The 102535-nt window shown below is 42.3% G+C and carries 78 protein-coding genes and 1 other RNA gene; 44 read left to right on the forward strand and 35 right to left on the reverse strand.

The window, feature by feature from the left end; translation table 11 throughout:
• Positions 1-17991 (reverse strand): PKD domain-containing protein (locus I595_RS15610; protein ID WP_172675964.1); only part of this gene is annotated, 17991 nt, incomplete at its 3' end.
• Positions 17992-18324: 333 nt separating this feature from the next.
• Complete coding sequence (locus tag I595_RS17465) at positions 18325-18471, reverse strand: hypothetical protein (protein WP_157449782.1); 147 nt, start codon at positions 18469-18471, stop codon at positions 18325-18327.
• Between the two features lie 43 nt (positions 18472-18514).
• On the opposite strand from I595_RS17465, the gene I595_RS15615 reads away from it, so the two are divergent.
• Positions 18515-21679 carry a ThuA domain-containing protein gene (locus tag I595_RS15615; protein ID WP_054560389.1) on the forward strand — a complete coding sequence of 1055 codons (3165 nt, stop codon included), beginning with the start codon at positions 18515-18517 and terminating at the stop codon, positions 21677-21679.
• Between the two features lie 158 nt (positions 21680-21837).
• On the opposite strand, the gene I595_RS15620 is transcribed toward I595_RS15615, so the two are convergent.
• From I595_RS15620 to I595_RS15645, 6 genes are all read right to left on the reverse strand, one after another.
• On the reverse strand, positions 21838-22383 hold the full coding sequence (locus I595_RS15620; RefSeq protein ID WP_054560390.1) for a 1-acyl-sn-glycerol-3-phosphate acyltransferase: 546 nt from the start codon (positions 22381-22383) through the stop codon (positions 21838-21840).
• Between the two features lie 39 nt (positions 22384-22422).
• The gene (locus tag I595_RS15625) at positions 22423-23478 is read right to left on the reverse strand and encodes an iron-containing alcohol dehydrogenase family protein (protein WP_083467647.1); all 1056 of its coding nucleotides are present in this window, start codon (positions 23476-23478) and stop codon (positions 22423-22425) included.
• Positions 23479-23546: 68 nt separating this feature from the next.
• Entirely contained in the window at positions 23547-24251 is a 705-nt protein-coding gene (locus I595_RS15630) for an HAD family hydrolase (RefSeq protein WP_054560392.1), read from the reverse strand.
• Positions 24242-24955 carry a 3-deoxy-manno-octulosonate cytidylyltransferase gene (gene kdsB, locus I595_RS15635; RefSeq protein ID WP_172675966.1) on the reverse strand — a complete coding sequence of 238 codons (714 nt, stop codon included), beginning with the start codon at positions 24953-24955 and terminating at the stop codon, positions 24242-24244. The genes I595_RS15630 and kdsB overlap by 10 nt, the downstream gene beginning before the upstream one ends.
• A 38-nt stretch (positions 24956-24993) precedes the next feature.
• Positions 24994-25560 carry a DUF4126 domain-containing protein gene (locus I595_RS15640; RefSeq protein WP_054560394.1) on the reverse strand — a complete coding sequence of 189 codons (567 nt, stop codon included), beginning with the start codon at positions 25558-25560 and terminating at the stop codon, positions 24994-24996.
• A gap of 33 nt (positions 25561-25593) precedes the next feature.
• Positions 25594-27027, reverse strand: coding sequence for an ATP-dependent DNA helicase (locus I595_RS15645; RefSeq protein ID WP_054560395.1), 1434 nt, complete (start codon positions 27025-27027; stop codon positions 25594-25596).
• A gap of 103 nt (positions 27028-27130) precedes the next feature.
• Between I595_RS15645 and I595_RS15650 the strand changes: the two genes are divergently transcribed.
• From I595_RS15650 to I595_RS15665, 4 genes are all read left to right on the forward strand, one after another.
• Positions 27131-27778 (forward strand): hypothetical protein, encoded by a 648-nt coding sequence (locus I595_RS15650; protein WP_054560396.1) that lies wholly within the window; start codon positions 27131-27133, stop codon positions 27776-27778.
• Positions 27759-28580: a DUF3822 family protein gene (locus tag I595_RS15655; RefSeq protein ID WP_083467645.1), complete on the forward strand. Its 822-nt coding sequence runs from the start codon at positions 27759-27761 to the stop codon at positions 28578-28580. The genes I595_RS15650 and I595_RS15655 overlap by 20 nt, the downstream gene beginning before the upstream one ends.
• A gap of 4 nt (positions 28581-28584) precedes the next feature.
• Complete coding sequence (locus tag I595_RS15660; protein WP_054560397.1) at positions 28585-29127, forward strand: RsmD family RNA methyltransferase; 543 nt, start codon at positions 28585-28587, stop codon at positions 29125-29127.
• A 69-nt stretch (positions 29128-29196) separates the two neighbouring features.
• Positions 29197-29760, forward strand: a complete 564-nt coding sequence (locus I595_RS15665; RefSeq protein WP_054560398.1) for a lipocalin family protein — start codon at positions 29197-29199, stop codon at positions 29758-29760.
• A 148-nt stretch (positions 29761-29908) separates the two neighbouring features.
• Here the strand turns inward: I595_RS15665 and rnpB are convergent.
• Positions 29909-30248: RNase P RNA component class A (gene rnpB, locus I595_RS15990), an RNA gene on the reverse strand.
• A 159-nt stretch (positions 30249-30407) separates the two neighbouring features.
• Between rnpB and dnaX the strand changes: the two genes are divergently transcribed.
• Both dnaX and I595_RS15675 read left to right on the forward strand, forming a co-directional pair.
• A complete protein-coding gene (gene dnaX / locus I595_RS15670; protein ID WP_054560399.1) occupies positions 30408-32135 on the forward strand; it encodes a DNA polymerase III subunit gamma/tau in 1728 nt (575 codons plus the stop codon).
• A gap of 5 nt (positions 32136-32140) precedes the next feature.
• On the forward strand, positions 32141-32722 hold the full coding sequence (locus I595_RS15675; RefSeq protein ID WP_054560459.1) for a MiaE family protein: 582 nt from the start codon (positions 32141-32143) through the stop codon (positions 32720-32722).
• Positions 32723-32753: 31 nt separating this feature from the next.
• Here the strand turns inward: I595_RS15675 and ppk1 are convergent, their stop codons facing one another.
• From ppk1 to rpsA, 8 genes are all read right to left on the reverse strand, one after another.
• A complete protein-coding gene (gene ppk1, locus I595_RS15680) occupies positions 32754-34832 on the reverse strand; it encodes a polyphosphate kinase 1 (RefSeq protein WP_054560400.1) in 2079 nt (692 codons plus the stop codon).
• A 3-nt stretch (positions 34833-34835) separates the two neighbouring features.
• A complete protein-coding gene (locus I595_RS15685; RefSeq protein ID WP_054560401.1) occupies positions 34836-35324 on the reverse strand; it encodes a SixA phosphatase family protein in 489 nt (162 codons plus the stop codon).
• 3 nt (positions 35325-35327) lie between these two features.
• The gene (gene pdxH / locus I595_RS15690) at positions 35328-35975 is read right to left on the reverse strand and encodes a pyridoxamine 5'-phosphate oxidase (protein WP_054560402.1); all 648 of its coding nucleotides are present in this window, start codon (positions 35973-35975) and stop codon (positions 35328-35330) included.
• A 65-nt stretch (positions 35976-36040) separates the two neighbouring features.
• Entirely contained in the window at positions 36041-36946 is a 906-nt protein-coding gene (locus tag I595_RS15695) for a ribonuclease Z (protein WP_054560403.1), read from the reverse strand.
• On the reverse strand, positions 36943-37275 hold the full coding sequence (locus I595_RS15700) for a hypothetical protein (protein ID WP_054560404.1): 333 nt from the start codon (positions 37273-37275) through the stop codon (positions 36943-36945). Before I595_RS15700 ends, I595_RS15695 begins: the two co-directional genes overlap by 4 nt.
• Positions 37276-37277: 2 nt before the next feature.
• Entirely contained in the window at positions 37278-38204 is a 927-nt protein-coding gene (locus I595_RS15705; protein ID WP_054560405.1) for an aspartate carbamoyltransferase catalytic subunit, read from the reverse strand.
• Positions 38205-38207: 3 nt separating this feature from the next.
• The gene (gene pyrR, locus I595_RS15710) at positions 38208-38747 is read right to left on the reverse strand and encodes a bifunctional pyr operon transcriptional regulator/uracil phosphoribosyltransferase PyrR (protein WP_054560406.1); all 540 of its coding nucleotides are present in this window, start codon (positions 38745-38747) and stop codon (positions 38208-38210) included.
• Positions 38748-38848: 101 nt separating this feature from the next.
• Positions 38849-40717 carry a 30S ribosomal protein S1 gene (gene rpsA / locus I595_RS15715; protein ID WP_054560407.1) on the reverse strand — a complete coding sequence of 623 codons (1869 nt, stop codon included), beginning with the start codon at positions 40715-40717 and terminating at the stop codon, positions 38849-38851.
• A gap of 264 nt (positions 40718-40981) precedes the next feature.
• On the opposite strand from rpsA, the gene I595_RS15720 reads away from it, so the two are divergent.
• Positions 40982-41362 carry a LysM peptidoglycan-binding domain-containing protein gene (locus I595_RS15720; RefSeq protein WP_054560408.1) on the forward strand — a complete coding sequence of 127 codons (381 nt, stop codon included), beginning with the start codon at positions 40982-40984 and terminating at the stop codon, positions 41360-41362.
• Positions 41363-41419: 57 nt separating this feature from the next.
• Here I595_RS15720 and cmk read toward each other — a convergent pair whose 3' ends face one another.
• A complete protein-coding gene (gene cmk, locus I595_RS15725) occupies positions 41420-42112 on the reverse strand; it encodes a (d)CMP kinase (protein ID WP_054560409.1) in 693 nt (230 codons plus the stop codon).
• A 123-nt stretch (positions 42113-42235) separates the two neighbouring features.
• Complete coding sequence (lon, locus tag I595_RS15730; protein WP_054560410.1) at positions 42236-44686, reverse strand: endopeptidase La; 2451 nt, start codon at positions 44684-44686, stop codon at positions 42236-42238.
• Positions 44687-44910: 224 nt separating this feature from the next.
• Between lon and I595_RS15735 the strand changes: the two genes are divergently transcribed.
• The 4 genes from I595_RS15735 (at position 44911) to I595_RS15750 (ending at position 47926) form a co-directional block, all read left to right on the forward strand.
• The gene (locus I595_RS15735) at positions 44911-45468 is read left to right on the forward strand and encodes an RNA polymerase sigma factor (protein ID WP_054560411.1); all 558 of its coding nucleotides are present in this window, start codon (positions 44911-44913) and stop codon (positions 45466-45468) included.
• Positions 45468-46031, forward strand: coding sequence for a hypothetical protein (locus tag I595_RS15740; RefSeq protein WP_054560412.1), 564 nt, complete (start codon positions 45468-45470; stop codon positions 46029-46031). Before I595_RS15735 ends, I595_RS15740 begins: the two co-directional genes overlap by 1 nt.
• Positions 46012-47112, forward strand: coding sequence for a DUF4097 family beta strand repeat-containing protein (locus tag I595_RS15745; RefSeq protein WP_054560413.1), 1101 nt, complete (start codon positions 46012-46014; stop codon positions 47110-47112). The genes I595_RS15740 and I595_RS15745 overlap by 20 nt, the downstream gene beginning before the upstream one ends.
• An 88-nt stretch (positions 47113-47200) precedes the next feature.
• Entirely contained in the window at positions 47201-47926 is a 726-nt protein-coding gene (locus I595_RS15750) for a head GIN domain-containing protein (protein ID WP_054560460.1), read from the forward strand.
• Between the two features lie 51 nt (positions 47927-47977).
• On the opposite strand, the gene I595_RS15755 is transcribed toward I595_RS15750, so the two are convergent.
• The 5 genes from I595_RS15755 to glgB all read right to left on the reverse strand — a co-directional run bounded on the left by I595_RS15755 (position 47978) and on the right by glgB (position 57392).
• A complete protein-coding gene (locus tag I595_RS15755; protein WP_054560414.1) occupies positions 47978-50602 on the reverse strand; it encodes a galactose oxidase-like domain-containing protein in 2625 nt (874 codons plus the stop codon).
• 156 nt (positions 50603-50758) lie between these two features.
• Positions 50759-52090, reverse strand: a complete 1332-nt coding sequence (locus I595_RS15760) for an MFS transporter (protein ID WP_054560415.1) — start codon at positions 52088-52090, stop codon at positions 50759-50761.
• Positions 52091-52153: 63 nt separating this feature from the next.
• The gene (locus tag I595_RS15765) at positions 52154-52963 is read right to left on the reverse strand and encodes a M48 family metallopeptidase (protein ID WP_054560416.1); all 810 of its coding nucleotides are present in this window, start codon (positions 52961-52963) and stop codon (positions 52154-52156) included.
• 37 nt (positions 52964-53000) lie between these two features.
• Positions 53001-55400, reverse strand: coding sequence for a glycoside hydrolase family 31 protein (locus I595_RS15770; protein WP_054560417.1), 2400 nt, complete (start codon positions 55398-55400; stop codon positions 53001-53003).
• A gap of 96 nt (positions 55401-55496) precedes the next feature.
• Positions 55497-57392, reverse strand: a complete 1896-nt coding sequence (gene glgB / locus I595_RS15775; protein ID WP_054560418.1) for a 1,4-alpha-glucan branching protein GlgB — start codon at positions 57390-57392, stop codon at positions 55497-55499.
• A 155-nt stretch (positions 57393-57547) separates the two neighbouring features.
• On the opposite strand from glgB, the gene I595_RS15780 reads away from it, so the two are divergent.
• From I595_RS15780 to I595_RS15800, 5 genes are all read left to right on the forward strand, one after another.
• Positions 57548-58117, forward strand: a complete 570-nt coding sequence (locus tag I595_RS15780; RefSeq protein ID WP_054560419.1) for a collagen-like triple helix repeat-containing protein — start codon at positions 57548-57550, stop codon at positions 58115-58117.
• 136 nt (positions 58118-58253) lie between these two features.
• Positions 58254-58754: a peptide-methionine (R)-S-oxide reductase MsrB gene (msrB, locus tag I595_RS15785; protein WP_054560420.1), complete on the forward strand. Its 501-nt coding sequence runs from the start codon at positions 58254-58256 to the stop codon at positions 58752-58754.
• A gap of 93 nt (positions 58755-58847) precedes the next feature.
• Positions 58848-59255 (forward strand): peptide-methionine (R)-S-oxide reductase MsrB, encoded by a 408-nt coding sequence (msrB, locus tag I595_RS15790; RefSeq protein ID WP_054560421.1) that lies wholly within the window; start codon positions 58848-58850, stop codon positions 59253-59255.
• Between the two features lie 162 nt (positions 59256-59417).
• Entirely contained in the window at positions 59418-60806 is a 1389-nt protein-coding gene (lpdA, locus tag I595_RS15795) for a dihydrolipoyl dehydrogenase (protein ID WP_054560422.1), read from the forward strand.
• A gap of 115 nt (positions 60807-60921) precedes the next feature.
• The gene (locus I595_RS15800) at positions 60922-61203 is read left to right on the forward strand and encodes a DUF3817 domain-containing protein (RefSeq protein ID WP_054560423.1); all 282 of its coding nucleotides are present in this window, start codon (positions 60922-60924) and stop codon (positions 61201-61203) included.
• Here I595_RS15800 and aroQ read toward each other — a convergent pair.
• From aroQ to I595_RS15815, 3 genes are all read right to left on the reverse strand, one after another.
• Complete coding sequence (gene aroQ, locus I595_RS15805; protein ID WP_054560424.1) at positions 61195-61611, reverse strand: type II 3-dehydroquinate dehydratase; 417 nt, start codon at positions 61609-61611, stop codon at positions 61195-61197. The genes I595_RS15800 and aroQ overlap by 9 nt on opposite strands.
• 82 nt (positions 61612-61693) lie before the next feature.
• A complete protein-coding gene (locus I595_RS15810; protein WP_054560425.1) occupies positions 61694-62176 on the reverse strand; it encodes a DUF3575 domain-containing protein in 483 nt (160 codons plus the stop codon).
• Positions 62177-62236: 60 nt separating this feature from the next.
• Positions 62237-62752 carry a hypothetical protein gene (locus I595_RS15815; protein WP_054560426.1) on the reverse strand — a complete coding sequence of 172 codons (516 nt, stop codon included), beginning with the start codon at positions 62750-62752 and terminating at the stop codon, positions 62237-62239.
• A gap of 124 nt (positions 62753-62876) precedes the next feature.
• On the opposite strand from I595_RS15815, the gene xerD reads away from it, so the two are divergent.
• The 3 genes from xerD to I595_RS15830 all read left to right on the forward strand — a co-directional run bounded on the left by xerD (position 62877) and on the right by I595_RS15830 (position 67159).
• Positions 62877-63779, forward strand: a complete 903-nt coding sequence (gene xerD / locus I595_RS15820) for a site-specific tyrosine recombinase XerD (protein ID WP_054560427.1) — start codon at positions 62877-62879, stop codon at positions 63777-63779.
• A 150-nt stretch (positions 63780-63929) separates the two neighbouring features.
• Positions 63930-65621 carry a glycoside hydrolase family 13 protein gene (locus tag I595_RS15825; RefSeq protein ID WP_054560428.1) on the forward strand — a complete coding sequence of 564 codons (1692 nt, stop codon included), beginning with the start codon at positions 63930-63932 and terminating at the stop codon, positions 65619-65621.
• A gap of 110 nt (positions 65622-65731) precedes the next feature.
• Positions 65732-67159, forward strand: a complete 1428-nt coding sequence (locus I595_RS15830; RefSeq protein ID WP_054560429.1) for an amidohydrolase — start codon at positions 65732-65734, stop codon at positions 67157-67159.
• Positions 67160-67282: 123 nt separating this feature from the next.
• Here I595_RS15830 and I595_RS17470 read toward each other — a convergent pair whose 3' ends face one another.
• Positions 67283-67420 carry a hypothetical protein gene (locus I595_RS17470; RefSeq protein ID WP_157449784.1) on the reverse strand — a complete coding sequence of 46 codons (138 nt, stop codon included), beginning with the start codon at positions 67418-67420 and terminating at the stop codon, positions 67283-67285.
• 302 nt (positions 67421-67722) lie between these two features.
• On the opposite strand from I595_RS17470, the gene I595_RS15835 reads away from it, so the two are divergent.
• Together I595_RS15835 and I595_RS15840 are read left to right on the forward strand one after the other, a co-directional pair.
• Positions 67723-68217: an RNA polymerase sigma factor gene (locus I595_RS15835; RefSeq protein WP_054560430.1), complete on the forward strand. Its 495-nt coding sequence runs from the start codon at positions 67723-67725 to the stop codon at positions 68215-68217.
• Positions 68218-68226: 9 nt separating this feature from the next.
• The gene (locus I595_RS15840) at positions 68227-68865 is read left to right on the forward strand and encodes a hypothetical protein (RefSeq protein ID WP_083467648.1); all 639 of its coding nucleotides are present in this window, start codon (positions 68227-68229) and stop codon (positions 68863-68865) included.
• Here the strand turns inward: I595_RS15840 and I595_RS15845 are convergent.
• A complete protein-coding gene (locus I595_RS15845) occupies positions 68862-69683 on the reverse strand; it encodes a lysophospholipid acyltransferase family protein (protein ID WP_054560432.1) in 822 nt (273 codons plus the stop codon). The genes I595_RS15840 and I595_RS15845 overlap by 4 nt on opposite strands.
• A gap of 48 nt (positions 69684-69731) precedes the next feature.
• Positions 69732-70373 (reverse strand): NUDIX hydrolase, encoded by a 642-nt coding sequence (locus tag I595_RS15850; protein WP_054560433.1) that lies wholly within the window; start codon positions 70371-70373, stop codon positions 69732-69734.
• Between I595_RS15850 and I595_RS15855 the strand changes: the two genes are divergently transcribed.
• Positions 70372-71100: a peptidylprolyl isomerase gene (locus tag I595_RS15855; RefSeq protein WP_054560434.1), complete on the forward strand. Its 729-nt coding sequence runs from the start codon at positions 70372-70374 to the stop codon at positions 71098-71100. The two genes, I595_RS15850 and I595_RS15855, sit on opposite strands and share 2 nt — an antisense overlap.
• A 45-nt stretch (positions 71101-71145) precedes the next feature.
• Here I595_RS15855 and I595_RS15860 read toward each other — a convergent pair whose 3' ends face one another.
• Both I595_RS15860 and I595_RS15865 read right to left on the reverse strand, forming a co-directional pair.
• Positions 71146-71757: a trimeric intracellular cation channel family protein gene (locus I595_RS15860; protein ID WP_054560435.1), complete on the reverse strand. Its 612-nt coding sequence runs from the start codon at positions 71755-71757 to the stop codon at positions 71146-71148.
• 3 nt (positions 71758-71760) lie between these two features.
• A complete protein-coding gene (locus tag I595_RS15865) occupies positions 71761-72477 on the reverse strand; it encodes an RDD family protein (protein WP_054560436.1) in 717 nt (238 codons plus the stop codon).
• A gap of 34 nt (positions 72478-72511) precedes the next feature.
• Here I595_RS15865 and I595_RS15870 point away from each other — a divergent pair, with 34 nt between their 5' ends.
• The 6 genes from I595_RS15870 to I595_RS15895 are packed head-to-tail and all read left to right on the forward strand — an operon-like array spanning position 72512 to position 78601.
• Positions 72512-73489, forward strand: a complete 978-nt coding sequence (locus I595_RS15870) for a stage II sporulation protein M (protein ID WP_054560437.1) — start codon at positions 72512-72514, stop codon at positions 73487-73489.
• Positions 73467-74351, forward strand: coding sequence for a hypothetical protein (locus tag I595_RS15875; RefSeq protein ID WP_054560438.1), 885 nt, complete (start codon positions 73467-73469; stop codon positions 74349-74351). Before I595_RS15870 ends, I595_RS15875 begins: the two co-directional genes overlap by 23 nt.
• On the forward strand, positions 74352-75086 hold the full coding sequence (locus I595_RS15880) for a DUF4129 domain-containing protein (RefSeq protein ID WP_054560439.1): 735 nt from the start codon (positions 74352-74354) through the stop codon (positions 75084-75086). It begins immediately after the preceding gene.
• Positions 75079-76293, forward strand: a complete 1215-nt coding sequence (locus tag I595_RS15885; RefSeq protein ID WP_054560440.1) for a DUF4350 domain-containing protein — start codon at positions 75079-75081, stop codon at positions 76291-76293. The genes I595_RS15880 and I595_RS15885 overlap by 8 nt, the downstream gene beginning before the upstream one ends.
• On the forward strand, positions 76283-77266 hold the full coding sequence (locus I595_RS15890; protein WP_054560441.1) for an AAA family ATPase: 984 nt from the start codon (positions 76283-76285) through the stop codon (positions 77264-77266). Before I595_RS15885 ends, I595_RS15890 begins: the two co-directional genes overlap by 11 nt.
• A complete protein-coding gene (locus I595_RS15895) occupies positions 77267-78601 on the forward strand; it encodes a DUF58 domain-containing protein (protein WP_054560442.1) in 1335 nt (444 codons plus the stop codon).
• A 211-nt stretch (positions 78602-78812) separates the two neighbouring features.
• Here the strand turns inward: I595_RS15895 and I595_RS15900 are convergent, their stop codons facing one another.
• The gene (locus tag I595_RS15900; protein ID WP_176564523.1) at positions 78813-79286 is read right to left on the reverse strand and encodes a hypothetical protein; all 474 of its coding nucleotides are present in this window, start codon (positions 79284-79286) and stop codon (positions 78813-78815) included.
• Positions 79287-79488: 202 nt separating this feature from the next.
• On the opposite strand from I595_RS15900, the gene I595_RS15905 reads away from it, so the two are divergent.
• The 13 genes from I595_RS15905 (at position 79489) to I595_RS15965 (ending at position 97322) form a co-directional block, all read left to right on the forward strand.
• Positions 79489-81621, forward strand: coding sequence for an outer membrane protein assembly factor BamB family protein (locus I595_RS15905; protein WP_054560443.1), 2133 nt, complete (start codon positions 79489-79491; stop codon positions 81619-81621).
• 101 nt (positions 81622-81722) lie between these two features.
• On the forward strand, positions 81723-82517 hold the full coding sequence (locus I595_RS15910) for a TrmH family RNA methyltransferase (RefSeq protein WP_054560444.1): 795 nt from the start codon (positions 81723-81725) through the stop codon (positions 82515-82517).
• Positions 82518-82521: 4 nt separating this feature from the next.
• Complete coding sequence (locus I595_RS15915) at positions 82522-83754, forward strand: M48 family metallopeptidase (RefSeq protein ID WP_054560445.1); 1233 nt, start codon at positions 82522-82524, stop codon at positions 83752-83754.
• Between the two features lie 45 nt (positions 83755-83799).
• The gene (locus I595_RS15920; protein WP_054560446.1) at positions 83800-86004 is read left to right on the forward strand and encodes a RelA/SpoT family protein; all 2205 of its coding nucleotides are present in this window, start codon (positions 83800-83802) and stop codon (positions 86002-86004) included.
• A gap of 35 nt (positions 86005-86039) precedes the next feature.
• Positions 86040-86516: a Fur family transcriptional regulator gene (locus I595_RS15925; RefSeq protein ID WP_054560447.1), complete on the forward strand. Its 477-nt coding sequence runs from the start codon at positions 86040-86042 to the stop codon at positions 86514-86516.
• A gap of 11 nt (positions 86517-86527) precedes the next feature.
• Positions 86528-87796 carry an adenylosuccinate synthase gene (locus tag I595_RS15930; RefSeq protein WP_054560448.1) on the forward strand — a complete coding sequence of 423 codons (1269 nt, stop codon included), beginning with the start codon at positions 86528-86530 and terminating at the stop codon, positions 87794-87796.
• Positions 87797-87905: 109 nt separating this feature from the next.
• Complete coding sequence (locus I595_RS15935; protein WP_417926342.1) at positions 87906-89570, forward strand: OstA-like protein; 1665 nt, start codon at positions 87906-87908, stop codon at positions 89568-89570.
• A gap of 27 nt (positions 89571-89597) precedes the next feature.
• Positions 89598-90791 (forward strand): aspartate aminotransferase family protein, encoded by a 1194-nt coding sequence (locus tag I595_RS15940; RefSeq protein ID WP_054560449.1) that lies wholly within the window; start codon positions 89598-89600, stop codon positions 90789-90791.
• Positions 90792-90875: 84 nt separating this feature from the next.
• Positions 90876-92276 carry a tetratricopeptide repeat protein gene (locus tag I595_RS15945; RefSeq protein WP_054560450.1) on the forward strand — a complete coding sequence of 467 codons (1401 nt, stop codon included), beginning with the start codon at positions 90876-90878 and terminating at the stop codon, positions 92274-92276.
• An 18-nt stretch (positions 92277-92294) separates the two neighbouring features.
• On the forward strand, positions 92295-93221 hold the full coding sequence (locus tag I595_RS15950) for a polyprenyl-phosphate transporter (RefSeq protein ID WP_054560451.1): 927 nt from the start codon (positions 92295-92297) through the stop codon (positions 93219-93221).
• A gap of 110 nt (positions 93222-93331) precedes the next feature.
• Positions 93332-94351, forward strand: coding sequence for a DUF368 domain-containing protein (locus I595_RS15955; protein WP_054560452.1), 1020 nt, complete (start codon positions 93332-93334; stop codon positions 94349-94351).
• Complete coding sequence (locus I595_RS15960; protein WP_054560453.1) at positions 94323-95075, forward strand: shikimate dehydrogenase family protein; 753 nt, start codon at positions 94323-94325, stop codon at positions 95073-95075. The genes I595_RS15955 and I595_RS15960 overlap by 29 nt, the downstream gene beginning before the upstream one ends.
• A gap of 138 nt (positions 95076-95213) precedes the next feature.
• The gene (locus I595_RS15965) at positions 95214-97322 is read left to right on the forward strand and encodes a DUF349 domain-containing protein (RefSeq protein ID WP_054560454.1); all 2109 of its coding nucleotides are present in this window, start codon (positions 95214-95216) and stop codon (positions 97320-97322) included.
• Between the two features lie 47 nt (positions 97323-97369).
• On the opposite strand, the gene I595_RS15970 is transcribed toward I595_RS15965, so the two are convergent.
• Both I595_RS15970 and mnmA read right to left on the reverse strand, forming a co-directional pair.
• Positions 97370-98311 (reverse strand): NAD(P)H-dependent flavin oxidoreductase, encoded by a 942-nt coding sequence (locus tag I595_RS15970; RefSeq protein WP_054560455.1) that lies wholly within the window; start codon positions 98309-98311, stop codon positions 97370-97372.
• 10 nt (positions 98312-98321) lie between these two features.
• The gene (gene mnmA, locus I595_RS15975) at positions 98322-99524 is read right to left on the reverse strand and encodes a tRNA 2-thiouridine(34) synthase MnmA (protein WP_054560456.1); all 1203 of its coding nucleotides are present in this window, start codon (positions 99522-99524) and stop codon (positions 98322-98324) included.
• Positions 99525-99909: 385 nt separating this feature from the next.
• On the opposite strand from mnmA, the gene I595_RS15980 reads away from it, so the two are divergent.
• Positions 99910-101304, forward strand: a complete 1395-nt coding sequence (locus I595_RS15980; RefSeq protein WP_054560457.1) for a fasciclin domain-containing protein — start codon at positions 99910-99912, stop codon at positions 101302-101304.
• 99 nt (positions 101305-101403) lie between these two features.
• Positions 101404-102535: fasciclin domain-containing protein (locus I595_RS15985; RefSeq protein WP_172675965.1), on the forward strand; the 1132-nt coding region annotated here is incomplete at its 3' end.

Consider the following 102535-nt stretch of genomic DNA (forward strand, 5'->3'; position numbering starts at 1 on the left):
CCCAGTATTACCTGTTATGGTTAGTACTACTTCATAAGAACCAGGTTCAACAAATACAAATTGAGGATTCTCTAAATTGGAGGTGTTACCATCACCAAAATCCCATAAATAACTTACTGCGTTCAATGAAGCATCACCGGTGAAATCTACGGTTAAAGGCGCTACACCACCTGATACATCAGTACTTGCGCTTGCTATTGGCGCATTGGCAACCGAGCTTACATTAATCATCAAGGTAGCAACATCCAACTGCCCGAGTCCATCGGTAACCGTTAGGCTCGCCTCGTAGGTGCCTGGAGAAGTATACGTATGTGTTGCGTCAGCATCACTGGATATGGGACTATTATCTCCAAAATTCCACTCATACAGTACAATTCCATTGTCATCGGTTGAGTTGCTTCCTGTAAACTGAACAAACAAGGCTGCAGCTCCATTTGTTGGTGTAGCTTCTGCCACTGCCACTGGCGGTTGATCAGCCCCGGTAACAGTTACATTGACTGTGGCGGTTGCCGTTAAACCACTCTCATCTTCCACAACGTAGTCAAAAGAATCCGAACCTATAAAGTCAAAATTAGGGGTATAGGTTACGCCGTTAGTACCAATATCCAATATGGCCTCCCCATTTAATGGGTTTCCAACCGAAACAATGTTCAATTCCTCTCCATTAGGTTCAGAATCATTGGCCAATAAATCAACCAATTGAATCGCAACATTCTGTTGGGTCGTTGCGGTATCATCCGTGGCAACCGGTGGCTCATTAATGGTAATGGTCAAAGACGTTGATGCCGTTAAACCGTTTGAATCAGTCCCAACAATATCAAAGGTATAATCACCTTGGGTTTCTATGGTGGGGATTCCAGATATGGTTCCTGCAATTGCATCGAATTGTGCCCAAGCTGGCAATGCTCCTCCTTGATACGAAACCGTATACTCAAGTGTATTACCCGCATAACCTCTATCGAAGACACTCAAAACCTCGCTGGAGAAACTTTCTCCAATTGCTACAAAAAGGTTATCAAGAGGTGTTGCGGTAGGAACCGCTTCTGGTCGAATATTAATGAAATAGAATGTATTGTCATTCCAGTCACAGTTGGCAGAACCAGCACCACAACCACCTCCAATGAAATCTTGTAGAACTATATATTCGTTAGGTAACACATTACCCTTATAATCAATTACTTTGTAAACCCTTAGCCCTAATAAGTCCGGTCTGTTTCCGTTGATATTATTGCCCCCAGAATTCAAATAGTTTACGACTGCAATTCTAAAAGGTTCTGAAATAGTGGTTGCCGTATCGAAATTAATATTGCTTCCGGCCCTTGGCAAAAGAGTTTGAAACCAAGTAGGATCATGACTAAAGTCCATTCCAGCTACGGTTCCCGTACCATTTACCTCAACTAGTCTGGCCCCGTTAGACCCTGGACCGTGTAATGCTGAAATTTGCATCCCAATAACCGGTTGATTTGGATCTGCCTGTACAAAAGCATCTGCCAAAATCATATCGCCCTCATACCCTGCGTTGATATTATCCTCATCAGGAAAATTAGAACTAGGCCTGAAGGTGATGTTATTAGGTGGGTCAATTGTTCCCTCATCGTTCACGATACTCAACATACTGGACTGAAAACCAAAAGCATCAAAAACCTCTTGTGCCGTTATCTCACTGTTACCTTGACTTTGAGGTGAATAAGCCCCATGCAGTACTGCCGTGTTTTCAACAGCATTATCCGCATTGGAAACTATTTCTATACTTTCCGTGAAGGTCCGCGTACCTCCTGTTGCGGTTTGGAAGGTAAGCACTACATCAACAAACGAACCTGCCGCAATTGTTAGCGGTAAGGTAGTAGTAGTTCCCAAATCGTCAACCAATTCGAATGTATACGCATTGGTATTTGAAATGTTTATTTCTGACACCGACAAATCTGTCGTTCCAGGATTGTTCAAACGCATCACATTCACGTCATGGACGTCTTCTGAAGGTAAATTGGTTCCTATGCGATGGAAGGTAAAATAATCTTCTGCTGGAAATCCTCGGTCAGTACCTGGGATTTTGGTCATGTTCTCTATGGCCAATAAGGCTCCTGTTGCGGCTTCAATAGTGAAATTAAATGTCTCACTGCTAGAATTTCCGTTTCCATCCTCTGCGGATACTTCCAAAATATGAACACCCAAATCCGTAACTATTATTGGGTTGGTATAGTCAACTAAAGCAGCACCATCCAAAACAAATTGCAAGGAGGTTATACCGCTTCCGTTTTGGTCGGCCGCTGCAAGTTCTATGGCAACTGGTCCCCTAAACGTATTTGGTGCACTCTCATTACCATCAAAACTCGCAGTGATTACAGGTGAAACCAAATTTTGATCAAATGGGGCCAACCGAATATAATTGGGTTTGGCATTCTCACCACCCTCTCCGAGAGACAATCGCAATTTTCCGTCAGTTACGACAACCAACTCTGTATTTTCAAAGCTAACAGGACCATTGACGGTATTCTCTTGGTCATAATCAATAACAGTAACACCATTAACGTCCAATACGTGGTGACTATCCGAAAAGTCAGGGTCACCAACACTAATATTTGCATAATAGGTTCCATTGGGTACTTCAATCAACCAATCTCGTGTTGGATTGGAGGCCGGTGTTCTATGTCCTATGATGTTAAAGGTGGTCAGAAGCGCATCTCCTCCCCTATTTCGGGCACTTGCAGAAGCGTCTGCAGGGGTTTCCGTACCTGGTAATACCCAACCAAATGTAATCTCTCCCTGGCTCGTTGTTTGAAGCCCATATGCGGCACCAATGTCATCTACATATCCGTCAGGAGAAACTGCAATATCATCTGGGTCTTGGAAATTAAATTGATAGATATAAACAACTTCGTTGGTAATTGTCAAATTTACTGTGACAATAGCATCCGCGTAATTTGGAGCGGAAGCTGTTATTGTGGCCGTATAATTACCAATACCCAAACCTTGTGCATCAATACCAACTGCCAGTGGTGCGCCTAATTCCACACTTGGCAACGTCAGCCAATCCTCTGAAGCAACCAAAGTGACCTCTTGGGATGTGATACCACCTGTACCGGTCAAGACAATATTTTGGGTTGAAACATTTTCTTGATTGATGGCTACCGTAAAGTCCAGTTGCTCTGGATTGACGCTCAATGTCAATATACCATCCTCAAAAGGTGTAACGCCGGTAAGAACAAACATATAGTCTTGATAATCACCGTTAGTGGCATCCTCAAAAGTCACCAAATAACTATTTTCAATAACATTTCCATCCCTGTCTTTGTTGGGATATATTCTTGTTCTATGGGCAACTCCACCAGTGTTGATGGCGTCTTGGGTATAATTAATTCTATTAAAGGCATTTGAGTCCGTGTACAGACCAAAAACCGCTCCCTGAGGGTCAAAGGAATTTGTACCAGAAATAAGTGGCGGGAATAGGGTTTGAGCGTTGTCAATCCCATTGGCCAGCACCCCTATCTCATTGAGCGTAATATCGCCCGCATTATTCACAAACCATCCAAAGGGTAGCTCCTCGGCAGGTGAATATCTGCCGACCGGGCTAATTTCAACCGGTTGATTGCCAGCCTTCACCCAAAATTCTACTTCTACCTCATCACCTATTGGTTGGGGGTCAGTACCTATGGCCAAATTGGTCCATCCAACATCAATACCAATACCTAAGGCATCAACCACATCTTGTAATGGCGGCTCTTGCCCTCCTTCAAATCCTGCCTTTTTCAAAGCATGAAGACCTACGGTAAATATTGGGTTTTCTACATCATCACTAGAAACTTCAAGAACGGCTTCTTGATAACCTAAATCCGCACTGTTCAAATCAGGAGCGTAGGTAACAGTATACTCTAAACTTTCCCCAGGATTAATAGTTTGTGCCCCACCAGGGCTTACCGAATTGAATTGGCTCGCGAAAGCTCCGGATATGGTAGCATCTGTTATATTCAGAACTTCGTTACCCAAGTTTTCTATGGCCACAGTTTGCACATCCGTGTTCTCACCTTCGTTGTTGACCGTTATCTCAAAAATCAATTCTTCGGGATTAGCAGCAATCTCGGGGCCTGTAGTTGCAGGAACTGCTGCTCTTAACAAGGTCAATCTAGGGGTTCCCCCTCCTACACGATCGTATTCTGAGATATACATATTTCCTGTTAAGGGATCCTCAACTACGTCCAATGGATCATCAAAACCACTTAATCCAGGAATACTATTATAAGCATCTTGAATATCACCGTCCAATTTAGGGTCCAGACCTAAAAGATCATCCTGTCCACTGAATCGTGTGACGAACAACAAGCCTTGAAGTTTTCCGTCAAAAGCATCACTTTTATACTCGATAACTCCATTTGGTGACTTATTGAATGCAAAATCATATGCTGGGGAACGGTAATTTGGATCTGGGCCGAGATTATCGGGATATTTGGCTACATCGGTATCCGTGCCCACTTGGCCCGGTATTCCACTGTAAGGGACACCCCCATGGTTCAATACAAATTCACCACGATATGGATTTGGATGACCATGATATGAACCTCCCTGGGATTTGAATAACCAGTCCTTTTGGGTTTCACCGCCGTTTAAGGCAGGAATATCACCTCCAATATCGGCCAGCGTCCTTCCATCTATTCTTCTGGCAATCTCACCTGTTGCACTTAAGTAATCCGAAGTGGCAGGCGAATTAGGGGAAGTACTGTTGTTGCCTGCGGTACCGTTGGTGGGAATGTATAACCAACCATTGGAATGCCAGGTAAGGTCATAAGCGTTTCTTACCCCAGTGGCAAAAATAGTAACAGGTGCGTTGGTGGCATATGGATTATAGGTGCCATCTCCCATTGTTAAACTAGCGGTTGATGCACTATTGATTACATCAATGTTATCCGTAGTAAAAACACTTAATGGAGTAATACCGGTTAACTTATCAAGCTCAACTTTTAAAATCGCAGCAGCCAGCAAGCGTTCCGGCCTAAAGCCCCAAGCACCGTCTGGTTCACCACCTGCCGAATTACTTCCTTGCGTAATGTACATATCACCCTGTGGGTCAAATGCAAGGCTATTGGTTAAGTGGTCCTTGGTAGACCTTGGTAAATGAATCACCAAATCTTCCACAGTACTCAAATCAGGCCCACTTAGTTTGGTCAAAACGCCATCCCATTCAGGGCCATTGGTAACGGAGGCCGCACTATGGGTGATATAAGCGACCAAGTTATCGGCGGTTGAATTAGGGTCAAAATCAAAACCAATGATTAAACGATCGTTGTTTGTTCTAGGTCCGGTAACTGGATGTGGCGCTCCATTTAATTCAGGAGAAAGAATCTCTAGATTGCTTAAAGTACCATCCGCGGCCATATCCCATCGGTAAATTTGTCCGTCCGACTGAAAATCACCTATGGTGCTCGCATAAAGTTTGCCATCTGGACCGATAGTCAGGCTTGAAAATCTTTGATTTTCAGTTCCTGGACCCAGTAAGGCATCTCCAAACACTTGAATGAATTCAACCCCTGTCAAATCCCTTGCCGGCACAGAGGTATCATCCAACTCCCCAGTAGTGAAGGTGGATTCAAACGGAATAAAGTTCAGTCGGTCATTGATATCGCCAATTAGATTTGCTTCTATATTTCCTGATAACCGGAAGATATAGGTGGTAAATTCTTTTAAATCGGCAATTGGAGTTAAGGTAATGGCATCGCCTCCTCCCGTATCGTTTGCATTGGAGGGTACGAGTATTTCACCATTTGCGGTAACCTCAAAAAGACTGATGTTCCCTGCAATCGTGTTCTCATCCAACTCATAACCTGCGGGAACCACGAGCTCCACATTGATCTGTAGCTCTTCCAATGCCACATCTACCGCATTATTGGCCGGAGTTACATTGGTAAAGAAAGGTTGGTTATTTACTGAGCCTAGGGTAACCTCCAAAGCGTTTATTTTCGTATTAAAACCACCGTTTGCATCAATGGTCAACCTACCATCAGAAACGGTTACCGTGGCAGTACCAGAGGTAAACCGTGTAGCTGATCCTTCTGGACCAGTGGGTACATATGAATCAATAATATTGGTTCCTTCCACATTAATGGTATGGCTTGGTGTATTATTTTCGCCATCAATTTCTGGATCACCTACCCCAACGGATACATTGTATGTACCGTTAGGCACCTCAAGCTCCCAAATTCCCTCTGTGTTGACACCATTGGTACCACTGCCATTATTGACATCGCCATACTGCATATGAACAAGGGTATTTTGCAGAATGTCGATTCCGGCAACACCTCTGTTTCTTGCATTTTGAGAAAGGTCTAAGGACGTTTGCCCGTCAACGGTCAACCAACCATAGTTCAGTCCATTTTCCCTAAGACCATATCCCAAACCAGAATCAACTTCGTATCCAACTGGTGGAACATCACCTGGTAATGAAAAATTAATGTTTACGGGATTAAAAGCGACCATATTGTCGGATTGTATGGCAAAATCCTCAAAGGTGTATTCAACCAAAGTACCTACGTCTTCACGTCTTTTGGTTGCAAAGATTCCTGCAAAGCTTAAATCCAAGTAATTACTATTGCCATTGATATATGCTGCGGGCAAATCCAAAGAGCCCAGTTCAACCTCGGTGCCTCCATCCAGGGCATAAAATCCTGTCAGCAAATCATTATCCAAATCCACAAACAACCTTAGACTTACCACACTATTATTCAATCCGTTGACTACTTGTTTAATGTTATCTGTATTGTTTGCCGATACAGCATTTACTTCTGAACGAATTTCTACCTCCCCATTTTGGACTGCAACTAACTTTACGAAGTTATCCTCATCCAAACCAAACCAGATACCAGCTTGTTCGGAATTATTATCACCATCTGTGTACGGATTCACTATGGTAGTTGAAATACTAAAATTGCCATAAGATGAAGCGTCAATTCCTACACCCAAGGTGTTTATTTGAGAATTAGTTTCAGTACTTGTACCGGGTTCTACAAAAGCAATTCCTTTATTGGCTGTAACAATCAAATTTCCATTTGAAAACGCCAATTGATCCGGTTCAAAACCAGGAACATCCGGATTGGAAATTGTACCATCTTCGGGAATTCTTTGGGAAGGATTATCTACCATTGTGAAACCCGTATTGGCCAAACCTCCCTCTGTACCATCAAATGTCAAATTAAATGGAAGGGCAACTTCTATTTCATTACATTCCAACGTACTAATTGGAAAGCAGCCAGCGATGGGATCTACCGCCGCAGGTCTTATATTTCTGGCGACTACAACGATGTCTTGATAATCAAAGCCCGAAATATGTTCTTCCGTAGCGATAATGTAAGCATCGTCTTCACCTGGAAGGTCGTATACACGTATATGATGGGGTATAGCATCTGCAAAAGTGTTCAATACATCTTGGCTAAAGAGTTGTCTATTGTTAAAGAAAGGCCACTCACTATAAAAACCAAACTCTTGAATACCTGGATCAAACTCCAAAACGCCGTTTGTAGGCGCATTTAAGGTTTGACCATTGGAAGCAGGAGAGTTATCAACCGTGAAAAGTTCTGTCAAGGTATTGTTATCTCCTGCGGGGTACCATCCAAAGGCAACTATTGGATTATTAGCGGTAGGTCCATAAACACTTAAAACCTCCAAAGTAATCGGTGCCTCTATTGCCCTTACAAAAGTCTGTGCATCAATCTCATCCCCTATCAAGTCATTATAGGTAGAACCATTTGGCAAGTCAATTAGGTTAGTCGTGGCATCGGTATCTCCCACATTTACCACACCAGAACCTAAGTGAGTGTCCAAAATCCATTGTAGTGAGGGTTCATTGGAACCTCCAAGGCCTTCTTTACCCAATCCATTTAAGTCAATTATAATGGTATCAGCATTTGTACCTGAGATTTCCAATTGGGCGAACTTTGGCCCAACACTACTGGGATCAAAACTAACTACAAATGAATCTGAGTTTTGGGGTGCGATTACACTAGGTAGACCGATCACTTCAAAATCCCCGCTATCCGGACCTGTTATCTGAATCTGTATGTTCTCAAGGTCTGCATTTCCTAAATTTGAGATGACAATAGACTCTTGATAGGTTTCACTTCCACTGGCCACGGCATCACCAACAATATTATCAGTACTTGCCACAATAACTGGTGATGGCGCAGCAGCATTTCTTGGTTTTAAAAGAACGATTTGGTCCCTACCAAAATCTGATACGTAGATGTTTCCGTTGGTGGTATCCTCTATTAAATCCAATGGATCTGCAAATCCTCCAAACCCAGGGATTCCCTCCTTAAAAGTACCAATATCACCATTAGGTCCATCAGGGACCAAAGCGATGATATCACTACTGCCACTGTATCTTACCACTAAAAGGGCTCCCTGAAGGTTACCATTCTCGGCATCACTCTTATATTCTATCACACCATTGGGTGATTTATTAAATTCAAAATCATAGGCCGCCCCTCTATAATTGATATCGGGAACCACTCCATTGTAGGCTGAATTTGATACGTCTGCATCCCCCCTATTCATGACAAACTCACCCCTAAACGGATTTGGATGTCCGTAATATCCAATGCTGGAATTGGGATCCACCCTGAATAGCCAATCCCTTTGGGTATTATTTCCATTGGATGCAGGAACTATAGGATAATTGCCGCTAACATCATCATGGTCGTAAACCGTACCATCTGGCCTTGGCATATCATCAATCGATGCTGGTGTGTTACTACCGCCGGCAGTACCATTGGTTGGGACGTATAGCTGACCATTGGAATGCCAAGCCAAATCGTATGCATTTCGTATACCCGTAGCATAAAGTGTCAAAGGCGCATCTACATAATATGGATTATATAGATTATCCAGCAATGGAGAATTAACATCCACATTCTTTATGGCATCTATATTTTGGGTCGTTCTCACATTCAGCGGTAATGTGGCCGGTAATTTTGAAAGGTCTAATTTTAAAGTAGCAGCTGAAAGCATACGCTCTGGTCTGTTGCCCCAAGACCCATCGGGTGCTCCTCCCGCACTATTACTACCTTGGTTGAAATAGAGCGCATTAGGTTCTCCGGGTCTAAATGCAATACTATTGGTTAAATGATCTCGTATAGAACGGGGTAAATCAGTTACCAAAACCTCTTCTGTTTGAAGATTTGCACCTGATATTCTTGAGATCTTTCCATCCCATTCGGGAGCACCGGACAACCCGCCCGACTGATGGGAAACATATGCGACCAAATTGTTGGCCGTGGCTGATGGATCAAATACCAATCCGATAGCAGCTCTGGAAGCATAGGCACTTTTCCAAGCACTCAAGACTTCTTCGTTTACCAAGGTACCATCTGCGGCAATATCATATCGATTGATATCACCATCAATTTTAAGCGCATACAATTTGTTGTCCGGTCCAATGGTTAAGGTGGTATACTTACCCGCAGAACCAACGACCCCGTCATTATCAAATGCTACATTGTCCAGGTCAGTATTTCCACCCGTGTTCCCAGATCCGGTACTAAAGGTCGATTCAAAAACTTCGAAAGGTTCTCCACTAAGGTCGGTGACCCCATCGATTCTAAAAATATATGTTGTATTGGATTCCAACGGTAAATTCGGATTCAGGTTAATGGCATCGCCACCCCCGGTTCCATTTACAGTTGAGGCAATAGGATTTTGTTCGCCTACCTTGAACAATTGAACTGTTGAGGTGTTAATGGTGGAATTGTCCACCCCAAACACCAAAACACCATCATTATTTGGCGCCCCATTGGGCAAGAAAAGATCATTTGCCGAAATATTGGTGTTTACCGAGATTCCTGTGGAACCATCATTAGGTATTACCCCAACCACCCGTGGGGATTGAGGTTGCCCATCTGTTGCAACGATTGTCGCATAGTTAATCTTGGTATTCGTACCACCACTGGCATCGAGAGTCAATCTACCATCATTTACCACCACAGTGGCAGCGCCCGTTGTAAATTGGGTTGGAGCACCACCAGTCCCGGAAGGGATAAAACCATCAACTAGGTTTACTCCTTCCGCATTTATCGTATGCTCGGAATCAATACTGGTAGCATCACCTACGCCAACGGTAACAAGGTATGTGCCATTAGGAATCGTAATTTCCCAAACACCTTCAGTTGCATTGCCAAGTGTACCTCCAGTATCACCATATTGCATGTGCATTAAGGTTTTCTGAAGAATATCCACGTTTACATCCCTATTTCTACCATTACTTGTCAAATCAAGAGGTGTAGTTCCATCCGTTTCTAACCATCCATAGCTAAAACCGTTGTTGCGATTTCCAAAAGCATCACCTGAATCTTGCAAATAATCTGCTGGTGGTACAGTTGCCGGGTCAGAAAAGTTGATGTTTGCGGCAAAATCGTTGGACTCTGGGGTAACCGTAAGGTTAATGGTGATTTCCGCATTATCATAGCCTAAATCTGGAATGTCTTGTGCAAATACAATTTCGCTATAATCTCCTGGTGGTAACTCAGAAGCGTCAATATTAAAGGTCACCTGCCCTGTGGTACTGCTGGTAGGGGTCAACACCCAAGACTGCGCAGACTCCAAGGAATAATCAATCAGAAGATTGGCATTTTCAGGAGTAGCAGTAAGTATTGCTGTCTGACCGGGAACGTTTCCATTTTCTTCAACAGTAAAATTGAGTTCAGGGACATCAAAAGTCAAAGTGGGTTGCACAGTCTCCTCGGTGATTGCGAAATCATCAAAACTAGCCGTAAACTGGGTTCCATTTCTATGTGTGGCATAGATTCCGGCAAAAGTTACATTGTCTTGCCCGCCTAAAGGGTCAATATCCCTTCCTGCAAAATAATCAGCAGGAATTGGCAAACTACCTAGAAGTGTTCTTGTACCCGTACCAATGGTATAAAATGCTTCTGCCTGCAATGTTAACGGATCAATCCGCAACTCCAAGACAACGTCGTTTCCAGAAGCTCCAAGTGCTTCTTGTACTTGACCTCCTTGCACTGGATCACCATCTGTTGAGAAACCATTTACCTCGGTTCGTAGTTCTATATTGTTATTGTTGACGTTTAGTTTTACAAAATTATCCTCATCATAACCAAACCAAATACCTCCTTGCGCAGAACCACCGCCGGTAACAATATTGAGTAATGTTGTTTGTATGGTAATGGGTTGGGTTACGTTTTCCAATCCAACACCTAGGGTATTAACTTGATTGTTGTTATTTGCGCTCTCCGGAGGATTTCTGAATGCAATACCTGCTTGGGAAAGGATTTGTAGTTGACCATTGGTTAATGTTAACAAAGAGGGTTCATAACCGTTGACATCAGCGTTTGAAATTGGTAAGTCACCTGCCCTTCTGGCTTCGGAGTGTTCCAATGCAACTGTGAAACCGGTTCCTAGACCTCCAGATTCAAGCAGGGTTCCATCTACTTCTGACGAAAAATCAAAATTGACCGGAAGACTAACCACAATAGCTTCACAATCAAGTATACTTAAAGGGTTACAGGGGACGATTTCGTTGACATCAGTTACATCAATCGTTATTTCGGCTGTTTCAGACAACTCACCGTCACTTACCGATACGGTAAGAGTATATTGGGAGGCAGTCTCAAAATCAAGTAACTGTAACGTACTCAATTCGCCAGTAGTGTCACCAATGACGAATACCCCATCTTCGTTACCATTGGTAATCACGTATGTAAGCGCTTCATCATCAGTAGCCAGAACGGTACCGACCAAAGTTCCGATTGCTACATCCTCAGAAACGTTAAATGTCTGAGCGGCCACAACCGGTGGCGAATTTTGCGGTGCCGCTTCTGTTACCGTCACCGTCCAAACTTGCTGGGTAGTACCGTCCTCAGCCGTTACCGTATAATCAAAAGGCGAACTAAAGTCCTGTGGTGTTCCCGATAGCGGAGATACCGTAGCTCCCGCCGAAAGCACTATTGTGGGCGATAGTGTGGTAAGCTCCGTTCCGTTTTCCACCTCTATCGAAACCGTATGTGCAGCAGTGTCTATCGTCGCCGCACCCGTCTCATCCGTTAACGTAAAGGACACAATATCGGTCTCCACATTCAGCGCAGGTGCTGGTAATACCTCAATAGCCATTATGATGGCGTTGTTTACGACACTCGTAAAATCGATGTTTAGCTCTCCATCCGTTACCGCAACAGCAATCGTTTCTATATAGGGCGTCTTCTCGCCTGCGACTGCAAAAAGATCCAAATCGTCAATGACCAAAACATCTTCCATGGTTACGTCAAAAATCCTTGCGCCAGTAGCCGTCTGGAGGTTCTCCACCATATGAAGTGCTACCTGATAGTTGCCATTAGCAATAGGAAACGCATAACCAAAGTCAGACTGATTATCCGCAAAACGCCTAGGATGGTATAAATCACCATTACCACCTACCACTCCGTAATCAGAGATGCCGATATCCGAGGTGCCCACGAGGTAAGAGGTGTCCTCCGCTGTGAAAAGGTCGCCATTGAGCGAGTAGTCCGCACCGCCAACGTTGATACGGTAAGGGGCGGTAATCTCCACCAGTTGTGCCTCCGTAACTGTTAGGTCTGCGTTCAATACTGCAGGTTCAAAGCCCTTTGCTGTGGCGATGATACTATTGCTACGGGTATCTCCATCACCGAGCGACGAAGTATCCATGAAAAAATCAACTGGGCCCAGCGCTGCCGGTGGTAACGTTACCCAATCGTTGGTGCCCGTCTCATCCGTATTATCGTCTATCGTCAGTGAAATATTAGTTGCGCCAGGGCCAGAAAGGTCGCTTGTGAACGTTCCGGTAGCTCCCTCTGCCAGAGTATCACTAATGGTTGCTGGATTAAATACCAATGTTCCGTTTACAGGTAAAGCAGTACTCTCTACCACCTCTATATGGGTAATCTTGGAATTGAAACCTCCAAGGCCTGTCATGGTCAACAGTCCGTCTGTTACTTCCACCACCATAGTCTCCACCACGGTCTGACCAGGAGTTGGAACAAAGGCGGGTATGATGGTATAGCCCTCTAAGGTGGCACTATGCCTACTATCCACACTGGTACTTTTATCACCCAAACCTAGAGTGATTTCATAAACTCCATTGGGAACCTCTAGCTCCCAGATAACTTCATTACCTCGGGGCTGACCCACCCAACTACCGATGTTATCGCCTTGAAAATGTACCAAAGTACCTTCCAATTTTTCTTGTAGGGTCGCTGCTGAATAATTTTCTGCTATCCTATTTCTGCCCGCTCCGGCAAATGCACCGGCACCATTAGTTGGATCGTCATTTGAAATATCAATCGGAGTGCTGCCATCAGATGCTAACTTCCATCCGTAGTTGTAGTTGTTTGTGCCTACGGTAAGAACGGAATTGCCAAATTCCTTTCCATAATCCGCTACATAACCCGTTGGGGGTGTTGTTGCAGAAGGATTGTTCTGGAAATTGATGTTGGCCACAAAGGGAAAGGTCTCCACCACATCGGTAACCGTAATGGCAATATCCTGCTGGGCGGTCAACGACCCTGAATCGGTCACGGTAACCTGTATATTATAGGTGTTGTCGGAATTATCATCGCCAGGCGTTTCAAAGTCGGGGGCGGACAGAAAGCTTACCTCGCCAGTGGATGTGTCGATATCAAAGAGCGCTGCATCGTTTCCGCCACTCAATGTAAAAGTGAGGGCCAAACTAGCTGGGTCATCTTCAACATCAGTGGCATCTACATCAATAGCCAATGTCTGGTTCTCCTGGGCATCGACAGAGGCAAGACTGTTGATCACAGGTGTCTCATTGGCCTTACCATCATTGATAACACCGGGAGTTCCCAAATCACCTATTCCAAAGGCTGCTATTGCCGTAGACCAATTAGCACCGTCGTTATTATCATCAGTTGGATTGTTCAAGGCCATGGACGCTCCGGTCGGATTTGGAAAATTTATACCTCCATCATATTCTACCCTGTCTATTTCGTTACCGTCTGCATCAAAAAGAATAATTTCATCGGCCCCGTTTGCAAGTGCATAACCACTGTACGCATAGTCAACTAGTTTACCGCCATTGCTGTTGACCTCGGCATTGTTGCCAAGGACCAAATAGCCTCCAGTAGGTATTACCAAAGGGGAACCGTTAGCTATGACGTGGGAATTGGTGCCGTTATCTTGAAGCGTCCAACCCTCAATATTCACATCGGTGGAACCTGCGTTGTACAGTTCTAACCACTCCCCCTCAGTATCATCAACAGCATCAGGATTTTGCATGATTTCGTTGATAACAATTTGCGGGAGGGCTGGTGCCGCTGCTGTGACCGTTACTGTCCAATCCTGTTCGTCACCGTTCTCCGCAGTTACCGTGTACACAACGGAATTGGTAAAATCTTGTGCAGTTCCAGAACTCGGAACTATCGTAGCATTACCTGAGATTGTAATCGTAGGGGTCAGCGCTGTTAAGACAGTGCCATTGGTAACCTCAGCAACTATTTCATGGGCCGTGGCATCAATGGTAGCCGTGCCAGTCTCATCATCCAAATTAAAAGTTAGAATATCATTTTCTGATGATCGGGGATCGGTTGCCTGAGCTATAGTGGCATAGTTGATTTTTGTACGAAATGCATCTTCATTATCGGCATCAATTGTCAATTTACCATCCAAAACCTCAACGATGACCGTATTGGATTGAAAACGTCCAGAATCTCCTGCCGGCAAATTGGGATCAACCACAAATAGTGGAATAGCAGTTTCTCCTTCAACATTGATAAAGTGCTTAGGAGAATCATCCGGATTGTTATCTGTTGCAGGGTCACCCACACTAACGGTAACTTCGTACCAACCATTCGGGAGTTCAATTTCCCAGACCCCTTCGTTGCTTCTTCCTCCAGACCAAGAAGAAATGTCGTTCCCTTGAACGTGTACCAATGTATTGAGCAAGAGATCTACCCCGGCTTCTCCACGATTTCGTCCAGTACCATTACTTGGAACACTAAGGTTCACAGGAAGCCCATCGGACAATTTTATCCATCCATAGGTAAGGCCTCCTTCATTAACCCCGTAAGGAAGACCAAAGTCTTTAACATATCCCGTTGGGGGGGTTGTATTGGCATCTTGAAAATTGATTTGATACGGGAATGTGGCGACAAACGGCGCTTCAACGGTTATTTCTTGGGTCGTTGTATCGGTCAGTCCACCATCGTCTGTCACTGTCAAGGAGATGGTGTATGTGCCGCCGGTAGTGTATTGATGGGAGGTCGTTTGGCCAGTTGCCGTGTTGCCATCACCAAAATTCCAAGAATAGGAAGCAATAGTGCCATCATCTTGGGAATCGGAGGCATCTAAATCCACCGTCAAATCAGAAATAGATGATGTAAAACTTGCGTTAGGCTCGCTATTCACTAATTCTGTCACTACCTGAGAATAGTCCGTACTAAGCCGGATAGGACCGATATTGCCCGTATTACCGATACTTGTGGAACCGATAAAAATACGTGCTAATTTTGGTGTACCCGTTATACTTTGTGAGGTAGTTGCCTCAATCCAATTGTTATCGCCCTCGCTTAGGGTAGGACTTAGTGTATATTCATAAGTTACGGATCCTGAACCATCCCAAACACCTTTGACCACAAATTGTAGCAATTGGTCAGCATATACATCTTGCTCACCGGCATTGGAGCTTGGACCGCCCAGTCCAAGTCTCGCCTTAATGCTTCCGCCATAGTTTCCTATGATTTGTCTCACCCATGCCTCACCTTCTGCATTTCCGTCCACACGGACAGCAACCCTAACACGATTGGTGTTTGAGCTGCCCAATTCGGAAAATTTAAAGTAAGTGCCGTAATAAAAAGGCACTCCGGCAGACAATTCCACAGGATTATTGATAAGGGTTAGATAATCGACAGTGGTATCAACATTCTCAATCCTTACCGAATTTATAGATCCGGGAGTCAGTGCCGTGGCGACCACGGGAACATCTGGTTTTAAGCCCTCGGGAGCCCATGCCCCGCTTGAAACAACACTTAAATCGCCGATTGGATAGTCAAAATTTTCTACAAAGGAAAAACCACTAGGTGCAGAGACGTTTACCGTTCGGGCAACCTGGGTTGCTGGATTCCCAGCAATATCTGAAACATCATAGGTTACAGTGTACGTAGCAATGGTGTTGGTATCGACCACATCACCCCCTACCACAATATTTGCCGTGATGTCACCGTCTAGGTCATCTTCAGCGGTGGCCCCGGGATCGTTATAGGAATCGCCTTGGATCAATTCCAATGGATTGTCTCCCAATAAAGTAATTATAGGTGAAGTAATATCCCCTTCTACCTCATCGGTCACCGTAATGGCTATGTCCTGAAGGGCGGTCAGTAACCCAGAATCGGTCACTGTTACCTGTACATTATAGGTATTGTCTGTATTGTCATCACCCGGCGTTTCAAAATCGGGAGCGGACAAAAAGGTCAGAACACCTGTTCCCGCATCTAATGAAAAAAGTGTGTCATCCACGCCACCACTAAGGGCAAAGGACAGTCCCGAACCTTCTGAATCATTGTCATCATTGGCCTCCACATCGATTACCGCAGTTTGGTTCTCGGGAACGCTCACCGTAGCCGCGCTGGTAATCGAAGGGGCTAGGTTTACGGGCGCTGGCAACACCTCAATGGCCATCACTATGGCATTGTCAACAACACTTTCAAAATCGATGTTCAACTCGCCATCGGTTACCGTAACATCAATCGTCTCTATATATGGGGTCTTTTCACCAGCTACAGCGAACAGGTCGAGGTCATCTATCACCAGTGAACCTTCTATATTGACATCAAAAACCCTAAGTCCGGTACCTAGGAGAAAATTCTCCACCATGTGGACCGCAACCTGGTAGTCACCATTGGCTATAGGAAAGGCATATCCAAAGTCTGCGCCACTGTCAGCAAACCTCCTGGGAATATATAGGTCACCGTTGCCGCCGACAACCGGATAAAAATTGGTACTTGTACTCGAGGAACCAACTAAGTATGAGGTATCCTCAGCTATGAAAAGGTCCCCGTTCAATGTATAGTCCCCACCCGCAACATTGATGCGGTAGGGGGCCGTAACTGTTGCAGGAGGCGTTGGCACATCTTCCATTACGGAAAAACTATCATAGGAAATATTCAAAGAGCCAGCTGTCGCCCTTCTAGTGCTGGTCATAATCCCCGCGAAACTCAAAGAATCGGTTGTAACGTTATTGTCATGGTCTGTGCCTTGTAAGAACGTTGAAGGAATCGCTAATGCGTTGGTTCCATTGACTACCTGTACCTCGGGAGCACCGTCTAAGGAATAAAAACCGGTAACGGTATTGGTGTTTGGGTCTACGGAAATTCTAAGGGAGATATTATTAATACCAGTTATGGAAACATTATCCACATTTATCTCGGCTATCGTTAACGTTTGTCCATTGCCACCTAGACCATTGGCTGATTGTTCCACAGCCAACTGCACTCGCTTGTCCCCATTTCTATTAACAAGAACCAGTTTGGCAAAATTGTTTTCGTTCAATCCAAACCAAATCCCGGCCTGTTGTGAACCATTAACCGGGGTGGTGGTAGAAAAATCTGGTGTCGCAAATGTAGCTTCTATATCAATCACGTTGGAAGATGCAATAAAACCAACACCTAGGGCATTCATTTGTGAATTGGTCTCTGTACTATTTGGCGAACCTGTAGTTTGTCTAAAATTGATACCCTTTGTTGCCTCTACATTCAATAGCCCACCTGAAATACTAAGATTGTCGGCTATTAAGCCTGGCACATCATCGTCGTTTATTGCCTCGTCAGCTGCCAAAGGCGAGGTCGGCGGGTCGACCATCGTAAATCCCGTTGCAAGAATGCCCCCTTCGGTTCCGTCAAAAGTCAGGTTTACGGGTAAAGTGACATCAACCTGATTACAAGGTAATGTGCTAATTGGCGTACAATCTTGACCAAAGGTGACAAAAGATGTCAAAACCAAAACTGAGATGTAGATGAACTGCTTCATGTTTAATAAAGAATTAGGTGATGTTGGAAATTTTCTTTTTTGCGCAGGGACATAACCGTCAAACCATATAGTATGGGAAGGCGAAAGTGAAAGTCTATTTTTCGTTGAAAGCTGTAAACGGGATGTTGGTAGAAGGTAATTTTTTCGCATAAGTAAACTTCTGGTTATGTTAAACAACCAAGCATATCGTATGCGTTACATGTAAAGAATGGGGTGCTAGTATCACCAACCGTTCACAGGGGGGGGGTATGTTCAAATGAAGTGATGGGTAAATGTAACTTAGCAGCAGTTGATACTAGGCTAGAAATTTCTGATTTTCGATAAAATACCTATTTAATCGTTTACCGTGAATTTTTGTCCAACTACTCGGATAAACACCTTAAACAGCAAATGGTATGCTTCTAATGCAATCCCATTTTCAAATAATTTTTCTGTTTGTAACTTATTTAATCCCCTATTCATCGCTTTAATAATTTCCATATTTTTGGATATCCCCCTTTTTTAATGCCTTACCGAAAAAAAAATGAGACGAAACCAATCCTTCTTATCCCTTGTGCTATTAGCCTGCAGTTTAACTGGCTCCTCTTTTAGTCAGGAAATTACTTCCTTGGTCCTTATCGATGCTAAACGTGATATTGAATTAAACCCACTAAATGAGAAAAACACGGTTGATTTAGAAGAATTAAACTCTGATGAGATAAGCATATCTGCCAAGATATTGGGGAAAATAGGGAGTGTTGCTTTTTTTGTAAATAACGATCTGATACAAGTTGAAAATAATCCTCCTTATGCCCTTGTTGGAAATAAAGGTGATGACTTCTACTCTTGGAAACCTAATTTAGAAACCTATAACATAACCGTTCAAATTTTTAGCGGAAGAAGTGGGAAAGGATTACTTCTGGATACCCATTCCATAGAAATAGTCTTTACCAAGAGCCTAACACAGCCCAAAATCAACTCTTTAATACTTGTGGATGCCGAAAGTGATCAGGACATTGCTCCCATTGCTGAAGGTGCAATTTTTAATCTTAACCGTCTGAATACTTCAAAACTGAATATCAGGGCCGAAGTGTCGCCAAATACAGAAAGTGTGCAATTTGGATATCAAGATAATCCCATTTATCATTTAGAAAATCTCCCTGTTTATGCCATCGGGGGAAATTCAGGAGATGATTATCGAGACTGGCCATTTGAACTTGGAGAAAATTTGGTTTCCGCACAGGCTTTTTCCGAAAATAAAGCAGGTGGGGAGCCAGGAGCTAAATTCGAGGTAAACTTTTCAATTATCGACGAACCAGAAACACCAAATTTACCGGTAGTACTTAGACTAAACAGTGGAGGACAAAAAGTAACCATTGATGGGATTACGTTTGAAGAAGATGATTACCATCAAGGGGATGGAAAATCCTACTCAAATCCAAACATTGAGGAAATTAATGGGACAGACTTAGATGAAGTCTATAAAAGCGAGCGAAGCACCACATCAAATCTCGGCTCTTTTGGGTACGAAATACCCGTGACAAACGGGACTTATCTGGTGAGGCTTCATTTCTCAGAGATTTACTGGGGGGCCACTTCCGGTGGGTCTGGTGGTAACGGTAAACGTATTTTTGATGTTACCTTGGAAGATAGAGCGGTTCTCCAAAACTTTGATATGAATGCTGAGACCTTGCCAATGACCGCAATAGTGAAAGAGTTCGAAACTTCCGTGGTTGACAATGAACTCAATATTTTTTTCCAGGCAACCGTAAACCAACCAAAAATAGCAGCCATTGAAATTTTTGGAAATGGAAACATACTGCAAGAAAAAAGCTGTGGCTTGACGAACCTGGCCAATTCTGAATTTTCGAAAGTTGAATCCCATAGTGTTAAAATTGATGGTAAACTATACGTTTTGGCGGGTTTTCTCAGTGGATTAAAAGTAACGCCCGCCACAGAAATATATGACCCACAAACAAATCGTTGGTCTTCCGGAGCACCTATGCCCTTGGCGGTGACCCATATGGGCGCGGTAGGGGTTGGAGATGAGATTTGGATTATTTCCGGTTTTGCGGGTAATCACCCGGGTGTGGCCACGGACAGGGTTCAAATTTATAACACCAAAGATGATTTTTGGTATGAAGGACCGCCTATTCCAGAGCCTAGGGGTTCTGGAGCAGCAGTTTTCAACGAAGGTAAAATCCATTTTTTTGGGGGTTTGTTGCCCAACCGTTTCACAGACGTTGGAGACCATTATGTATTGGATGTCAATGACCTTGAAGCTGGTTGGCAAAATGCGGCTCCATTGCCCAACCCAAGAAATCATTTAAGCGCAGCATCTGTCAATGGTTTAATCTATGCAATCGGCGGCCAATATGGTCACGACAGAGGGGTTTCTGACCAGAACCTTTTACATGAATATGACCCAATATCCGATACTTGGACCAGAAAAGCGGACTTACCCACCGCGCGATCTCACTTTGAACCTGGCACTATGGTCCACAATGAAAAAATAATCATTGTAGGTGGCCGAAAGGGTAATACTTTTTTTAGTGAAGTTACAGAATACGATCCTGCCAAGGATAGTTGGACAGAAAAATGTGAACTTCCCACAAAATTACTTGCACCGGCAGCGAAAGTATTTGGTGATAAATTGATAGTTGCCAATGGTGGGGAAAACGGAACATGTTGCCCAAAAAACACAACCATTGCAATGACCATAGAGCCAGAAACAAAGGGAATGCCAGACCTAAATATCCTGGTTTATCATGAAACCAACGGTTTTCGTCACGGCTCCATTGAAGCCGGCATAGCGATGATAGAAGGTTTCGCGGATGAATTTAATTGGAACATAACCGTTTCTGACCAGAGCTCCCATTTTAATCCGGAGTTCCTGAATACCATCAATACAGTAATTTGGTTAAACACATCAGGAAACAACCTCTTAACTACATCCGAACAAATTGCTTTTGAAAATTATATCCAACGCGGTGGTGGATTTATAGGTATACATGCTGCTACGGACACCTATAGAGATGGTTCTTGGCCATGGTACAACGATTTGGTAGGTGGGATTGTCCAGACCGCACCAAACCATACGCCTAATAATACAAATAACACCTTACAAATAGTCAATAACCATGTAACCGTTAATCATCTTGGTACAACTTGGGAAAAACTAGATGAATATTATTATTGGGATTTAAACGGAGGATATTTATCCCCTGATAATATTGTACTGATTAAAACAGAAGCTACTGGAGCCAACTCCTACGATAGGTCAAGACCCATAACCTGGTACAAACTTTTTGATGGCGGAAAGTCTTTTTATACTGCACTGGGTCATAATGCATCGGATTATGAAACCGATGAAAATTTTAAAAAAATGATTCTTGAAGCAATTTTCTGGACCGGAAATCATGATTTTTCTAATTTGGATGAAACTCCCCTCCAGTCCTCACTTCTTGCAGAGAGTATAAAAGTTTATCCTATCCCGGCCAATGATAACGTTTTTATCTATTCAGAATATTTCAACCCAGATAATCCGGCAAGTTATAAATTGTATACTATGGAAGGAAAACTAGTCCAACACGGTCAACTGATTGGGGAGAATACTAAAGTCAATTTAGCAGGAATGTTGGATGGTTATTTGCTTTTGTTAATATCTAATAAGGATGTCACCCTCACAAAATTGATTATCGTGAGGTAAGCTTGCATAAACCTGTAATGCATCAACCGTTGAGTAAAACTTGATGATATCTTCTGCGAGGATGCTGGGTACTTCTTGTTTAGACCTAGTAAACAGCCTTTAAAAATATTTAAATCGACTGATTATTTACAGTAGGGGCTTGAAAAAAGCGAGTAGAATCACCCAAAACTATGCTCCGTTACCTTTCCTTTAACACCCTTAAAATGGCTGGTAATCTTATTAAAATCGGCCTGCAGGTTATCTGTGGTAAAAAAAGGTTCCGCTACGGTAACTTGTTTTTTTGAAAAATCAAAGGCAACCATTACAATGGGTACTTCTGCCTTTTTGGCAATGTAATAAAAGCCTGTTTTTAGTTCAGTTACTTTTTTTCTTGTCCCTTCTGGGGCCAGGCATAACCTAAATTTTTCGCGCTCTTTAAAAATTTGGACGACATTGTCCACAACATTGGAGTTTTTTTTTCTGTCTACAGGGGCTCCTCCTGTCATTCTAAAAAACCATCCAAATGGGGGTTTAAAAAGACTTTTCTTACCAACATAATTAATCTGTTTCTTGGATATGGCACGCACCAACAAGCCAATAAAAAAATCCATCCAATGGGTATGTGGCACTACGATGACCACATATTTGTCCTGATCTGGGAATGTGCCTTGTAGGTTCCAACCCAAAATGTTGAAATATATGAATCTGGCCAGGTAATGGAACATGTCGTAAGGTTTTCCAACTCCAATTAGAGAAGGTTTAGATTAAATTTTAAGGTATATTTCCTTGAGCTCTTCCACTTTAACACGTTCTTTCCATTTGGGGCCAAGGGCATTTTCCCATAAGGGATCCATGGCAAGGGCTATGTGGACCATTTCATCCAGTTGATCATCGGAAAGTTGAACACATATTCCGGTTGGTAGGACAATTAGATGCTTTTTCAACATCTGCTTGAACAGGGTAACCCCATCGGGATAAAAAGCATTTAAATGTTGGAACACAAGACAATTGCCCAATCCGTGTTTGATACCCAACACATGGGATAGTCCGTAACTCATGGCGTGTGCCACGCCTACCTGGGAATAGGCAATGCTCATACCCCCATGCCAAGAGGCCATCATTAATTTTTCCTCCGCATCCTTTTTTGGCAAATCTCCCAAAAATACGTCTTGACATAAATCGAACGCTTTTTCACCGTAGCTCTGGCTAAATGCATTTAAATACGTACCCTGGAGTGATTCCACACAGTGGATAAAACAATCCATGCCCGTATAAAACCATTGTTGTTTTGGAACGCTTCCCAAAAAATCAGGATCTAGTACCACTTGGTCAAAGGTGGTATAATCCGAGTTGATGCCAAGCTTCTTTTGGGGACCGGAAAGCACTGCGGTCCTTGACACTTCTGCACCGGTTCCACTAATGGTAGGAACACCTACATGGTATAAACTTGGCCTACCTACCAAATCCCAGCCTTGAAAATTTTCTGCCCTTCCTTGGTTGCCCAGCATCACGGCAACGGCCTTTGCAAGGTCCAATAAGGAACCACCGCCTATGCCTACGACCCCTGAGGGTTGCTCATCAAAATCTTGTCGTATTTTATGGACCAAGGCATCTACTTGTTCCGTTTTGGGTTCCTCATTGGCGGAAACAAAAATAATTTGGTCGTTGAACAGCCATGGAATTCTAGTGACCAAGGTTTTATCTTGAAAAAAGTCGTCCACCAAAAAAATAAAAGGTGCATCGGAGTTTTTTCTTTTGGGCAAAAGAATATCAGCCAATTGGTCAAAACTACCGCGACCGTAGACAACGCGGGGTACCATGGGAAAATTTCTAAATTCTGTTTTATTTTTCAGTACTCTTTTTTTAGCATTAGACAACTCCTTCATACTCATTTTAAATACATCAACAGTTCCTTTATACCCCTTAACTCCAAATACGCTGTGGATTCCATGGCTTTTTTATGCACCATTTCATGGGCCCAGGTGGTATGAAAAGGGACATGCACCGCTTTAGCGCCTATATTGATTAAAGGTATAACATCTGACTTAAGGGAATTCCCTACCATCAAAAATTCATCCAACTTAATCTGTAGGTTATTTAACAAACCCCTATAATTTCCTTCTTTCTTGTCACTCAACACCTCTACATGGTTAAAAAACCGTTTTAGCCCAGATTTCTCAAGTTTGCGTTCCTGATCTAACAAATCTCCCTTGGTCAAAACAATGAGTCTATACTTGGGCATCAATGCCGTAAGCACTTCTTCGACCCCTGGCAACACTTCTACCGGATGGGCAATCATTTGTTTGCCCATATCCAAAATTTTCATCAGGGTTGAACTAGGGACATTTCCGTTGGATAAGTCCAAAGCGGATTCTATCATGGATAACATAAAGCCTTTGATACCATAACCATAAAGCTCCAGATTTTCTATCTCTGTTTTAAACAACTCCTGATCGATCTTATTCTTGGTTTCATAGCCCTCTAAAAGTGCTGCAAACTTTTCCTCGGTTTCCCTGAAGTAGGTTTCGTTGACCCACAGGGTATCATCGGCATCAAAACCTACGACTTTAATATGGCTAAAATCTACTTCCATGCTTTCTTGGCCCGCTCTAAATCTTCCGGGGTATCAATTTCTATACCTGTCACATGGGTTTCCACCATTTTAATCTTTTTTCCATATTCCAAAAACCTGATCGCCTCTATCTTTTCCGTCGCTTCCAACGGTCTCATTAGCAACTGTTTAAAATCTGCCAGTGCCCTTTTTCTAAAGGCATAGATTCCTTTGTGTTTGTAATAGGTTGCCCCCGCATTCTTATCCCTTGGAAATGGGATGGGCGAGCGGGAAAAGTAAAGTGCAAAATTACGGTGGTCCACGATGACCTTAACCGTATTGGGATTATTAATTTCTTCCCAGTCGGTAATGGGTGTCATTAAGGAGGCTAAATCTATTTCACCGGCCTCATCCTCATAAAAAACTTTAATAATGCGTTCCAGACTTACATGGTCTATAAAAGGCTCATCGCCCTGCACGTTAATGGCTATGTCAACATCCAGGTCTTCAACGGCTTCTGCAATGCGATCGCTACCGCTTTCATGTTGATTTTTGCTCATCATGGCATTTCCGTTGTTCTCACGAATTAAATCATAGATAACAGGGCTATCCGTAACAACCACAACATCATCAAAAAGACCCGTCTTCATCACGGCTTCATAAGTTCTGAGAATCACTGGTTTACCATTTAAATCCTGCATCAATTTTGCAGGAAAACGGGAAGCTTGGTACCGGGCTGGAATCATGGATATTATTTTCACGGGAACCTGGTTTTATAGTTGGTTTATTTGGTTCTTGGTCTTAAGCGTCTATAAATTCTGAAAATGACCACCAAAATAATAATCACCAATATGATGGCTATTGGAGGCACAAGTATGGATGCCGTTGAAACAGCTACGGCCGTTCCCGTCTCTACGGTAGAGACAATAGGGTTTGCCAAACCACCTGTGGTGGCACTGGAGGTTAGCCTACCCGCCGCGTTTGCCCCTTTTATGGCGGTTGCCGTGCCTCCACCGGCAATTATGGCCAACGCCCACGTAATCACCGGGTCTAAATCTGCAACGGTGGACACCATTACCGCTGTTCCCGCGATGGCCGCCAAGGGTAGGGCAATACTGTCCAATGCATTATCCACCCATGGAATAAAATAAGCGAAAATTTCTACCAAGGTAGCGACACCAAGGGTCAAAAGTGCCGCAATACTGCCTATCCAAGTCCAACTATCATTTAGCTCCCAAACATTCAAATAGGCCGCAAGACTCAATGCAAATAACGGCAAAAACACCCTAAAACCAGCAGAGGCTGCAAGCCCTATTCCAAGAAAAATACTGATGATCGTTTCGGCTGTCATTATAAAATCCTTTTGTTTAAAAATACGGGATTACTATTCAAGAAAAAAATCATCTTTGAACCCAATTAAATACAGCTTGTCTTTTGCCCTGGTCACAGCGGTATACAGCCATCTTAGGTAATCTTTATTGATACCGTCCCGCAAATAAGGTTGCTCCACAAAAACCGTTTGCCACTGCCCCCCTTGCGACTTATGGCAAGTTATGGCATAAGAAAACTTTACTTGCAGGGCGTTAAAGTAGGCATTGTTCTTTACTCCCATAAATTGTTTGTACTTGGACTTTTCATGCGCATAGTCTTTGGAAACTTCTTGATACAGTCTGTTTCCGTCTTCATACGGCAAAGAGGGGGTTTCTGCTTTAATGGTATCCAACAACAACACCGTTTCAAAAGGTTTTTGGTTGGGGTAGTCCACCATTTGCACTTTTACCTCTGCAAACCTAAAACCGTAGAGTTCCTTGATGGCAAAAAGTTCCAGTACTTCAATAATGTCACCGTTGGCTATAAATCCTGCTTCTGAGGTAGGTTTAAGCCAAAAATAATTGTTTTTGACTACCATCATAAAATCGCCCACTGCTATTTCATGGTCCAAAAACAGAATTCGCTGCCGGATGTTTTCATTATAAAGGTTGGCCCTTTTATTGGAACGCACTATAATGGCAGTTTCTTCTTTGCCATACTGGCTATAGGCTTCATCAATAGCGGCTTGGATTTCATTTCCATCGATAAGCCTTACGATATCCTTAAAATCCTGTAACCGAAACTTGAAATCCTCAAAATAGTTTTGTTCCAATTGCTCTCGCAGATTAGTGGCATTGTACAAAATCCCGGAAGTGGCTGCTTGGCGCATTACTTCATCCAACGCTATAACGGTCACCTCCTTATTATAGGTTAAGGACAGTTTATCTTCTTCAAGGGCAGGGCTTACATCCAATTTTACTGGAGGTAATTGGGCCGTGTCCCCTATGAGCACCAATTTACAGCCATGTCCGGAATACACATAAAATATTAAATCATCCAACAATGAGCCATTCTCAAACAATTTGGAATCCGAGGGGCTATCGGGAATCATAGAAGCCTCATCGACAATAAACAAGGTGTTCCTGTGCTTGTTTGGGGCCAAAACAAAGGTTACCCCTCCACTACCTTGTTTTTTGGGAAAATAAATTTTCTTGTGAATGGTAAAGGCGGTAGTTCCTGCATAATTGGACATCACCTTTGCGGCCCTGCCCGTAGGGGCTAGTAATACAGCTTTCATTTTAACGTTCCACAACTGCTTCACCAACGCACCAATGATGGTGGTTTTACCCGTACCCGCGTATCCTTTTAATAGGAATAAACGCTCTTTGGACGTGGAAAGGGAGAACGCAGCAAACTCTTGCAATGTTCTGTCCTGGAGCAACGTAGGTTCATGTGGGAACTTCGCTACCAGAAGACGGTAAAAATCATGGCTGTTCAACTGGGACATAGACCCCCAAATATAGCTATCATTTTTAGGACAAAAACTTTCGTGATTAAAAAAAAATTGTAGATTTGTCTTAACCACTAAAACTAATTTAACGCTGTAGAAAATGAAGACCGTTATACAAATTGTACTTTGGATTGCCTGTATTTTTTTAGCTTATCTTATTTACCAATCTGTAAATGCCCCCATAGAGTTCAATAAGGTTAGAAAGGAACGTTTTTCCGAAGTAATTGCCAAATTAAAGGATATTAGGGATTCACAAGAAGCTTATAAATCCGTTAACGGAAGGTATGCCGGGAGTTTTAACTCGCTCATCAAGTTTGTGGACACCGGGAACTATACCATTACCCAACAACGGGATTCCTCTTTTATGAGATTTGATAAGGTTTACCAAATAGAACTGCAAAAGGACACCATAATCATTGATACCTTAGGTTTTGTGAAGGTGAAGGATTCCCTGTTTAAAAACGATGACCGCTACAAGAGCATGATGGAAGTGCCTTATGCACAAAATGGGGAAACCTTTGAGTTAAAGGCGGATATTATAGAGAAAAGTGGGTATAGGGCACCGGTATTTGAAGCCAAGGTAAAGAAAAGTGTTGTTCTCTATGACCAACCTAAAGACCTTTTGGCCCGTGAGAATGCGCATGTTAGTGTAGAAGAAGTTAACGGGGACGTTATTAAAGTAGGTTCTTTGACCGATGTTAGCACCAATGGTAATTGGCCACCGATATATGACCGAAAAAACGATTAATATTGCCGCACTAGCAAAAGAAAAACAGATTAGACTGTCCATTCAATGTAGTTTGAATGGACTTTCTTTTTTTATCATCGATACCATTCTAAACAAGGTATTGCTTACTGATGGCGAACAATTTAAAACGTCCAAAACACCTTACCTGGTCTTAAAATCGCTACAAGCACTTTTAGCGAAGCACGGAATTGACACGTTAAAGGGTATTGAAACTACGGTCATTCATGACAATGATATGTTCTGCCATGTGCCAAATGCCTTATTTAATGAGGATGAATTACCCAATTACCTAAAATTCAACGGTAAACTGTTGGCCAACGATGAGGTAGTTTTTGATAGCGTATCCAATGCAGAACTGTCTACAGTTTACGTGCCCTTTACTAACATTAACAACTTTATTTTTGACCTTTTTGGAGTGTTCCAGTTTAAACATTTAAGCACTGAATTATTGGAGACATTGGCAAAACATCAGAAAGGTCATGGCACAGTCTGTTATGCCCATTTTTCCGAACGCAATTTTGAAATCGCGGTGTACCAACAAAAAAAACTGCAATTGTACAACCAGTTTCAGTATACCACCAAGGAAGATGTCCTGTATTACCTCCTTTTTGTATACGAACAACTGCAATTGGACGTAGAAGAAGTAAAACTAAAACTCTTTGGCCTTGTAGAAGAGGACGATGTCATATTTGACATCTGTTACACCTATTTTAGGAAAGTTCAGGTCTTTGAGCCCAAAAACCTTTTATTTAGTTCAAAACCTAACGGTACAGGTAGCATTGACCTAACATTGCTCAGTTAACCCTATGCGGATTATATCAGGAAAAAATCGCGGTAAGCGAATCATTGCGCCAAAAAAATTACCGGTCCGGCCCACAACGGATATGGCCAAGGAAGGCCTTTTCAACATCCTTAACAACAGGTACCGCTTTGAAGATGTAAAGGTATTGGACATGTTCGCTGGCACGGGGAATATTAGTTATGAATTTGGGTCTAGGGGGACAAAGGACATCACAGCGGTAGACGCTAGTGCCCCTTGTGCCTCATTTATCATTAAGACTTCAAAAGCCTTGGATTTGGACATTAACGTTAAGCGGATGGATTGCTTTAAATACTTGGAGAGAACAAGGGAGCGTTTCGATATCATTTTTGCAGACCCTCCTTATCATCTTGATGTTTCCGTTTTCTCAAAAATTCCAGAACTGGTTTTTGAACACAACCGCCTCCAAAAAGATGGATTATTGATTATTGAGCATGCAGACCGTATGAACTTAGAGCATTTAAAACACTTCCACGTTCAACGTAAATATGGCAGTAGTATTTTCAGCTTTTTTCAGGAGCTAGATTAAACCCATATTTTAACGCTTTCGCCACACTTTTTTATCGGGTAGCACGTTATTTTACCAAACAAATATCTTATGAAACCCCTAAAATACTTACTACTTACTTGCCTCATCGCTACGTTCATATCCTGTGATAACGATGAGGACACTACTGCCGCTGTTAATCCAGAGTCCATTGTTGGGACATGGTCCTTAAGTGCGCTTGAAGCGGATGTGAACCTAACGTCTAGCTTTGCCAATTTGCCAATAAGCAGTAATACTAGGAGCGTTGGTGAAAATTTTGACTATACGGTTGTTTTTACTGAAAACACCTATACCGCTGAAGGCAGTTACGATATTGTGACAACAGGAACGGTAAACGGACTGCCCATAGACACGGATAGACAGACCATCACCGACGCTTCGGAAACAGGAACCTACAGCCTATCCAACGGTAGCATTGAATTTGGTGGGGAATTATTTGATTTGGCATCCTCTGAGCTGGAATTAGGTGAATTTACCGGTGACCAAGCACTCAATATCGTTTTTGACAGCAACGGAAATTTGGTCATGACCCAAACCTTGGAGACTACCGTTGAGGAGGAGGGAATCACCGTAGCCACCACTATTGACGCCGAAATAGTGTTGACGCGCAACTAAAGACCCAAAACAGGGAAAAACCTCCTAACAGATTTTCTGCCGTGCAATGGCATTATTTCATGGTTTCTAACCCTTGAACTTGTTAAACTACCGCAATTTATTTAAAAATAAGCAATAAGAACAAAGCCGAACCAAAGTTCGGCTTTGTGTTTTATAGCAGACCATAAGCCGGATTCTGTTCCATTCACCTAAGTGAACCGTCTTATCATTTATCTGGACCATTGGTTGCCCAATGGCTCTAGCCGCCTACCCTCCAACTTGGACGTGCCGCCCTATCCTGAATCATCAGGGCATTGGTTTACATGACGTTTCACCACATAGAGTTTACCTGATTTCACTACAGCCTAACTGTACTTGCTTTCTGTTGCACTTGTCCGCCCATACCTAAAAAAGTATGGTGACGGGAGTTACCCGCTATGCCGCACTATGGTGTCCGGACTTTCCTCTATATCCTAAACTTAAACTCAGCTTCCAATGCGTCTGAAAACCAGAATCAAAAAAATGCTAAAACAAGTTCAAAACATAGCGATAAGAACATCTGCTAAACAAAGGTACTCCAATTGTTAATAACTACTCCCATGGATTGAGGCATGAGTCCACGAACGACAAACGCTCTTTTTTATCTTTGTACCATAAACTGGAATTGATTGGAACCCTTCGTTGTATCGGCAAGAAAGTATCGCCCACAGACCTTTAAGGATGTTGTGGGGCAAAAATCCATTACGGACACCCTAGAAAACGCGATTAGCCAAAACCATCTGGCACAAGCCTTGCTATTTTGTGGGCCCAGAGGGGTTGGTAAAACCACATGTGCAAGGATATTGGCCAAGGAAATCAATCAAGATGGACAACAAAACCAAGATGAGGACTTTGCCTTCAATATTTTTGAACTTGATGCAGCATCCAATAACTCGGTGGACGATATCAGAAACCTTACAGACCAAGTGCGCATTCCACCGCAGGTTGGGAAATTTAAAGTATACATTATTGATGAGGTCCACATGCTTTCCCAAGCAGCCTTTAATGCATTTTTAAAAACCTTGGAAGAACCTCCAAAACATGCCATTTTTATCCTGGCCACCACGGAGAAGCACAAAATTATCCCTACCATTCTCTCCAGGTGTCAAATATTTGATTTTAAAAGAATTACTGTAACGGATGCTGCCGAATATTTAAAATATATCGCCCAGGAACAAGGCATAGAGGCAGAAGATGACGCTTTGCATATCATTGCCCAAAAAGCAGACGGCGCCATGCGGGATGCCCTGTCCATTTTTGACCGGGTGGTCAGCTTTGCGGGTAAGTCATTGACCAGGCAAGCGGTTACAGAAAACTTAAATGTGCTTGATTATGAGGTATATTTTAAGACCACGGATTATATCCTGGAACATGATATCCCACAATTGCTGGTATTACTCAACAGCACCTTAGCACTTGGGTTTGATGGCCATCATTTTATTGCAGGACTAGCTTCCCATTTTAGGGATTTAACCGTTTGTCAATACCCACAAACCATTTCGCTATTAGAGCTTGGGGAACAAACAAAACAACAATACCTAGACCAGGCCAAGAAAGTAGATCGGGCCTTTTTGGTAAAGGCCCTGGAATTGGCCAACGATTGTGATTTAAAATACAAGACAAGTAAAAACCAACGATTGCTTGTAGAACTTACATTGATGAAACTCGCCTCCTTGGGTTTTGAAACATCGGAAAAAAAAAAGCCTGATTTCTTAATACCTGCTACCCACTTTAAGGGGCAACCCTTCCAAAGTACAACAACATACGCCATAACGGATGAAACGACCTTGAACGTTGCGCCAGAGGAACCCAAGCCACTGGAAATACCTAAAACATCTGGTGCTAACATTCAACTCCCCGCTAAACCCGTAAAAAAAATAGAACTCAAAAATAGACCTGAACGTGTTTCTGGATTATCCTTATCTAGCTTAAGGGCAAAAAAAGAGCACGAACAGGCTAAAAAGCCGCTTGAAAACCCAAAAGAACTACCAAAGACTCCTTTTAAGGAAAACGAAATGAGGCGCTTATGGACAGATTTTGTGCAAATCTTGGAGGATAAAGGAAAAAAAATATTGGCTGCAAACCTACAGGCAGATGTTCCCAAACTTAAAGAAGACTTTGTTATTGCCATAGAACTGCCCAACACTACCATGAAAAAGGAGGTAGAACGGGAACAGAGCCTAATGCTCAACTATTTAAAAGAGCAATTAAACAACCATTCCATTACGCTCCAGATTACGGTAAACGAAGAGGCAGCAAAAAAGTTTGCTTTTACTCCAGAGGAAAAATACCAAAAGTTAAAGGATAAAAATCCGGCCATAGAACTTTTGAGAAAAGAATTTGACTTAGATTTTTAAACATGATGTTAGGACTTAAACTACCTACGGATCCAAGATGGGTAAATATTGTTGAAAAAAATATTGATGAAATTTTAACAGATCATGCGTATTGCGAGCAAAAGGCGGCAAGCACAGCCATTTCATTGATTGTTTCCTTTCCTGAATATACGGAACTGATAAAGGAAATGATCGCACTTTCCAGAGAGGAAATGGGACATTTTAAAATGGTACACGATCTAATTTTAGAGCGAGGTGGTACCTTAGGAAGGGACAGAAAGGACGAATACGTTATTGCACTGCTCAAATTTTTTCCAAAGGGAGGTAGCCGCACTACCCAGTTAGTACATCGCTTGTTGTATGCAGCATTGATAGAGGCTAGAAGTTGTGAGCGTTTTAGGTTGCTCTCAGAGCAACTGGAAGATAAAAAACTGGCAACCTTTTATCGCAAGTTGATGATCAGCGAAGCAGGGCATTATACCATGTTCCTGAAATTTGCTCGACAGTACGGGAACCGCTCGGAAGTTGACCAAAAATGGCAAAACCTTTTAACCTATGAAGCTAAAATCATGAAAGATTTGGGCCAAAAGGAAACCATTCATGGCTAAAGGAAGTTTTTAAACTGGCCTCCACTTAAATTTAGCCCTCTAATTTCTCTTTGTAATAATCGTAGAGTGCAAACTGGGAACGCAACTTGGGAAGGTTGTCCAATTTGTAAGCGTTGTCATGCTTGTCCGAAAAGACACGCCCCTTTACATTGTCCCGCCAAGAAATGGAAAAACCATCCAACACCTCCTGTTTGATGCCTTCGTCATAAATAGGACAACCTACTTCTACACGGTAATCAATATTACGTGTCATCCAATCTGCTGAGGAAATGTACACTTTAGGGTTGTCATTGTTACCAAAAATGAAAACACGTGGATGTTCAAGAAACTTATCCACCACACTAATGGCCTCAATATTCTCGCTCATGCCCGGAACTCCGGGCACCAAGCAACAAATGCCCCTGATAATCATTTGTATCTTCACCCCTGCCCTACTTGCCTCATAAAGCTTGTCCACCATCTTGTAAGAGGTAAAACTGTTCATCTTTATTTTGATATAGGCGGGAAGGCCATTTTTGGCATTGGCTATCTCCGTATCAATTAGTTTGGTGAAAACGGTTTTTGTATAGTGTGGAGAAACGATAAGGTGCTTATACTTGGTTATCTGATAGGGCACCTCAAAAAAGTCGAATACCCGGTTTACATCCTTTAAAATCTCTGCATGGGCAGTGAACAGGGTATAATCCGTATAGATTTTGGCCGTAGACTCATTAAAGTTACCCGTACTTATAAAACCGTATCTTTTTAAGCCTTGGTCCTCTTCCCGTTCCACAAAGCAGACCTTGGTATGTACTTTAAGTCCGGGTATCCCAAAGATGAGCTTAATCCCTTCTTCTTGAAATTGGTTAGCGTATTTGATATTGGCCTGTTCATCAAACCTTGCCTGCAGCTCTATTTGGACAGTAACCTCTTTTCCGTTCTTTGCCGCATTGATCAAAGCCGCAGCTACCTGGGAGTTATTGGCCAACCTGTAAACGGTCAGTTTTATTTTTCTGACTTTGGGGTCCAAGGCCGCCTCCTTTAAAAAATTAATGACATAGGAAAACGTTTGGTAGGGGGTATAAATCATATAGTCCCGCTGGGCAATCTGCTCCAAGATACTACCGTTAAGATTAAAATCCTTTACGGGCAGGGCTGTGATCTTATCATATTGCAAATCATCGCGTCCCAAACTGGGAAACCCCATATAGTCCCTGCGGTTATGGTACCTACCCCCGGGTATGACACTGTCCGTTTCCTCAATCCCCATCTTATCCTTCAAAAACCGAAGGGTATCCATTTTAATGCTCTTATCATATACAAACCTAACCGGATCACTATGTTTACGATTGTCAACACTGGACGATATCTTTTCTATAAAACTCTTGCTCAGGTCATTATCCATATCCAGCTCCGCGTCCCTGGTTATTTTAATCATATGGGAAGAAATCTCTGCATATTCAAACATGCTGAAAATCCGGTCCATACAAAAACGGATAACATCATCAACCATCATAATATAGTTCTTACCATCTTCCGGTGGCAACACCACAAAACGTTTTAGTTTTTTAGGAATTTCAATCAGGGCATATTGTATTCCCTTTTCAGTGATGCCAAATTTATCCTCACCCTTTAAAACCATCCGTACGGCCAAATAGGCAGCGGTGTCCTTTAGTTTGGGAAACTTGGCTAGATTGTTAAGGATAATGGTGATTAACTGTGGGTTAACCTGTTTGTAAAAATAGTCCGATACAAATTCGGTTTGAGACTCGCTTACCTCGGTCTCATTGATCAAAAAGATGTTCTCCTTCTCTAGTTCTTCTTCAATTTCGGTTAAAATTTTACCACTCTTGGCCTGCAGTTGAATGACATTTTTTGTGATTTCCTCCAATAAATCCTTCGCAACTTCACCCCCCAAGACGCTCTTACCAGACCTCCCTGCGTCCACGATACGCTTTACCGTGGCGTATCTCACCTTAAAGAATTCATCCAAGTTATTGCTAAAGATTCCAAGGAAACGTAAGCGCTCAATTAACGGAACCCTTTTATCCGCGCTTTCTTGCAACACCCTATCATTAAAGTGCAACCAGCTAATTTCCCTATTGATATATTCGTTTTTTGGCTTTGACATAAACTACTTTAATTCTTTTGGAAAAATCGTTTTTAGTGTGGTTCCCTTGTTGATGGTTGACCAGTCATCGGTTTTAAACACTATCCTAACCAACCCGGCTGTGGGCACATTGGAAATATAAGTATCTCCAAGCGTATTCACAAGTGATGTAAAGGCATGGTTATGCCCAAATAAAAGCACATGGTCCAGGCCATTATGCAAAGACCTGATAAAGCCAAGTACATCCTCTCCAGAAAAATCATAGAGGGTATTGGAAACTTGAAACTTTTTAAAATCGTACCCAACCCCTCCAAGAACAATCATTGCCGTATGCAGTGCCCTGTTAGCGGGACTGGACCATGCAAAATCTATGGTACCGCCAAGCTGATTCAATGCTTTGGCCACTAAAATGGCATCAGAAATACCGCGTTCCTTCAATGGTCTGTTCTTATCAGAAACCTGATATTCCCAAGACGATTTTGCATGCCTTATAAATGTAATGGTCTTTGTCATCGATTACGGCTGTAAACGTTCAATTTTCCAATTATAGTCGGGCATTAAAGAATAGCGAATCCGATCATGCAATCGGTTGGGGCGTCCTTGCCAAAACTCCAGTGAAATTGGGCGCACCAAATAGCCGCCCCAATTTGCGGGACGTTGCACCGGGCCATTCCCATATTTTTTTTCTAAGGCGTGCAGACGTTCCGTTAAAACATCACGCGATGCAACCACCTTACTTTGTTGAGATACAATGGCGCCTAACTGACTCCCAACAGGCCTGGACTCAAAATAGCCATCAGAAAGGTTTGGCGCTATTTTTTCCGCTTTCCCTTTTATAATTACCTGTCTTTCCATATTGGGCCAAAAAAAGGAGAGGCACACCTCTGGGTGTTGCGCAATGGCCTTACCCTTTTCACTTTCATAATTGGTATAAAAGACAAAGCCTTCATGGGTATATTTTTTCATAAGGACTACCCTACTCTTTGGAAACCCGTCCAGACCAATGGTAGATACGGTCATGGCATTGGCCTCATCAATTCCACCAGCGCCCTCCACCTCATAGAACCATTTTTGAAATTGCTGCATGGGATTTTCATCAATCACAGATTCCAACAGTTGGCTCTTGTCATAAGACTTTCTGTAGTCACTTAAATCTTTTTGCATAGCATTTCTAGTATATAAACAAAGTTCTGCAAAAGAAAGAAGATATAGAAATACCTTGGGTATAATTAAAGCTCAAAAACTTTACCGTCTTCTGCGAGTGAAACCTCATCAAAAATGGTTTCTGCTTCTTGTTTAAAAAGTGCCAAAGATTTGTAACGGGTAGAATAGTGGCCTAGAATCAAGTGTGATGCATTGGCCATTTTCGCTATCGTGGCAGCCTGTTTGGCAGTACTGTGCTTGGTTTTCTGGCAAAGGCCTTCCTCAGAATCCAAAAAAGTGGATTCGTGATAAAGCACGTCAACATCTTTTATCAAGGGCACCATATCCTCTTTGAAAGCGGTATCACTGCAAAACGCATAGCTTTTAGGTTTGGGTGGGTCAAACGTAAGAAGGGTGTTATCTACTACTTCCCCGCTACTGCTTTGGGCGTCTTTCCCTTTTTTTATATTTCGCAACTGGCTTTTATCTATGCCATATGCATTTACCGCTTGGATATCCAAGTTTCTAAGTGCTTTTTTCTCACGGAACAAAAACCCATTGGTGTAAATCCTATGGGATAACGGAATGGTCTCCACGGTAACCTTGTCATCTTCATATACCATCTCTGATGAAGTTGACGTAAGTTCATGAAAGTACAGGTTATAGTTGGTCCATGAATCGCCTAGCTTTAACAATAAGGTTATGGCTTCCTTTATTCCCTTTGGCCCATAAATATGCAAATCCTGTTTTCTTCCCAATAATCTAAACGTGGAGACCAGTCCCGGGAGACCAAAAAAATGATCACCGTGAAGATGCGAGATAAAAATATGATGAATCCTGGAAAACTTAATTTTATGTTTTCTTAATTGCAATTGCGTCCCCTCACCACAATCTATTAAAAACATATGGTTTTTAATCTCCAACACCTGGGAGGTTGGATTGGACAGTGATCTTGGCGTTGCGGCGTAACAACCGAGTATGGTTAACTTCATAAGCCTAAATCCCGCTCTATTTCTTCCATTTCAATAATGTCCTTGGCTTCTTGGATGGTGGGTACTACACAAATTTCCTCCGGCACCTCATCATAGGTCACTTTATCCGTTACCAATACAAAAGACTTATTTGCGGACCTATGGGTGTTTGATATCTCAAGAAATTCAAGCATATCGTTAGCAGTAAGACTATCAAAAGAAAATAAATTAACGATAATATGGTCTGCTTTTATCCGCTCATAAGATTGATTGAAATTGGCAATGAACGCTCTAAGGTCATTGTCTTCTTGAAAAATAGTAGTGGTACTCCCTTCTTTATCAAAAATCATGGCTACTTTATTTTGGAGGCCAGCAGATAGATAACAGCCATACGGATGGCAACACCATTCTCTACTTGGTTTAAAATCACGGACTGATCGGAATCTGCAACATCCGAGGTAATCTCCACTCCACGGTTAATAGGTCCTGGATGCATAATAATGATGTCCTTATTGATGCTATCCAATAGTTTTTTATTAATTCCAAACTGTTGTGTGTATTCCCTGGTAGAGGGAAAGTAACTGATGTCCATACGCTCATTTTGCACCCGAAGCATATTGGCCACATGGCACCATTCCAGCGCCTTTACCAGATTGGTCTCCACGCCTACCCCCAAGCTTTCTATATATTTTGGAATCAAGGTTTTAGGGCCGCACACTTTAACGTTCGCTCCTTGTAATCTTAAGGCAAAGATGTTGGACAAGGCTACCCTGGAGTGTAAAATATCTCCCACAATTACCACGTTTTTACCTTTTACATCCCCCAATTTTTCACGAATGGAGTAGGAATCCAATAAGGCTTGGGTTGGATGTTCATGTGCACCGTCTCCCGCATTGATAATGGAGGCATTCACGTGCTTGGAAAGAAAAATGCCAGCCCCGGGATTGGGATGCCTCATCACCACCATATCCACCTTCATGGAAAGGATATTGTTTACCGTATCTATTAAGGTCTCACCCTTCTTTACTGAGGACTGGCCAGCCGAAAAGTTGACCACATCTGCAGAAAGTCTTTTTTCTGCCAATTCAAAAGATAGGCGGGTACGGGTGCTGTTTTCAAAAAAAATATTGGCAATGGTAATATCACGTAAAGTGGGTACCTTCTTGATGGAACGGTTAATGACTTCTTTAAAATGGTCCGCCGTTTCAAAGATGAGGTCAATATCCTGCTTGTTTATGTACTTGATACCTAATAAATGATTGACGCTCAGTTGGCTCATATGCTATTCACTAATTAAATATACGGTATCCTCCCCATCATTTTCTTTCCACATCACTTTTACCCTTTCCCCATTGATGGCATCCACTTGCCTACCCCTATAATTTGGCTGGATAGGAAGATGTCTGCTAAACCTTCTGTCAATTAGGGTGAGTAGCTCTATCTCATCCGGTCTTCCAAAAGATTGTATGGCGGTAAGCGCTGCCCGTATGCTTCTTCCTGTGTACAGTACATCATCAATAAAGACAACCTTCTTGTCCTCCACCAGAAAATCTATCTTAGTTTTGTTTGCCTCTAGGGTTTTATCTCCCCGTCTAAAATCGTCCCGATAGAAGGTAATGTCCAGCAAACCCAATTTTACCTGTTTCACCCCGTAATCCTTCTGCAATATTTCCGTCAGCCGTTCGGCCAAAAAAGTACCCCTGGGTTGAATACCAATTAAAACCGTTTTGGAAAAGTCTAGGTGCCGCTCCAACAATTGGCAAGCCAAGCGATGTAAGATAATGTGAATTTCCTTGGAAGATAGTAGTACGCGTTGACCCATAGAACCGTTTGCCGTATTCAGTGTACAAAAATACGCAAATAGATATAAAAGAAAAGCCCTTGGGGATTCCAAGGGCTCTCATATTCACTATGGTCAACAAACTACTTTTTCTTGGCGTCTGCTTCCATTTTATCCTTCAATGCTTGTAACTGGGAATTTGCATCTCCCAAAGTTGGGGCCGCCTCATCCGCAGAGGCCGCCATTTTCTTTTTGGCGGTGCGTACGTTGCGCTCTTCTTGCTCCCTAAAAATAGCCGTATGACTGGCCACTACGCGCTTAAAGTCCTTGTTGAACTCAATGACCTTGAATTCTACCTCTTCACCTTTGGTGATTTTCTTACCATCCTCTTTTTCCATGTGTCTTGATGGAATAAAGCCAGTGATATCCTCATTGAACATTACGGTAGCACCTTTGTCCACGATATCGGAAACAGCTGCTTTGTGTATGGTACCTTCAGCAAACTCAGTTTCGTATTTATCCCAAGGATTCTCCGTGGTCTGCTTGTGTCCAAGGCTTAATTTTCTACCATCAACATCCAACTCCAGGACCTCAACTTCCAAGGTGTCGCTCACATTTACAAACTCAGATGGATGCTTGATTTTCTTGGTCCAAGAAAGATCGGAAATATAGATAAGGCCATCAATGCCCTCTTCCATTTCAACAAAAACACCAAAGTTGGTAAAGTTCCTTACGATACCTTTATGTCTGGAACCAACAGGATACTTAGATGTAATATCTGTCCATGGGTCTGGCGTTAACTGCTTAATACCAAGGGACATTTTTCTGTCTTCCCTATCCAAGGTCAGGACAACGGCTTCAACCTCGTCACCCACTTTTACAAAATCTTGGGCAGAACGCAGATGCGTAGACCACGACATCTCGGAAACGTGGATTAGGCCTTCCACACCTTCAGCCACTTCTATAAACGCTCCATAATCTGCAATTACGACTACTTTACCTTTTACCTTGTCCCCTATTTTAATTTCATCGCCAAGGGCATCCCATGGGTGCTTTTCTAGTTGCTTAAGACCTAGCTGTATTCTGGATTTGTTATCATCAAAATCAAGAATTACAACGTTCATTTTTTGGTCTAGTTCCACAACCTCGTTCGGGTGGTTGATTCTGCTCCAGCTCAAATCCGTAATGTGGATAAGACCGTCTACACCACCAAGGTCTATAAACACTCCATAAGAGGTAATGTTCTTTACAACACCTTCCAGTACCTGACCTTTTTCCAATTGGCCAATGATCTCCTTTTTCTGCTCCTCAATATCCGCCTCAATAAGGGCTTTATGGGAAACCACAACGTTTTTGAACTCGTGGTTGATTTTGACTACTTTAAATTCCATGGTTTTACCCACGTACTGGTCATAATCACGTATGGGCTTCACATCAATTTGTGAACCGGGCAAGAAAGCCTCAATACCAAATACGTCTACGATCATCCCACCTTTGGTTCTGCATTTTACAAAACCGGTTACAATTTCCTCCTTGTCATGGGCCGCATTTACGCGATCCCAAGCCATGATGGTCCTTGCTTTCCTGTGCGAGAGTACCAATTGACCGGTTTTATCTTCCCTAATATCAATAAGCACCTCTACTTTATCACCAACTTTTAAATCTGGATTGTATCTAAATTCGTTCAAAGAAATTACGCCCTCTGACTTTGCATTGATGTCAATAATGGCCTCACGGTCCGTCATGTGCACAACGTGACCTTCTACCACCTCTGCATCGGCAGTGTCTACAAAGTTTTCTTCCACCAAGGATTCAAACTCCTTCAATTTGGTATCGTCCACACGTTCAATACCCTCTTCGTACTTATCCCAATCAAAATTTTCCAAAAATTCCTTTGGATCTTGTTTAGGGGTTTCTTTTTTGGTTTCTACTACCTCTTGAAGTGTTTCGGTAGCTTCTGTTGTTGCTGTAACGGTTTCTGCCGCCTCAGCTGGTTTTTGTTCTTCAGCCATCTGCTGATTAAAATTTGTATTTCACGGGATGCACAAGAGCCAAACGATTACCGTAAAAGTTGTTATTGTTTTCTTTTGTTCCTTTTTTTCTCTTGCCTTCGTTAAAAAAGGAGTGCAAAAATACAATTAAATATCTGTTTTACAAAGTATTGTTGTTTTTGCTGTCAGGACCCAAAAACAGTGCTACCATTACTTGATGTTATGTGACTTATTTACTTATCTTGTGTCCTAATTTTAACAAATAACTAATAATAAATAAGGAGTATGAGTGTAAAAGCTAAATATCAGGCGGTGCTTGACCTTGGGCAACAGTTGGGAATCAAAAACGGAGACGTTACCGAGGATGGTGGGGTTCTTAAAATAAAAGGTGAGGCCAATACGCCTTACGTTAAAAATGTACTTTGGGATAAAATAAAGGAAATTGGTGGAGAGAGCGCTGCAGACATCAAGGCTAATATTTCCGTTTCTGATGATTCCGTCTACCACAGACATACTGTAAAAAGCGGGGAGTCTCTAAGCAAGATTGCCAAGCACTACTATGGTGACCCTATGAAATATACCAAAATCTTTGATGCCAACACTAATATCTTGAAGAATCCAGATGTGATTCATCCGGACCAAGAGTTGGTAATTCCCAACCTCTAAAACATAGGCTAAAGAAATCAAAATTAAAATCCGCAATAAACTGCGGATTTTTTTTGATTAAAGCTTCTCTATAATCCGTATGGCCAAATTATAAATCCGCTCAAACTGCTCTTTTAAACCCATGTCACTGTTGTCAAACAAAATGGCGTCATCGGCTCTACGTAATGGGGACTCTTCTCTATTTGAGTCTATGTAATCCCTCTTTTGAACATTTTCCAATACTTCTCCATAAGTGATGTTATCTCCACGCTCTAACAGCTCCCTGTACCTTCTGGTGGCCCTGGCATCCGCTGAGGCGGTCATAAATAGTTTCAGCTCCGCATGGGGGAAGACCACTGTTCCTATATCACGTCCGTCCATTACAATGCCTTTGGCCTTGCCCATTTCTTGTTGTATGGCCACCAATTTTTCCCTCACTGCCTTTACTGTGGCAACTTGGCTCACAAATCTGGAAACTTGCATGGTACGGATTTCCGTTTCTACATTTTTCCCGTTCAGCAACATATCTGAGCGACCTGTTTGTTCATTAGGCAGAAAACCAAGCTGAATGTCTTTCAACTTTAAGCATAGCTCAGATGCCTTAAATCCATCTTCTGAAATCAACCCATGATGCAGTGCATACAAAGTGACAGCCCGGTACATAGCACCCGTATCCACATAAATATAACCTAGGGCAGCTGCCAACTGTTTTGCAATAGTACTTTTACCAGTAGAAGAAAAGCCATCAATGGCAATGGTAATCTTGTGCATAGTCCAAAGGTAGCTAAATTTGCTTAGCGGTAGTCGCTGGCTTTTCATCAATACGCTTTACGCTAGGACAATTTCCATAACCTTTTCGCCCAGCAACACAACGTCCAAAATTAAGCTTCAAGGCTACAATTTTTTAGCGTTTTTTACTTTTTGTTTTGTGATGGCCAAATCAATAACCTCGCTCATATCGCTGACATAATGGAATACAAGGCCTTTTAGATAATCTGCCTTGATTTCCTGAATGTCCTTAAGATTCTCTTTACAAAGGATGATTTCCTTGATTTTGGCACGTTTTGCCGCAAGAATTTTTTCCTTGACACCGCCAACTGGAAGCACTTTGCCACGTAAGGTGATTTCCCCTGTCATAGCCACGCTCTTTTTTACCTTTCTTTGGGTAAAGAGGGATACCAGCGAGGTCAGCATGGTTATCCCTGCACTGGGGCCATCTTTAGGCGTTGCCCCCTCTGGTACATGGATATGTACATTGTACTTCTCAAAAACCTCTGGGTTAATGTTGAACAAATCTGCATTGGATTTTATGTACTCCATGGCAATGGTTGCGGACTCTTTCATCACCTTGCCCAAATTCCCCGTGATATTTAGGCTTCCCTTGCCTTTTGATAATATGGATTCTATAAATAGGATATCACCGCCAACACTGGTCCAGGCCAATCCCGTGACCACCCCCGCAACATCATTGTTCTCATATTTGTCACGTTCCATTCTTGCAGGTCCAAGGACTTTTTCCACATGGTCATTGGTCACCTTAATGTCATACGACTCCTCCATTGCAATATTCTTCGCAGCATAACGTACCATTTTGGCAATCTGCTTTTCCAGTCCACGTACACCGGATTCCCGTGTGTAACCCTCTACTATTTTCTCCAATTGGAGTTTTCCAATTTTAAGATCCTTAGCGGTAAGGCCATGCTCTGTTAATTGCTTGGGCAAAAGGTGTTTTTTGGCAATTTCAACCTTTTCCTCTATGGTATAGCCAGTTACGTTAATAATTTCCATACGGTCCCGAAGCGCAGGTTGTATGGCTCCAAGATTATTGGCCGTGGCTATGAACATGACCTTCGAAAGGTCATAGCCCATTTCCAGGAAATTATCATAGAACTCACTATTTTGTTCTGGATCCAAAACCTCTAGCATGGCAGAAGAGGGATCACCCTGATGGCTATTGGAGAGTTTGTCTATTTCATCCAGAATAAAAACAGGGTTAGATGTCCCAGCCTTTTTCAGGCTTTGGATAATTCGCCCAGGCATGGCGCCAATGTAGGTTTTTCTATGCCCCCTTATTTCGGCCTCATCTCGCAACCCTCCCAATGAAATCCTTACATATTCGCGCCCCAAGGCCTCTGCAACAGATTTGCCCAATGAGGTTTTACCAACCCCTGGAGGTCCGTACAGACACAAAATGGGGGACTTCATATCATTGCGCAATTTTAGAACTGCCAAATATTCAATAATTCGTCTTTTTACCTCCTCTAAACCATAATGGTCACGGTCCAAAATGCGCTGTGCCCTTTTTAAATCAAACTTATCCTTGGAAAACAACTCCCATGGCAATTCCAAAAATAGGTCCAGATAATTACGCTGAATGGAGTATTCTGCCACCTGCGGGTTCATGCGCTGCATTTTGGCCAATTCTTTTTCAAAATGTTCCCTTACTTTTTTGGACCATTTTTTCTTTTTGGCCTTCACCCGCATTTCATCCACTTCTTCTTCATAGGACAGGCCGCCCAGCTCCTCTTGTATGGTCTTCATTTGCTGGTGAAGAAAATACTCCCGTTGCTGCTGGTCCATATCTGAACGAACCTTGGATTGGATATCATTTTTTAGCTCCAACTTTTGGAGTTCTAAATTCATGTATTTTAAAGTGGCCAAGGCACGTTCCTGCAAATCTGGAACTTCCAATAAATGTTGTTTTTCTGTCATCCCCAAGTTTAGGTTGGATGATACGAAATTGATTAAAAACGAATTGCTTTGGATATTTTTAATGGCGAAGGTGGCCTCCGTGGGAATATTTGGATTGTCTTTTATGATTTTATAGGCCAACTCTTTGATGCTGTCTATGATGGCCAAAAATTCTTCATCATCCTTATCAGGTCGTTTTTCCTCTGCCTCCCTTATGGTAGCCGTCATATAGGGTTCCTCTGTGAGTACCTCTGCAACTTCAAATCTTTTTTTCCCTTGGATAATAACGGTGGTATTCCCATCTGGCATCTGCAATACCCTAAGAATTCTCGCCACGGTTCCCGTGGTATGGATGTCTTTAACACGGGGATTCTCTATCTCTTCATCCTTTTGGGAGACTACGCCAATGGTCTTATTGCCATTGTTGGCATCCTTTATAAGGTTAATGGATTTATCCCTCCCAGCGGTAATAGGTATGACCACCCCTGGAAATAAAACCGTATTTCTTAAGGGCAAAATCGGGATGGTCTCCGGTAAGCTTTCCTTGTTCATCTCTTCCTCATCCTCCGGTGTTAGCAATGGAATCAATTCCGCATCTTCATCAATTCCCTGTAAGGACATATTGTCAATATTTCCAAATTTTAAACTTCCCATATTTTTATTATTCGGTCATTCTGTCATTTACGGACACACATCCGTAAGAATCAATTTTCACTTTAGCACCCAGTAAAACCGTCTAAACAAGCTAAAACAGCTACACTCTTACCCTGGTTGCGTTCCCATAGTGCAATAGCTGTGCCACGCCATGGATTAAATAAAAGAAGAAAAGTGTAACAAATTGTAATTTGGGTCATCTATTCCCTAAACCAAACAACTTTTTGAGCCAAAAAAGTGAACATACAGAATCCCTAGTGGAGGCATGCTTACAAGGAAAACCAAGTGCACAATTGGCATTGTACAATCAATATTACAAGGCCATGTACAATACTGCATTAAGAATTGTAAAGCATACCGCAGAGGCCGAGGATATTATGCAAGAATCATTTTTAAATGCATTTACAAAACTGCACACCTTCAAAGGAGAGGTTTCCTTTGGGGCATGGTTAAAAAAAATAGTCATCAACAACAGCATTTACCACTATAGAAAACAGCAGAAAAACAGTGCAGTTGCCATTGAAGATGTTGTATACAAGGTCAAGGACAATGACGGAATTGGGCTAGAAGACCATGGTTTTACAGAACTGAAGGCTCAAAAAGTGATGGATACCATGAATAGTTTAAAAGACAATTACAGAATTTCTTTGACCTTACATTTAATAGAAGGGTATGATTATGAGGAAATTGGACAAATTATGGATATAAGTTATGCCAACTGTAGAACGATGATCTCTAGGGCAAAGACGAGTCTAAGAAAAAAATTAATCAACGTATTGTGATGAAGCAAAAGGATACCATAACAACACTTTTTGAGAGGCTTAAGGGCGAATTTGACCTGGGGCATCCAGCCGATGGCCATCAACAACGCTTCTTAGAAAAGCTGAACAAGTCCGCAGGTACAGTGGCTTTGGGTAAAAAAAACAAAAGCTGGTGGAAACCGCTTACCGTAGCGGCAAGTATAGTAGTAATGGCCGTTTTGGGCTTTACATTTATAGCTATACCTACCAACCGCGAGCAACGTATGGTAGATATATCACCTGAAGCTTCAAAAACACAGTTTTATTTTGCGGGCCTTATTGAGGAACAAGTACAATTGTTGAAGAATGAAAAGTCTCCAGAAACTGAAAAATTGGTGCTCGATGCGCTCAACCAATTAGGACAATTAAAAAAGGATTATGAAAAGTTAGAAAAAGATTTGATTGGCGGTGGAGACAGTAAACTTATTCTAAATGCCATGATCATCAATTACCAAACAAGAATTGATCTTTTACAGGAGGTGTTGCAAACCATAGACAGAATAAAAAATTATAAAAAGAAAAACAATGAGAATGATATTATCTAAAAGCATTACCCTATGCCTCACTTTAATGACCATGGTGGCTTCTGCCATGCCCAATGAAGGAGAATTTAAAGGAAAACATACCAAAGAGAAAACAATTAAGAAGGAATTTAACAGCTCCGCGACAGGACTGTTGAAAGTAAAAAACAGTTATGGTAATTTGAACATCACCTCTTGGAACCAAGATAAAATATCCATAGAAGTACATATTAAAGCAAACGGAAACAATGAAGACAAGGTAATTGATCGCCTATCCGAAATTGATGTAGATTTTGAGAATAGCGCCACTATGGTCTCGGCCATAACCAGATTTGGGCAACGCAACAGAAGTTGGAACTGGGGATGGGGCAAAAACAACAATGTAAACGTCCAAGTAAACTATACCATTAAACTACCTATAAAAGGCAGTGTAGATTTAAGTAATGATTATGGCAGTATTTTTTTGGACCGAATAGACGGACACGCCAAAATAAGTTGTGACTATGGAAAAATGGATATTGGAGAGCTTCGCGGACGTAACAATGAACTGCGTTTTGACTATACTTCGCGCTCTACATTTGACTATATTGAAAGTGCCAGCATCATAGCAGACTATTCCAGTTTCACCATAGAAAAATCAGGAGACCTAAAAGTAACTGCAGATTATAGCAATGGAACAGTTAAGGAAATGGCAGACCTCAGCTTTACATCGGATTACGGGTCCATGACCATTGAAAGTGTCCAAAACGTATCTGGCAATGGGGACTATTTTGGTCTAAAATTGGGAAAGGTTTATGGCGATATAAGCCTTACGGCGGATTATGGTTCCATAAAAATTGCTGAGCTTACGGAACAGGCGGGTGATGTAAGCATAAGATCAGATTACACGGGCATCCGGATTGGTTACCAAAGCAACCACAATTTTGATTTCGAAATTACAACGGAATATGCCGGGGTAAAAGGAAAAGAAGAGTTTACAGTTAATATCAGTAAAGAAAAGTCAGGAGATAAGTACTACAAAGGATTCTACGGGAAAGAGGGTTCTGGAAACAGCATTACCATTACAAGCGAGTACGGCGGAATTACATTTGAACGCGTTGAATAGTAATGCATGTCCGCCTGAAACGCAAAACTACACCCATGCTTTCTATTGCAAATTAATAATAAACTTTAATCTAAAAAAAATGAACATTATGAGAACAAAACTAACGATTACGATAGCCCTCTTATTTTTGGTAGCTACCAATGCACAATGGGGCAAGCGTATTAAAGGAAATGGCAAAACGGTTACCATAGAACGTACCGTGGGGGAATATGATGCTATAGCTGTCTCCGGATGGTTTGATGTTGAATTGGTTTCTGGACCAGAGGGCGACATTAGCATCAAAGGGGAAGAAAACTTGCTGGAATATATTAAAACCGAAGTAAAAGATGGCAAATTGACCATTAAAACCTCCAAGGGTGTAAATTTGAAGCCCTCCAATTGGAATTCAGGAATTTACGTGACCGTACCCATTGAATCTGTGCGTATGGTTTCCCTCTCTGGCTCTGGTGATGTGACCACCAATACCGTTATTAAAGCAAACAATTTTGAAACCAGTATTTCTGGCTCTGGGGATATATCCCTAGCCATTGAGGCCACTAATGTAGCGGCGTCCCTATCTGGCTCAGGTGACATTAATCTTTCAGGCACAGCAGTTAATTTTGACGTATCTGTCTCTGGTTCTGGCGACATCAATGCCTATGCATTGGAAGCGGAAAATGTAAACGCCCAGGTTTCTGGCTCCGCCGATATTAAGGTAACGGCCAAAGACATGCTTAAGGCGCGGGTTTCCGGTTCTGGGGATATCACCTATAAAGGCTCCCCAAGAAAAGTAGATTCCAAAACCGCAGGATCTGGGGATATAGAGGCCTATTAAAAATGATGCCTATTCCAATAAAAAACAGCTCCTAGTTGGAGCTGTTTTTTATTATTCCAAAATCAAGGATGCTGTGTGCACCTTACCATCCATCGTTTCTATATGCACACTATATAAACCAGAACTAAGATGTTGGGCGTCCACGGTGTGCAGCGTGCCATGGGATTTACCAATGTCTTCCTGATATACTTTACTGCCCACAGCATTAAATATATTCAAGCTAAATTTTTGATTGGAAAGTGGTTCTAAATAAATTTCAAATATACCGTTACTTGGGTTTGGCAATATGGTTATGGCGTCGCTAGGCAATGGAATGCCATTTTCCATAAGTTTAGCTTGCAGGCCAATACCTTGAACGTTGATATCCAGTTCTTGCTCACATCCTTCGGCATCTACATACCTATAGGTACCCTTCTTCTCCGGAGTTACGGTTCCTAAAAAGTAGCCATCTACGGAGTTCCCTGCCAATGCTGTTCCATTAGGACCACTAATGGAGTAATTGGTGGGTGGCCAAATGGCAAGCCACATCACATCTCCCGTTTCCACGGTAACTGGTTCCTTGCCCAAAAACCACTCTCCGTTTATACTGTAAGAGGGTAGGGAACCACAGGCATCCCCCTGAACGGTAATCTGTAGGGTACGGGTACAAGTATTACCAATACTAAAAGTGTATAAACCAGATTGTTTGGGAGTTACAAATCCCAGCGTGTAACCATTTTGGGAGTTTCCAGGAACCAGACCATTTGGACCCGTAACGGAAAACGCATCAGGAACTGGAAACATACTCATCCAAATCTCATCCCCTGCATTAACGGTAATCCCTTCTGCCCCAAAACTCCATATCCCATTGACGGAGTAGGTATGGAAATTTGAACATTCCCCGCTAGGCTCCACGTTAATTTCCAATGTTTGTACGCAACCGTCACCCGTTCTATAGGTGTACAATCCGGCTTCATCCAAGGAAATTTCCCCAAGGGTATAGCCTATTTCGGAGTTTCCCTGAACCAATGTACCATCTGGGGCAATAACCTCATAAAATGAAGGGAGCGGAAACATGCTCATCCACATCACGTCTCCTTCGTTGACCGTAATTTCATCGGCACCTGACTCCCAATTTCCGTTAATGGAATAGTCATGAACAAATGCACAATTTACTTTTTCTTTGACCTGAACGGACTCTGCTACACTTGGAACCCCATTGGCATCCATAGCAAACAACATATAATACCCTGGCGGCATAATTTCCGCTTTTGGAATATTTAATTGATATTCACCATCCACTACAGTAAAAGGTACAGGAATACGGCGTTGCTCGTTGTTGGTGCTATGCGTGGCGGAGGACATCCGCACAAAGGAAAAGGCCTCCACATTATTGGAAGCGTTTACGGTAAAACGCTCTTCATAAAAGGCTACCTCAGGTGCAAGCAATTCTGGGCGTTGGGCTAAACTGCCATTAGCATCAAATAAGTAAGGAGGACTGTATATCTCAGCATTTAAGTGATTATCGCAACTTCCACATAGTCCACCACCACCAACAAAAACCCTGGCATCGTTCATTAAAATGGCAACGCTATGATAGGTTCTGGGGACCTGCATGCCTGCCACCGTCCTCCATTGGTTGGTTTCAGGATCAAATAATTCCGCATTTAACCTTGCGCCAACATCTGTAAATACCCTAGCCCTATCCAAACCTCCAGTGACCAAGACCGTTCCGTCCGGTAGCACGGTGCTATTGTGCATGGTGCGGGAAAATGTTAAATTATTGGCTGTTTTGGTCACCTTTAAATCGGTTTCACTGGTAATGTCAATGACATAGGAACTCGCTTTTGCTGCATCGCCAGAGGCATAGGATCGTGCTCCCCCAACTGTCAACAATTTTCCCGTATCAAACATGACCGATGTCCCTTTCATGGAATAATCATCATCACCCCTTTTTCCAGCACTGGTCCATGATCCGTTACCCGTAGTGTCCAACCAATGCATCTCCTCACTGGGCCCGGCATGAAATACCTTCCCGTTGGGGGCTGTCCAAAGCCAAGCATGATTGTCCAATCTGTATACCCCTCGGTTTTCCAGCCTGGCATCGTTCTGGTTCCATAAAATATCGCTTCTTATCCCTGGGAGAATGGTCCAACCATTTTCTGGGGTCCAATACTCCGCTACCTTTTCCCCGTTTGGTCCAAGACCGCCGCTCCATGAACCCCCAAAAGTTAGGGCTGCGCCGTTGGCCAAAGTGACGTTAGCTTGGTAACCGCGACCAATGTTCATATTGGCCTCTGGAAGCCAAGTATCGTTTCGGTAATCATAAATAGTGGTTTTAGGATTGGAAGATCCACCACTGACCAGTAGCCTGCCATCTGGTAAATTGTTAATTCCAGGACAGAACATATCATGTGTGGTGTTGGTCTGCTGCAATCCAAGGGGAGTCCCCTGGGCACCCATAAAGGGATTGAACAGTTCGTAATACGTAAAACCATCCGCCCCACCAAAATTATCCCTAAACTTAGATGACCATACGATTAAATTACCATCCGGAAGATTGGCTACGGAAACCGGTACAAGGTTAAAAGGTATGGGATCACTCCAAGACCCTATTTCATTAGCGGATTGGGAATTTGAACTAAAATGGCTAAAAAAGACGGCCGTTAATGTAAAAATAAAAGGGTGAATTTTCATCGTATTCTCTAGTGTTAGCTTCCACAAAGAAAACACCTCAGCAGTTTTAACCGCTTAATGTCGATGAAGTGAACACAATAACCGACCAAGCTATCAAACGTAATATAAAGATGAATGGGATACAAGCAATGATATACAAGCCATGAAAGGAACAACTTACATTTGGGTAGGCTGCTTTGGCACACGTGTCAATAAATACGCCCCAACCAAAAAGAATAGTCCCAAAAAAATGGTGCTGCTGCGCATACTTCCGGTGAGCTGCGCAATAAGTCCATACATTAGCGTACCAATGACGATACCTATTTTTTCGGATACATCATAAAAGCTAAAAAAAGATGTGGTGTCCGTAGTGTCCGGTAAAAATTTGGAGTAAGTAGAGCGGGATAATGCCTGTATGCCCCCCATGACCAATCCAACCAAACCGGCAGCGATATAAAAATCGGTCGGTGTGATGACAAAGTATGCATAAATACATAACAACACCCAAAAGACGTTTACAACAATCAATGTTTTAATGTTCCCAAAGCGTTCTGACGCCTTGGCGGTCACCGTGGCCCCTAATATGGCAACCACTTGTATGACCAAAATACTGACGATGAGGCCGGTGGTCCGCTCATTATCCGTTCCCCAATCTATTTCTTCCTCACCAAAATAAGTGGCAATCAACATAATGGTCTGTACAGCCATACTGTAGACAAAAAAAGCACCCAAATACCGTTTGAGCTGAATTTGGTTCCCGAGTTCTTTCCACACCCCCTGCAATTCTTTAAAACCGTTAAGTACAACGTTTTTTCGTTCTCCTTTACGCTTGTTGCCTTGGGGTAAATGTGCAAAGGTGTATTGGCTAAAAACCACCCACCAAATGCCAACGGTAACAAAGGAATACTTCATGGCTTTAATTTCTGCGGCCTCTCCCCCGGCGTCAGTTATTCCAAATACCTCTGGTTTCATGACCATGGCCAAATTAAAAACCAATAAGATTACACTCCCAATATAGCCTAAAGAAAATCCTTTTGCACTTACAGCATCTTGCTGTTCTGGGTACGCTATATCTGGCAAATAGGAGTTATTGATGGCGAAGCTTACCCAAAAACCTACCAGTCCAAAAAAATAACACGCCAGACCCAAGTAAATATGTTCCAGTGAAAACCAATAAAGTCCAATGCATGAGACTGCCCCTAGATAGCAGAAAAATTTTAAAAAAATCTTTTTATTGCCCAAATAATCGGCCACACCAGAAACCAAAGGGGTAACAACGGCAATACATACAAATGCGGCCGAGGTGGTATAACTGATCAAAGGTGCCCTGGCTATTTCGCCTCCAAAAACAGACACTTTTTCAATACCCGCCACCCTAAACAAAGCCCCATAAAAAATTGGGAACACGGCAGATGAAATTACCAGGCTGTACACAGAATTTGCCCAATCATAAAAGGCCCAGGCGTTTAATAATTTCTTGCTTCCCTTAAGGGCGATTGTCTTTACCATGTCCTAAAAATAGAAAAGCTGCCTTGATAAGCGCAGCTTTTCCCAATTTTAATGCTTGTATCGCTATTTAAAACTTGTTACCCCAAATTTGGCGGCTTCCTCTTTGGCCAAAGGCGCCCATTTGGTCAAGTTACTTATTCTAGTATCATTGGATGGGTGTGTGCTCATAAACTCTGGTGGTGCCTGACCTCCACTTTTGGCTTTCATACGTCTCCACAAATTGGCCGCCTCATCCGGATTGTATCCGGCAATAGCCATAATTTGTAATCCTATGCGGTCAGCTTCGGTTTCATGACTCCTACTAAAAGGCAGCATAACCCCTAATTGAGAACCAACGCCATAGGCCTGATTGAACATATTTCGGGTCCTGTCGTCTTGTATTGCTATATTTCCCGCAACGGCACCCAATTGCTGCAAGGTCCCAGCACTCATCCGTTGTGCACCATGGTCTGCCAACGCATGGGCCACCTCATGCCCCATGACCACGGCAACGCCAGTCTCATCTTGGCAAATAGGTAATATGCCTGTGTAAAAGACAATTTTACCACCCGGCATGCACCAAGCGTTCACAGTTTCATCATTAACCAATTTATACTCCCATTGGTAGTCCTTTAGATAGCCTGGAAAGCCGTTTGCATTTAACCAGGTTTCAGCCGCGGTTGCAATACGTTGCCCAACATTGGTTATCATACGTGCCTCATCTGTATCCGTAACTACATTGTTTTCATTCAAAAACTGATTGTACTGGGCAAAGGCGGTAGGGAACAATTGGGAATTCCCATAAAAGTTCAACATTTTTTTTCCAGTAAAGGGATTTGTCTTACAAGCGGCAATCGATAAAAAAAAGGCCACCGTTAAAATTATTCTTCTCATTTTTTTTAGTGTTTAGTACTTCAAAATACGAAAAATATTATTCTCCAAAAATATGTATCTCCGTAAAGTCCTTGCTCACTGTGATACTGTTCTTACCATCAAACTGCACATGATCTAAATCAACAAATTCATTATTGAATTCTATCTTGTTGATTTTAAACGGAAGACCATGAAATTGCATTTTGATGTTTTCATAGGGAGTTGTATAAGATCCATCCTTAAACTGTTGCATAATGAGCTCGGTATCCTTACCTCTTAAGCGAAACCTGCGCAGGCTAAACCTTCCTTTTTTATAGTCATACCCTTCTTGTTGGTCTTCGTAGACCACGGAAGTTTCCACACCTTCCTTAAAGTATACATCAATTTTGAGTTCTTCAATCTTTTTCTCCCCAACATACTGTTGGACGGGGTACTTAGGAATCATGGCACCCTCTTTTACAAATAGCGGAATTTTATCAATATCTGCGGACACCCATTTTTCTATGCCACCATCTACAACTTCCTCCGTCCAATAGTTATACCATTTTCCCCTGGGAATATACATACGCCTACCCTTAGCATTTGGCTCTTGAACCGGACACACCAAAATCTGTTCCCCAAATAAAAACTCATCTGTCCTAAAATGGGTCTGTGAATCTTCTTGGTCATAATATACCAAAGATTGTAACATGGGTAACCCGTCCTTGACATACCTGTAGAACATGGTATACAAATAGGGCAATAGCTGATATCTTAGTTCTATGTACTTTCTAACGATATTTGTGACTTCATCACCAAATGACCAAGGCTCCTGGTCACCGTGGTCACCACTGGAATGTACCCTACAGAACGGATGAAAAATCCCTAATTGAATCCAACGGGCAAACAATTCTCCATTGGGCTGTTCTGCAAACCCTCCAATATCCGACCCTACAAAAGAGTAGCCACTCATGCACATACGCTGCATTTGTACATTTGCAATCCAAAGATGCTCCCAAGTCGCTACGTTGTCACCTGTCCAAGTAGAGGCATACCGCTGGGTTCCGGAGTAGGCGGCCCTAGTTAGCACAAATGGACGTTTTGGAAAACTGAATTTTTTAATCCCATCATAGGTGGCGCGTACCATTTGCATCCCATAAATATTATGGGCCTTTCTATGACTGCATGGATTGCCGTCATAATCATGCCTTACGTCCAAGTTGGCCGTTTTGGTGGGTACTTCCATAATGGCAGGTTCGTTCATATCGTTCCAAACACCGTGCACCCCCATTTCTGCAATCATTTCTTTGTAGAGCCCGCCCCACCATTCCCGTACCTCAGGATTGGTAAAATCCGGAAACTTACATTCTCCTGGCCAAACCTTGCCCTTAAAATGGGGGCCATCTGCCCTTCTACAGAAATATCCCTTCTCCATGGCTTCCTGGTATACCCAATAATCCCTATCAATTTTAATTCCAGGGTCTATCATGGTTACGGTTTTAAACCCGTCCTCATAAAGCTCATCAATCATTTTCTTGGGGTCTGGAAAACGCCTATTGTTCCAAGTAAAACAACGAAAACCTTCCATGTAGTCTATATCCAAGTAAATGGCGTCACATGGAATTTTGAGTTCCCTAAAGGTATTGGCGATCTTCTTCACCTTTTTTTCGGGATAGTAGCTCCATTTGGATTGATGAAAGCCCAATGCCCATAAGGGGGGAAGTTCTGGAACACCGGTAAGATTGGTGTATGCTTCGACCACCTGCGATATTTTTGGGCCGTAAAAGAAATAATAGTTCATTTCGCCCCCATCTGCCCAAAAACTCGTCACATTTCTTTTTTCATGGGCAAAATCAAAATACGTGCTAAAGGAATTATCAAAAAAGATACCATAGGCCATATCATTCTGTAGGCCGATATAAAAAGGAATTGACTTATACAGTGGTTCCTGGTCTTTACCGTAGGCATAAGAATCCGTAGCCCAATTGTTCACCCTTTTTCCCTTTAAGTTGGAGTGGGAAGATTTGTCCCCCATACCGTAGTAGCTCTCGCCAGATTGGGTAACCTTACTCATTTTTACGATATTACCACCGTAATCAAAATTCTCCTCCCAATGAAAACCGGATTCGTCCTCAATAATCACCATATCCTCTAGAGTGGTGATATATGTTTTTAAATTCACTTTGCTGATATGCACCCTTACCTTAGAGGTCTGCACAACATATTTGGACTTCTCATCCAACACTTCCAGTTCATTGTAACCCGTATTGACGTCCTCACTAATGGCATATGAAAAATCTGGTTCAAAAGCATGTTCCGTAGCGTACCTAAACCTTATGGCGCTATCCCTTAAAACGGTAATCTGAAGAATTACCCCATTTTGGGTGGTAAAATATATCTTGTCATTATCCTGCTTAAATTCTATGATTTGGTTAGGATACTGGTTACCGTATTTTGATAGTTCTGTATTGGTGATCATAGCTGAAAATTTTGGTCAAACAAAAAAAGCATATTAAACCGAGACTAAAAAGCTTGGTACTGCATCAAAAGGAACTATAACGTTTTAGGCCCAATTTTATTTATAAATAAGTACGGAAAGTGGTGGAATGGTGAGCTCAATGGACCGTTCCCTCCCGTTCCATGGCTTATCTGAAGGTTTTACCGTTTTTTTACCAATACCACTACCGGCATATTTTTTGTCATCACTGTTAAAAATACACCTTAACTGTTTTGATGTTGGGACACCAATGCGATACTTTTCCCGAGGTACTGGGGTAAAATTGCCGATAACGATAAGGTCATCCTTAGGGTCATTTCCTTTTCTAATGTAGGTCATCACGGAATTTTCATGGTCGTTGTAGGAAATCCACTCAAAACCTTCTGGACTAAATTGCTTTTGGTAGAGCGCCGGCTCTCCCTTATATATGGCATTTAAATCTTGGATGGTCTTCTGTATACCAGAGTGGAAATCATAGTTGGTTAAATGCCAATCCAGACTTTGTTCAAAGTTCCACTCTGACGTCTGCCCAAATTCCCCTCCCATAAAAACAAGGTTTGCTCCGGGATGTGTGAACATATAACCAAATAGAACCCGCAAATTGGCAAAGCGCTGCCATTCATCACCCGGCATTCGGTATACCAGGGATTTTTTGCCATAGACTACTTCATCATGCGAAAAAGGCAGCATAAAGTTTTCAGTAAAGGCGTAGGTCATGCTAAAGGTAAGGTCGTTTTGATGGTGCTTACGGTAGATAGGTTCTTTTTTAAAGTATTCCAAGGTGTCATGCATCCATCCCATCATCCACTTCATCCCAAATCCGAGTCCTCCAAAATGTACGGGCTTAGAAACCCCTGTAAAGGCGGTAGATTCTTCGGCTATGGTTTGTACGCCACTAAAACTGGCATACACCTCTTGGTTCATCTCCCTAATAAAGGACATGGCTTCCAAATTCTCATTATTTCCGTACATGTTGGGCTCCCATTCGCCATCTTCCCTGGAATAATCCAAATAAAGCATGGAAGCAACAGCATCTACCCGCAGACCATCTACGTGAAATTGGTCTAACCAAAAAATGGCATTACTGATGAGAAATGCCCTGACCTCGTTCCTACCGTAATTAAAAATTAGGCTTTTCCAGTCTGGGTGATACCCCTTGCGCCTGTCCGGATGCTCATATAGATGGGAGCCATCAAAATAACCAAGGCCATGGGCATCTTCTGGAAAGTGGGAAGGAACCCAATCCAAAATAATACCTATACCCGCCTGATGGAATTTATCTACCAATAGCTTAAAATCCTCTGGTTTTCCAAATCTTGAAGTTGGGGCAAAATACCCCGTAAGTTGGTACCCCCAAGAAGGATCGTAGGGAAATTCCATTATTGGCATTAATTCAATATGCGTAAAACCCATTTTTTTGACATAGGCCACTAAATCCTCCGCAAGTTCCGCGTAGGATAAAAATTCATTGGCCGCATTCCTTTTCCATGATCCAAGATGCACCTCATAAACGGAATAAGGTTGGTCCAAGGCGTTATGTTTCTCACGTGTTTCCATCCAATCCCTGTCCTTCCAATCATAGGCGGCCTCCCAAACCACAGAAGCGGTTTTAGGTGGATGTTCGCAATAGCGCGCAAATGGATCCGCCTTCTCCGTGACTATATCGTTGTTGTTGGAAACAATTTTGTACTTATAAATTTCACCTTGCCCCACAGCAGGTATAAAACCTTCCCAGATTCCAGAACTGTCCCACCGTACGTTAAGTTTGTGGGCAATATCATCCCACCCATTAAAATTACCGACCACTGCAACAGATTTGGCCGTAGGTGCCCATACCGCAAAATAGGTGCCTGCTACACCATTGACCTCCGTTGGGTGGGATCCCAACTTATCGTACAAACGAAAATGCTTTCCAGATTTGAATAGATTGATATCAAACTCTGAAAAAAAACTGTGCGGAATTACTGAAGACATAGCTTTAAAATTATGTAAGGTGCAATATTACCATTCTTTGCACAAGTTATAGAAAATGTGATGTTTCTTTTAAAAAAATCTCCGAAACAAAATAAATGGAACGCTTTTTGGTTGATGTATGAACATACAACGATAAATCACTAAATCTGTATACTATGAAAACCATAAAATTAATTTCTAGCTTATTTTCAATTGTACTACTGTTCTCTTGCACAGGTCCCCAAGGCCCTCCTGGATTTGATGGATTGGATGGAAGAGATGGATTAAATGGCCTTGATGGCGTTAACATACTTGGCCAAGTGGTAGAGGTGGAAGGAACCTTTAGCGATGCCAACGATTATTCCATCTTCTTTGAATTCCCTGAGAGTATAGAAGTGTTTGAATCAGACCTGGTATTGGTTTACCTCCTTTTTGAGTCGGTTGATGATCCTGAAGGTGGTGCACCAATAGACGTATGGCGTTTATTGCCGCAGACCCGAATTTTAGATCAGGGCTTGTTGCAGTACAACTATGACCACACCTTTTTAGACGTCAATATTTTTTTGGAATCCGATTTTGATCTCAGTACACTGCCAGCAGGGGATACGGACAACCAAGTATTTAGAATTGCAGTGGTACCCGCAGATTTTGGTACCAATGGAACTATTGACGTTAACAATTTAGATGAGGTGATGGGAGCCCTAAAACTAGATTTCAATAGTGTAGAAAAAATAGGTTTGGATTAACATATTGGTTCATACTTCCAATGGCGGTTGTTGAATCAAATCTTATAAGTACGTTAAAAACCCATTTCTCACCGAAATGGGTTTTTATTTTACACTAATTTTGAAAGGAATCTAAAAACTTACAGACCATACGGCTATGAAAAAGTACGGATTATTATTGACCCTTGTGACCTTGGTAGCTTGCCAGGGCACCTCTCAAAAGAACAATACCGCCCAGGCCAGCAATACGGAGGATAACGTGTTCTCAGTGACCAAGACAGATGAAGAATGGCGGAAGGAACTAACCGAAATGGAATACTATGTACTAAGAAAGGCAGCAACAGAAAACGCCTTTAGCAGTGACTTACTCAACAATAAGGAAAAGGGGACCTACGTCTGCGCGGGTTGTGCAACCCCACTGTTTAGAAGTGAGAACAAATTTAAATCTGGCACAGGTTGGCCATCCTTTGACCAAGAAATTGAAGGTAACGTTGCCTATGATGTAGATTATAAGATAGGTTATGCCAGAACGGAAGAGCACTGCGCTACTTGTGGCGGGCATTTGGGACATGTTTTTAATGATGGGCCTAGCGAAACCACGGGAAAAAGACACTGCATCAATGGGGTTGCCCTGGATTTTGTTCCAGATGAACAATAAATAAAATAGAAAGTTGGCGATAATACGTGTTGGGCAAGATAGGCCAACAAGGTATCACCGCGATACTTCAAAAACCAAACACAGAGCTAGAAAATGAGTACCTACGGAGTTGAAAAAAGCGAAGAAACCTGGAAAAAAGAGCTTTCCGCAGAAGAATACTATGTTTTGCGCCAAAAAGGCACGGAAAGGCCCCATACGGGAAAATTCAACCTTCATTTTGAGAAGGGTGATTACCATTGTAAAGCCTGCAACGCCAAACTATTTGAAAGTGAGCATAAATTTGAAAGTGGCTGTGGTTGGCCTTCCTTTGATGAGGCGGTGCCCGGTGCCATTGAGTATATCAAGGACACTAGCCATGGTATGATACGGACAGAAACCGTCTGTGCCAATTGTGGAAGCCATTTAGGCCATGTTTTCAATGATGGACCACGGGAAACCACCGGGCAACGCTACTGCATCAACTCTGTAAGCATCGATTTTGATGCCAAGACCAGTGGATAGTATTAAAGCCGCGTCGTACTTTTTTAAGTAAAAACAGCGTCACAAGTGTAGGTTAAATTGTGATATGTCTGGTAACAAGTTCTACCCCTAGGTTCTATTTGTTTATTGCTGATAGAATTTCGTATTTTTGCACCTCGTTTTACGCAACTAAAATCTAGATAAATGAGCAAGTTTGATATTATTGTTTTAGGTAGTGGCCCAGGCGGATATGTAACCGCAATCAGAGCATCACAATTGGGCTTTAAAACTGCTATTGTGGAAAAGGAAAGTCTAGGTGGCGTTTGTTTAAACTGGGGTTGTATCCCTACAAAAGCCCTATTAAAATCCGCACAGGTATTTGAATATTTAAAACATGCTGAGGATTACGGACTTAGTGCCAAAAAAGTAGAACATGATTTTGATGCGGTGGTAAAAAGAAGCCGTGGTGTGGCAGACGGTATGAGTAAGGGAGTACAGTTCTTAATGAAAAAGAACAAAATTGAGGTACTCAATGGTTACGGTAGGCTTTTACCAGGCAAAAAAGTGATGGTAAAAGGGGAACACGGACAAGCAGAATACAGTGCGGACCATATTATTATTGCCACTGGTGCCCGCAGCAGGGAATTGCCCAGTTTACCCCAAGACGGTAAAAAGGTTATAGGTTACCGCGATGCCATGACCTTAAAAAAACAACCCAAGAAAATGATTGTTGTGGGCAGTGGGGCCATTGGTATTGAGTTTGCATATTTCTACAATAGTATGGGTACGGAAGTTACCGTGGTGGAGTATTTGCCCAACATTGTTCCGGTAGAGGATGAGGAGGTGTCCAAACAGTTGGAACGTACCTTTAAAAAGAACGGCATAAAAATTAAAACCTCGGCTGAAGTTACCAAGGTAGACACTTCTGGTGATGGTGTAAAAGCTACCGTTAAAACCAGTAAAGGGGAGGAAGTACTGGAGGCAGATATTGTGCTCTCTGCCGTAGGAATTAAAACCAATATTGAAAACATAGGATTGGAAGATGTTGGCATTGCGGTGGACAGGGATAAGATTTTGGTCAATGATTACTACCAAACCAATATTCCGGGCTATTACGCCATTGGGGACGTAACCCCTGGCCAAGCCTTGGCGCACGTTGCCTCTGCGGAAGGAATTCTATGTGTGGAGAAGCTGGCAGGTATGCACGTAGAACCTTTGGATTATGGCAATATTCCCGGGTGTACGTATTGCCATCCAGAGATAGCATCTGTGGGACTTACCGAAAAACAAGCCCGGGAAAAAGGGCTTGATATTAAAGTTGGGAAATTTCCATTTTCGGCAAGCGGGAAGGCAAAAGCTTCTGGCACCTCCGACGGATTTGTAAAGGTGATTTTTGATGCTAAGTATGGAGAATGGTTGGGCTGCCATATGATCGGTGCCGGCGTAACCGATATGATTGCCGAAGCAGTGGTGGCCAGAAAACTGGAAACCACTGGCCATGAAGTCTTAAAGGCCGTTCACCCACACCCAACCATGAGTGAAGCTGTGATGGAGGCCGTTGCGGCCGCCTATGATGAGGTGATTCATTTATAATCCGTGTACCCTTTGGCGACCATAGGCATTTAACAGCCTACAAGGGGTATTGCAGTTGCCGCCAAAAGTGTATTGCGGTGTAAAATGTAGACAGAAAACGAAAACAGAATGCCCTATGTTAAAGCTATTTAAGAGTGTAGCCATTCTAGAAGGTATTTCCTATTTACTCCTTTTTGGACTCACCATGCCTTTAAAATATTGGGCGGATATGGGTGGGCCCAACAAAATTGTGGGGTATGCACACGGGATTCTATTTATCGCATATGTCGTGGTTGCTTTTCTGTTTTGGTACGATAGGAAGTGGAGCATTAAAAGGCTGTTTATTTTGATGGCAGCCTCCCTACTGCCTTTTGCCACTTTTTATGTGGACAAGAAATATTTGTCAGGATTACAGTAGGAAGCTTTGTATGGCCAAATCATAACTTTGCATTCCAAAACCCAGAATAACCCCTTTGGCCACGGGCGCAATATAGCTCACCTGCCTAAATTCTTCGCGTTGGTGGGTATTGGAGATATGTACCTCAACCACAGGAGTTGCAATGGCCTTTACGGCATCTCCTAAACCTACAGAGGTGTGGGTGTACGCCGCGGCATTTAGGATAACACCATCAAACGTGAAACCTACTTCATGCAACTTATCAATCAGTTCGCCCTCTATGTTGGACTGGAAATAAGTTAGGTCCACTTGCGGAAATCTTGGTTTAAGAAGATTAAAATAATCCTCAAAAGATTCACTACCATATATCTGTGGCTCTCTCTTGCCCAAGAGATTTAAATTGGGACCGTTGATGATGATGATTTTCATAGGTTAAAAATAACGAATATTCAGAAGCATAAAAAAAGCGACATGTTCTGTCGCTTTAATTTACGTAATATCTTGCCTCAATTTACCAAGCGTATCCTAAAGACACTCCTAGCCCTACGGCGGTAGAATTGATGGAAACCGCCAAACTGTCAGAATCCCCCGTTACAAAGGACAGACCTGCGAATACATCCAATAAAAAATGCTCACCAAAAATCCATTGGTGCCCTGCCTGACCACCTACAGATAGAAAACCTGCAGAATTATCAAAATCATCGGAAAGGGACACATAACCAGCAGTAGGTCCCGCGTGCCAGCCGTTTAACGCATCTTTACTAGAAAAGTAAAAACGATATTCAGCTCCTATTCCAAATCCGTTGGCATCTCCAATATTATAGAATAGTCCTGAAACTGTTGCGGACTGGCTTTCATTGACCTCGAACTCATAACCCGCGTTCGCAATGCCAAAGGCTAATCCTATAGGGTTTGCTTTTATGGCATGTTCCTGAGCATGTCCGGTCATAAAACTACCTAATCCTAATACTGCTACAATAAATAATTTTTTCATAAAGGAAATTTTGGTTGAATTAAATATAAAAATAAAGTATATAACTTTTAAAACTAAGAGTCAAAATAAGAACAATATCCCTACCAACGCAGTTGAAAACGTGGATTCCCTGCCAAAACTGGCATAGGAAACATTCAGTTCCGTCACCCCATTGATATCCACACCCACCACAGGTCTAAAATAAAGTCCGCCCTCATTTCCTTCGTTAATGCCTACGGCATACCCCAAATCCCCGCCAAGCTTAAAACCACTGGTGGGGTACACCCTTAAGGCTGCGGCAATGGGTATGTACTGAAAGTTATCAAACTCCGTTTCTATGGTGACCCCCGCGTTGGAGATGGTTTCCTTCTCTCCAAAAGCGTTAAAAAAACCCGTACTAAAACCCAAATCTATTTCCCTGGACACGCCCCAAAGTTGCTGCACCTCCAGGCCTAGATTTAAACTATAGGCTTCGGACAAATCCCCTAAAACAATACCTCCTGTAAGGCCCGCCCTAAAATTAGTTCGGTCTACCTGGGCATTCAGGGTAATAACGGAAAGGAACAAAAAAATTGAGCTTAGGGTAAAAAGCTTCATAATATTGACTGGTTTTGATTGGTAACATAAAAACGCAGTCTGGAACATTTTATTTCCATATGGTGATAAAAACCAATCAGTCAGACACCACATCAAATTAACTCCATGTAGTATCTTTAGGCCTATGACTTGGCAAAATGCGTTACTGGATTATAAAAACTACCTTAAAATTGAGCGTGGACTTGCAGATAATTCCATACAGAACTACAACTACGATTTGGTAAAGCTTGTCCATTTTCTTGAGGCCAATGATAGTAAGTCCACTCCTACCAATATTACAAAAGAAGTGGTTCAACGTTTTGTGTACGAATTGCCCAACCTAGTGAATGCACGGTCCCAAGCCCGCATTATTTCTGGACTAAAAGGTTTTTTTAATTATTTGGTCTTTGAAGATTACCGGGAGGACAACCCTATGGATCTTATTGAATCCCCAAAAATTGGACGTAAGCTCCCAGACACCTTAAGCAAGGAAGAAATTGATGCCCTCATTGCGGCGATAGACCTTTCCAAGCCAGAAGGGGAAAGAAACCGCGCGATGATTGAAACCCTATACAGTTGTGGGTTGCGGGTTTCGGAATTGATTCATTTAAAAATTTCCGACCTCTATTTTGATGAAGGTTTTATCAAAGTCACCGGGAAGGGAAACAAACAGCGGTTGGTTCCCATATCAGAAATCAATAAAAAATATATTAACCTGTACAAGAGTTTGGTACGGGTCCATGTAAACATAATGAAGGGCCATGAGGATTTTTTATTTTTGAACAGAAGGGGCAAACAACTTTCCCGCGCCATGATTTTTACCATTGTAAAGAATTTGGCAACGACTATCGGCTTAAAAAAAACGATTAGCCCCCATACCTTTAGACACTCCTTTGCCACCCATTTATTGGAAAATGGGGCAGACCTCAGGGCAATTCAACAAATGCTGGGACATGAAAGCATTACCACAACAGAGGTTTATGTGCATGTTGGGCGCAAACATTTGGCAGAGGTATTGCAAAAATTCCACCCAAGAGAGGCTTTCTAGGCCGCACCCCAAACTATCCCAAATGTAAAAGCTATGACAGGATATTGCTTATGTTTGGCTGCCACAAACCTTAAATTACATACATGAATTGAATCCTAGGAAGTAAGAACGGTCTAATTGAAATATATTTGCCACTTTAATTTTACGTAAATGAAGCTAACGGACCGTCAGTGGTGGAAAGAGGGTATAGTATACCAAATCTATCCTAGAAGTTTTCAAGATACATCGGGCAATGGTGTGGGGGATTTAAATGGAATTACAAAGCGCTTGGATTACATTAAAAGCCTTGGGGTTGATATTGTCTGGCTCTGTCCGGTATACCAATCTCCAAATGACGACAATGGTTATGACATTAGCGACTATAGACGTATCATGGATGAGTTTGGCACCATGGAGGACTTTCATGCCTTATTGCAAGGAATGAAATCAAGGGGAATAAAGCTGGTAATGGATTTGGTGGCCAACCATACCAGTGACGAACATCACTGGTTTAAAGAGTCTAGAAAATCCAGGGATAATCCGTACCGCGATTATTACCATTGGTGGCCAGCGGAAAAGGGAACACCGCCCAAACGCTGGAGCTATTTTGATGTTGATGCAAACGCTTGGAAATACGATAAGACCACAGACGCCTATTATTTACACTATTTTTCCGTAAAACAACCCGATTTAAAATGGGAAAATCCCAAGGTGAGGAAAGAAATATATGACATTCTCCGTTTTTGGTTTGATAAAGGGGTGGATGGCTTTAGAATGGATGTCATTCCATTTATTTCAAAAGACACTACATATCCAGAACTGCCCCAGGAATTTGGTGGCAATTTTATTCCCTTTTATTCCAATGGGCCCCGTCTGCATGAATTTTTGAACGAGATGAATACGGAAGTACTTAGCAAGTATGACGTGATGTCCGTTGGTGAGGCCCCAGGGGTTAGCATAACACAGGCCTTGGACTTTGTGGATGAAGACCGAAAGGAATTGAATATGTTTTTTCATTTTGACCTTATGTCCCTGGACAGGGATGGAGATGAGGTTTTTTGGATGCGAAAAGACCCTTGGAAACTAACAGAATTCAAAGAGGTACATACCAAATGGGATGCCGTCTTTGCGGAAAAAGGTTGGGGAAGCATGTACCTAAGCAATCATGATTTTCCAAGGTCTGTGAGTCGTTGGGGCAATGACTCCAAAGCACATTGGCACCATTCTGCCACTTTATTACATACCTTTTTATTGACCATGAGAGGAACACCTTATTTCTATTTTGGGGATGAGATTGGAATGACCAACGCCTATTTTGAACATGTAGAGGACTACAGGGACATCAACACCCTTAATAGATTTGAGTTGCTAAAAGACAGCGGAATTTCATTGGAAGATTTTATTGCCAATGAAAAAAAGACAGCTAGGGACAATGCAAGAACGCCCATGCAATGGGATAGTACAGAACATGCTGGATTCTCCAATGCAACGCCTTGGATTAAAGTAACGGAAAATCATAAGCGCGGAATTAACGTAGCGGAGCAAGAGAAAAATGCCAATTCCATTTTAAACTACTTTAGAAAGGCGGTACAACTTAGAAAAAGCCATCTGGGACTAGTTTATGGCTCTTACCATCTATTGTTAAAAAATCACGAACAAATCTACGCCTACACAAGAGTGTATGGTGATGAACGGTATTTAATTTTGCTTAATTTTTCGACGGAGCCGGTTATTGCTACAATTAATGAAATCTCCTATACCATTGCGGAGTTACTGTTGTCCAATAGCAATGCCAAAAAGCAGGTGGGCGATTCAAATTTTAAGCTTGGACCTTATGAGGCATCGGTCTATCAGCTAAAATAAAATTAGGGAAGTATTGCCTTTTGATACTACTAAATTCTTTCGTTGTCCATGTTTTTATCGTTACCTTGTTATCCCGTTAAACGGTATTCAAAAACCTAAAAACCAAAACCATGAAGGTAAAGTCAATACTATATTTAATCGTATTTATTTTTGTTGGTACCCTCACCGCCCAAAAAACAAAAAAAGCCGTGCTATCTGCTTTGGATGCCCAAACGGAACCCTATGGCGACATTGCCATGAACATATGGGATTGGGCAGAAATGGGCTATTTAGAAGAAAAGAGTAGTGCTTTATTGCAGAACACCTTAACGAACGAAGGTTTTGAAGTCACCCCGGGAATTGCTGGAATACCCACGGCGTTTATGGCAGAATTTAGTTCTGGCGGACCGGTTATTGCCATTTTAGGTGAGTTTGATGCCCTACCTGGGCTTTCCCAACAAGCCATACCAGAAAAGAAATCTGCTGGGAACGAAGCAGGGCACGCCTGCGGCCATCATCTATTTGGCACTGCCTCGGCCGCCGCTGCCGTGGCACTTAAAAATTGGTTGATGGAAACCGGTACCAAAGGAACGGTCCGTTTTTACGGCTGCCCAGCGGAAGAAGGCGGCGGAGCAAAAGTCTATATGGCCAGAGAAGGCGTTTTTAATGATGTTGATGTGGCTTTGCACTGGCACCCAAGTTCACAAAATGCGGCAAGTGCAGCGGCTGCCTTGGCCAATATTTCCGCAAAATTTAGGTTTTACGGCATCTCTGCACACGCCGCAGGTGCACCACAAATGGGGCGTTCTGCCCTTGATGGTGTGGAGGCAATGAACATGATGGTGAATATGATGAGGGAACATGTCCCGCAGGAAGCAAGAATTCATTACGTAATTACCGATGGCGGTAAAGCTCCCAATGTAGTGCCGGATTTTGCAGAGGTCTATTACTATGCACGCCACAATAGTAGGGAAGTGGTGCGCAACATTTTTGATAGAATAGTAAAGGCAGGTGAAGGAGCCGCACTCGGGACCGGAACCAAAATGGAATACGAGTTGGTCAACGGTGTCCATGAGCTCCTGCCCAATATCACCTTGCAGCAACTGGTTCATCAAAACCTTAGTGCTATCGGTGGCATCACCTACACCGCAGAAGAAACCGAGTTTGCCCAGAAAATAGCAGAAAGCCTTGGGCAGGAATCTTTAAATGCAAAGGTGGCTAAAGAAGTACAACCCTTTAAGGAAACCGCTAAGGCTTATGGTTCCACAGATGTTGGGGATGTTAGCTTTGTGGTGCCAACAGTAGGTTTTGGCGCGGCAACCTGGGTGCCCGGAACGCCGGCCCATAGTTGGCAGGCCGTTGCAGCGGGAGGAACTTCTATTGGAAAAAAAGGAATGATGGTGGCCGCCAAAACCTTAACAGCCACAGCAATGGACCTATTTAATAATCCGGACATCATTAATAAAGCCAAAATAGAATTTGAAGAACGCAGGGGCAAAGATTTTGCATATGAACCCTTACTTGGAGACAGACCACCAGCCCTAGATTATCGCAAATAAAGAGGGATTGCGGCTTGTCCCTAAAGGAGGGCAGCATTTTCATAGTTTGAGGCATTACCAGGCTGGGCTACCATACCTTTTCTAAGGTATTTGCGCAACAGCATTGGGTGTGGCAGGCAATTTCTAATTTCGATACCTTGTGATAAGCATATCCAGAAATACCACTTGTATTTCAAGATTAATGTAGCCTTTGGATTCCATTCCGCCAGTAAGCTCATCAACAAAGTTGCCGGGGGTACTAAAGGCTGGGGAATCGACCATTGACCGTCACCGGTATATTTAAAATCCATCGAATCCGTAGAAAGTATTCTTTTCAGCACGGATGCTGATGTGGATGTGATAAATGCTACTTCTTAGATTTTAACACTTAAAGCTAAGGTTGATGGTTAAGCTCCTAGGTCAGGGCAACAATAGCGTATATCCGGTAAATGGTGTATACCTAGTCATTAGCTTATCAAATTCTATGGTTTAGAAGAATTTTTATTTTAACTTTTTATCTTACATTCCTGTAACACTTTTGCATTTTTGTAGACTTACCTGATAAATCGCCTACCAACCTATTAGTGAACAAAGAACTAGAACATCAATTTGTGACGGAACTGGAGAGCAATCAGAATATTGTTCATAAAGTCTGTAGCCTGTATACCAATAATAGGGATGCGCACAACGATTTGTTCCAGGAAATTACGATTCAGTTGTGGAAGGCATATCCAAAATTTCGTGGAGAGGCAAAATTTAGCACTTGGATGTATCGGGTTGCGCTCAACACGGCCATTACCTTGTATCGAAAGTCTAAAAGAAGGATAAAGACACAGGATTATGAATCGGTTGTTTTTAAAATAAAGGCACAAGAGTATGATGATACGGAGGAGCGACAGTTACAATTAATGTACGATGCCGTAAAACAACTGGGAGATATAGACAAGGCCCTAGTGTTTCTGTATCTAGAAGATAAAAATTACACAGAAATTGCCGATACGTTGGGTATTTCTGAGGTAAATGCCCGGGTAAAGATGAACCGGATAAAGAACAAGTTAAGAACCATCTTAAATCCGTAAGCAATTATGATGGACGAATTGGAACTATTGAAAAGGGATTGGCAGCAGCAAGAGGCCAGCTTGCCCAAACTGAGCTATGACGAAATCTATAAAATGATCCGTAAAAAATCATCATCCATCGTAAAATGGATATTCTTGATCAGTATTATGGAATTTGGATTTTGGTTAATGATAACCGTTTTTGCCAGTAGCGATGAATTTCAACCATTGGAAAATTCCATTTGGGTAAATATCCTAAACGGTAGCTTGGAAATCATTCCGTTTGTGGTTATCGCTTATTTTAGTTATCGATTCTATCAAAACTACAAGCGCATCTCCGCAACGGATTCTGCAAGAAAATTGATGAAGAACATCTTAGACACCAGAAAGACCGTTATGCGGTATGTTTGGTTCAACATTGGGCTTTTTGCCATAATTATGTTAATCGTGCTTTTAGAGGTGTTGATACTCGATCCGCCACAAGAATTCACACAGAAAATAGCCACGGCAGATTCTGCAATTATGGCATGGTTTTTATTGGCTATCACCTTTATCTTTGTGATAGCTATCTTGGGGGGCTTGCTATGGCTCTTTTATCGCTTACTTTACGGCATCTTGTTAAAAAGCCTGAACACCAACTATAAAGAACTGAAAAAATTGGAAGTTTAATCCTTCTTTTTCTCCTTGTGGCTGTACCGTCGCTTTTGATGGTCTGCTTCATAGGCCGCCAGTTCTGATTCTGGTATTACATGAAGAAAAGAGGGGTGCTGTTCAATGGCATACTCAATTTTTTCCGTAATCTGTTCTATGGATTCATTCTCGTAATCTATCTCTAATGGCTCCTTAATTTGCATGGATTGTAGAATCCCCTTCTTTTTTATATAGAGGCCCTTTTTATCAAAAGACCTTCTAAAACCATCTATGACCACCGGAACCACAACGGGCTTATATTTTTTGATGATATGCGCCGTTCCCTTTCGTATCGGTTTCCAAGGTTTGGTGGTACCCTGCGGAAAGGTAATTACCCAACCATCATTTAAAGCTATCCCAATGTTGGAAATATCACTAAATTTTACCTGCCTGTTCACATCTTCCCCATCGGCCCGCCAGGTTCTTTCTATACTAATAGATCCGGCGTAAGCCAGAATTTTGGTAAGCATACTTTTTTTCATGGTTTCCTTGGCGGCGACATAATAGAAATTGAGCTTGGGGTTCCAGAGGTACCCCACATTTTTAATAGAATCGTCACGGCCCTTTAGACTAGCGTTAAACACATGGAACATGGCCACCACATCTGCAAAATAGGTTTGGTGGTTACTCACAAAAAGGACGTTTTTTTCAGGAAGACCGCGGATAACTTCTGAACCCTCTATCTGCAATTTATTGAACTGCTTGTACCTGGAATGCGTCATGATCCCAAGAATACGAATCAGCCACTTTTTTAAATACAGATTATGCCCAAAAGGATTCTTCTTAAAAATACCCATACCTTGGTTTAAGTGGCTAATTTACGAAATGAAGCTGTTTAAAAAAGCTTAGAACAGCTTTTGTAGCAGGTCTTTGATTTCGTTCAACATCATTGCCGTGGCGCCCCAAACGGTATAACCGTTTAGTTTAAAGGCCGGTACCAGTATATTCTGGGCGTATGAGGTGCTCAAACGTTGTTCAATAACGTTGTTTGGATTCATAAAATCCCTTAGATCTACCTCCACCAATGATTCTACCTCCTCTTCTTGAATTTTAAAGGGCTTGGGATTGGGGTACAACCCTAAAAAAGGGTATACCATAAAATTGCTTGGGGGTATATACACCTGTGTTAACGGCCTTACGACTGTAATGGCTTCTGCCCATGCCCCTACCTCCTCCTCTGTTTCCCTTAAGGCAGTTTCCTTTAGATCCTTATCGGACTTTTCCACTTTGCCTCCGGGAAAACCAATTTGATTGGAGTGTACGCCCTTATAGGTTTTTCTTAAAATCAGTAATAATTGGGTAGCCCCTGTTGTAGAAGGATAGAACAAGGCCATTACGGCAGCCTTTTTGGGGCTATTACCCAGTAACGGATTTTCTTTACGCATTATTTTGCGTAACTCCGGTTCCATTTTAAAATGGGATTTAGCTCCGGGCAATTCCAGATTTTCTACTTTTACAATCTGATTGGAAAAGGTTTTAAAATTCATGATTGGCAGAACAACGGCTTTAACAGCAAGTATACTACTAATTTTAATGACCTCCTGTGGTGATGCACCAAAAAAAAAGGCTGTTGTCACTGCCACAGACGATAAGGAAAGCACAATTGCAGATAGTACGTTAACTCTGGAAACAGACACACTGGAGACAAAAGAAGAGCCTTTTGTTCTTACTGAGGAAAACGCCATTGACTTCTTTTTTGATTATGCCAAAAAGGTGAAAGAAGACCGCGTAAAACTAACCACAAGCATGGGCAGCTTTACCATTAAGTTATATGACAACGTTCCTTACCATAAAGCAAACTTCATCTACCTGGCCAAAAAAGGATATTTTACCAATACCATGTTCCATAGGGTGGTGCCCAATTTTATCATTCAAGGTGGAAACTCCGATACAAGGGAAACAGGAAAAAAACGGGCAGAAATTGGCAGGTATCTTCTGCCGCCAGATACGCGCAAAGGGCATAAGCACCATAGGGGTACCATTTCCATGCCAAGCAGTGAACGGGACAATCCACACAAACTTGCCTCTCCCTACGAATTTTTTATCGTTGTCACCGATCCAGGTTCTTACCATCTGGATGGCAGTTATACGCCTTTTGGGCGGGTAATTGAGGGAATGGATGTAGTGGATAAAATAAACCAGGTAGAAGTGGACCAAGGAGACTGGCCCATGAGCAATATTTACATTTTAAAGGCAGAGGCTTTATTACCTTAAAATGTGATAACTCACAGATAAACTATCAGCTAACCAGCCAATCTTTTACTTAGCATTGTTATAAATATTGGGTAGACCAATTTTAAACCGTACCGCCAACAAGCGCAACAAAATAACCACTACAATAGCCAAAGCATAACCATACTGGGGCGGCATGGGCAATAAATGAAATAAAAAATAACTGAAACCACCTAAAATACAAGCCGTGGCATAAATTTCCTTTCTAAAGATCACAGGTATCTCATTACATAAAATATCGCGGATAACACCTCCAAAACAGGCAGTGATAGTCCCAAGGGTAACGCACATTACTGGTAAAAGACCGGCCTCTACCCCTTTCTCCACGCCAACTAAGGTGTAAAGTCCAATACCAATTGTGTCAAAAAGAAACAATGATTTCCTTAAGTACTTTAATTGATTGGAAAAGAGGATGGCAAAAATAACGGTAAGAATTACTACCATTAAATAAGTAGCATCCTGCATCCAGACCACAGGTGTATTTCCTATTAAAAAATCCCTAAGCGTACCGCCCCCAATGGCAGTAACAAAGGCAACAATAAACACCCCAAATAAATCCAGTCGCTTTTCCATGGCCACCAAAACCCCGGAAATGGCAAAGGCAATGGTACCCAAGATATCAATGGCAAGATAAAACATGGATTACAATTTTTGGGTATAGTAGTTATAATCCTTAATAACGGTATCTACAAAATCCACCGGACTCATGGTAGTAGAAATATCGGTCAGTTGTTTTATTTTGGTATCCAAGGATAAGATGACCTTATGGTGCCCATATTTTCTGGCATCATCATACAGTTGTTTTATGGTCTGGATTTCGCGGTCGCTAAAAACCGTCACTTGCGAAAAGGTAGGCTGGTAGTCATCGGCAATATCACGCAACAAGGTATCTGCCAAGGTAATTTTTTGTTTTTCACTGATTACCGTAGTCCCCGCTGCAATGTCCCCTATGCGTTGCCCATTACCGCGAATCAAAATCGTGAGGACCGCACCGCCACCAGTGGTAAGCACAACATCAATAATCCGTAACATCCAACGTACAAAATAATTGGCAAAACTGGGTTTGCTACCGTCAATTTTGACTACACGGAGCTTCATCAGGCTTTTGCCTATGGTTTTGCCATCTGTCAACGTTTCAACACCTACATAATACAAGAAGGCAGGCAAACTGGCAATCAAATAAATGGCCCAAGCATCTGCAAAATCCAACTCTAGGGAAACTAGCAACAAGATTACCAAAATGGTATAGGCAAAAATGACAAAACTGTCTATAAGGTAAGCCAACAAGCGATCTCCCAAATGCGCGGTATTTTGGCTAATACTTATATTTTGAGCCGTTTCTATTTGAAAATCATTCATATTTTAGTTTCTTTACCCTAAACACACAAAGTTAATGCGAGAGGCCGCTTTTGTAAAGCAAAATAAGGACAAATGGAGCACTTTTGAAAAAGCCTTAAAAAGTGGCAGGAACTTTGACCCAGATGCCCTTTCCGACCTTTATATTGAAATTACGGACCATCTTAGCTATGCCAACACGTTTTATCAGGGCAGCAATACCGCGCGTTATTTAAACGCATTGGCCTCACAGGCCCATCAAAAAATCTATAAAACAAAACGGGAATCCAAGAACCGTATTGTAAGCTTTTGGAAAACGGAATTTCCTACAATGTTCTACCAGCATAGGCGTGAACTGTTGATTGCCTTCCTGGTATTTGTTTTTTTTGCCTTGGTAGGAGCGTTCTCCTCTGCGAATGAAGGGGATTTTGTCCGTTCCATCCTAGGGGATGGCTATGTTAACATGACCCTTGATAATATTGAGAACAACAATCCCATGGCCGTATACAAGCAACAAGGGGAATTTAATATGTTTTTAGGGATTACCATCAACAATATTAAGGTGGCTGTGTTTGCATTTGCCTTTGGTATTTTTTTGGGTATAGGCACCTTGTATATCATGCTCAGAAACGGCATCATGTTGGGGAGCTTTCAATACTTTTTTTATGAAAAAGGGCTTCTTTGGGAATCTGCCAGAACCATCTGGATACATGGTACCATTGAAATTGCCGTTATTATCATCGCCGGTTGTGCTGGTTTGGTTTTGGCCAATGGGATACTGTTTCCTGGAACCTATACCCGCTTAGAATCTTTTAAAAGGGGTGTCAAGAACGGACTTAAAATTATGGTGAGTACTGTTCCCTTCTTTATTTTAGCCGGCTTTTTGGAAGGTTTTGTCACTAGACACACGGAAATGCCAGATTGGCTCGCCATTATCATCATCACAAACTCCCTTGCCCTTGTCCTATTTTATTACATCATCTATCCCTATCAATTAAACAAAAAGAAACAATATGCAACCCACCAACTTCATTGAATTTAAAAAACAACGGGAATTGGGAGAGATACTCTCGGACACCTTTGGTTTTCTTCGCTTGGAATTTAAACCTTTTTTTACGACACTTCTAAAGATTGTGGGGCCCTATTTGCTGATTTTATTGGTAGCGACCGGGTTTTACCTGTTCTCTTTTGGGGACTTGTTCAACATTGCCTTGGTTACCTCAGAAAACTCCTTGTTCTCACCCATCATCCTTATCATTTCCGGAGCCGTTCTTTTTATTAGTTCCATTATGGTTTATGCCGTGTCCTATGGTGGTGTACTTTTTTACATCAAAGAATACATAGATCATACTGGGACGGTAGAGTTCCAAAAGGTCAAAAAACAGGTCTACGCCAATTTTTGGTCTTTTATAGGGCTAGGGTTCTTGGTTGGTATCTCCTTGCTTGTAGGGTTTATGATGTGCCTTGTACCCGGGATTTACCTTGCTGTACCTTTAGGTATTTCATTCGCCATTATGGTGTTCCAAAATTTAAGTGCTACAGACTCCTATTCAGAAAGCTTTAGATTGGTAAAAGACAATTGGTGGAACACTTTTGCCGTATTTATAGTATTGTACATTGTGGTTTATGTTGCCTCATTGGCCTTTAGTTTGCCTACCGTGATTTACAGTTGGATCAGTATGGGCATTTTCTCCGGCGAATTTGATGCGGAAAGCATAAACGCCTTTACGGATCCGGTATACCTGCTTCTAAACCTGATTACGCGCATCGTACAGTTTTTAATGAACATCGTTCTTTTGGTGGCCTCAGCATTAATTTATTTTAACCTGAACGAAAAGAAAAACTTTACAGGTACTTTTGAACGTATAGACAACTTGGGGAAAACCACGGAAGAGTAAATGCCAAAAAAGCCCCTACTTTGTGTTGCCTTGCTATTTTGCCTAACTTCTTTAGGACAAAAGGATTCCCTTGCGGTAAAATATGATGATTCCCCTTTGGAAAAAGTAGACATAGAAAAAGAGGACATACAAGCCTTTTTGGATGATGAACGCTTTGATTATGAAATAGAAAAAGTAGACAACAGCTGGTGGGAAGACATTAAAAATTGGTTTTATAACCTGGTAAGACGGTTTTTTGAATGGATTTTTGGGGTGGATAGGGCCCCAGGCTATCTGGCCGTTTTTTTAAAGCTACTACCCTACCTTTTGCTCGGACTTTTACTCTATCTAATCATTAGATTCTTTATAAACGTTAACAGCAGAGCATTGCTAGATGCCAAGAAAAATGAAAACCTAGTATCCCTTTCCGAAGAGGAGCGCATTATAAAAACCGAAGATATTCATGGTTTGATACAGCAAGCGGTGGCAGATAAAAACTACCGCTTGGCCATACGGTACTATTACCTGTTGATTCTAAGACAACTTAGTGAGGGAGAGCATATTGACTGGAAACCACAAAAGACCAATGATGACTACCTTAACGAACTGGCCAATGAGCAATTAAAAACTGGATTTTCTAAGGTTACCTTGCTCTATGATTACATTTGGTATGGTGAATTTACCATTGAAAACATAGCTTATGAAAAAGCCGTAAACGTATTCACAACCCTGCAAAACCAAATAGGCCATGGTTAAAAAAGGAGGGGTTTATATCATTATCGCAATCATCACCGTAGGGTTGATATTGGCCGTGCAATACAGCAAACCCAAAGAGGTAAATTGGTTTCCTTCCTACGTGGCGCAACACAAAATACCCTTGGGCACCTATGTGGCCAATGAACTGCTCACCTCTTATTTTGGTGACAAGGTAAAGCAGGTACAGCAACCCCCATTTGAGTTTTTAACAAACAATACCGATGCAAAAGGCACCTACCTGCTTGTCAATGATAAGATTAATTTTGGGGATGCGGAAATGAAGGCTCTATTAAGTTGGGTTTCTAAAGGAAATACCTTGTTTGTCGCTTCAGGTGGTTTTGAACCCCAGTTATTGGATACCCTTAACCTAGACCAAATAAGCCTCTATAGCGGTGATGCCTTAGATCCGCTCTACTACCATCAGTTGGTGAATCCGGTCATAAAATCTTCCCCTGCGGTGTATGATAAGGATTATTACACGCTTTATTTTAATGAGTTGGACACTTTAAACACATCCATAGTCGGGGAGGTCCACGCCAAGTCTGATGACCTTACGGCCGCTGACAGAAAGGTAACCGTTGTTCGCCAAAAATTCGGTAGTGGCGAAATCTTGTTATCCCAATTTCCAGAGGCATTCACCAATTATTTTATACTAAAGGGAGACAATAGGGATTATACCTCAGGATTGTTCAGCTACTTAAAGACGGACAACACCTTGTACGTGGACAATCATCATAAATCCGGTAAGTCCTTCTTTACCTCCCCAATGTATATTTTTCTCAACACAAAAGAGTTTAAATGGGCCTATTATATGGTATTGATCGGCGCGGTGGTCTACATTATCTTTGAAGGAAAACGAAAGCAACGTGCCATCCCCGTGGTTACCCCGCTTAAAAACCAGACCTTGGCGTTTACCAAGACCATTGCAGACATGTATTATGAAACCGGGCAGCAAAAAGAAATTGCCAAACACAAGGTTGCCCAGTTTCTAGATTACATAAGAACCCGTTTTTACCTAAATACTGAGGAGTTGGACCAGGCATTTTTTCATAGCCTAGCCTCTAGAAGTAACCACACGACTGAAGAAATTAAAGGGCTGTTTCAATTTTTACAACAAATTGGTTCCCAGCAGCAGCTAAGCGATAGTCAATTACAGGTATTGAACAAAAAAATAGAAGAATTTAAAGCAAAAGTAGATGGAAAATAATGATTTAAACTTTGATAACCGAATACCCCTGGAAGAGCTTAAAAACACGGTTGATGCTATTGGAAAAGAACTGTCCAAAGTTATCGTTGGCCAGCAGAATTTTATAGATTTATTGATTGCATCGCTGTTTGTAAACGGTCATGTTTTGATAGAAGGGGTGCCGGGAATCGCAAAAACCATTACGGCCAAACTATTTGCCAAAACCTTAAAAACAGATTTTAGCCGCATACAGTTTACCCCAGATTTAATGCCCAGTGATATTTTGGGCACCTCCATATTCAACGTAAAAACTTCTGAGTTCGAGTTTAAAAAAGGCCCTATTTTTTCCAATGTCATTTTAATAGATGAAATTAACAGGGCGCCGGCAAAAACACAGGCCGCCCTTTTTGAAACTATGGAAGAACGCCAAGCGACCGTAGACGGCACCACTTATAAAATGGCGGAACCCTTTATGGTGTTGGCCACACAGAACCCCATTGAACAAGAAGGAACATATGCTCTTCCAGAGGCCCAACTAGACCGTTTTTTGTTTAAGATCAAGGTGGATTATCCATCCGTAGAAGAGGAAGTAAAGATTATTCAGACCCATCACGAGCGTAAATCGGGGAATCCATCTGATAGCATTAAACCGGTTTTATTGCCTAAAAAATTAAAGGAATTTAAAAACATTATCCATGATGTTATTGTAGAGGAGAAAATCTTTAAATATATCGCTGAAATCATTTCAAAGACCAGAAACCATCCGCATCTCTATCTTGGGGCATCGCCACGGGCCTCTATTGCCGCCATGCAATGTGCAAAGGCATTTGCTGCTATTAAAGGACGTGATTTTGTGACTCCAGAAGACGTAAAAAAAGCGTTGGTTCCCATTCTTAACCATAGGGTCATTCTAACCCCAGAACGCGAAATGGAAGGTATAACCACGGAAAGCGTGATAAAAATGATCGCTGAGTCCGTAGAAATACCAAGGTAAATGCAACAGTTTTTCAGGTCATTTTATGTACATAATACCTTTTTTAGGTTTCTGGCGGTAATAGCCGCTTGTTTTGTGCTATCCTATTGGTTGACCTGGTTGTACCCCATTGCATGGCTGGCGTTTTATATTTTAATGGCGATGTTTCTCCTAGATTGTTATTTACTGTACGCCAATGTCAATAAAATCAAAGCAAAACGAAAATTACCCCAAAAGCTTTCCAATAGCGATTACAATCAAATTTCTATTGAGGTAAGTTCTGGTTATCCCTTTAAAACCAGCGTTGCCATTATAGATGAGCTTCCCGTTCAATTTCAAAAGCGGGATTTTCTCTTCACGAAAAAATTGTCCAAAAACCAAACTGCAGTGCACACCTACTCCCTAAGACCAGTGGAACGGGGCGAATATGTCTTTGGTTTTCTTAATGTTTTTGCCTCATCACCTTTACAACTCGTAAAAAAACGGTTTCGGTTTTTTAAGGATGAGATGGTACCTGTATACCCTTCCATTATACAGATGCAACAGTATGATTTTTTGGCCATCAGCAATCAACTAACCCAAATAGGCCTTAAGAAAATTAGACGAATTGGCCATACCCAGGAATTTGAACAAATTAAAGAGTATGTTGAGGGTGATGATATTAGGACCATTAACTGGAAGGCCACAGCAAAACGGAATGCCCTCATGGTGAACCAGTTCCAAGATGAAAAATCACAGCCTATTTATTCCATCATTGACACCGGCCGTGTTATGAAAATGCCCTTTGACGGGCTTAAACTGTTAGATTATGCCATTAATTCTACCTTAGCTTTTTCTAATGTTGCGCTAAAACGAAACGATAAAACGGGAATGGTGACTTTTTCCAAAAAAATTGGGACCTATCTTCCTGCAATCCAAAAAATCACCCATCTGAACACCATTTTGGAAAAACTCTACAGCATCAACACGGCATTTACGGACTCTGATTTTGGCTTGTTGTATGCGCATGTTAAGCGCAAAATCAACCATCGGAGCCTTTTGTTGCTGTATACCAATTTTGAACATATTTCTGCCTTACAACGGCAGCTGCCCTATCTCATCGCCTTGGCAAAAAAACATGTCCTTGTAGTCATCTTTTTTGAAAATACAGAGTTGGAAGCATTGGTGCACGGAGATGCTGAGGATGTACAGGCCATCTATCACAAAACCATAGCGGAAAAATTTTCCATGGAAAAAAGGACCATGCAAAAAATATTGCAACAGTATGGGATACAGACCATATTGACCAAACCTGAATCCTTAACCGTCAACACCATCAATAAATATTTGGAAATTAAAGCTAGGGGGCTGTTGTAAACCATATAGTGGTTTAAACCTTTCTCGATTGAAGCAAAACTTTAAGGAATCAAGCGCAGAAGAAGACTATTGTGGGTTGCATAGCACGGCTACGAGCAAGAAAAGGACAAAAAATGGGGGTAATGCTGCCATTTTTTAGCCAATTTAAAAAAGCTCAACCGATTTCAATAATTGGATACCACAGAACAAACTTAAAAAGTACTTTTCTCGGCTATTTCACCAACGTATACCCCTGTGGAAAAGCTAATTCTGATAAGGTGGGCAATCGTTGTAACTCCTTAAAATAGTAGTCTAGTTCCGTTACGGTCTTATTTAGTTCTAAAGATTGGGCGGTCTCTTTGCTGAGTTGTCTTTTTTTATTTCTCTTGTGATCGGTAAAAATGTCTATGGTCACCCCCACACTGGCCCCACCCAATATAGTGGCCAACAGATCATCGTTATCCCAGCCATTTTCCCGCTGGCTGGCATCTACGGCTTCTTTTCCAAGTCCGATTAGGGTACTACCGCCTATAGCTCCTGCAAAGGTCCACCAACGGTTGCCCTTGGATATTTGTTTGGCAATACCAGCTCCAGCCAGTCCGTAGAGATTACCGCCGATAAAATGGAGTGCTTTATCTCTTTCAATTTGCCCAGAAACCGTGGATAAGGTACCAAGTAGTGCTACAGTGCAGAATATTTTTTTCATAGGATTCACAAAAATAAACAACCTAAGTTCAGACCCAAACCGGTTTGTACAATAATTACCGTGCTCCTATCCTAAGTTCCTATAATTGTTTGCCGTTACAGGCCGGACTGCTTATCCCATAAAAAATGTTTTTAAATACTTTTCACTAATAATAACTATCTAGAAAAACTACAAAATCCATTATCTTAGAAAAAATTTGTCCATGCAATCCCGCCTATTCCCAGTGAACCTTCTTATGCTCCTTTGCTCCTTAGTATGTATTATGGGCTGTGCAGATACCTCATCCCCAAATAACAAGCATCACCGATCTTGGGAGGTCTACCTAGGTGGGCCAGGGAGAAACCACTATAGTACGCTTTCTGAAATTACCCCGGAAAATCTGCACAGGCTGCGGATGGTATGGAGCTACTCGGCACCGGATATTGGCCAGATGCAGATGAACCCGATTGTAGTGGATACAATCCTATACGGGGTTACCTCGGCTCTAAGGGTAGTCGCGTTACACGCCGCCACGGGAAAGGAACTTTGGACCTTTGGTGACACCCTCAATGCTTGGCATTCCACCAGTCGCGGTGTGGCATATTGGGAAAAGGGCAGAGACCGCAGGATTTTCTACACAATGGGCTCGGAACTATTTGCCTTGGATGCCCAGACCGGTAAGCCCATTCTTACTTTTGGTATGGATGGAAAAATAGACATGCGTGCCGGCCTGCCACCAAATGCCCGAGAAAAATTTTTGGTTTCCAACACACCGGGGACCATCTACAAAGACCTTATTATCATGCCAACACGGGTTTCCGAAAATCTAGGGGCGGCACCCGGCGACATCATGGCGTTCAGCGTCTTAACGGGCAAACCTGTTTGGACGTTTAAAACCATTCCCGAAGAAGAACAAAAAGGAAGTCAAACTTGGGGGGATACACAAGTACGCCAAAAGGGTTTAATCGGGGCTGCTAACAGCTGGGCCGGCATGGCCTTGGATGAGACTACGGAAACACTGTTTGTTCCAACAGGTTCAGCCGCGCCAGATTTTGACGGCAGCCAAAGGCCTGGGTCTAATTTATACGCAAATTGCCTTTTGGCCTTGGATGCCAACAAAGGCACCCTTAAATGGCATTTTCAATTCACCCATCACGATCTCTGGGATCGTGATCCCCCTGCCCCACCAAATTTATTGAACGTTACCCGCAATGGAGCGCAAATAGCAGCGGTGGCCCAGGTAACCAAACAAGGCTATGTTTTTGTTTTTGACCGAAATACTGGAGAATCCTTGTTTGAAATCAAGGAAACACCAGTACCAAATTCCACGCTGGAAGGCCAACGTGCCTGGCCAACCCAACCTATACCCACCAAGCCAAAACCATTTGCCAGGTTGGCAAAGGATATCACGGTGGCAGCAATTAGTCCGTACGCTGAAAACCCAGAGGACATTGCCGCCATCATAGAAACAAGTAACAAAAATGAATACGCTCCCCCAGGACTTGACCCAGTGCTCTTACTTCCAGGTTATGACGGTGGGGCGGAATGGGGCGGTGCGGCGGCTGACCCAGATGATGGTATATTGTATGTCAATTCCAACGAAATGCCCTGGATATTGCAGATGATGCAAAATACGGACTTACCGGAAGCTAAAAGCCTTGGAGAAAAGCTTTATCAGGTGAACTGTACCTCCTGCCATCAAAGTAACCTAAAAGGGATGCCCCAAAGTGGATTTCCGGCCATAAATGCGCTTCCAGGATATTTGACCAAAGCGGAAACCATGTCCATAATCACCAACGGAAAGGGAATGATGCCCGGCTTTCCTGAGTTGACGGCTAAAGAGACAGATGCACTACTTCAATTTTTATACAGGGAGGAAGCAACGGTACATTCCATTGGTGCAGAAGCTAATTCTGATAGCACGCAAAGACCTAAATACAAACACACAGGTTATCACAAATTTCTGGATTCCAAAGCTCTTCCCGCGATTTCCCCGCCATGGGGAACCTTACATGCCATTGACCTAAATACGGGGGATTACCGTTGGTCCGTTACCTTAGGGGATACCCCAAGCCTCAGGGCCAAAGGACATCCACCAACCGGCTGTGAAAATTATGGCGGTCCGGTAGTGACCCAGAACGGTTTACTTTTTATTGCTGGCACCAAGGATGGGTATTTCAGGATTTTTAACAAACATACCGGTGAGCTGCTTTGGGACTATCAACTTCCGGCTGCGTCTTTTGCTACTCCTGCCATGTACCAAGTTAATGGAAAACAATATATCGCACTGGCCTGCGGAGGTGAAAAGCTGGGAACAAAACCGGGAAACCAAATCGTGGCGTTTGCCTTGGAATAATGTTATGGCCGATATTATTTTTGCACTAGGTTACCATAGGCACAATTATCGTACCCTAAAACAAGCTTCATAAGTCCTTTAACTTTGCCTAATTTTACGCCGTGCAGTTATCCAAAACCATTAGTAGCAGCAAAAATCCCTTGGTAAAGCAAATTCTCTTGCTTAAAGAAAAATCCAGGGAACGCAAAAAAACGGGATTATTCGTCATAGAAGGCCTACGTGAATTGACATTGGCCCAAAAAGGGTCTTATGACATTGTTTCTCTATTACTTTGTGAAGAATTGTTCACAGGTGACCCCAGTTTGCATATAGATGCCAAATCCATTACCCTGGTCACCAAGGCCGTTTACCAGAAAGTTGCCCATCGTGATAGCACGGAGGGTATCCTTGCAATAGCCAAAACTAAGGAACACCATCTTAATGAAATTAGATTTGCAACCAAAACCCCTTTAATCCTTGTCGCGGAAGCACCGGAAAAACCAGGGAATATTGGGGCATTACTGCGAACCGCAGATGCTGCTAACCTGGACGCCGTGCTCATTGCCAATCCAAAAACGGACCTGTACAATCCCAACATCATAAGATCAAGTGTGGGCTGTGTTTTCACCACTCAAATAGGCATGGGAAGCACGGCGGACATCATTGGTTTTTTAAAAGCAAAAAAAATAGCGATATACTGTGCGGCACTTACCGCATCAAAAAACTATCTTAAATTGGATTACACAAAAGCTACGGCTCTTGTTGTTGGTACGGAATCTACGGGGCTTTCCTCCATTTGGTTAAACAATGCCCACCATAACCTTATCATTCCTATGGAAGGTGAAATAGATTCCATGAACGTATCCGTATCCGCTGCAATACTTATATTTGAGGCCAAACGCCAAAGGTATTTATAACGCTATGGAAAGTACGCCATTGTTCTGGACGGTCATTGGTATCCTTACCGCCCAATTTCTGCTAGACACCTTATTGGATTATCTGAATTTTAAACGGTTTAACACTCATGTTCCGCCGGAAGTAAGGGATGTATATGATGCCGACAACCATCAAAAATCCTTGGCCTACAAAAAAGCAAATCACACTTTTGGCATCTACAATGAAAGCTGTTCCTTTCTGTTGACCCTACTTTTTCTTTGTTTTGGGGGATTTGATTGGCTAGACGGATGGCTAAGAACCTTTTTGGAGAACCCCATTGGCTTGGCATTGGCTTTCTTTGGTATTTTGATGCTGGGAAGCAGCGTTCTCTCATTGCCCTTTAGCTACTACCGTACTTTTGTGATCGAAGAGAAATTTGGCTTTAATAAAACCACTCTAAAAACCTTTGTTCTTGACCTGTTGAAAGGTTGGCTGCTTACTGCCGTTTTAGGCGGTGGTATTTTAGCGCTTGTCATTTGGTTGGTACAACAGTTGGGGCCCAACTTTTGGTGGTATGCCTGGGCCCTTTTTTCTGTACTCATGATTTGTATCAATTTCTGCTACACCAAACTCATCGTGCCCTTGTTCAACACACTTAGTCCGTTAGAGGAAGGCAAACTAAAAAAAGCCATTGAAACCTATGCAGAACGGGTAGGTTTTGAACTTAAACACATTTTCGTGATAGATGGTTCCAAGAGGTCTACCAAGGCCAATGCTTATTTCTCCGGTTTTGGTAAGCAAAAACAAGTGACACTTTACGACACCCTAATCCACGATTTGGAAGAACAGGAAATTGTGGCCGTATTGGCCCATGAAGTTGGCCATTACAAGCGGAGGCATATCATTTTTAACATGGTAACCTCCATGGTATTGACCGGGGGCACCCTGTTCCTGTTCTCCGTTTTTGTAAACCATCCAGAGCTTTCGCATGCCATCGGGGTTTCCAAACCAAGCCTCCATGCATCCTTGGTAGGCTTTGCTTTATTGTATTGCCCCATATCTACCCTCACGGGGTTGGTGATGAACTATGTTTCAAGACAATTTGAGTTTCAAGCAGATGACTATGCCAAGCAAACCTTTGCCGCGGCACCTTTGATCAGTTCCTTAAAAAAACTGTCCCAACATAGCCTAAGCAACCTTAGCCCCCATCCAGCCTATGTTTTTTTCCACTACTCCCATCCTCCTTTGGTTGACCGAATAAGAAATCTTATGGTCTGATTTTTGTTGCCCAGCTGTAAAGATTAGTTTATTTTTAATATTGCTATGACGGAAACGGCCATTGAAGAAGAGAACAAACAAATTGCCAAGCAATACAAGGAATTGCTGCGTATTAGCTATCAGACCCTTACCGATGAGGACAAGAAGCTCATACGCACCGCATTTGATGTTGCCGTGGATGCCCATAAGGAACAACGAAGAAAATCTGGCGAGGCCTACATCTTCCATCCTATTGCAGTAGCAAAAATTGTGGCCTCGGAGATAGGGCTGGATGCCGTATCCATAGCCTCTGCCCTACTGCACGATGTGGTAGAAGATACCCCCTATACCCTTTCTGATATTGAACGGATGTTCGGTGAAACCGTGGCAAGAATCGTTGACGGCCTCACCAAGATCGCGCACCTCAAAAAGGACAAAAACATTAGTCAGCAAGCGGAAAACTTCCGTAAAATGTTATTGACCTTAAATGATGATGTACGGGTGATCATCATCAAAATTGCAGATAGGTACCATAACATGCTCACTATGGATGCCATGCCAGAGCACAAACAAGTCAAAATTGCCTCGGAAACCTTGTACATCTATGCACCCTTGGCGCATCGCATTGGCCTGTACAACATTAAGACGCAGCTAGAAGACCTGAGTTTAAAATATACGGAACCGGAAGTTTACAATGATATCAGAAGTAAAATTGCGGACACGGAAGAAGAACAAAAAGAATACATAGACGCCTTCACCAAGGTGATTCGTGAATCTTTGGATGAGGAGGGTTTAAACTATTCCATCAAAGGCCGTATGAAATCCATTTTCTCCATCAGAAGGAAGATGGTGAAACAAAACGTTGCCTTTGATGAAATCTATGACAAGTTTGCCATCCGGATCATTTATAAGGCAGATAGGAAGAATGAAAAATTTCTCGCCTGGAAAATCTATTCCATCGTAACAGACCATTTTACACCCAACCCAGTTAGGCTCAGGGATTGGATCACCTCGCCTAAATCTACCGGATACGAGGCGCTGCACATTACCGTCATGGGGCCAGAGGGCAAATGGGTAGAAGTACAGATTCGTAGTGAACGGATGCACGAAATTGCAGAAAAAGGCTATGCTGCACATTTTAAGTACAAGCACGGAGATCAAAAGGAACAAGGAATTGAAATTTGGCTCAACCGTTTACAGGAAGCTTTGGAGAACGCAACGGTGAATGCGGTGGATTTTGTGGAAGAGTTTAAACTGAACCTTTACGCCAAAGAAATTTTTGTGTTTACCCCCCAGGGTGAACTCAAATCCCTGCCCAAAGGGGCCACTCCGCTGGATTTTGCCTTTCACATACACACAGAGATCGGGATGAAAACCAGGGGCGCCAAAGTCAATGGCAAACTGGTGCCGCTGAACACCACCTTGCACAGTGGAGACCAGGTAGAAATCATGACCTCGGAAAGTGCCAAACCCAACCAGAATTGGTTAGACTATGCCAATACGGCAAGGGCACGCGCAAAAATAAAATCGTCCTTACGTGAAGAAAAAAGGGAAGTTGCAGATGAGGGCAAAGAGATTTTAAGGCGCAAGTTAAAATCGCAGAAAATAAACCTAAACGAAGATGTGGTCAATAAAATGGTCACTTACTTTAAACTAAAGACCAGTTTAGATCTGTTTTTTAGGGTAGGCAACGGGATTATTGACAACCAGAAGATAAAAGACTTTGCTGCCAACTATAACAATGCGTTTTTAAATTTCTTTAAAAATAAAATACGCCGCACGCCAACCCTGGAGGATATCAATAAAGATGAAATCACCACCAATTTTGACATGCTAGTCTTTGGCAGTGAGGAAGAAAAACTAAATTATAAACTGTCCCAATGCTGCAACCCTATTCCCGGGGACCCCGTATTTGGTTTTGTGAGCGTCAACGAAGGTATCAAGGTACACAACAAAAATTGTCCCAATGCCCTTTCCCTGCAGTCCAACTACGCCTACCGCATCATGTCTGCCAGGTGGATAGACTCCAGCCAAGAAGAGTTTTCCACAGAGATACAGCTAACGGGTATTGATAATCTGGGTTTGATCAACGAGATTACCGGAGTCATTTCTGACCATATGCATGTGAACATGCGCAACCTTAACTTTAGCACGGATGGCGGAACTTTTAAGGGAAAAATCACCGTTGTGGTGAAAAATAATAATATCCTTAAAAAATTGATGGAACATTTAAGGCAAATTGGGGGGATAGAGAAGGTCGCCAGAATTTAATTTTTAGTGTACCTTTGTCCGATAGGGAGAGTACTATGAGCAACCTAAAAAATCAAGAAATTGTAAAAAATGTTTTTACGACATTTTTAGAGGAAAACGGCCACCGCAAGACACCAGAGCGCTATGCCATCTTGCAAGAAATCTACGAGAGTGACGATCACTTTGATGTAGAATCGCTCTACATTAAAATGAAGACCAAAAACTATAGGGTAAGCCGGGCCACCTTGTACAATACCATAGAATTGCTCTTGGATTGTAAATTGGTGCGCAAGCATCAATTTGGCAAAAACCAGGCGCAGTATGAGAAATCTTATTTTGACCGCCAGCATGACCATGTGATCCTTACCGATACCGGTGAAGTGGTTGAATTCTGTGACCCCCGCATACAATCCATAAAAAAGACCATTGAAGAGGTTTTTGACATCAAGATCAACAACCATTCCCTTTACTTCTACGGAACCAGAAACCTGCCTACCGAACGGCATGACAAAGAACAAAACCTAACCGAATAACCACAATTTTCATGGTAGATTTATTGCTCGGACTCCAATGGGGAGACGAAGGAAAAGGAAAAATTGTTGACGTACTTACCAAAAACTATGATATCATCGCCCGTTTTCAAGGCGGACCAAACGCCGGACACACCTTGGAGTTCGATGGCATCAAACACGTACTGCACACCATTCCCTCCGGTATTTTTCATAAAAATGCTTTAAACATCGTGGGCAATGGGGTGGTGATTGACCCGGTCATATTTAAAAAGGAATTGGACAACCTCAAAAAATTTGATCTAGACCTAGCCTCAAAACTTTATATTTCCAGAAAGGCACATTTAATCTTACCAACGCATCGTTTGTTGGATGCAGCCTCCGAGGCCTCCAAAGGAAAGGCTAAAATTGGTTCTACCTTAAAGGGTATTGGCCCAACTTATATGGATAAAACAGGTAGAAACGGAATGCGGGTGGGCGATTTGGAGTTTGACAATTGGAAGGAAAAATATAGAAGCCTGGCAGACAAACATGAAGCCATGATCGGCTTTTATAACGTAGACATCCAATACCACCTAAAAGAACTCGAAGTAGAATTCTTGGAAGGGGTTGAAGCCTTAAAAAAACTTCCCTTTATTGATAGTGAGGAATACATCTTTAAAGCGATGTCAGCAGGAAAAAAAATCTTGGCAGAAGGGGCTCAAGGGTCCTTATTGGATATTGACTTTGGCACTTATCCCTTTGTGACATCCTCCAATACCACGGCGGCAGGTGCTTGCACCGGTTTGGGTGTTGCCCCTAACCAAATAGGTAGGGTGCTCGGAATTTTTAAAGCATATACCACCCGGGTGGGCAGCGGACCCTTTCCCACGGAATTGTTTGATGGGGATGGCGAGACTATGGGCCGGGTTGGCAATGAATTTGGTGCCACCACGGGTAGGCCAAGGCGTTGTGGTTGGTTAGACCTGGTTGCGCTCAAATACGCAGTACAGATAAATGGGGTCACAGAGTTGATGATGATGAAGGGTGATGTGCTTAGTGGTTTTAAAACCCTTAAAGTCTGTACAGGTTATATGTACAAAGGACAGACCGTTACCCATTTGCCCTACAATATAGAAGCAGAGAACGTACGCCCTATTTACCAAGAAATGAAGGGCTGGGACAAAGATTTGACCAAAATGACCTCCGAAAAGGAATTCCCACAGGCGCTGAATGACTACATTAACTTTTTGGAAAATGAACTGAACGTGCCCATTAAAATTGTTTCCGTTGGGCCAGATAGGACACAGACCATTCATAGGTAGGCATCTTAAGTATTAAAGGTTTATTAACCCTTTGCGCAGCAGCGTGGGATTCTTTTACCTTTGATTAAAATAGTTTGATTTGAATCGTATTACGATTATTTTCCTTTTGGTGTCGTGTTTTGTGCTAAAGGCACAAAAAGCAGATAGCACCCAATCCAGACAAATCAATATTGTCTATGGTGCCAATTTTACCAAAAACGAGGAAAAATTCCCAGGTGCGTCCATTTTTAGTAAAGATGATGAGCGCCAAGTGCAGTTTGAACACCAAGGCGCAGACCTTTGGTGTGACATTGCCGTGTTCTATTCTGCCGAAAACAAACTAAAAGCCATTGGCAACGTACGCTTGCAACAGGGAGACACCATTGAAATGAACAGTGGTAAGCTAGACTATGACGGTAATACCAAAATGGCCCGTGCGTGGGAGAACGTAGACCTGACCGATAGCCAAATGGTACTTACTACCGATACGCTCTATTTTAATCGTGAAAAACAGGAATCCTTCTATAATAGTGGAGGCAAAGTGGTAGATTCTGCCAATACCCTTACCAGTAAAATAGGCACGTACTTTATGGAGCTCAAAAAAGTGCAGTTTAGGGATAGCGTACATATAGACAATCCGGAGTACATCATTGATTCCGAACAATTGGATTATTACCGGGTTTCCAAAAATGCCTACATGTACGGGCCATCCACCATTGTTGGGGAAACCTATAAAATCTACTGTGAACGTGGTTTTTATGATACCAAAATAGAGCAGGGCTATGGGGTAAAGAACACACGGATAGATTATAACAATCGTATCATTGAGGGAGATAGCGTATATTTTGACAAGGCAACTTCCTTTGCTTCCGCCACCAATAATATCGTGGTCACGGATACGGTGAACAAAGGCATTATCCGCGCGCATTATGCAGAGATTTTTAAAGAACGGGACTCCGTCTTTGCCACCAAGCGCGCTGTGGCGGTTAATTTGGTTCAACAAGACTCCCTTTACATACATGGAGATACCTTAATGGTTACCGGAAAACCGGAACAACGTATTTTAAGGGCATTTAGAAATGCTAAGTTTTTTAAAAAGGATTTGAGCGGTAAATGTGATTCCATTCATTCTTCCCAGCAAACCGGGGTCACCCAATTAATTACCAATCCAATTTTATGGAACGTGGATAATCAAATGACCGGGGATAGCATTCATCTCATATCCAACTTGGAAACGGAAAAATTGGATTCTCTTAAGGTTTTGGAAAATGCCTTCATCATCTCCTTGGATTCTATCGGAAAAGTTGGCTACAACCAGGCCAAAGGAGTTAACCTCTATGGAAAGTTTATTGAAAACGAGTTAAAAATCATCGATTTGGTGCGTAATACCGAAGTCATCTATTACATGTACAACGATGATGGGCAGCTTATTGGTATCGATAAGACCATTTGTAGTAAAATCCGACTGGAAATGGCCGATAATGACATTGAGGACATCACTTTTTTCGTTAACCCAGATGGCACTATTTTTCCTGACAAGGATTTGCCCATAGAGGGAAGGAAGCTAAAGGGATTTATCTGGCGCGGGGACGAACGCATCTACTCCAAAGAAGAAATTTTTGATGAAGATGACAATAACATCCAATTAGTAAAAATAAGGGGAATTGACAATCCCGTGGATATTGACCAAGAAGAAAGCGAACGCAGTGGAACACCCTTGCCCGAAAAACCAACTGCCAACAAAAAACCGGTAACCACCAAGCCCAAAAAACCAACGGTACCAAAGCCTAAGTAAACCTTTAGCTTTGTACGGTATAGTGATATGAAAAAAGATTTTTTCAAATATCAGGCACAAACCACGCCCCATCCCCTGGCATTAGAAATATCCCATGCATCAGGGAGTTACATTTATGATAGCAAGGGTAATGCCCATTTAGATTTTGTCGCTGGGGTATCTGCTTGTAGTTTGGGCCATTGCCACCCCAAAGTGACGGAAGCCATCAAACAACAGACAGAAAAGTACATGCATGTTATGGTTTACGGAGAATATGTACAGCAACCTGCCGTAACATACACCAAATTATTGGCCTCCCTCCTTCCCAAAAATCTGGAAACCACCTATTTGGTCAACTCTGGAACGGAGGCAATGGAAGGTGCCTTAAAGCTTGCAAGAAGGGCAACCGGCCGTTCAGGGATTGTAGCGGCAAAAAGCGCTTATCACGGCAACACCATGGGCAGTTTAAGTTTAATGGACTATGAGGAGCGTAAAGGTGTTTTTCGCCCCCTGATTCCCGATATCTCCTTTATTACATTTAACAGCCTTGCAGATATTGAAAAAATCACGGCCAAAACCGCAGCAGTAGTATTGGAAACCATTCAGGGCGGCGCTGGGTTTATTGTACCAAATTACTGCTTTCTACAACAAATAAAGCGGCGTTGTGAGGCCGTTGGCGCGCTATTGGTTTTGGATGAGATACAACCTGGGTTTGGGCGCACCGGAAAACTATTTGCTTTTGAGCATTACAACGTTTCTCCAGATATTTTAGTCATTGGAAAGGGCATGGCGTCAGGGCTTCCGGTAGGGGCATTTGTAGCATCCCAGCACCTTATGGATACCTTAAGCGAGAAACCAAAATTAGGGCATATTACTACCTTTGGTGGAAATCCCGTAATTGCAGCGGCATGCTTGGCAACCCTCAAAGAACTTACCGGTAGCGGCCTTATTGCGCAAACATTGGACAAGGAAAAACACTTCAGAAAGCTCTTGGTCCACCCGTTAATCCAAGAAATACGCGGCAAAGGATTGATGCTGGCACTTATATTTAAAGAAGCTAAAACGGCCAATTACCTTGTACTTGAAGCTGCAAAACATCAGTTGATCTTGTTTTGGCTGCTCTTTGAGCCTAGAGCCGTCAGGATATCTCCCCCACTTACCATAACCCAAGAACAGATAACAAAGGGGTGTGAACAGATTCTTAACATACTAGAGCACTACCAAGCCACCAATGTTAACTAAATTGTTGATAATAACCTGTGCTAAAACCCTGTGCTCCGCAAAGAATACCCCTATTTTTAGACTAATCGAAAGGGCGAGCTATTTATGGGTTTGGAACCAAACGAAAATAAAGACCATTACATTACCAAGTTTGAGTCGATGCTCAAAACAGACGATGTCTACTTTTTTGACGCAGAGGACTTTGAGGGCATTATACATTACTATTTAAACATAGGTAAAGTGGCCTTAGGGAAAAAAGCCATTAAAATTGGACTACAGCAACACCCAAACGCCATTGAACTGAAACTGTTACAGGTAGAAGTGTTGGTCTTTGAGGACCAATTTGAAGCAGCGGAACGCCTCCTGAACAAGCTGGAAACCCTTGATCCCAACAACGAAGAAATTTTTATACAAAGGGCCAATATCCTATCCAAAAAGGATGACCACCAAGGTGCGGTCAACATGTTGTACCAAGCGTTGCAAGTGGCTGATGATTGTTTGGATATTTATTCCCTTTTGGGAATGGAATATTTGTTCATGGATGATTTTGAAAAAGCAAAATTAAATTTCACCAAATGTTTGCTACATGACGAAACAGATTATTCCGCGCTTTATAACGTTATCTATTGCTATGAATTTTTGGAAGACTTTGACGGTGCCATCGTATTTCTAAACGACTATCTAGAGCGCAATCCGTATTGTGAGGTGGCTTGGCACCAATTGGGTAAAATGTACCTCAACAAAGAACTTCTTAAAGAAGCACTTACGGCGTTTGACTTTGCCATTATTTCTGAGGACACCTTTTTAGGAGCCTATTTTGAAAAAGGCAGGGTGCTGGAAAAATTGGGCAATTACAATGAGGCCATTGAGAGTTACCAAACCACCTTAACCCTGGATGACCCTACGTCCCACGCCTATTTAAGGATTGGCAAATGCCATGAAAAGTTGGGCAATGATGATTTGGCAAAGTACTATTACTACCATACCGTACATGAAGATCCCTTACTGGATAAAGGGTGGTTGGCCATAACGGAGTTTTACACCAAGAAAAAGAAATACCAGAAGGCAAAAAAGTACATTAATAAGGCCATAAACATTGATAGTGAAAATGCCTTATACTGGAAGAAAAGTGCCATTATTTACCTGGCCCTGAACGATTTGAACGAAGCGGATTTTGCCTTTAAGCAGGCGGTAGAACTGGGAAATTATGAGTTAGACACCTGGCTGGAATGGGCCTGGGTGCTCCAAGCGCTAAAGGACCTTGATTCTGCGGAAAAAGTATTACAACAGGGCATGGAATTTTATCCGGAAAGTCCAGAAATTCATTACCACTTGTCTGGTCTCTATTTAAAAACACAACGTCCCAGCTTGGCCAAGGAAAATTTACTCACCGCTTTGCAATTAAATCCGCAAAAAGCAGTTTTCTTTAAGGAGAAATTTCCCGAATTTACGCATGTAAAGTGGATATCGGAAATGGTATCCAAAAATAGGAAAGCGTCCAACTAAAATCAAATTACACTAATTATGACCCGCAAAGGAGTTGATTATGCAATCATTACCCTAAAAGGAATGGCTATGGGCGCCGCGGATGTGGTGCCGGGAGTTTCTGGCGGAACAATTGCCTTTATTTCCGGTATTTATGAAGAACTTATTTCTTCCATCAACACCATAAACCTAGGGTTATGGAAGACATTACGGAAAGCTGGGTTTAAACCGTTCTGGAAACAACTCAACGGAAATTTCTTAGTGGCCCTCTTTGCCGGAATTTTCATTAGCGTACTCTCGTTGGCCAAATTTTTAAGTTGGTTGCTGGAAAATGAACCTATTTTATTGTGGTCTTTTTTCTTTGGCTTGGTACTGGCCAGTATTTTTCTAGTGGGGAAGGAAATTAAGAAATGGAACTTGGTCAGTATCGCTGTTCTTATCTTAGGAGCAGGTATTGCCTACTTCATCACCACATTGCCTCCTAGCGAAAACGTGGATAGTTTGCCGTATTTGTTCCTCTCTGGCGCGTTGGCCGTTTGTGCCATGATTTTACCAGGAATTTCCGGGGCCTTTATTCTGGTGTTGTTAGGTTCTTATAAAACCATTTTGGACGGGGTGCATGAACGTGACATCCAACTAGTGGCCGTTGTGGCCTTTGGGGCAGTTTTTGGACTTTTGAGTTTTGCCAGACTTTTAAAATGGATGTTCAAGAATTATAAGAATACCACCTTGGCTTTACTCACAGGCTTTATTTTGGGATCCCTCAATAAAATTTGGCCTTGGAAAAAAGTGTTGGAAAGTAAAATATTTGGGGACAAGACCATTACTATAGACGCCCAAAATATACTTCCGCACCAATTTGAGGGCAACCCACAACTTCTACCTGCAATCTTACTAGCCATACTGGGATTTTCGCTTATTTTTATGCTTGAACGTATAGCGTCAAAAAATAAGAGAAACTATTAATTTAGAACATAGCTTTACGTTTAAAACCAAACACCAAGGGTAATGGTATTCCGACAACTTAAAATAGGGATGTACATTGGCCCTTAAAACTATAATAGCCAGTAACTTCCATGCCACAAGAAAGAACGATTACTGACAAGTTATTCCTAGTCATTAAAGGCCTTTTTATGGGTGCTGCCAATAAGGTGCCAGGGGTTTCCGGTGGTATTGTTGCCTTTGTAGGCGGTTTTTATGAGGAGTTCATTTATTCGTTACAAAAAGTAAACCTTAAGGCTTTTAAACTATTGTTCAACGGCAGGTTCAAGAGCTTTTATCAGTACATCAATGGATCATTCCTTGTACTATTGATTTCCGGAATGCTCATTAGTTATTTTAGCATCTCACGATTGTTGGATTATTTTTTGGATCGCAAGGAGCTTTTTGTGTGGGCCGGATTTTTTGGTATGGTCATCGGATCCATTTATTATATTCTAAAGGATTATCGGCAATGGGGGAAAAAAACAATTCTAGCCTGTTTCATAGGTCTCATCGTTGGCCTTTCCATTAGCTTTTTAAACCCGGCCACGGAAAATGATCATCTTGTTTTCATCTTTTTTTGTGGCATCATCAGTGTTTCCGGGATGACACTACCGGGACTGTCCGGTTCGTTTATCCTTATTTTATTGGGGAATTATGTGCTACTACTCGTAGATTCCGTAAACAGCCTGTACGATACCATTACCGAGGTAATCCAAGGCGATTTTAGTTTTATGGAAAATAAGGAAAGACTCCATATCCTAACCGTTTTGGCGGTTTTTACAGCAGGTTCTGCCACTGGTTTGGTTACCTTGTCCCATGTACTTGGCTATGTGCTGAAACATTACAAGGCAATCACACAGGCCGTAATCATTGGATTTATTACCGGGTCACTTGGCGTGGTATGGCCATGGAAAAAAACCATATTTAAAACGGATGGCATGGGCAACTTGTTAAAAGATTCCAACGGGGATTTAATCATCAGTAATTATCAAAGATATTGGCCAGATATTACCACCATGGAAACTTGGGGCGCTATTTTCTTTATTATTTTTGGCATCTTCGTATTATTGAGTTTAGATTGGTATGGAAAAATCAGGAAAGAAGGAAAATAAGTTTGGTCTTTTGGGAAAGGATATTTCATATTCATTTTCAAGAGGTTACTTCACGGACAAGTTCAAAACACTTGGTTTAACGGACCATTCCTATGAAAATTTTGATTTGGCAGACATTAATATGTTTCCCCGTATCATCAAAGAGGTACAACCAAAGGGTCTTAACGTTACCATTCCCTATAAAGAGCAAGTAATTCCATTTTTGGACGAACTGGATGTGGAAGCAAGGACGATTGGAGCCGTAAACACCATAAAATGTACTTCCAACGGACTTAAAGGATACAATACGGACGCCTATGGCTTTAAAATGGCGTTGGGTCCCAAACTAAAACCGCACCATAAAAAAGCCCTAATTTTAGGAACTGGTGGTGCGTCCAAGGCAATTGCCTATGTGTTGGATGGATTGGGCATAGACTTTTGTTACATTTCAAGAAAACCCAAGAAAGGGCAATTGTCCTATACCGAGTTAAATAAAGAAATCCTATCATCTTACACAATTATCATTAATTGCAGTCCTGTTGGCACTTTTCCCAATGTGGACGATAAGCCTGCCTTACCTTATCAATTTTTAACCGAAAAGCACCTGCTTTTCGACTTAATTTATAACCCTGAAAAAACAGCCTTTTTAGCAGAGGGTGAACAGCGCGGGACCACCATCCAAAATGGGCTATTAATGTTGCAACAACAGGCCGAAAAAGCATGGGAAATCTGGCATGGGGCTTAGCCTACAACCAAAATCCATTTCCATTTATAATTAGCGGGATGGCACGTAGGCCCAAAATATCCCATTATCTTTGCCTTAAGTGGCTATAGTTAGTAACTTACCACATATACCAATATTCTTAACGCTAAAACTTGCGTCATGAACGAAAAAGAGCTTCCACTGCAACCTGCAGACGACCAAAATATTCAAAGTGAATCCACCGATAAGCTACAGGAAAAACCTGCTGCAACAGAAACCAAGGCGGAACCAAGCGGAGAATTAGAGCAAGCTTCGGAAACTATTGAACCCAAGGCTACGCATCAAGAGGATGCTGCTGACGATTTGGAAGAAGTGAACCATAATACAACGGAATCTGCCACCAACAAGCTCACCAAACAAAACAACGAGCAGGAAGATGCTGTCTCGGAAATTGATGAGGAAAACGCAGAGGATGCCGAAGATGAAGCCAATAAGAAGCGACATGAAATTCCGATGCTGGACTACCACTCCATGTCCATGGAAAATCTTGTGGGTGAATTGCAGCGATTGGTGAAGAATGAAAAGGTACAGGCCATCAATAAACATGTAAGTGATATCAAACATGAATTTGATTTAAAGTACCAAGAGTTTTTAGAACATAAAAAGGAGGAATTCATTGCCAATGGGGGCAATGAAATTGACTTTAGATATAACTCGGTCACCAAAAGACAGTTCAATGAAGTCTATGGGGAATACCGTGAAAAAAAGAACCAGTATTATAAAAATCTAGAGAAAAACCTTAAAGAAAATTTAGAAAACCGGTTGGGGATTATTGAAGAGCTCAAAGGTTTGGTAAACGTGGATGAGGATATGAACACCACGTACAAACATTTTAAGGAACTCCAAGAAAGATGGCGCACAGCGGGTCCGGTTCCAAGAGCCAATTACAATGATGTTTGGCGCACCTATCACCACCATGTGGAGATTTTTTATGATTTCCTGCACCTGAATAGGGAGTTACGGGATTTGGATTTTAAACATAATCTTGAAGAAAAAATAAAACTGGTAGAACGGGCAGAAGCTTTGGAAAATGAGCCTGACCTTAACAAAGCATTCCGGGAGCTGCAAACCCTTCATAAAATTTGGAAAGAGGATATTGGTCCAGTGGCCAAAGAAGAACGGGAAGGGATATGGGAACGCTTCAGCAAGGCTACCAAGGCCATGCACGGCAGAAGACAGGCCCACTTTGAGCAATTGGAAGCATTGTTTGAAGAAAACCTAAAACAAAAGAATGAAATAATTTGCAAGATAAAAGCCATTGCAGAAAACATATCAACCAACCACAGAGGCATCCAAGGCCAGATAAAAGATATTGAATCGCTTCGCGAGGCATTTTTTAAAGCAGGCAAAGTACCCCAGAAAGTAAACGAAGCTACCTGGTCGGCATTTAAAAATGCTGTTCGTGATTTTAACCGTGGCAAAAACGCATTCTATAAAAATCTAAAAAAAGAACAGCACGACAATCTCGAAAAAAAACGTGCCTTATTGAATTTAGCACTTTCCCTCAAGGACAGCGAAGACCATGATATGGCCACCCCAGAAATGAAGCGCATCCAAAACGAATGGAAAAAAATTGGTCACGTCCCCAGAAAATACTCGGATAAAATTTGGAAAGAGTTTAAAGCTGCATGTAACCATTATTTTGACCGTATCCACTCCGAAAGAAATGCCTCCCAGAAAGAGGAGTTAGAAAATTTTGAGAAAAAAAGTGCTTGCTTGGCCAGACTTAGGGAGTTTCAACTCAGTGGGGAGAAGGACAAAGATTTAGGGGAAATCAAAAAATTCATTGCAGAATGGAAATCCTTAGGTCATATCCCGTTTAATAAAAAGCACATTAACGCAAAGTTCAATAAAATCATTGACGCACTCTTCAAAAAATTGGACGTTAACAAACAGGAGTCAGAACTGTTAAAGTACGGGGACAAGATTAAACAACTGGCCAATTCTGATAATGAGCGGGCCATTGGCAATGAACGCACCTTTATCAAAAGAAAAATTAATGAAAGTAAGGATGAGATAAGACAGTTGGAGACCAACCTGCAGTTTTTTTCCAACGCTTCTGAAGATAGCCCAGTAGTGCAGGATGTGGTGAAAAAAATTGACCGTCAAAAAGAAGCTTTGGAGACTTGGAAAACCAAGTTAAAAAACCTTAACATCATGGAAAATAAAATACAACGTGAAGCGGAGGCAGCGGAAAATGCATCGGAAAACACCTCAGAAGAGGAATAGCCCTTTAAAGCCTTTGTGCCCACCTTTGCAATGAATTATATATCGCGTTAAGGCGATAAAAAATCTTGAACACCTTTCTCATATTCCAACATAATCTGGGCCACCAGTACTTTTGCCGGCTTTATGTCGTGGATGAGCGAGGCAACTTGTCCAATTTCCAATTCGCCTTCGTTCAAATCGCCTTCAAACATGCCCTTTTTAGCCCTTGCCCTTCCTAAAAGCGTCTTTAATTCTGCTACGGAAGCTCCCTTTCCATAAGCTGCTTGGATATCCTGGTAAAATTTATTCTTGAGCAATCTTACCGGAGCAAGCTCCTTTAATGTCAATTCGGTATCGCCTTCCTTGGCATTCACCACTTCTTTTTTAAAAGCAGGATGCGAAGAGGCTTCTTCACTTGCCACAAATCTACTTCCTATCTGTACCCCATCCGCACCAAGGACCATGGCCGCCAACATTTGTCTTCCCGTAGCAATACCACCAGCGGCAATTAACGGAATATGTACCTTTTCCCGGACCGCCGGAATTAAGACCATGGTGGTGGTCTCATCACGGCCGTTATGGCCACCAGCCTCAAAACCCTCTGCAACTACCGCGTCTACACCTGCATCTTGCGCCTTTACCGCAAATTTGACACTGCTTACCACGTGGACCACTATGGTGCCAGCATCCTTTAAAAATCCCGTCCATGTTTTGGGATTTCCGGCGGAGGTAAAAACAATAGGAACTTTTTGGGACACAATAATCTCCATTAATTGGTCTATATCTGGATAGAGCATGGGAACGTTTACTCCAAAAGGTTTGGCCGTGGCCTTTTTACACTTTTGGATATGATCTAACAATACATCAGGGTACATACTCCCGGCCCCTATTAGACCCAGCCCCCCGGCATTGGAGACCGCAGAGGCCAATCGCCAACCACTGGCCCATATCATTCCTGCCTGCACCAATGGGTGTTCAATCCCAAATAAGGCTTTTACCCTGTTGTCCATATCTTAACTATTACTGCGAAATTACCCCAGAACCTATCAACTCATCCCCAATATACCAAGCGGCAAATTGCCCGGCAGTTATAGCGGACTGCGGCTGCTCAAAATCAATATAAAGCCCATTTTTAAATTGATACAGGGTGGCTTGCTGTAAAGGCTGCCTATACCGTATACGGACGCTAACCTTTAAAGTGCCACCTTCCATTAACTTTAAATCTTCCCGCACCCAATGGGTTTCATCTTTGGCAACAAACAAGGTGCTACGTAGTAAACCGGGATGGGTTTTGCCCTGTCCTACGTAAATCACATTCTCTTCCACATCCGTATCAATTACAAACAAAGGTTGGGGGGTACCCCCTACATCCAAACCTTTACGTTGGCCAGTAGTAAAAAAATGTGCGCCTTGGTGTTCCCCTACCGCTTTTCCATGGGTAAGCTGATATTTTGGCTTTTGGACATTTTTTTCCAAGGTTTCGTAAATCCCCTTTCCTGCTATGGCATCTGTTTTGCTTTTATAAATACTTGCGGTTTCCGCTATTTCAACAATAAGCCCCTTTTTGGGTTTCAGTTTCTGCTGTAAAAAATCGGGTAAACGCACCTTACCTATAAAACAAAGCCCTTGACTATCTTTTTTTTCCGCGGTAATTAGGTCATTGTCCGCTGCTATTTTTCTGACATCGGGTTTTTCCAAATGCCCTATGGGAAACAAGGTCTTGCTTAATTGATATTGGGAAAGTTGACATAGAAAATAAGACTGGTCCTTGTTGCCATCTGCTCCTGCTAATAACCGATAAACAGGCTGGTCAGGATTCTCGGCCAACATTCCTTTCTGGCAATAATGGCCCGTTGCCACAAAATCGGCCCCTAAATCCAAGGCAATTTTTAGAAAGACATCAAATTTTATTTCCCTGTTGCAAAGCACATCCGGGTTTGGGGTACGCCCACGTTCGTATTCATTAAACATATAATCTACGATACGCTCCTTGTATTCCTTGCTTAAGTCTACCGTTTGAAAAGGAATACCCAGCTTTTCTGCAACCAATAGGGCATCATTACTATCTTCTAACCAAGGACACTCATCAGAAATGGTCACAGAATCATCATGCCAATTCTTCATGAACAGGCCTATGACCTCATAACCTTGCTCTTTAAGCAAATAGGCAGCAACACTGGAATCCACCCCACCGGAAAGACCTACAACTACTTTATTCTTCATTAGCATTTCAATCTAGTACAAAAGTACAATTTTGGCGTGGTCGCCAACCGTTACAAACCTTAACAAAACTAAAAATTCCATAAATATGTTAACCAAGGCAAAAAATGGAAAGCCACCCCCAAACTCCGCCATCTTTCCTGATAATCAACGAAATAAAACAACATTTCTTTATTTATTTTGATTAGCTTTTTGCAATAATTGTTAAACATTTATTAATTTATGTTTAACCAACGCAACCAAACTATAAACAATCTATCTTTTTAGTGTTTATTATATTTCTGATTATCAGTTATTTAAACAAAATGCCTTTCAACTAACTGATTTTCAACTAAAAATAAGTTCAACTATCACGATTTTTTGTTAAACAATTAATTAAATCCTAATTATGAAATTATTATCTAGATTCTTTACGCTTGCGGCCCTAGTGGCATTGGCAACATTTACGTCATGTTCCGATGATGATGACGACAACAACAATCCAGAACAGGAGTCCAATACCATTGTTGATTTGGCGGTAGCCACGCAAGAACTGGGAACTTTAGTGGATGCCTTAACGGCGGCAAATTTAGCCGGAACCTTACAAGGCGCAGGGCCATTTACCGTTTTTGCCCCTACTGATGATGCCTTCGCCGCTTTTCTGGAAGCTAATAATTTCTCCTCTTTGGACGATGTGCCAAATGATGTATTGACAGCCGTGCTATTGAACCATGTGATTGCAGGTAACAACACAGCTGCCACCTTGCCCGAAGGTTATATTTCCAGTTTATCAACTGCTGGGGCAGATGGTAGGGCTTTAAGTATGTTCATTGACAAAACAAATGGAGTACGAATCAACGGTGTAGCAACAGTTACAGCTGCGGACAATATGGCGGATAATGGCGTGGTACATATTGTGGACGCTGTAATTGGTCTGCCTACCGTGGTGACACACGCCCTTGCTAATCCTAACTTGACCGAATTGGTGGGTGCCTTGACCGCCGACGGGAACACCACATTTACGAATTTGCTGTCGGACGCCAGCGCAACGTATACGGTGTTTGCGCCGGTAAACGCCGCTTTTACCGCTTTTGATAATCCGGATGGCAATGACATCAATACCATTTTATCTTATCATGTAATTGCAGGAGATGCGGCCTTCTCAGATGAATTGGCGAGCGGATATGTTAGTGCTTTCGCCACCAATATGGACGGAGACAACCTAAGCCAGTATATTAACGTAAGTGATAATGGCGTTTCCATCAATGGTATGTCTAACGTAGCTGCTGCGGATATTGTTGCCGTGAATGGAGCCATCCATGCCGTGGATGCCGTTATTGATTTACCTAAGGTAACCACTTTTGCAGTTGCAGACCCAACTTTTGCCCCTTTGGTCACAGCGTTAACCTCTGGAACTCCAGATACCGATTTTGTAACGGTATTGAATGGGGCCGGGCCTTTTACCGTTTTTGCCCCCACTGCAGATGCTTTCCAGGCCTTATTGGATAGCAACGATGATTGGAACGAGGTCACTGACATCGATGCCACACTTTTAACAAGCGTTCTAAACCATCATGTGGTTAGTGGTAATGTGCGTTCTGGAGATTTGACAGATGGCATTAACCCTCCCACTTTGGAAGGTGACAACATCATAATCAATCTTCCTGGAACAGGTGACAACATTGCAGATGTAACTGATGGTTCTGGAGCTACGGACATAGGTATCATAGCAGTGGACGTACAGGCAAACAACGGGGTTATCCATGTTTTGAACAAGGTAATGATTCCCGATACCACCAATTAAGACTTTTAAGGGACTGTGGTTTAGAACGGCCACAGTTCCTCTTATAACTATGTAACTACAGATTGCCAAAAGCAATCCACACCCTTAAAACTATATAAAATGAAAGTACTATTACACATTAAAAAGTATCTATTGCTGTTAGGTGTCTTGGCGTTCGCATTCTCTTGTGACAAAGACGAGGAAGGCACCAACACAACCTCAAGAGAAGACGCAACAAGTAACATTGTAGAAATTGCCCAAGGCGAAAACAACCTTACCTCCTTGGTTGCCGCCTTGTTAAAAGCAGGAGAAAATGAAAACATTGATTTGGTCGGGACTTTAAATGGCGAAGGGCCTTTTACCGTTTTTGCCCCAACCAACGAAGCTTTTGCTGCCTTACTTGCAGAATTGGATGGCTTTGATTCCCTAGAAGACTTTGACACCGCAGAGGAACAAGAACTTCTTGCTGAAATTTTATCCTACCATGTAGTGGCAGGCGTTGCCGCCCTTTCTGGTGATTTAACGGAAGGCCAAGAAATAGAGACCGTTCAAGGTGAAAAGGTAACTGTTTCCTTGGAAGGCGGGGTATTCATTAATGATTCCGAAGTTTCACAGGCAGACATTATGGCTATCAATGGAATAGTGCATGTCATCAATAAGGTTTTGGTACCCCAATCGGTGCTGCAGGCCATGAATATGCAGGATTTGGTAGACCTTGTAGTGGCCACCGATACGTTATCCGCTTTAGAGGCGGCCGTTATCAAAGCTGACTTGGTAGAAACCCTCAAAGGAGAAGGCCCATTTACTGTTTTTGCGCCTACGGACGATGCTTTCGCAGGGCTACTTATGGCATTAGGGGGCGATTACAACTCTTTGGATGATTTTGATACAGAAGATGAAATCAACCTTTTGAGGGAAATTTTATTGTACCATGTCATACCTGCCAAGGTGTTGGCAGCAGATTTGGCAGAAGGTGAGGTAGCTACGGCATTGGAAGGAGCTTCATTATCCATTATTCCAGAGGGAGAAACTTTTGTGATTGGTGATGCCTCTGACGTCAACGCCAATATTACCGGAACGGATATTATGGCCAGTAACGGGGTAGCACACACCATTGATAAGGTATTGTTAACCCCTGCAGCTGTCGACTTAGTAGCCAATATCCAGATGAGAAACATTGTGGAAATTGCTGTGGAAACTGATGATTTAAGTTTGTTGGTTGATGCACTCACGGCCGCAAACGCAGGTCTTG

It is taken from the genome of Croceitalea dokdonensis DOKDO 023 (genome assembly GCF_001306415.1).
Taxonomy (GTDB): domain Bacteria; phylum Bacteroidota; class Bacteroidia; order Flavobacteriales; family Flavobacteriaceae; genus Croceitalea; species Croceitalea dokdonensis.

Bases quoted from the DNA above. Each gene is read 5' to 3' on its own strand.
- I595_RS15755 (WP_054560414.1), bottom strand. From the start codon at position 50,602: ATGAAAATTCACCCTTTTATTTTTACATTAACGGCCGTCTTTTTTAGC.
- I595_RS15780 (WP_054560419.1), top strand. From the start codon at position 57,548: ATGAAAACCATAAAATTAATTTCTAGCTTATTTTCAATTGTACTACTG.
- aroQ (WP_054560424.1), bottom strand. From the start codon at position 61,611: ATGAAAATCATCATCATCAACGGTCCCAATTTAAATCTCTTGGGCAAG.
- ppk1 (WP_054560400.1), bottom strand. From the start codon at position 34,832: ATGTCAAAGCCAAAAAACGAATATATCAATAGGGAAATTAGCTGGTTG.
- I595_RS15800 (WP_054560423.1), top strand. From the start codon at position 60,922: ATGTTAAAGCTATTTAAGAGTGTAGCCATTCTAGAAGGTATTTCCTAT.
- I595_RS15905 (WP_054560443.1), top strand. From the start codon at position 79,489: ATGCAATCCCGCCTATTCCCAGTGAACCTTCTTATGCTCCTTTGCTCC.
- mnmA (WP_054560456.1), bottom strand. From the start codon at position 99,524: ATGAAGAATAAAGTAGTTGTAGGTCTTTCCGGTGGGGTGGATTCCAGT.
- I595_RS15620 (WP_054560390.1), bottom strand. From the start codon at position 22,383: ATGTTCCATTACCTGGCCAGATTCATATATTTCAACATTTTGGGTTGG.
- lon (WP_054560410.1), bottom strand. From the start codon at position 44,686: ATGGGAAGTTTAAAATTTGGAAATATTGACAATATGTCCTTACAGGGA.
- rpsA (WP_054560407.1), bottom strand. From the start codon at position 40,717: ATGGCTGAAGAACAAAAACCAGCTGAGGCGGCAGAAACCGTTACAGCA.
- pyrR (WP_054560406.1), bottom strand. From the start codon at position 38,747: ATGGGTCAACGCGTACTACTATCTTCCAAGGAAATTCACATTATCTTA.
- I595_RS15895 (WP_054560442.1), top strand. From the start codon at position 77,267: ATGCAACAGTTTTTCAGGTCATTTTATGTACATAATACCTTTTTTAGG.
- I595_RS15840 (WP_083467648.1), top strand. From the start codon at position 68,227: ATGGACGAATTGGAACTATTGAAAAGGGATTGGCAGCAGCAAGAGGCC.
- I595_RS17470 (WP_157449784.1), bottom strand. From the start codon at position 67,420: ATGGTCGATTCCCCAGCCTTTAGTACCCCCGGCAACTTTGTTGATGAG.
- I595_RS15965 (WP_054560454.1), top strand. From the start codon at position 95,214: ATGAACGAAAAAGAGCTTCCACTGCAACCTGCAGACGACCAAAATATT.
- I595_RS15830 (WP_054560429.1), top strand. From the start codon at position 65,732: ATGAAGGTAAAGTCAATACTATATTTAATCGTATTTATTTTTGTTGGT.
- I595_RS15660 (WP_054560397.1), top strand. From the start codon at position 28,585: ATGCGGATTATATCAGGAAAAAATCGCGGTAAGCGAATCATTGCGCCA.
- I595_RS15640 (WP_054560394.1), bottom strand. From the start codon at position 25,560: ATGACAGCCGAAACGATCATCAGTATTTTTCTTGGAATAGGGCTTGCA.
- I595_RS15810 (WP_054560425.1), bottom strand. From the start codon at position 62,176: ATGAAAAAATTATTTATTGTAGCAGTATTAGGATTAGGTAGTTTTATG.
- I595_RS15915 (WP_054560445.1), top strand. From the start codon at position 82,522: ATGGAAAGTACGCCATTGTTCTGGACGGTCATTGGTATCCTTACCGCC.
- xerD (WP_054560427.1), top strand. From the start codon at position 62,877: ATGACTTGGCAAAATGCGTTACTGGATTATAAAAACTACCTTAAAATT.
- I595_RS15705 (WP_054560405.1), bottom strand. From the start codon at position 38,204: ATGAGCCAACTGAGCGTCAATCATTTATTAGGTATCAAGTACATAAAC.
- I595_RS15870 (WP_054560437.1), top strand. From the start codon at position 72,512: ATGCGAGAGGCCGCTTTTGTAAAGCAAAATAAGGACAAATGGAGCACT.
- I595_RS15945 (WP_054560450.1), top strand. From the start codon at position 90,876: ATGGGTTTGGAACCAAACGAAAATAAAGACCATTACATTACCAAGTTT.
- I595_RS15815 (WP_054560426.1), bottom strand. From the start codon at position 62,752: ATGAAGCTTTTTACCCTAAGCTCAATTTTTTTGTTCCTTTCCGTTATT.
- I595_RS15700 (WP_054560404.1), bottom strand. From the start codon at position 37,275: ATGATTTTTGATAAAGAAGGGAGTACCACTACTATTTTTCAAGAAGAC.
- I595_RS15615 (WP_054560389.1), top strand. From the start codon at position 18,515: ATGAGACGAAACCAATCCTTCTTATCCCTTGTGCTATTAGCCTGCAGT.
- I595_RS15740 (WP_054560412.1), top strand. From the start codon at position 45,468: ATGAAGCAAAAGGATACCATAACAACACTTTTTGAGAGGCTTAAGGGC.
- I595_RS15940 (WP_054560449.1), top strand. From the start codon at position 89,598: ATGAAAAAAGATTTTTTCAAATATCAGGCACAAACCACGCCCCATCCC.
- I595_RS15650 (WP_054560396.1), top strand. From the start codon at position 27,131: ATGAAGACCGTTATACAAATTGTACTTTGGATTGCCTGTATTTTTTTA.
- I595_RS15950 (WP_054560451.1), top strand. From the start codon at position 92,295: ATGACCCGCAAAGGAGTTGATTATGCAATCATTACCCTAAAAGGAATG.
- I595_RS15970 (WP_054560455.1), bottom strand. From the start codon at position 98,311: ATGGACAACAGGGTAAAAGCCTTATTTGGGATTGAACACCCATTGGTG.
- I595_RS15760 (WP_054560415.1), bottom strand. From the start codon at position 52,090: ATGGTAAAGACAATCGCCCTTAAGGGAAGCAAGAAATTATTAAACGCC.
- I595_RS15980 (WP_054560457.1), top strand. From the start codon at position 99,910: ATGAAATTATTATCTAGATTCTTTACGCTTGCGGCCCTAGTGGCATTG.
- I595_RS17465 (WP_157449782.1), bottom strand. From the start codon at position 18,471: ATGGAAATTATTAAAGCGATGAATAGGGGATTAAATAAGTTACAAACA.
- I595_RS15850 (WP_054560433.1), bottom strand. From the start codon at position 70,373: ATGAATTTTAAAACCTTTTCCAATCAGATTGTAAAAGTAGAAAATCTG.
- I595_RS15825 (WP_054560428.1), top strand. From the start codon at position 63,930: ATGAAGCTAACGGACCGTCAGTGGTGGAAAGAGGGTATAGTATACCAA.
- I595_RS15685 (WP_054560401.1), bottom strand. From the start codon at position 35,324: ATGACAAAGACCATTACATTTATAAGGCATGCAAAATCGTCTTGGGAA.
- I595_RS15665 (WP_054560398.1), top strand. From the start codon at position 29,197: ATGAAACCCCTAAAATACTTACTACTTACTTGCCTCATCGCTACGTTC.
- I595_RS15860 (WP_054560435.1), bottom strand. From the start codon at position 71,757: ATGTTTTATCTTGCCATTGATATCTTGGGTACCATTGCCTTTGCCATT.
- I595_RS15885 (WP_054560440.1), top strand. From the start codon at position 75,079: ATGGTTAAAAAAGGAGGGGTTTATATCATTATCGCAATCATCACCGTA.
- I595_RS15920 (WP_054560446.1), top strand. From the start codon at position 83,800: ATGACGGAAACGGCCATTGAAGAAGAGAACAAACAAATTGCCAAGCAA.
- glgB (WP_054560418.1), bottom strand. From the start codon at position 57,392: ATGTCTTCAGTAATTCCGCACAGTTTTTTTTCAGAGTTTGATATCAAT.
- I595_RS15875 (WP_054560438.1), top strand. From the start codon at position 73,467: ATGCAACCCACCAACTTCATTGAATTTAAAAAACAACGGGAATTGGGA.
- I595_RS15695 (WP_054560403.1), bottom strand. From the start codon at position 36,946: ATGAAGTTAACCATACTCGGTTGTTACGCCGCAACGCCAAGATCACTG.
- I595_RS15625 (WP_083467647.1), bottom strand. From the start codon at position 23,478: ATGGTACCCCGCGTTGTCTACGGTCGCGGTAGTTTTGACCAATTGGCT.
- I595_RS15645 (WP_054560395.1), bottom strand. From the start codon at position 27,027: ATGTCCCAGTTGAACAGCCATGATTTTTACCGTCTTCTGGTAGCGAAG.
- I595_RS15855 (WP_054560434.1), top strand. From the start codon at position 70,372: ATGATTGGCAGAACAACGGCTTTAACAGCAAGTATACTACTAATTTTA.
- I595_RS15720 (WP_054560408.1), top strand. From the start codon at position 40,982: ATGAGTGTAAAAGCTAAATATCAGGCGGTGCTTGACCTTGGGCAACAG.
- lpdA (WP_054560422.1), top strand. From the start codon at position 59,418: ATGAGCAAGTTTGATATTATTGTTTTAGGTAGTGGCCCAGGCGGATAT.
- I595_RS15960 (WP_054560453.1), top strand. From the start codon at position 94,323: ATGGAAAAATCAGGAAAGAAGGAAAATAAGTTTGGTCTTTTGGGAAAG.
- I595_RS15925 (WP_054560447.1), top strand. From the start codon at position 86,040: ATGAGCAACCTAAAAAATCAAGAAATTGTAAAAAATGTTTTTACGACA.
- pdxH (WP_054560402.1), bottom strand. From the start codon at position 35,975: ATGCAAAAAGATTTAAGTGACTACAGAAAGTCTTATGACAAGAGCCAA.
- I595_RS15845 (WP_054560432.1), bottom strand. From the start codon at position 69,683: ATGGGTATTTTTAAGAAGAATCCTTTTGGGCATAATCTGTATTTAAAA.
- I595_RS15630 (WP_054560392.1), bottom strand. From the start codon at position 24,251: ATGGAAGTAGATTTTAGCCATATTAAAGTCGTAGGTTTTGATGCCGAT.
- msrB (WP_054560421.1), top strand. From the start codon at position 58,848: ATGAGTACCTACGGAGTTGAAAAAAGCGAAGAAACCTGGAAAAAAGAG.
- I595_RS15655 (WP_083467645.1), top strand. From the start codon at position 27,759: ATGACCGAAAAAACGATTAATATTGCCGCACTAGCAAAAGAAAAACAG.
- kdsB (WP_172675966.1), bottom strand. From the start codon at position 24,955: ATGATTCCAGCCCGGTACCAAGCTTCCCGTTTTCCTGCAAAATTGATG.
- I595_RS15880 (WP_054560439.1), top strand. From the start codon at position 74,352: ATGCCAAAAAAGCCCCTACTTTGTGTTGCCTTGCTATTTTGCCTAACT.
- msrB (WP_054560420.1), top strand. From the start codon at position 58,254: ATGAAAAAGTACGGATTATTATTGACCCTTGTGACCTTGGTAGCTTGC.
- I595_RS15770 (WP_054560417.1), bottom strand. From the start codon at position 55,400: ATGATCACCAATACAGAACTATCAAAATACGGTAACCAGTATCCTAAC.
- cmk (WP_054560409.1), bottom strand. From the start codon at position 42,112: ATGCACAAGATTACCATTGCCATTGATGGCTTTTCTTCTACTGGTAAA.
- I595_RS15900 (WP_176564523.1), bottom strand. From the start codon at position 79,286: ATGAAAAAAATATTCTGCACTGTAGCACTACTTGGTACCTTATCCACG.
- I595_RS15765 (WP_054560416.1), bottom strand. From the start codon at position 52,963: ATGAGAAGAATAATTTTAACGGTGGCCTTTTTTTTATCGATTGCCGCT.
- I595_RS15745 (WP_054560413.1), top strand. From the start codon at position 46,012: ATGAGAATGATATTATCTAAAAGCATTACCCTATGCCTCACTTTAATG.
- I595_RS15865 (WP_054560436.1), bottom strand. From the start codon at position 72,477: ATGAATGATTTTCAAATAGAAACGGCTCAAAATATAAGTATTAGCCAA.
- I595_RS15675 (WP_054560459.1), top strand. From the start codon at position 32,141: ATGTTAGGACTTAAACTACCTACGGATCCAAGATGGGTAAATATTGTT.
- I595_RS15930 (WP_054560448.1), top strand. From the start codon at position 86,528: ATGGTAGATTTATTGCTCGGACTCCAATGGGGAGACGAAGGAAAAGGA.
- I595_RS15750 (WP_054560460.1), top strand. From the start codon at position 47,201: ATGAGAACAAAACTAACGATTACGATAGCCCTCTTATTTTTGGTAGCT.
- I595_RS15955 (WP_054560452.1), top strand. From the start codon at position 93,332: ATGCCACAAGAAAGAACGATTACTGACAAGTTATTCCTAGTCATTAAA.
- I595_RS15890 (WP_054560441.1), top strand. From the start codon at position 76,283: ATGGAAAATAATGATTTAAACTTTGATAACCGAATACCCCTGGAAGAG.